Origin of the sequence: Bartonella sp. 1-1C (genome assembly GCF_002810325.1) — a bacterium.
In the GTDB taxonomy this organism is placed as follows: Bacteria; Pseudomonadota; Alphaproteobacteria; order Rhizobiales; family Rhizobiaceae; genus Bartonella; species Bartonella rochalimae.
The window spans coordinates 1,462,892-1,578,234 of record NZ_CP019489.1 but is presented as its reverse complement, the minus strand read 5'-3'; the positions used below and the strand labels follow the sequence as shown (position 1 = coordinate 1,578,234).

Below are 115,343 nucleotides of genomic sequence, written 5' to 3'. Positions count from 1 at the left end.
TTATTCCTTTAATGCATCAACTTGGAGGTCGAATCTATTGAAACCTTTTATTATTGCAATTGATGGCCTTTCAGCATCTGGAAAAGGAACTTTAGCAAAACAAATTGCTGCCTATTATCATCTTCACCATTTGGATACTGGTCTCACTTACCGCAGTGTTGGCTATTCGCTTTTAAAACGAAATTTACCCCTAGATGATCACATAAATGCTGTTGCATATGCTAAAGAACTTGATTTTAACACTTTAGATCCAATTCTTCTCGGTTCTCTTGATATTAGTGAAGCCGCATCACAAGTAGCGACTATACCAGCTGTACGTGAAATTCTTGTTGCCAAACAACGTGATTTTGCCCAAAAATTACCAGGAAGCGTACTTGATGGCCGTGATATCGGTACTGTTGTCTGTCCTCATGCAGATATAAAATTTTATATCCTAGCAAATGCTCAAATACGTGCAAAACGTCGATACCAAGAAATTTTAAAAAAAGGAGGAAAAGCAAACTATCATGAAATTTTGGCCAATCTTGAACAACGTGACAAACGTGATATGACTCGAAAATATCATCCTTTAAAACCAGCTAAGAATGCCCACTTGCTTGACACATCAGAATTGAGTATAAAAGAAGTATTGAAAACTGCTTGCGCCTTTATTGATCCTCTTATAAAAAAGCATGCCGTTAAATAAAATCATCAAGGTGATTTCCAGCCTAGCGCTTATCTTTCTTTTACGAAAAGGGAGAAGGTGTGGAGTTACCTCATATTAACACTAACCTAGCGCTTATACCTTTGGCAACATAAGGTATGTATCAGGAGTTCTCATGTCACAATACAATCCCACAACAGCAGATTTTGAAACCCTTTTAATGGAATCATTTCAAACGAATGACCTTAATGAAGGATCTGTTGTTAAAGGCCGCATCATTGCAATCGAAAAAGATATGGCCATTATTGATGCTGGTCTTAAAGTAGAAGGACGTATTCCACTTAAGGAATTTGGTAGCAAAGGTAAAGATGGTTCCTTGCAAATCGGTGATGAAGTTGAAGTTTACATTGAACGTATTGAAAATGCGCTAGGTGAAATTGTCTTATCGCGTGAAAAAGCACGTCGTGAAGAAAGCTGGATTCGTCTTGAAGAAAAATTCAATGCAGGGACACGAGTAGAGGGCATTATCTTTAGTCAAGTTAAAGGTGGTTTTACGGTCGATCTCGACGGTGCTATTGCTTTCTTGCCCCGTAGTCAAGTCGATATTCGACCTATTCGTGATGTTGCACCTTTAATGCATAATGCACAACTTTTTGAAATTTTAAAAATGGATCGCCGTCGTGGTAATATTGTTGTCTCACGTCGCGCTGTCTTAGAAGAAAGTCGTGCTGAACAGCGCTCAGAAATTGTTCAAAATCTTGAAGAAAACCAAATTGTTGAAGGTATTGTCAAAAATATAACAGATTATGGAGCCTTTGTTGATCTCGGTGGTATTGATGGACTTTTGCATGTTACAGATATGGCATGGCGACGTATCAACCATCCATCTGAAGTTTTAACAATTGGCCAAACTATTAAAGTTCAGATCATTCGTATCAATCAAGACACGCATCGTATTTCGCTTGGAATGAAACAACTTGAAAACGATCCATGGGATAATATTAACACTAAATATCCAGTCGGTAAAAAAATTACTGGCGCTGTTACAAACATCACTGATTATGGTGGTTTTGTTGAAATCGAACCAGGAATAGAAGGATTAATCCATGTCTCTGAAATGAGTTGGACAAAAAAGAATATACATCCTGGAAAACTCCTTTCTATATCACAAGAAGTAGAAGTTGTTATTCTTGAAATTGATTCTTCTAAACGTCGTATTTCGCTTGGTTTAAAGCAAACATCTGAAAATCCTTGGGTAACTTTTGCGAATAAATACCCAGTGAATTCAAAAATTACAGGCGAAATTAAAAACAAAACAGAATTTGGTCTTTTCATTGGTCTTGAAGGTGATGTCGATGGTATGGTTCATCTTTCTGATCTTGATTGGAATCGTCCTGGTGAACAAGTTATTGATATTTACAATAAAGGTGATACTGTTCAAGCTGTTGTTCTTGATGTTGATGTTGAAAAAGAGCGTATTTCTTTAGGAATTAAACAACTATCCAGTGACAAAATGAGAGAAGCAGCAGCGTCTGGGGAATTACGGAAAGGTGCTATTGTTACATGTGAAGTAATAGGCATCAATGAAAGCGGCGTTGATGTGAAGCTTATTGAACATGATCTTGAAGTCACCATCCGCCGTACTGATTTGGCACGGGATCGTGATGAGCAACGTCCTGAGCGTTTTGCTATTGGACAAAAAGTTGATGCTCAAGTCACTGCATTTGATAAAAAAACTCGTAAGCTTTCAGTCTCAATCAAAGCCTTAGAAATAGCAGAAGAAAAAGAAGCTGTAGCTCAATATGGCTCTACAGATTCAGGAGCTTCTCTTGGGGATATTCTTGGCGCAGCTTTAAAAAAGCAAGAACAAGATTAATCATGAAATAAAAGGCTACTAATTATATAGTGGCCTTTTATTCTTCATTAGGAAATCTTTTTTAATCCCTTAATTTTTTAAAAAAAATTCAAAACTTACAAAATGAAGTTGTTCACTTATTGAGATAAAATACCAATAATCTATTGAGTAAATAACACATCATCGAATAGTAATAGAATATTATGGTACCCAAATTACATCGCATGAAGTGGTTTTCTTCCCAAAAGACAAAAATTCACTCTCTCGATGAGATTAATTCGCCTATCCGTTCAACTAATAAATCACAAGAAGAACTTTATAAGTTAGGCTATACTATAGCCTCTGGTCAAGAAATCTTTCTTCCTGAATATAAAGAAGAAGAAAGTGATTTTCGCAAACGATTAATTGAAAATTCTAAACTTATTCTCCATGTCTTTCACATCAATGACGTTGCTGCACGCAATAACGAAACAATTGCACCATCCGCCCAGTGGCTTATTGATAATCATTACACTATTGACAAAACTATACAGGAGTTACGCTGCAATTTTTCTAAATCGTTCATCAAGCAACTCCCCTTTTATGAACAAAAAAAAGAAATTCCACGTATTTTTGTTTTAGCTTGGCTTTATGTTGCCCATACAGATAGCAGATTTTCACAAGAAACGCTAACAGCGATGGTTAATGGTTTTCAAAAAGTTTGTACTCTAAAAATTAGTGAATTATGGGCTCTTCCTTTTGTTGTTCGTATGATCTTAATTGAAAATGTCCGCCGTCTTTCATTGCGTATTGAACAAGCACGCTATATGCGCTTTCTTGCTAATCAAGTAGCCGATAAAATCGCCCTTACAAAAAATGAAACTCAATTAAATATTCTCACTCTTTATGAAAAACTAACCTCTCATTCGATTTTTTCAGCTCATTTATTTTACCGTCTGCGAGGAGCATCTGTTGATGCAACAATAGCGTTAACTTGGCTTGAAAAACAGTTGCATCTTCATAGCAGTAGTCCAGAAATGATCACAGCTGATGAACATACTCGTCAAACAACAGATGGTATCACCATGGGCAATATTATTCGTGCTCTCAAAACTATGGATGATATTGATTGGGTGGTATGGTTTGAGACAGTAAGTTGTGTAGACTTTATCCTGCGCGAAAATAGTGATTTTTCTGAAATTGATTCTCATTCACGTAATGCATATCGACAAGTCATCGAAAAAATCGCCCATCGCTCACCTCTTAGTGAGTTAGAAGTTGCATATAAAGCTGTAGAAATGGCAAAAACTTGTTCTCAAGATGTTGCCTGTAAGAATAATTTTTCTGTTGGGTGGTACCTAGTTGATGACGGACGCTCTATTTTTGAAGAAGCTTGCAAATATAATCCGTCATTTCTGACAAAATGGATTCAAACTTATCATCGTTTAAAAATAGGAATTATTGCCATCCCTGTTTCTCTTTTAATGCTGGTTCTTTTGTCCACGATCTATATTTCATTACGAACATCTGGTCTCACACCATTAATGACACTCCTTTTCACTGCACTAGCACTTTTTCCTACTATGGATGCTACTTTTGCTTTTTTTAACACTGTTGTTTCATGGTTTGTTTCACCAAAACGGCTCATTGGTTATGAATATAAAGAAGGTATTCCTGAAGATGCCCGCACTATGGTTGTTGTCCCCACTTTAATCACATCACATCATGATATTGATGAACAAATAAGTAATCTTGAAGTGCACTACCTTTCTAATCCCCAAGGTGCCATTCATTTTGCTCTCATCACAGACTGGGCAGACTCTCCATTTGAAGAAACACAAAATGACCTTGATCTATTGCACTATGCAAAAAAGGGTATTGCTCAACTAAACCAGCGCTATCAGTGTGATAACATTCCTCTATTTTTTCTTCTCCACCGTCGACGTCTTTATAACGCTCATGAAAAATGCTGGATGGGATGGGAGCGTAAACGCGGAAAACTTCATGAGCTAAATCTCTTACTCCGAGGAAATAAAAATACGAGTTTTTATGCTCCAGATCCACACCTTCCCATGGATTGTCATTTTGTTATGACCTTAGACTCAGATACACGTCTAACTCCTGAAAGTGTCACTAAACTCGTTGGTAAGCTCAACCATCCACTTAATTGTCCCGTTTTTTCTGAAAAAAATGGAAGGGTTATAAAAGGCTACAGCATTTTACAACCCCGTATTACACCTCCTCTCACAGCAGAAGAAGAAACATCAATTTTGCAACGGATTTTCTCTACCAATCGTGGAATTGATCCTTATGTCTTTAGTGTATCTGACACTTATCAAGATCTTTTGGGAGAAGGAACTTTTACTGGAAAAGGTCTTTATAATATTGATGCCTTTGAACAAGCACTGAAGAACAAAATCAAAGAAAACACTGTTCTTAGTCATGATCTTTTAGAAGGAAGTTATGCACGTGCTGCACTTGTAAGTGATGTAGAAATCATTGAAGATTATCCAACAACCTATAATATGGATGTCGCTCGTCATCACCGTTGGATCCGTGGTGACTGGCAGTTATTACCTTATCTTTTAAACCACCATAGAGTGAGTCTCACCACGCGCTGGAAAATGCAAGATAATTTGCGGCGTTCTCTTACGCCACTCATGTGGCTTGTTGCAGCAACAGCAGGATGGTCTTTTTTACCATCAAAGATAGCAATTGTTTGGCAAATATTTCTGCTTTTTAGTCCCTTTATTGCATCAATTTTAGGTTTGCTGCGTACATTCATTTCCTCTAATAGCGATTATTCTTTACGCGGACAATTACAATTAATTTTAAATAGTATTTCCTCCACGACGTTAGAAATATTGCTTAAAATCACATTTATAGCCCACTCAGCTTATTTTATGACTGATGCAATCATTCGTGCACTCTATCGAATGATGATTTCCAAACAATATCTTCTTGAATGGAAAACTTCAGCCACAATGAAAGCCATTCCCAATAATTTAAGCTTCTATATCATCACTATGTGGCCAGCAGTATTTATTGGTATTATTGCTATAGGATTACCTCTATTTTTTCATAATTCAACAATATTGATCGCTTTACCTTTTGGGCTTTTATGGTTTTTCTCACCACTGATTGCATGGATTATTAGTAAACCAATAACATTTCGAGATGTTCTTGATATATCTTCTGCAGATAAAAAAATACTGCGGAGCATTGCACGACGGACATGGCTTTATTACGCAACCTTTGTTGATGCACAAAATAATTATTTGCCACCTGACAATTTTCAAGAAGATCCTGAACCTCTTGTTGCACGACGCACATCACCTACCAATATTGGAGTTTACCTACTTTCTATTATTGCCGCACGTGATTTTGGTTGGATTAGCTCTGAAGATACCATTATGCGAATTAAGCGCACATTAAGTACTCTCAAAAAAATGGAAAAATTTCGAGGTCATCTTTATAATTGGTATGAAACAGATACACTTAAACCTCTTCTACCAACTTATGTTTCAACAGTTGATTCCGGTAATCTTGCTGGCCATTTAATAACGCTATCTTCCGCTTTAAGCGAGTGGGCTGAAATACCTGATGCTTTTTTACAAAGCAATCTAGATGGCTTATTCGATATTAGTAATATTCTTGAAGAAATCTTAAAAGAAATTCCTGACAACCTTAAATTTATTCATCCATTCCATCAACAAATCAAAGAGCATATTGCTCATTTTCACCATTCTGTTAGTGAACTCAAAGCAAAATCGGCAACTGTTATGAGTATCTCTCGTCTTTCTATTACTGCTCGTAACATTGCACATTTAATCAATGAACTGGATAAAATAATCCAAACAAAAGAATCTGCTCATATGTTATCTTGGGCTAAATGCCTAGTAGAAAACTGTGAAGCTTATAACCATGATATTACCAATAACTATGATATTAAAGAATTATGCAAAGAATTAAATACTTTATCTGAAAAAGCCCGACAAATAGCTTTAGATATGAAATTTGATTTTTTAGAACAGACTGAACGTCAACTTTTATCTATTGGTTATCGCGTACAGGAAAATAAACTTGATGAAAGCTGCTATGATCTTCTAGCTTCAGAAGCGCGTCTCTCAAGCCTCTTTGCTATCGCTAAGGGTGACATTAAATTTAAACATTGGTTTCGTCTTGGCCGATTACTGACCCCAATTGGTTGGAAAAGTGCTTTATTATCATGGTCAGGATCCATGTTTGAATATCTTATGCCTTCTCTCATTATACATGAACCCTTAGGGTCCATACTCGATCAAACAAATCGCCTCATTATTCGCCATCAAATACAATATGCGCGCAAACGAGGATTACCATGGGGTATTTCAGAAGCTGCATTCAATAGCCGTGACCATTTAATGAATTATCAATATTCTAATTTTGGTGTTCCAAGTCTAGGACTTCAACGTGGCTTATCACGCAATGCTGTTATTGCTCCTTATGCTAGTCTTCTAGCTGCACAATATATGCCAGCTCAATCTATCGCTAATCTAAAATACCTGCGTAATCTCGGCGCTTTAGGGACATACGGCTATTACGATGCTATTGATTTTACCCCTTCACGTGTACAAAAAGAAAAAAAATATGCTATCGTGCGTAACTATTATGCACATCATCATGGCATGTCAATTCTTGCTATTGATAATGTCGTTTTTGAAGGGCGTATGCGCAATCGCTTTCATCGTGATCCAATTATAAAAGCTGTACAACTCTTATTACAGGAAAGAGCCCCACGACAAATTCCTATTATTCATACTAAAATCAATAATTCTATACAGAATAACTCTAGAGGTTTTGATGATACTCCTGTGCGCATTATTACAAGTCCTCTTCTTAAAACTCGCGCAACTTTGCTTCTATCGAATGGTTGTTATTCCATAATGACAACAGCAAATGGTTCTGGTTATAGCCGTTGGCATAACTATGCTATCACGCGTTTTATTCCTGATGCATCCGAAGATCAACAAGGAACTCTGTTCTTTGTCCAAGATACGCATAATAAACGCTGGTGGTCTATCACTAGTGAACCAACACGTATAGCCGAAGAAGAAGTGGTCAGTATTTTTACAGATGAAAAAGCTGAATATATAAAAACAGTTGATGGACTGAAATCAACACTTGAATGTCTTGTTACTTCTGAAGGTGACGGTGAAGGTCGACGTATACAGTTAATGAATACAACGAACAAAGACCGAATAATTGAAATAACTTCTTATGGTGAATTAGCACTCGCAACAATGAAAGATTACTTTACTCATCCTGTTTTTTCGCAAATGTTCATAGAAACAGAAATTCTTGATTCAGGTGGAACAATTTTAGCTAAAAGACGCAAACGCTCTCCTCATGATCCTAATATTCACGTTGCTCACTTTGTTACTGATCCATCAGGAATTATCCCAGAAGCAGAAGCAGAAACCGATCGTCGCGTTTTTATTGGCCGTGGTCGATCTATTCATCACCCAATTATCTTTGATCAAAAGACTCGTTTCAAAGGTAATCAAGGGTGTGTTCTTGATCCGATTATCTCAATCCGTTGTCGTATAAAAGTTCCAGCACATGAAAAAGCAGAGCTTATTTTTTGGACTTTTGCTGCCGATTCAAAAGAAACATTACAAAACTATATTGAATCCTATCGACAACCTGATATGTTCCAGCAAGCTTTATTAAAAGCATGGATGCATTCACAAGTTTCACTGTATCAAAAAAATATTAATCCTAGAGAAGCTATTACTTACCAAAAATATATAACACCACTTATCTACCCTGATCGAACGTGGCGTCTTCCTCCGGAAATATTAGCAAAAACTCTTGGAAAACAATCTAATTTATGGCCAATGTCTATTTCAGGAGACTATCCTATTTGCCTTCTCAGACTCGATAATGAAACAGATATCACTGTACTTCGTGAACTGCTTAAAGCATATGAATATTGGCGTATGCGAGGTCTCATTGTTGATCTAGTCATTTTAAATGAACAGACATTTTCTTATCTACAAAATACACAACGCGCCATTGAATGGGCATGCGAGTCTTACCGTCACCGTACAAAAGAAATGGACGGACAAAATCATATTTTTACCCTCCAGCGCGACCAAATGAGTGAACAAAATTTTCAAACACTTCTCGCGTCAGCTCGCATTATCCTGCATGCTCAGAATGGATCTTTATCTGAACAATTGAAACGTATAGAAAATATTGATTCCGATTTAATTATTAGCAGTCATAGTCAAAAATCTAATAATAAATCCAACTACAAAAAATCTAATAAAAAAATACAAAAAGCCCCACAAATCAAACAAACTCTATTTTCTTCCATTGCTCTCATTGACCAACAAAAAACTTCTCCTTTCCCCGTACCGAGTGAAGATTTGTGCTACTGGAATGGTTATGGTGGTTTTAATCACCATAACCATTACGTAGTCCGTCTGAATGGGTGTCAAACAACACCACATCCATGGATTAACATAATTGCAAACAATAGTTTTGGCTTTCATGTATCCGCCGAAGGATCGCTCTTCACATGGTCTCATAATAGCCGTGACTATCAATTAACGCCTTGGAGTAATGATCCCGTTACCAATCGTCCAGGGGAAGCGCTTTATCTTGTCGATCGCCTATCTTTAAAATGCTTTTCTCCAGTTTCTGCCGTCGAATGTGATAATAACGTCATTTATGAAGCTTGCCATGGTTTTGGGTTTTCAACTTTTAAATCTAAACATTCAGACATTGCATTAGAACTGACCCACACACTTAATGGAGAAAAGCCAATTCGTTTTTCTCGTCTTATCATTAAAAATGAAGGAGAAACACCACATAGCTTACGCCTTTATAATTATGCCGAATGGGTTTTAGGAAATATCCGTACACAATACGCGCCCTTTATTATTCCCCATTATGATTCTAAACGTGGTGCACATTTTATTCAAAATCCTTATCACATTGAAAAATCTCAACAGGTTACTTTTTTATCAGCATCCGAAATGCCAACCAGTTTTACGACTAATCGTACTGAATTTATCGGTACAACAGGAACAATTCAGCACCCACAAGCTATTCGTAAAGCTGAACCACTTTCAAATATAGTAGAACCCGGTTGTGATCCTTGTTCAGCCCTCGCCTATGATATTGATTTACAACCAGGACAAACAAAAGAAATCATCTTCTATCTTGGCAATACTGAAAGCATACAACAAGCTAAAAAACTGCTTGATCAAGCTCGTAAAGATGATTTTCAAATTGTCTTTGCACAACAAAAACAACAATGGAATGATTTTGTTTCTCCACTACAAGTAAAAACTCCTGATCCCTCTTTTGATATTATGGTCAATCACTGGCTGCCTTATCAAATTTATGCATGCCGCTTAATGGCGCGCTCAGCTTTTTATCAAGCCAGTGGAGCATTCGGTTTCCGTGACCAACTGCAAGACAGTTTATCTTTATTATTGCTTAAACCACAATTAGCGCGTGAACACTTACTAAATGCAGCAGCACACCAATTTCCTGAAGGAGATGTACAACATTGGTGGCTTCCTGATACGAATGCTGGCGTCCGGACACTTATTTCTGATGATATCGTTTGGCTTGCTTACGGAACAGCTCTATATGTTCGCACCACTGGTGAGAATGCATTTCTTGATACCCCTGTTCCTTTCATCGAAGGCCCTCCCCTAGCCACAGGGCAACAAGATGCTTATTTCCAGCCTATACAATCCTCCAACATTACAACACTGTATGAACATTGTGCTTTAGCCTTAGATCTCGCTATCAAGCGCTGTGGCCCCAATAATTTACCCCTTATTCTAGGTGGTGACTGGAACGATGGTATGAACTTAGTGGGTATTGAAGGCAAAGGTGAAAGTATCTGGCTGGGATGGTTTCTAGGCACTGCTTTACAAGAGTTCATTCCTCTCGCTAAAAATCGTAACGATCACAGCCGCATAAAAGCTTGGAGTACATATTTGAAACGTCTCACTAAAGCCTTAGAAGAAAAAGGATGGGATGGTGCTTGGTACCGACGTTGTTATTTCGATGATGCAACTCCTTTGGGATCTAAAATAAATGATGAGTGCCAAATTGATGCTCTTGCTCAATCATGGGCTGTCATTTCCAAAATGGCAGATTCTAGCCGTCAAAAACAAGCAATGGCATCTCTGCTTGATCACCTCTATGATGAAAAAACTGGTCTCATACGTCTTTTCTGGCCCCCTTTCAACAAAAGTTCCCTCGAGCCAGGTTATATTAAGGGTTATCCTCCTGGAATTCGAGAAAATGGTGGGCAATATACTCACGGTGCTATTTGGAGCATTTTAGCACTTGCTGAAATAGGAGAAGAAGACAAAGCTTACACGTTGTTTTCAAAAATAAATCCTATCAATCATGGTCAAAATCCAGAAATCTATCGCGTTGAGCCTTACGTCATGGCCGCAGATATTTACACAGTTGAACCATATTGTGGACAAGGTGGCTGGACATGGTATACAGGCTCAGCAGGATGGCTTTATCATGCAGCAATACAAACTATTCTTGGACTTCATCTGCAAGCTGGAAAATTATTTTTACGCCCACATTTACCCTCCTTCTGGCCTGCATATGAAGCAAAAATGAAATTTCACAGTGCTGTTTATAAAATTAAAATTAGACGAGCAAATAAAAACATGCTCAGTATTGACGGAAAAGAATACAACAAAATCGATCAAGGCATAAAATTAAAAAAAACAGGCAACCATGAAATTGTATATACTCTAGAATCATAAATAAAAAAGCTTTTTATATTGCTCAAAGCTCTAAAATTGTTATAGTTTATTCATTCCTTGTAATGATGCAGGATGCAAAACAGTTTTAAATTTTACTTCACGAAAAAGAACAAAATTCATGAATTGTACAGATATTGCTAGACGTGTCTATAACCATACGTGGAAACTTGATCCAATCATCCGTTCTCTTCTTGATACAGATTTTTATAAACTTCTTATGGTGCAGATGATCTGGGGATTGTATCCAGATGTTAATGCTACTTTTTCTCTCATAAACCGCACAAAAACAATTCGTCTTGCCAATGATATTGATGAAAGTGAACTGCGCACTCAACTTGATCATGCCCTTAGCTTGCGCTTTACTAAGAAAGAAATGATCTGGCTTGCCGGTAATACATTTTATGGACGTAAACGAATTTTTGAACCAGATTTTCTACAGTGGCTTGAAAAATTTCAGCTTCCAGAATATGAACTAACCCGCAAAGATGGTCAATATATTCTTCGTTTTGATGGACCATGGGCTTACAGTTCTATGTGGGAAATTCCTGCTCTTGCTATTATTAGTGAATTACGTTCACGTGCGGCTATGAAAGATCTTGGTCTTTTTGCACTTGATGTGCTTTATGCTCGTGCCAAAACAAAAATGTGGAGCAAAATTGAACGACTTAAAAAACTGCCTGACATTAAAATATCTGACTTTGGTACAAGACGTCGGCACTCATTTTTATGGCAACGATGGTGTGTTGAAGCTTTAAAAGAAGGAATTGGTAATTCTTTTACAGGTACTTCTAATGTCCTTCTTGCCATGGATACAGATGTAGAAGCTCTCGGTACAAATGCCCATGAATTACCAATGGTTATTTCTGCTCTTACCACCAATGACGATGATTTACGTAAAGCGTCTTATAAGGTCTTACAAGATTGGAATCGTTATTATGGTGGTAACCTTTTAATTGTATTGCCTGATGCTTTTGGCACAGAAGCTTTTTTACGAAATGCTCCAGAATGGGTAGCAGACTGGACAGGCTTCAGACCCGACAGTGCTCCCCCGATCGAAGGAGGTGAGCGAATCATCAAATGGTGGCAAGAAAAAGGAAAAAATCCACGTGAAAAATTATTAATTTTTTCCGATGCTCTAGATATAGACACCATTGAGAAAACTTATCACCACTTTCATGGCAAAGTCCGTATGTACTTTGGATGGGGAACTAATCTCACTAATGATTTTGAAAATTGTGCCCCTAAAAGTATTCCAAACCTTGAAGCCATTTCTCTTGTCTGTAAAGTCACCCATGCAAATGGCCGACCAGCTGTAAAACTTTCAGATAATCCTGAAAAAGCTATTGGTGATCCACAAGAAATACAACGTTACTTAAATTTTTTTGGGAATGAACAACGCACTGCTAAACCTGTAAAAATTTAGCTAGGAATTAATTTGTATAAAAATAACTTCTGAATAATAAATCTACAAAATATTCCTTTTTAAATATAAAATAGATCATAATCTAATCTTGCTTCGTTGTAATCACGTTCCCTAATACTAGGATACAACAATTCTCTTTAATGGATGCAGCAGTCTTATAATATTTTGAAAAATCTTATAAAGCGAAATACCGTTTCGGTATTTATAAATGCTAAACTTTTATAAAATAAATCAAAGTAAAAATACTTCTTTTAGTAAAATTTTCCATTTCGATCATATTTAAGAAGATGGACGTGTTATAATATAAAGGGCTATCATTAATAAAATAACCCCAACTAATAAAATAAGCCATAAAGCTGGATGGATTATCACCAAAAACGATAAAAAACCACCTAGCATACTTATAACTGCAAAAATCTTGATAGATAGCGGAATAGCTTTCTTTTCCTCCCACTGTTTAATAGGAGAACCAAAAATTCTGTGATTACACAACCAATGATGAAAACGTGGCGATGAACGAGCAAAACACCATGAAGCGACTAATAAAAAGGGTACTGTAGGCATAATAGGTAAAACGATACCGATAAACCCTAATACAATCATTGCCCATCCTAATATAGAATAGCAAATACGGAGAGGACGAGATATCTTAAAATCTTTTTTCATTATTTATAGCTGTTTTCTCTTGCTCAGATACTATTATGCAAAATATTGTTATTACGAAATTTTAATAGATTATCGTCTCTCTAAATAATACACCAATTAATGCTCTCCCAGAAGTAATTGTTTTCCAAAACAAAGAAAAATCTATACAATATGATAATAATTTTAAAGTTTTCAAACAATAAAAATTAATTCTTTTAGAGAATTCCCAAAAAAAAGGCTGCATGATAAATCAATGCAGCCTTGTAATTACGAATGCAGCGTTGGGAGGAGTAATACTGCACTCATTCACTAGACATTAGGAGGAAAATGACCTAGCTCTTATTTACTTAATAAAAACACATGCTAGAAACAATATACAAAAACGCATAGCTGCTATGCGTGATCTCCATTATATTTAAATTTCTTGAGCTGTACTCTGACAAAAGGAAGTAGATATAAAAATAACAATAAAAATGAATGTTAAAATCAATACAATTGTAGCAGCAGAATCAGAACCAATAAATAAGCTGAGATAAATCCCTAGAAAACTTGAACATACTGCAATAAATACAGCAATTAAAAGCATAGAAAAAAAACGCTTAGTCATGAGATAAGCAATAGCACCTGGTGCAATTAACAAAGAAATGACTAAAATAATTCCAACTGCTTGCAATGCAGCAACAATTGTCAGAGAAATCATTGTTAAAAAAGTATAATGGAGCACCGATATTTGTAATCCTATTGCACGTCCTTGAACTGAATCAAAAACATACAACATAAAATCACGCCATTTCATACCCAAAACTATTGTAATAATAACAGAAATTATTGTTGTTTGCGTAATATCAAGCCAATCAACGCCTAAAAGATTACCAAATAAAATATGATTTAAATCTAAATCACTATATATTGCTGTTGCTAAAACAAGCCCTAAACCAAACATGGATGAAAAAACAACACCCATAATAGTGTCCTGTTTAATCCGACTGTTATTCCCTAAGAAACCCGTTACAATGGCACAAATCATACCTGCTAAAAAAGCGCCACAAGCAATCAAAGTCATTGTGACATTAGCAGAGCGCACACCATGAAACCAAAGAAACGGTATAGAAGACAAAAATGTCATCGCCCATGGAGTTGCCATATATCCAACAACTACCCCAGGAAAAACTGCGTGAGAAATTGCATCTCCTAAAAGAGCCCATCCCTTTAAAATAAGAAAACAAGAAAGCAGAGCCATTGGGATAGCCAAAATAATGGTAATTATCATCCCTTTAATCATAAAAGAAAACTGAAAAGGAAGCAGCAATTGGTCAATCATATACACCACACCTTTTTGCTGCTCTCACACGTAAGCGTGCAGCAATATAACCATGTTTAGGAGCAAAAATAAAGGCGATTATAAATAAAAACGTTTGAAAAAGCACAATAACACCACCAGTTTGTGCATTCAAAAAATAACTCATATAAACACCAAAAATACTTGTAAAGGTTCCAATCATAACTGCAATGATCAAAAGATTTACAAAACGATCACTTAAACAATAAGCTGTTGCGCCCGGTGTAATTACAAGACAAATCACTAAAAAAGCCCCAACTGTTTGCATAGCTGCAACAGTACAAGCAGCAAGAAGTGTAAAAAAGAGAATTTTTAATAACGTAACATTTAGTCCAATAGCGCGCGCATGACTCTCATCAAATAAAAAAACCAACAAGTCTTTCCATTTCATACACAATATAAAAAGAGAAAAGAACCCAATACAAGCTAACTGCATAATATCTGATGAACTAACTGCTAAAACATTTCCAAGAACAATTGTATCAATATTAACAGACATTGGTCTTAATGATTTCAGAAACAATCCAAATGCAAAAAAGGAAGAAAAAATTAAACCAATAATTGTATCTTCTTTTAGCTTTGTTCGATAATTTAAAAATAACATTGCCGCAGCAGCAAGCCCACCAGAAAAAAAAGCTCCAAATGAAAAAGGGAGTCCCAAAAGATAAGCGCCAGCAACTCCAGGAACAATTGAATGGGAAAGCGCATCACCAATCAATGACCAACCTTTTAACATTAAAAAAGCAGAAAGAAAGGCACAAACGCAACCAACTAACCCTGAAACCCACATTGCATTAATCATATATTGATAGGCAAAAGGTTCAAGCAACCAAGGAATCATAAAATATGCTCCAGCTTTTGATTGCAATCATGAAATAAAGACTTATCATCTGTAGCAATATCATTTTTTTGTGCATTTTGGGAACCAGCATAATGATGACGCAGAGAACCACCAAAAATTTTTTCAAGATTTTTTTGTGTAAAAACCACTTCTGTTATTCCAGAAGCGACAACCGTTCCCTTGATTAAAATCGTTCGATCACAAAATTCAGTAACGGAATCTAAATTGTGAGTCGAGACTAATATAACAGCACCTTCTTTACGCAAATCTTGTAACAAAGTGATAATTTTATCCTCTGTTTTGATATCAACTCCTGTAAAGGGTTCATCGAGTAAAATCGCTTTTGCTTGTTGCGCAAGAGCACGTGCCAAAAAAACGCGTTTCTTTTGGCCACCAGACAGCTCACCAATCTGACGTTTAGCAAATGGCAACATATCGACACGTTCTAACGCAATACGAACAGCTTCATGATCTTGTTTTCGAGCATAGCGAAAAAAATTCATATGACCATATCGTCCCATCAGAACAACATCTTCAACGAGAACAGGAAAGTCCCAATCAATATCCTCACTTTGGGGAACATATGCAATAAGATTTTGTTTCAAAGCCTTTTTAACTGACAAACCTAAAATGCAAATCTGCCCCTTTGAAGGTTTTACAAATCCCATAATAGCTTTAAATAATGTAGACTTCCCTGATCCATTAACCCCAATCAATGCAGAAATAGAACCCATAGGACTTTCAAAACTCACTTCTCGCAAAGCTGTATGCCCGTTACGATAAGTCACAGATACATCTTGGGCAGATATTCCAGACTCAGTCATCGGCTTCTTACCTCATCTGACAAAGCCTTAGTAATACGTGCACTCGTAACACGTAATAAATCAATATAAGTAGGAACCTCACCATCCTTACTACTCAGTGAATCAACATAAAGAACACCCCCATACTTAGCCCCTGTTTCCCTTGCCACCTGTTTGGCAGGCGCAGCAGAAACAGTGCTTTCAGAAAAAACAACCGGAATATTATATTTCCGAACTGTGTCAATGACACGCTTAATTTGCTGCGGTGTCCCTTGCTGATCAGCATTAATAGGCCATAAATAGAGTTCTTTCAAACCGAAATCACGAGCCAAATAACTAAACGCACCTTCACTTGTTACAAGCCAACGCTTGTCTTCTGGTATTGTTTGCAACTCAGCTTTAATTGGGTCAATGCTCAAGCGAATTTTTTGTTTATAAACTTCAGCATTCTTATTATAAATAGCAGCATGCTCAGGATCATATTTTATAAAAGCATCACGAATATTATCAACATAAATCAAGGCAGAGACTGGTGACATCCACGCATGAGGATTGGGTTTACCGCTAAAAGGCCCATCTCCAATTTTAATAGTCGCAATACCTTCTGAAACAACTACACTTGGAACATCTTTAATATTTTGAAAAAATCTCTCAAACCAAAGTTCTAATTCCAAACCATTCCATAAGATAAGGTTAGCTCCTTGAGCTCGCATAAGATCGCGTGGCGTAGGTTGATATTCATGAATTTCAGCACCTGGTTTGGTAATTGACTCAACATCAGCAACATCGCCTGCAACATTACGAGCCATATCGGCAATAATAGTAAAAGTTGTAACAGCTTTAAATTTACCAGCACTCAAAACTGTACTGGGGGTTAAAAGAATTACACCCCAAAAACATGTGATAAAAAAAGCTTTCAGTTGCATTGATTTTCTTTCTATTGCTAATGATTTGCATTATCATATATAAATAACAGTTAATTTCCAACTTTGCAATAATTTTAAAATAATGCCTTTTCTGGCTATTTTAAAAAAGAGAATAGTGAAATATTTGTTTCATATCCAAGAAAACAAAAACTATGTCCGCACAATATAATAATTAATGACGCAAATATGCACCCGTTGTTTTCGCGACACTCTCAATTATTTTTAAAGTCAATCCTTCAAGATCTTCATCAGTTAAAGTCCGTTCCATAGGCTGAATAGTTACTTCAATTGCAACAGATTTTTTATCATGACCAAGACTTGGATCTTCAAAAAGATCAAAAACCTGTACTGAATGAATAAGTTTTTTATCCGCTCCACTCACAGCACGAACAATAAGAGAGGAGGCAACTTCTTTATCAACAACAAATGCGAAATCACGTCGTACCCTTTGAAAAGGTGACAAACTTAAAGAAGGACGGATTTTAGTAACCTTTTTTTTGGGTTCTGGAATTCGATCAAGGAAAATTTCAAAACCGCATATAGGACCACTTACACATAACTTTTCTAAAGTAGTAGGATGAAAAATACCAAAAAAACCAAGAATAACTTTTGGTCCAAGTTTGATAACACCTGAACAACCAGGATGATACCAATGAGGTGCTCCAATTTCAATTTGTACTTTATTGCTATCCATACCACATGCTTCCAAAACAGCAAATGCATCCGCTTTAGCATCAAAAACATCCACTGCCTTTGCATTTCCAGTCCAAAAGCGTCCACCTCCTTCAAACTTTTCCGTACCACAACGAATACCACTAGCAACATTCCGTTGCTTATCCGGTGTATCACCTTCATAAATGTTGGAAACTTCAAACAAAGCAAAATCTGAAAAACCACGATCAATATTTCGCTGTGCAGCAACAAGTAAGCTAGGTAAAAGAGAAGGACGCATTACAGACATATCAGAAGCAATAGGATTCACTAATTTAAGCTGTGCCTGACCGCCCCCAAAAGCTAATGCCTGATTTTCAGAAATAAATGACCAAGTTATGGCTTCCATCATACCTCGATACGCTAAAATCCGACGAGCAGTATGTGAACAAATCTGCAAAAATGTAAACGTTTTCTGCTTAACTTCAGCTAAACTTTCCAACGGTATAGGCTGTATCTTATCTAATCCATAAATTCGCATGATTTCTTCTACTAAATCAGCCTTACCAACAATATCAAGACGCCAAGTTGGTACTGTAACCGTAACCACATCCCCTTTTCCTTCAAGGCCAAATCCAAGTTGTGTCAAAAGAGTAAAAGCTTGCTCTGGTCCTATCTCTAAATTAGTTAAACGCTTAATTTCAGAAAATGGAAAAACTATCTTTTTAATTTCTGGCTTTTTATACCCAATGACTTGTGTTGTTGATGCTTCACCACCACAAAAACGCAAAACGAATTCCGCAGCAATCTCAAGACCCGATTCCATAAAAGCCGGGTCAACACCCCGTTCAAATCGGTAACGCGCATCACTAATAAGTCCTAATGAACGACCTGTGCGTGCAATATTCTTTGAATCCCAAAGCGCTGATTCAATAATGACACGACGTGTTTTGTCATCACAACTAGTTCTTTCACCACCCATAATACCGGCAATGGCAATAACACCCTCTTCATCCGCAATAACACAATTTTCAAGACCTAAATTGTAAACTTTACCATTTAATGCTTGAAATTGTTCACCCTCACGACCAAGACGGACGCTCAATTTCCCCTTAAGCTTATCTGCATCAAAAACATGAAGGGGACGACCGAAATCAAAACTGATATAATTTGTTATATCAATCAAGGCATTTATTGATCGCAAACCAATAGCATTCAAACGCTGTTGCATCCATTGCGGCGACCTGCCATTTTGTACATTGCGAATCTCACACCAAGAAAAACCTGAGCATAATGATAAGTCCTGCGGATAATTCAAAGATACTTGAACTGATGTTTCAAAAAACGAAGACAGTTGTGGTAAAGATAATTTTTTTAATCTTCCAATTCCAGTTGCAGCCAAATCACGGGCAATTCCTCTAACACCTGTACAATCAGAGCGATTAGGTGTTAAACCAATATCAATCACTGGATCATCTAATCCTGCATAAGTTACAAATGACATTCCAATAGGTGCATCTTTCGAAAGTTCAATAATCCCACAATCCTCATCGAATAAACCAAGCTCTGCTTGTGAGCACATCATACCAAAACTTTCAACACCACGAATTTTCCCTACAGATAATGTCACATCAAGTCCAGGAACATAAGTGCCTGGCAACGCAAGAACACCAACAAGTCCAGGACGTGCATTTGACGCACCACATACAACTTGGATAGGCGAATCAGACCCTATATCTACTGATAAAACCTGTAATTTATCCGCATCAGGATGTTTAATAGCAGTTAAAACTTTTGCAATTACAAAACCGGCTAAAGAAGAACGATCTTCAATATGATCAACCTCAAGGCCAATTGCTACCAGTTTATCACAAATTTCATCCAAAGACGCACTTGTCTCTAAGTGATCTTTCAACCAAGATAATGTAAACTTCATTTTCAAACCTCACACGACAACGGCTATAAGATCACACACTATTTAAACCAGAAAATAAAAGAGAGATGTCAAAACAGCGAAAACCATAATGATTTAACCAACGAACATCAGCATCAAAAAAAGCTCGTAAATCAGGCATACCATATTTTAACATAGCAATACGATCAATACCCATTCCCCATGCAAAGCCTTGATATTCATCTGGATCAAAACCAGCATTCCCCAAAACATGAGGATGCACCATTCCACATCCTAAAATTTCTAACCAATCACGACCTTCTCCAAATTTTACTTCCAAACCAGAACGATCACATTGAATGTCCACTTCCATAGAAGGCTCAGTAAAAGGAAAGAAAGAAGGGCGAAAACGCATCTTTACCGAAGGTACTTCAAAAAAGGATTTACAAAAAGTTTCATGAAGCCACATCATATGTGCAATGTTAGAAACTTTATCAATCACTAATCCTTCTATCTGATGAAACATTGGTGAATGAGTTGCATCAGAATCCATACGATATGTTTTTCCAGGAATAATAATACGTATCGGTGTCTGTTTTTTTTCCATCACACGAATTTGCACTGGTGATGTATGTGTACGCAACAATTTTCGATTTCCCATTTCATCAACATCAAAAAAGAAGGTATCATGCATCTCACGTGCGGGATGACCTTCAGGGAAATTTAACGCAGTAAAATTATAATAATCCGTTTCAATATCTGGCCCTTCTGCAATAGAAAAACCCAAATCCGTATAAATGGTTACAATTTCATCAATCACCTGTGAGATAGGATGAATACGGCCCCGCTCTATAGGTGATGAACGAACAGGTAAAGTGACATCAACGGTTTCATTAGAAAGACGTATAGCCATTACTTGATTTTTGAGAGCATCACGCTTTTGCATCCATAACTCTAATACGCGTTTTTTTAATCCATTAAGTACTGGGCCTAGTTTATGCCGCTCATCAGCACTCATATTGCCTAATGCCTTTAATTTTTCAGAAATGCTCCCCTTCTTCCCTAAAGCTCCAATACGCACTGCTTCAAGTGTTTGTTCATCATTCGCTGCTTCTAAAGCACAACAAATTTCTTGTTCCAAATGCTCAATATCGTTATCGTTCATAATTTCTGCCTATTTTTTCAATAAAAAACCGCACCAGTAATAACCAGCGCGGAATCTCGAATAAATGAATGCCTAAAGAAAACGCAGCTGGCTACTTGACAGCGCTTTCAAAAGCATTGGGCGTTGTGTCTTTTAAATACTCTAAAGCTTTCTTTGCAGAATCTACCAAAGCAATAAATACTGTTGGATCATAAATAGCTATATCAGAGAGAATCTTACGATCTATCTCAATACCAGCTTTTGTTAAACCATCAATAAAACGCCCATAGGTCAAGCCCTCTACACGAACAGCAGCATTGATTCTTTGAATCCACAAAGCACGAAAAGTGCGTTTTCTGTTTTTACGATCACGATAAGCATATTGCTTTGAACGGTCAACTGCTGCTTTAGCTGCACGAATGGTGTTTTTACGACGACCATAAAAACCTTTAGCCTGCTTGAGAACCTTCTTGTGCTTAGCGTGAGCTACAACACCTCTTTTTACACGTGCCATAAATAATCTCCTACAAAATCAAAGCAAAGCTTAAAGGCCATTTGGTAAATAACACTGAATAACTTTTTTAGCATCTGGTTCAGCCAACACCATCATTCCACGTGCATCACGAATAAACTTATTAGAACGTTTAATCATACCATGCCGCTTACCTGCAGCAGCCGCTTTAACTTTGCCTGTCGCAGTAACTTTAAATCGCTTTTTAGCAGATGACTTTGTTTTCATTTTGGGCATTTCGTTACTCCATACGTTATACGTTTAAATTCGATCAAGCTGATCAAAGCTCGAGTAAACATTTGAACAGCCACGGCATGCCCTGCCGGGCAGTTCTTATTGCATTTTCATAAGCCAGTATACATAAAATAGCAAGTCTGTGTTAAAAAAAAACTGGAGCCCCATTGCCTTTAACTTCAACTAAAGGTGCTGGAACCGTATTCGTTTTAATCGCTGCTTTGCAGAGATCTGCAATGATGCACTGTACACATTCTACTTTACGCGCCTTGCAAATATAACGTCCATGTAAAATGAGCCAATGATGCGCATACTGTAGATAACAATCTGGAATAATTTTTACTAATTTTTCTTCGACCTCTTCCGGTGTTTTTCCTGATGCTAAACCAAGACGATTTCCAAGACGCAAAATATGCGTATCCACTGCCATAGTAGGCTGTCCAAAAGCAATGTTCAAAACAACATTCGCAGTTTTACGTCCTACACCAGGGAGTGTCATAAGTGCTTCACGACTATCAGGAACTTGTCCACCATATTGATCAATCAAACGACAACAAAGTGCATAAACATTATGCGCTTTTGCACGCCAAAGACCAATCGAACGAATATGCTGTGCAATTCCTTCTTCTCCTAATGTAATCATTTTTTCTGGTCGATCAGCAAAGCAAAACAATTTTTTTGTAACTTTGTTAACACTCGCATCCGTAGTTTGGGCAGAAAGAACAACCGCAACCAAAAGAGTGAAAACATTGGTATAATTAAGATCACTCTTAGGTGTAGGACGCTGAACAGAAAAACGACGAAATATTTCTGCAATTTCGTCCTTTCTATAAATTGTCTTGGTATTTTTGTATATCTCTAATGATTTGATCACTTTTTCAGTCATTACACTCTGCTAGATCTTCTTTTCCAACATTTTTGTTTAATTTTACTAAATAGCTACCTTATAAATTACCACAATGATATATATCTTATCGTATTTACTTCTTTTTAAATTTTAGATAACCAAAAAACATTATAATATATCTGTAAAGTTAATTGTTTTCGTTAAAGTAATTATAAAATTGTATACATATTTTTTATATGTTATTAAATTTAAGATCAGTGATCTTAATTAAAAGCACTCAACTGATTATTTAGTGAAGCACAAAAAAATTAAAAATATATCTTCTTCTCACTAGGAATAATACATATCACAAATGCTGAGTTGAAAAATTGCCTTTTATCTATTAATCTTTGTAATCGTGATTAAAACCAAAACCAGTAGCAATCAAAGTAATAGAAGGTAATGCATAAAGGATCAATACAATGAAAGAGTGTAAACAAATCTTACCGTTACAAAATACGATCTTTCCTGATGCGCGACAAATTGCTTACTTAAAAGAAGTTTGTACAGATGATCTAGCCAAAAATTTTCCAGATCTTCCACCAATGATTCCAGGCATTACGATATGGGCTCTCTTCGGAGAAACGGGTCACCCAATTATTTTATCAGATGAGCGTTCTATAGCTCTTGCAGGTGCTAATGAGCATGAATTACAAATTGTAACGCTTCAATAAACTCGTTTTAAAATTCTGGATTATTCCTAAACAACAAACCAGAATTCGATAAAAATTGTTCTATATTTTATAGAAGTAAACACAGCAAAAGAAATATTATTCTAAAACTTAAAAATAGGGATTAGGGACAATTTATATCTATACTCTTAGCAATATACCACAATAAGTATGATAAAAAAATCTCATAGTGTTTTTAGCGCCGTCCACATGCTTTTAATTGCTGATTATAAAGTCTAGAAAGTGATTCCACATGTTTTGCTTTTTTTGCAATATTAGCAGAGGAAGGGCCTTTATAACGTGCATAAGCATCATGTCCCATATGATAATTTAAATAGAGGTTATAGGCATCATTTGGGCTAATATTATTACGTCGAACACTTTGACGATGATACCAGGCAATAAAATCTGCTGTATCCGCAAAATTAGTACGCCACGCAAAAACTTTTCCTGTAGAACGAACATAATGATCCCATGTGCCATCAAGCGCTTGAGCATAACCGTAAGCGGTTGAAGGACGCTTCCATGGAATAAAACCGAGAAGTTTTGTACGTGGAGGACGTGCATTATGACGAAAATTTGATTCTACACGAATAGTTGCAAGAATAATAGGCATAGGAATTCCATGAAGTAACTCCGCATTTTTAGCCGCCTTTCTCCAATTATTAAAAAAACTATCTTTTTGAGCTAAAATAGCGCAAGCGTTGTTAATCTGTATAGGAGGTTTTGTAGAACAACTTCCCAATAGAAACAAACACCCACCTAACAAAAAAAAGCGCCCTATCACCTGTTTTCCCTAATCCTAAAAACTAAATAAAGTATTATTAAAAATTTTAATTAAATTTACAAATAAAAAAATCAATATGATATTTTGATACCTTTCTTCTATTCCTTATCATCTAAGTGTAGGGTTTGTGACTGAGGATATACTGTTGTTGGCTCTGATATAGAATCATTTTCTTTTAATTCAAAAGCTTCAATACGATTAGCTCGCTTCATAATTTTAGAGGATGATGTCAAAATTGCTTCAATATCTTCACTCGTTTTATAAAAATGTTTCTGTAAAGAGCGAACACGCATATCCATTCGCTCAAAATCTTCCATTAATCTTACTACTTCTGACTGAATTAAATGCGCTTGTTCACGCATCCTTGCATCTTTCATAATAGTTTGTACAACTTGAACAGATAACATTAATAAAGAAGGCGATACAATAATCACATGTGCTCGATTAGCCTTTTGCACTAATGACTCAAAATCCTCATAGATTGTAGCAAAAATTGATTCTGACGGCACAAAAAGAAAAGCTGTATCATGTGTTTCCCCAGGAATTAAATATTTTTTTGTAATATCGCGAATATGAACATCCATATCATTACGAAATTGGCGTTCAGCTTCCTGACGTTCTTGAGATGATGATGCCTCACGCATCGCATTCCAAGCCTCCAAAGGAAATTTAGCATCAATAACAAGAGCTGGTGCCTTATTAGGCATATAAATAAGACAATCTGGTCGTTTTCCATTTGAAAGAGTAGTTTGAAAAACGTAAGCACTAGATGGTAAAGCATCAGAAATAATTGCCTCCATCCGTCCCTGCCCAAAAGCACCTCGTGTTTGCTTATTATTTAAAATAGCTTGCAATTGAACAACTTGTCCAGTAAGCGATTGAATATTATTCTGCGCGGCATCTATCACTGCCAAACGTTCTTGTAAACGATTCAAGTTCTCATAAGTAGACTTAGTTTGCACCTGAAGAGTCTGCCCTAAATTAGTCCTCATCCCATTAAGTTGTTCACAAATCGATTGATTCAATTCAAACTGCCTTTGACTAAAAATTTCTGCCATTGTTTGCATACGCCCTTGCATTTCAACCTGTGTTTGCAACAATGTAGCCATCTGCGTTTGTGCCTCGCGAGCGCGTTCAGCCACGTCACGTTCCCAAATGGTTCTTTTCCGGTTATTATGTATAATGATTAAAAGCACTCCACAAACTAGAACAAAGAAAACGACCAGTTGACTATAGTGCTTACCAAAGGGCATTATTAAAAAAAGCGAATCAAACATAAGAATAATATAGTGGTTTTATCGCAAAAAAATACATGCGCTGATTCAATTTCAATACTTACCTTTAATAAATTAAACATCGATTTGTAAAACTATTTATTATGTCAATAAAGTCTTTAGTTATTTTACCTGATCCTATTTTACGTGAAGTTTCAAAGCCAGTTGAGCGTATTGATCCAATTATTCAAAAATTAGCTGATGATATGCTAGAAACTATGTATAACGCTCAAGGTATTGGACTTGCAGCTGTTCAAGTTGGCGTACCATTACGGATGTTAGTTGTAGATATCCACCCAAAAGATGCTCCTAAAAATCCGCTTGTTATTATTAATCCAGAAATTTTATGGGTATCAGATGAACGTAGCGTTTATAAAGAAGGTTGTCTTTCTATTCCTGACTATTTTGCAGAAGTTGAACGTCCCAAATGCCTCTGTATGTGCTATAGAGATCGTGAAGGGAAACAAGTAGAAATTGAAGCAAATGATCTTTTAGCTACTTGCTTACAACACGAAATTGATCATTTAAATGGGTGTCTTTTTATTGACCACATTTCAAAAACCAAACGTGATATGGTAATACGAAAATTCAAAAAACGTGCAAAAATGCAAAATGCATCGAAAGCAGCTTTATAATGGCATTACGATTAAGCTTTATGGGAACACCGAATTTTTCTGTACCCATTCTGCATGCTTTATTAGAAGCTGGTCATGATATTGTAGCAGTTTATAGTCAACCTCCTCGTCCAGCAGGACGACGTGGTCTCAAATTATTTCCTTCTCCTGTTCAAATTGCAGCACAGGAGAAATCGATTCCTGTTTTTACACCTCAAACTCTCAAAACAACTGAAGAACAAATCAAATTTGCAGAACTTTCTGTTGATGTTGCTGTTGTTGTCGCTTATGGGTTATTATTGCCCAAACCTATTCTTGAAACACCACGCTTTGGTTGTTTTAATGCTCACGCTTCCCTATTACCCCGCTGGCGTGGCGCTGCACCTATTCAACGTGCAATTATGGCTAACGACCAGGAAACAGGAATGATGATTATGAAAATGGATGAAGGATTAGACACAGGACCTATTGCTTTATCGCATTCAATTGCTATCACTGATAACATGACAGCTTATGAACTTTCAGAGCAACTATCACATATAGGAGCAAAACTTATCATAGACACTTTATCAGCTCTCGAAAAAAATCAACTGAAACTTACTCCACAATCATCAAAAGGAGTAACCTATGCTGTTAAAATCAAAAAAGAAGAAACCCAAATTGATTGGACGCAGTCTGCCAAATTCATTCATAAACACATCTGCGCTCTTTCTCCTACTCCTGGTTGTTGGTGCAACATGAATATCAATGGAAAACAAGAACGAGTGAAAATTCTCGGAAGTCGCTTAATAGAGAAAAGATCCATCGAAATTGGAAAAATAGAACCAGAGCAATTGATTATTCACTGTGGACAAGGATGTATAGAAATAACTCATCTACAAAGATCCGGTGGAAGACTTCTTGATCGCGCAACATTTTTGCGAGGAGCTAATATTTCTGCAGTTTTCTAATATGGCACGCTTTAAACTCACTCTTGAATATGATGGCTCCAATTATGCTGGCTGGCAACGCCAGAAGAATCTTCGTACTATACAAGGTTCCATTGAAAACGCTATTTTTCACTTTAGCGGACAAAAACTAACTATCACTACAGCTGGAAGAACCGATGCTGGAGTCCACGCTATGGGACAAGTTGCTCACATTGATTTTGAGAAAAATTGGAATACGAATACTGTACGTGATGCTCTCAATGCTCATTTGCAGAAACAAGGCGAAAATATTGCTGTTCTCAATGTTCAGAATGTTCCTGATAACTTTGACGCGCGATTTTGTGCGACTAAACGCCACTATCTTTTTAAAATTCTCAATCGCCGCTCACCACCAGCTCTCAATACTAAACGTGTTTGGTGGTTACCAAAACCACTAGATGCCGATGCTATGCATAAAGCAGCTCAAAAACTTGTAGGGCAGCATGATTTTACCACTTTCCGATCAGCTTATTGCCAAGCAAAAAGTCCTGTCCGTACCCTTGAACGCTTAGACATTCAAAGAGAAGGAGATGAAATTTTCCTTTATGCACAGGCTCGTTCTTTTCTTCATCATCAAATTCGTTCATTTGCAGGAAGCTTGATGGAAGTTGGTATTGGACGTTGGACAGCTGAAGATCTTGAAGCAGCTCTTCACGCGAGAAATCGGGCCCGCTGTGGTGTCGTAGCTCCTCCCTCAGGACTTTATCTAATGAAAGTTGACTATTAACTACTTTATTAAAATTGTTTTCACGAGCTATTAATAATAGCTAAGAGCTTTATAAAAAAATTTAGAGATTGTCATCAATGAAAATCAAGTATCGAATTGAAAAACCACTATATTACACTAGAAAGAAAATTCACACTTTTAAAAACTAACATTTTTCTCCAGTCACATTTTTATTGATCTTTTTAAAAGGTTTTTGAAAGTCTGTAATTGGTCTTTGCGTTTTGTATTATTCTTTGCTAAATCGCCTTGTATGACAATAGATCGCAATTATATTCGTAATTTCTCCATTGTAGCTCATATCGACCACGGAAAGTCGACTTTGGCTGATCGTTTAATTCAAATGACAGGTGGTCTTGAAACAAGGGAAATGAAAGAGCAAGTGCTCGATTCTATGGATATTGAGCGCGAACGCGGAATCACTATTAAAGCTCAAACAGTACGTCTACACTATAAAGCAAAAAATGGTGAAACTTATATCTTAAATCTTATTGATACACCTGGCCATGTTGATTTTGCTTACGAAGTATCGCGCTCATTGGCAGCTTGTGAAGGATCACTCTTAGTAGTGGATGCAAGTCAAGGAGTAGAAGCACAAACATTAGCGAATGTTTACCAAGCTATTGATAATTCTCATGAATTAGTTGTAGTGCTTAATAAAATAGACCTTCCAGCTGCAGAACCAGAGCGTGTGAAAGAGCAAATTGAAGATGTGATCGGTATTGATACGTCTAGGGCAGTCGAAATATCAGCGAAAACGGGTTTAGGTATTTCTGATGTTTTGGAAGAAATTATTACACAATTACCACCTCCACATACTGGCAATATTACAGATCCTTTAAAGGTGATGCTGGTTGACAGTTGGTACGATGCTTATCTCGGTGTTATCGTTCTGGTGCGAGTGATTGATGGTGTTTTAAAAAAAGGTCAGACCATTCGTATGATGGGGACAGGAGCAAAATATCCTGTTGAACGAGTTGGAGTGTTCACTCCAAAAATGATCTCAGTTGATGAATTAGGCCCAGGGGAGATTGGCTTTATAACAGCCTCTATAAAAGAGGTTGCTGACACACGAGTAGGGGATACTATTACTGAAGATCGCCGCCCTTGTAAAGACGTATTGCCTGGTTTTAAGCCTGCTCAACCCGTTGTTTTTTGTGGTATTTTTCCAGTTGATGCAGCCGATTTTGAAAATTTACGTACAGCTATGGGTAAATTACGTTTAAATGACGCAAGCTTTTCTTTTGAGATGGAAACGTCAGCTGCTTTAGGTTTCGGCTTTCGTTGTGGCTTCTTAGGTCTTTTACATCTTGAAATTATTCAAGAACGGTTAGAACGCGAATTTAATTTAGATTTAATTGCAACTGCACCTTCTGTTATTTATCGAATGAATATGAATGATGGTTCTGTTAAGGAATTACATAATCCAGCGGATATGCCTGATATTGTTAAAGTTATTTCTATTGAAGAACCATGGATTCGGGCAACGATTATGACGCCTGATAATTATCTCGGAGCTATTTTAGAACTTTGTCAAGAACGACGTGGGTTACAAACGGGTTTATCCTACGTTGGTACACGGTCTATGGTGACCTATGATTTACCTTTGAATGAAGTAATTTTTGATTTTTATGATCGTTTGAAGTCCATCTCAAAAGGATATGCTTCTTTTGATTATCAAGTAACTGATTATTCTGAAGGTGATTTGGTTAAAATGTCCATTTTGGTCAATGGAGAATCTATTGACGCATTATCAATGCTTGTGCACCGTAGCATAGCGGAAAAACGTGGCCGTTCTATGTGTGAAAAACTTAAAGATCTTATTCCTCAACACATGTTTCAAATCCCAATTCAAGCAGCAATTGGTGGTAAAATTATTGCTCGTGAGACAATTCGCGCTTTACGAAAAGACGTCACAGCGAAGTGTTATGGTGGTGATATTACCCGTAAACGTAAACTGCTTGAAAAGCAAAAAGCAGGTAAAAAACGGATGCGTCAATTTGGGAAAGTAGAAATTCCCCAATCGGCTTTTATTGAAGCACTTAAGATGAGTAAATAACTTTGTTTTTTCTTTTTTTAATTTCATTATCAATGAATAATTTTTAGGAAATGCTTTTAATCACGCAATAAATCATTAATTGATGTTTTTTCTCGTGTTTTTTTATCAACGCGCTTAACAATAATAGCACAATAAAGATTCGGACCCATTTCACCATTTGACAGTGGTTTCCCACAGCACGAACCTGGAACAACAACTGAGTAAGCAGGAACTTCACCGATAAAAACTTCACCTGTTGTACGATCAATAATTTTAGTGGACTTTCCAATAAAAACTCCCATGCCTAAAACAGCGCCTTCACGAATAATACAGCCCTCAACAATTTCAGAGCGTGCACCAATAAAACAATGATCTTCAATAATTGTTGGACCTTCCTGTAGTGGTTCTAAAACACCTCCAATACCTACACCACCAGACAAATGAACATACTGACCAATTTGTGCGCATGAACCAACAGACGCCCATGTATCAATCATCGTCCCTTCTCCAACATAAGCACCAACATTAACAAAAGAAGGCATTAATATCACATGAGGAGCAATATAAGCGGAATGACGTACAATTGCTCCTGGAACTGAACGAAAATTGGCTTTTTTAAAATCAACTTCTCGCCAACCAGAGAATTTTGAAGGTATTTTATCCCACCAATGCGATTCATTTGCACCACCAGAAATAATGCACATAGAGTGAAGTCGAAAGGACAAAAGAATAGCCTTTTTTAACCATTGATGAACATGCCATTGACCATTATCTTGACGTTGAGCTACACGAATCTCGCCTTTATCGAGCAGATTCAATATGTGTTCAACACTCTCGCGGATTTCACCCTTTGTAGCAGAGTTGATAGAATCTCGATTATTAAAAGCTCTTTCAATAATTTCTTCAAGTTGTATGAGACCAGCCATTACCAAAAACCCATTAAACAATCAAAAAAACCAAGATTTATTCTTGATGATTTAGGTTACGTGAAGAAATATGTGCAGTCAATAAAATGACTAAAAAAGAATACAAGATAACTCTCTCAGAGAAAATTATAGAAAATAGATCAGCTTAGCTTCTTGATGTACGTATACTTTCAAACTGCACTCAATAATATCAAACATCCGGTTTATTAAAAAAACCAATGCTTATAATTTAAATAACCTGTTTGCTAATTATGCTCCAAATTTATATCAATTATACCTTCGCTCTTTCAATATCTAGAAAATGTTTAAAGCAATTTTATCTTCATTGTGATCGATATTTCATAATACAGAACAGATAATGTAGACAATAATTATCGATTTAAATCGCATTGGCCCAATCCTTATTATTTCTATATCCTATATTTTTATGCATCTCTGTTTTTCTCCTAGATCCTAAAGAAAGCGTATCAATAGCATTTGTTGCAAATTAAACACATTTTGCAAAGAAAAACATTATTCTGCACCCTTGATACTATCGTTTTGATAAAAACGCGTAACTTAAAATTGTCTATATTAAATGATATGGTGAAAAATATTTTATTTTTTAGGTAGAAAACTTTGAGAGCAAACAGAGTTTAATGTCGGAATTTTTTAACAAAATGAGGACCATTCAGTAAAAAGTTAAGCTGTGAATCTAAGACAGCAAAAATTTCTAACCTTAGAGGAAATAGGATGTTAGTTTGTAATCAATATTCTTTCTGAAGAGGAGATTAAATGACAAACATTATATCTAAGCATATTTACTGTATCGCTTTTGCGCTACTTTTAGCGATGTTTGCGGTATTAACCCCAGCTTATGCTGATTCTGCTGCTAGCGGTATGGGGAATCTTGATACGGTTTTGCGAAATATTGTTTCGATGATGACAGGTACAACAGCGAAGCTTATTGCAACAATTTGTGTTGCAGCTGTGGGTATTGGTTGGATGTATGGTGTTATTGATTTACGCAAAGCAGCGTATTGTGTTCTTGGTATCGGTATTGTTTTTGGTGCTTCGGCTTTTGTTACATTATTAATGGGGAGTTCAACATAAATGAACGAAGATACTCTTTTTCTTGCTTGTACACGACCAGCGATGTTTGCAGGTGTTACCATAGAAGCAATGGCCTTGAATGTCATAGCAATATCTACTCTTTTTATCATTACAAGCAGTTTTTCAATGATCGGTCTTGGTGTTGGTTTACATTTTATCTTACGCGAAATCACAAAGCGCGATCATAATCAATTTCGTATTCTGTTCGTGTGGCTCAATACTCGAGGCAAACAAAAGAACCTAACAAGATGGGGTGGAGGATCTACATCTCCTCTTCGTCTTATTCGTACTTATAAGGAGCTAAAATAAGTGAGACAACTGTCAGTTATGAAACGGGAATCTCTACCTGAGGAATTTATTCCTTACGTCCGTCATGTCAATCACCATGTGATTGCATTAGACTCCCGTTGCTTAATGACAGTGATTTCTATTGAAGGAATAAATTTTGATACTGCAGATATCAGCCAATTAAATTCTTTACATACTCAATTAAACACGCTTTTGAAAAATATAGCCGATGAACGTGTCGCTTTATATTCTCACATCATTCGCCGACGCGAAAAAAATTACCCAGAGAGCCAATTTTCTTCATCTTTTGCAACAGCTTTAGATCGGCAATACAAACAAAAAATGATTTTGCAAGATCTTTATCGAAATGATCTGTTCCTTTCGGTTATCTGGAATCCTGCAGCAGATAAAACTGAACAGTTAGCTTCTTTTTTTCATCGCTTAACACAAGCAAAGAAGATGCAATCGGAACCAGATTCTGAAGCTATTCGGAAAATTGGCGAATTAAGTCAAGATCTTATACAAGGTCTGGAGTGTTATGGAGCACGGCTTTTGTCTACTTACGAATACAATGGCATTGTATTTTCTGAGCAAAGTGAATTTCTTCACCAATTGGTGGGAGGAAGACGTGAGCGCATACCCCTTACATTTGGTACTATTGCCTCAACGATTTATTCAGATCGTGTTATTTTCGGCAAAGAAATTATTGAAATTCGTCATGAAAGCAATGAGCGCTTTGTTGGTATGTTTGGATGGAAAGAATATCCTTCTAAAACACGTCCTGGCATGACAAATGGCTTGTTAACAGCGCCCTTCGAATTCATCTTAACGCAATCCTTTGTTTTTAAAAGTAAAGCCGTTGCCAGTGCTATTATGAGCCGTAAACAAAATCAAATGATTAATGTGGCTGATCGTGCCAGCTCACAAATTGACGGCCTCGATGAAGCCCTTGATGATTTAGAATCGAATCGTTTTGTTTTGGGAGAACATCATCTTTCTTTAGCTGTTTTTTCTGATCGTCCACAAGAATTGACAGAATATCTGTCGAAAGCGCGTTCGTATCTCACTAATGGTGGGGCTGTTATAGCCAGAGAAGATTTAGGATTAGAAGCAGCATGGTGGGCACAACTTCCTGGAAACTTTAGCTATCGAGCACGTTCTGGAGCTATTAGTAGCAGGAATTTCGCAGCATTATCCCCCTTCCATTCCTTTCCTATTGGTAAACTCAAGGGTAATATTTGGGGCTCTGCTGTCGCCTTATTACAAACACAAGCTGGCTCTCCTTATTATTTTAATTTTCATTTTGGTGATGTTGGTAATACCTTTGTTTGTGGTCCATCGGGATCTGGAAAAACAGTCATTGTTAATTTTCTTCTTGCACAATTACAAAAACATAACCCAACAATAGTCTTTTTTGATAAAGACCAAGGAGCAGAGATCTTTGTCCGTGCTGGAGGTGGTAAATATAAGCCTTTGAAAAATGGTCAACCTACCGGTATTGCCCCATTAAAAGGAATGGAATACACTGAAAAAAACAAACTCTTTCTTCAACACTGGGTCTTAAAACTAGTTACTACAGATGGCCAAACAGTAACAGAACAAGAGCGACAAGATATCGCTAGAGCGATCAATTCCTTAGAAAGTCTTCCTTTATCACAACGGTCTCTTAGTGCACTGCAACTGTTTTTTGATAATACTTCCACAGAAGGCATCGCCATACGCTTACAACGTTGGACCAAAGGTAATCCTTTAGGGTGGGTCTTTGATAATGATCACGATGATCTCAACTTAGATGCTCAATTCATAGGTTATGATATGACCGATTTCTTAGATAATGAAGAAATTCGTCGCCCTTTGATGATGTATCTGTTTAACCGCATTCTCGACCTTATTGATGGTCGGCGTATCATTATTGTTATCGATGAATTCTGGAAAGCTCTTGAAGATGATTCATTTAAAGCTTTTACTCAAGATCGTCTCAAAACAATTCGTAAACAAAATGGCATGATGCTCTTTGCAACACAAAGCCCCAAAGATGCTTTGAATTCAACAATCGCTCACACAATCATTGAGCAATGTCCTACCCAACTGTTTTTTCCAAATCAAAAAGCCAATTACAATGATTATGTTGAAAGCTTTAAACTCACTGAACGTGAATTTGAGCTAATCCAATCAGAATTAAGCAGGGAATCTCGTCGTTTTCTCATTAAACAAGGGCAAAGTTCCATTGTTGCAGAACTTAACTTACGTGGAATGGATAACGAAATTGCGGTCTTAAGCGGAACAAGCAGAAATGTTGAACTCGTAAACCAAATTATAGATGAATACGGAGCAAATCCCAATATATGGCTACCTATATTTTACAAAAGGAAACAAACCCAATGAAAAAATATCTGATTATGTTTTTATCATTAAGCTTTATCTCTCATGCAATATCACAATCGGGATCCACAGAAGTTGATTCATATTATCAAAGTGTCATACAACCAGAAACATCACTATCAGAAGATAGTCGGCGCACATCAGAAATAGCTGCATCTATTTATACTTCAGCAGTTGAAAATCAGAAAAAGATTCAAGAAATCAATAACAAACTTTTATCAACAACTCTTAAACCAGAAGAAAAAGAATCTCTTCAAACAGAGTTGGCTATTCTTCAAGCTAATCTTCAAGTAGATAATCTAAAACTTCAGGCTTCTTCTATTATGAAATCGGAAAATGCTCAATCAAAAGAACAAGAACGTGAAAAAGAAGAAAAGAAAAGTCAGGAAACTCTTCAAAAAACACTACAAGAGAAATTGGATCAAGCTAAAGCTAAGGTCAAGCATTAAATTGACTCCAGTTAGTCAAAAAGAAGAAAAGGAAGCTCTTCAAATGTAGTTGACTAATCTTCAAATGAATCCTCTCATTCAGGCTCTTTCTATTATTAAATGGAAATCATCAATCACAGAAAGAGTATAGAGAAAATGCAGAAAAAAATCATAAATTTATATTTATCAAACATTAAAAACAAATGTCAGATTCAGAATTTAAATTTAATCCATTCGAAACTGTTTCTTCGTATATTTTAACACCACTTAATCATGTGGTAGATACGACAGTCATTAGCTTATCTTCTGCTGTTGCAGCACCATTAAATCTTGCAGCCATTATTTTTATCTTTTTATATGGCTACAATGTCATGACTGGTCATGTTGCCCTTTCAATGCATAGTCTTCTTAATAATGTTATTAAAATCGTTGTTGTGACAACAATGGCAACTAATGCAGACGTATTTAATATTTATATAAAAGATATATTTTTTGGTAATTTAGCCAATGCTATTGGAAATGCGTTTAATAGCAGTCCAGTCGACTCTGATGTTTTTGATTATCTCTTGTTAATTACAAATACGCGTTATCAAGAGTTTCTAAATAATGCTTCATTTTTTAATAAAATTACGGTTGCACTGATTGGTGGTTTAATGTTTTTGGCAGTCATCTTTTTTTGTACAGTCGGTTTTATTATCCAAATGTTTGCAAAAATTACATTAATCATGGTGATAGGTCTTGGACCTCTTTTTATTAGTTTATATTTGTTCAATGTAACCCGCAGATATGCCGATGCATGGATTACAACATTAGTTAATTTTACAGTTTTGCAAGTTCTCGTAATGATGCTTGGGACAATGATGTGCAAAATTATGCTTTATGTTTTCGATGATTCATATAATTCAATCTATTTCTTGCTCCCCCCTGTTCTTGTCGTCTCAATAGTGGGCGTAGTTCTCTTCCAATCACTTCCCACCATTGCTTCTGCACTTTCTAGTGGAGGACCATATCATCATGCTGGGATGTCAGCAGGATCACAAATACTTTCAATGGCTTCTAGTGCCTTGAATTTTGCTGGAAGAGGTTTTAGTGCCGGTGGAAGTGCAGCAAGAGGTGCAGTTTCAGGAGGTTCTAGAGCTGCACAACAAGCTGCACAAGCTGCGCAAATGATGCAGGGAGGTGGACGTGGTTCGTTTTAATCTCAAATGTCTCTTCAATGCAGCTATAATCAATGCCTTCATATACGAGGTATTAACTGTATGCACAATCCATGCAAAGCTCTCTCAGCTTTTTCAAAAGATTCGTATTCATGCTTTCGTAAAATCATACACTGCAAAACACCAATATTTTATTTTTCAAAATATTTGCGAGTCCAAATGATGAAACTAAAAATCACTATCATTTTGATCCTTTTAATAACACTTACCAGTTGTGCTTCTTTAAAAAGTGGAGCCCGAAAACTTCCACACTGTAATGGACAGAATACTCGTATGCTCAATCAAGGTAAGTGGAACTGGAATCCTCATAACATCATCCACAATACGGCGATCAAGCCCATTACAACTCCTATTATTCTGAACACACAAGAAAATGAGGCACCAAAAGCTCATATTGGACTCCCTACATCTTCTGCAGACACAATAAACCATCAAACGCCTTCTTATAAAAATGCGGAGATCACGTATGAAAAGTGATGAATTTAAAGAATATATAAGAGAAGCGCGGTCATTTGATATTGACCGTATGCGTAGTGCGCGATTACAAATGAAAATTGCTGTAGCCTTGACCGTGCTTTTTGGATTGATGACAATCGCTTTAGCCTTAGCTGTAGTGGCATTGACACCCTTAAAAACCGTAGAGCCTTTTGTTATCCGTGTGGATAATTCTACAGGTATTGTCGATGTTGTCAGTGTTCTAAAAGAAGAACCCCAAAACTACGATGAAATAATAACGCGCTACTTCGCCAGCAAATATATTCGTGCACGCGAAGGTTTCCAACTATCAGAGACAGAAAATAATTTTCATATCGTTTCTCTTTTATCTTCCCTAGAAGAACAAAATCGCTTTGCCAAATGGTATTCTGGAAATAATCCAGACAGTCCGCAAAATATCTATAAAAATATGTCCGTGACAATCACAATAAAATCGATCTCTTTTTTAAGTAAAGATCTCATTCAAGTGCGTTACTATAAAACAATTAGAGACTCCAATGGAAAAGAAGATATTTTCCATTGGGTTTCAGTCTTAAATTTTTCTTACGTTAATGCACGCATTTCAGTAGAAGATCGCTTAATTAACCCGCTTGGCTTTCAAGTATCAGCATATAGATCTGATCCAGAGGTGGTCCAATGACTAGAGTCATAAAAATATTTTTTTTAACTCTCCTCGTTGCAATAAACTGTCATGCGTCTTTCTTATGGGCAGAAATTTCTCCCGTAAGTGCACACAAAGACAACCGAATTAGATTTATTAATTATGATCCACACAATGTCACAAAAATCATTGGATCTATTCGCTCTTCAGTACAGATTGAATTCGCTAATGATGAAAATATTGCCTATATTGGAATTGGCAATTCAGTTGCTTGGCAAGTAGCACCAGCTGGTCACTTTGTCTTTCTCAAACCGCGTGAAGTTCAGCCGATTACCAATCTACAAATCGTCACAACTCGTCAAGATGGAACAAAACGATCTTATCAATTTGAACTTCAAGTGCGTGAAGGTGATGTTTCCGTCGGTAATGACACATATTTCCTTGTCAAGTTTCGTTATCCAGAAGATGAAGCGTTGCGTAAACAATTAGCTGAACAAGCTAAAGCACAAAAAAATGAAGAAGAATTTGTCGATAATATCCTCAATATGCATGAACATTTTGGACCACGCAATTGGGCTTATATCGCTCAAGGTTCACCCCTCCTTGAACCAAGTTCAGTCTATGATAACGGTAAAACTACAACATTTACCTTTTTAGACAATAATGAAATCCCCGCAATTTATCTTGTCACACTTGATGGACAAGAAACTATCGTTCCAAAATCAATTAAAGGAAACCAGGTCATTGTTCACGCCATAGCCATGCAATTCACTTTGCGGCGTGGTAACGAAGTCCTGTGTATCTTTAATAAAGGGTTCATACCAAGAGGAATTAACCCAGAAACCGGTACAACATCACCTTCTGTCCAACGTGAAATAAACGTAGAGAAATAGCCATGAATAATGATGAATTGGACGAAATAAATCTTAATGACCGCGATGTAATAAAGGATGGTCAAGAAAAAAAAGAGGGCTTTAATTTAGGAAAAGCCATTGCTCTTCTTATTCTCTTTGGTGTCTGTATTTATTTAATATATGCAATCCTTTCAACTTCAAAAGACACAAAAAAACAGTCTATAGAATTGCCGAAAGAAGAAAGAAGCAGACAAACAGAGCTTTTCCAATCAATAAAACCAACAATAGCTCCTCTAGAGCTAGCTGATAAAAATACCCCCCTGCTGCCTAAGGTTGAAATACCAGCGCCAACAATCAATCAGCCAAAATCTGATCATAAATTATTAGAAGCAGCGCAACGTGCTCCCGTTTTAGCCTATTTTAATCCAAATCAGCAACAAGGTATTCCAGAAAATAATAGCGTTTCTCCTAACCAAAGCAACGATAGCTCGAATGAAACAACACAATCCTTTAATCAACTCCTCAAACCAACAAAGTTGGATGGTGTTCGTGCCTCAACACTCGGTAACCGAAATTACATCATTGCAATGGGAGCTTCTATCCCATGTATCTTAGAAACAGCAATCAGCAGTGAACAACAAGGATTTGTTAGCTGTATCGTTTCTAGAGATATTTTGTCAGACAATGGTCGTATCGTCTTGCTCGATAAAGGAACGCAAATCGTCGGCGAATATCGTGCCGGTTTAAAAAAAGGTCAATCGCGTCTCTTTATATTATGGAATAGAGCCAAAACACCAGATGGTATTATTATAACACTGTCTTCACCAGCAACAGATTTCTTAGGTCGATCGGGTGTTGATGGTGATATTGACAATCATTGGTTTGAACGACTTGGTTCTGCACTTCTTGTTTCAATCGTCAGAGATGGAACAAATTATTTAAATGACCAGCTAGATTCACTAAAAACACCAACAATACAAGAACAAACAACAGATACCGTGTCTTCAGAAAAACATACCCTTTCTGCAGGAACAGATATGGCAAAGATTATCGCAGGAAATTATACCCATATCCCTCCAACTTTGACAAAAAATCAGGGTGAAATGGTTAATGTTTTTGTTGCCCGCGATCTTGATTTCTCAACTGTATATAAATTAAAAATTGTTGAAAATAAGAAACAGATCATTCATCGTGCCTTTTCAGGAGACTTTCATAAAAATTCTACAGTGACATTAAAATGAAACAAAACTTCCAAAATGTAAGTGATGAAACCACTGCTATCGTTTTAACAAAACTCAAACCAATTGATAACTTTCTCAAAGATGAAAGTCTTTTCGAGATCGTTATTAATCGTCCCTATCAAGTCATGATTGAAGGAATTTCAGGGTGGAAAACAATAGAAGTACCAGAATTCTCCTTTAATGAACTCATGGGTATGGCTAAAGTGATCGCGGCCTATTCTAAGCAAAGTATTTCCGATAAAAACCCAATATTATCCGCTACTTTGCCAAATAATGAGCGTATTCAAATTGTTATGCCACCAGCTGTAAAAGAAACATTGATTAAACATTCTATAGAAAAAATTACACTATAAGGAGAGAATAATGAAAGAAATACTCTCAAATGAAGCAATAGCAACAGAAACAGAATTATCATCCAACCTGCCTTTACCTAGTCATTATACCTATCCCAATAGTCTTACACTAAAGAATAAATATGGTATAATAGATCATAAAGAGTTTACGGATAAATGTGCCCATGATTCAGCAAAAGCAACTATTAATTTGCGTCAAGAAGCACTACCAAAAGAATTTAATTCCTTCTATTTAAAATATCTTCACAAACGCTTATTTGAGAATACATTTGAATGGGCTGGGTGTACCCGCGATATTCCTTTTTCATTTAAAGATGGTACAGTCGCTGTTATGCCAGAAATGATGAGATCAAATTGGAAAACAGACCAACCAATTATTTTTGCAACTGGCAATAAAGTTCAAGATGGTTTAAAAAATATAGATAGAATACTTGTCGAAAAAAACAATTTACAAAACTTACCACGCCAAGAATTTATTCATCATCTAGCAGAAATATTTGCTTCTCTCAACTACACGCATCCTTTCAGAGAAGGCAATGGACGTACACAACGGATATTTTGCGAAAAACTTGCTCAAGCTGCAAATTATAATCTTGATTTTTCAATTGTAACAAAAGAGCGTATGTCTGAAGTTAGTATTGCAGCAGCGCAAGATGGCAATCTAGAACCTATGAAAAAGCTTTTTGATGATATTTCTGATCCTAAAAAAACGGTTATTTTAAAAGAATTCATAAGTAATACACAAAATCTTGATCAAGAGGATATTAATAACTGTATTATTGTAACAGCAGATGAAGGTGCAACTTATAGAGGAATTTATAAAGGTGAAAGCCCAAATAGCATTGTAATCAAAACGGGCAATACTTACGCCGTCTGTAGCAAAGATTATTTAGCACCAGAACAACTAAAAACATTAAAGCTTAATAATGAATACACCTTTACAATTCCAATGCAACAAAATCTTAAAAACACTCTCATTCCAAAAGAAAAATTTCCCTCTTTAACAAAGAGTGAAATAACTAAAAATATTATAACAGATACCCGTATCCAAGCTAAACTAAGGCAAATTACGCATTTATCAAAAATTGTTTATGGTAACCCCAAAATACTAAATGAACAGATCAAGATGATTACTAATAATCCAAAGGTAAGCAAACAGCTTTCCACACAAATTATGTCTTCTCCTAATTCTATTGCTAATCTTGCTGGTATAGAAATATTGGGTATAAAAAACTTGGCGCGTAAAAAAGCTGAAAATCATATTGTCAAACTCGCTAATTCAATTGACAGTTATGCGTCTGCTGTAAAAAATGTTGAGACAACAATAATTCAAGAGCACCAATCAGAACAAAAACGTCGTCAAACAACGGTAAAACTACCTAGTGCAGCATTACAAGACATTCTTAACTTACCAGAAGAAAAGCGGAAGGAATTTTTATCAGATAAAAAGTTATCTTCTTCGATTGGCAAAGAACTCAAGGAATTTATGAAAGCACTCAATGCTCGTCTTTCACCAAGCGAGCATAAAAATATCTATGAAAGTAATCATCAACAATTTGCTAAAAGTGTTGGCATCTCAGAAGATAAAGCAGCAGCAATCATAAAAGTTGCTCAAACATCTAAAGAAGTATCCCAACAAATAAAAACACCAGCATTGAATCTTGAAAAATAGTTATTGTATCAAGCTAAAAATATGTTCTTTATGTGCACATATATAAATATTTTGAAATTATCTTAATCCATATAGAGCGTTGTTAACACTACATTCAGATGTGTAAACTCTATAGAATCTTAGTATGATGTTTTCTATTAAAAATAATCACGGTAAGATTAAATATTACAAAAAAAACAGATTAATTACTTTTTTTCAGTTATTTTATTTTTTTACGCCATTGTGAAGGTCGTAACTCAGCCACTACAATCCCTATTATAATAAACAAACCACCCAATAAAGCTGAGGGAGATAAATACTCCCCAGCCAAACGCCCAATAATACCAGCCCATACAGGCTCACCAGCATAAATAACTGTTGCCCGAGTGGGTGAAACGGATTTCTGCGCCCAATTCATGGTTAATTGGATAACCGCACTCATTAATGCCAATCCCAAACCTACATTAAACCAAACCCACGAAAATTCAGGAATACTTTCACCCATTAAAGGCATAAAGCAAAATGCAAAGAGGCTACAAAAAAATAACTGTATAATTGTTATACGTCGGCTATCAACCTTATTTGCAAAAAATCCGATCAGTATAATTTCTCCAGCAATTGCTAAAGCTCCCAGCAAAGTAAAAATTTCACCTTTTGAAAAATGAATATCTCTGAAATTTTGTCCAGAAATTAGTATGAGTCCAACAAAAGCAAACACAATACCAATCCAACTACATAAATGGGGTAGCTTTCTAAAAAAAATCCATTGTAAAATTGGAACTATCGGAACATACATCGCAGTAATAAAAGCTGCCTGACTACTAATAATAGTTTGAAGCCCTGCCGTTTGAAAAGTATAGCCAAGAAATATTCCAAAACCTATAGCCATCCCAGCAAAAATTTCATAAACAGTTATATCTTTTATAGATCGCCAAAAAATCACTGTAATTATAAGTGTTGCAACAATAAAACGAAATCCTACAAAAAACAGAGGCCCACTATAACGTACCGCAATATGAATAATGAGAAACGTAATACCCCACAATACTGTCGCAAAAAACAATGCCAATTCTTGCTTACTAAATAGGAGATATCTCGATTGTTTCATTCTAGCTATAAAAGGCTTCATCTTCAAATTCATCCTATATTACTTACGAAACAATAAGCGTTCCCGCTCCATGTTCAGTAAAAAGTTCAAGCAAAATAGAATGAGGCGTTTTTCCATTCAAAATCACTACACCCTCTACACCTTCTTGAATAGCTTTAATACAAGTTTCTACTTTTGGAATCATACCTCCTGAAATTGTTCCATCTTTGATAAGTTTTTTAGCTTTAGAAATGGTCAATTCCTTTAAGAGTTTCTTTTCTTTATCCAAAACACCAGAAACATCCGTTAAAAATAAAAGACGTTTTGCTTTTACAGCACCAGCAATTGCTCCAGCAAAAATATCAGCATTAATATTATAAGTTTTGCCATCTCGTCCTGGAGCAACAGGAGCAATAACCGGAATCATTTCAGAACATGCTAAAAGATCAAGCAATGTTCGATCAATTTCAACAGGTTCACCAACAAATCCTAAATCTACAATACGTTCAATATGTGAATCAGGATCAATTACAGTCTTATAAGACTTTTCAGCAAAAACCATATTACCATCTTTACCACAAAGTCCAATTGCCCATTCACCCTCAGCATTGATAAGGGCTACGATTTTCTTATTTATTGAGCCCGCTAAAACCATTTCAACGACTTCAACAATTTTTTCATCAGTTACACGTAAACCATCTTCAAATCGTGATTCAACCCCCATTTTAGTTAAGATTTCAGCAATTTGAGGACCTCCACCATGAACAACAATAGGATTAATGCCGGACTGTTTTAACAAAGCAATATCACGAGCAAAAGCTTGTCCTAAAGCAGGATCGCCCATAGCATTCCCACCATACTTCACAACAATTGTTTCATTTTCATACTTTTGCATATAAGGTAAAGCAGATGATAAAAACGCTGCTTGTTTTTCAAAAGCTTTTTCATCATTTTTTTTGATATTACCCATCAAAGAGTCTCCGCATCATTTCTACCTTTTATTAATGGAGTTTCGGAAAAGTGAAAACAAGTTTTAACTATGCAATCCATTGAAAATCAATAATTTTTATCAAAACCACCTTAAACAATAATGAAAAACAAATAAGCATAACTTACTTAAAATAACCAAGTATACAATTAATAATTTTGGATTGTTATTAAAAATTATACATTAGCTTTTTAAGTTTTCTTTACACTAAATTTATTTAATTTTGATTAGCAATATTATCAAAAAACTCCTTCATACGTGCAAAAAAACCATGTGATTGGGGTGAATTTTCATGATTTGAAAGCTTATCAAATTCTTGTAATAATGTGCGTTGTTCTTGAGTCAATTTTTGTGGTGTTTCAATAGTAATATGAATATAAAGATCACCTTTGGCTTGTTGACGTAACATAGGCATTCCCTTGCCTTTTAAGCGGAATTGACGCCCGTTTTGTGTACCCTCAGGAACTTTAACCCGTGCTTTAACACCATCAAGACTGGAAACCTCAAATTCACCTCCCAAAGCAGCTGTAATCATTGAAATAGGCACACGACAATGAAGATCGGCACCATCTCTCTGAAAAAATTCATGCGCTTTAATAGAAAGAAAAATATAAAGATCACCTGCAGAACCACCACCAATACCTGCATCTCCTTCACCAGAAAGACGAATACGTGTACCATCTTCAATACCTGCTGGAATATTGACATGCAATGAACGATTTTCTTCAACTCTTCTTGTCCCATGACACTTTAAACACGGATCGGTAATAATTTCGCCACGACCATGACAAACTGGACATGTCCGTTCAATAGAAAAAAAGCCTTGTGCAGCACGTACGCGCCCAGCTCCATGACAAGTCCCACAAGTTGTTGGTTTAGAACCTTTTTTTGTACCTAATCCTTCACAAGCATCACAAACAATAGAACTTGGAATATTAATCTGCGCAGTTTTTCCCGTAAAAGCCTCTTCCAATGTCACTTCCATATTATAGCTTAAATCAGCTCCACGTTCACGGCCATCACTACGTTTACGATTCCCACCTCCCATAATTTCGCCAAAAAAGTCTTCGAAAATATCAGCGAATCCACCACTAAATGGATGAGATCCTTCGCGACTATTATTTTCAAAAGCGGCATGACCAAATCGATCATAAGCAGCTCGTTTTTGAGGATCTTTAAGAATTTCATAGGCTTCAACAATTTCTTTAAATTTCCGTTCCGCCTCTTTATCCCCCGCATTACGATCCGGATGATACTGCATCGCTAACTTACGAAAAGCAGATTTCAGTTTTTTATCATCACACCCACGGGTTACGCCAAGAATTTCATAATAATCAACCTTCATCATGTATTCCCGATAAATTTTTTGTTATTCATTCTAGATAACACTTGTTTTAATTTAGTTTTTTGAAAAACATAGAAAAAACTGCAACTAAACAATAAAGCCCAGCCTTATATCTCACAGGCCGGGTTATTAATTCACCAATGCATTTGCTTTAACTATTTCTTCTTATCATTAATTTCTTCAAAATCAGCATCAACAACATCATCATCATTTTTCGTATCTGATTCAGCATTAGTCTTAGCTGACGAATCTTCATACATAGCCTGCCCAAGTTTCATACTAACTTCTGCTAATTTTTGCATTTTTGTTGTGACTTCTTCAGCATCATTACTCTCAAGAGCTGTTTTCAAATCAGCTATCGCTGTTTCAATTTGACCTTTATCTTCAGCTGATAACTTATCACCATACTCATTCAATGACTTCTCAGTTGAATGGACAAGAGACTCTGCTTGATTTCTAGTTTCAACATTTTCACGACGTTTTTTATCTTCAGCAGCATGTGCTTCTGCATCCTGAACCATCTTTTCTATATCAGCATCACTTAAACCACCCGATGCTTGAATACGAATCTGATGTTCCTTACCAGTTCCCTTATCCTTAGCAGAAACATTTACAATACCATTCGCATCAATATCAAAAGTAACCTCAATCTGAGGAACGCCACGTGGTGCTGGCGGAATACCAACAAGATCAAACTGAGCTAATAACTTATTATCATTAGCCATTTCACGTTCACCCTGAAAAACACGAATAGTTACAGCATTCTGATTATCATCAGCCGTTGAAAAAGTTTGCGACTTTTTAGTAGGAATAGTAGTGTTACGTTCAATTAAACGCGTAAATACTCCACCCAATGTTTCAATACCTAAAGACAAAGGTGTTACGTCCAGAAGCAATACATCTTTTACATCACCTTGCAACACTCCCCCTTGAATAGCTGCACCCATAGCGACAACTTCATCAGGATTAACACCTTTATGTGGATCTTTACCGAAGAAGTTTTGTACAACTTCCTGTATCTTAGGCATACGGGTCATACCACCCACTAAAACAACTTCATCAATCTCACTTGCGCTCAATCCTGCATCTTTTAATGCTGCTTTACACGGTTCAATAGTTCGCTGGACTAAATCTTCAACTAAAGATTCAAACTTTGCTCGTGTTAATTTCATCGTTAAATGCTTAGGACCAGACTGATCAGCTGTAATAAACGGTAAATTAACTTCAGTCTGTTGTGAAGAAGAAAGCTCTATCTTCGCTTTTTCTGCAGCTTCCTTCAAACGCTGCAACGCTAGTTTATCATTTTTTAGATCAATCCCTTGCTCTTTCTTGAATTCCTCTGCAAAATAACTAACTAGACGCATATCAAAGTCTTCACCACCTAAGAATGTATCTCCGTTGGTTGATTTAACTTCAAAAACACCATCTCCAATTTCAAGAACAGAAATATCAAATGTACCACCACCAAGATCGTACACAGCTATCGTTTTTCCATCTTTCTTATCTAAACCATAAGCTAAAGCCGCTGCTGTAGGCTCATTAATAATCCGTAAAACCTCAAGCCCAGCAATTTTACCAGCATCTTTAGTAGCTTGGCGCTGTGCATCATTAAAGTAAGCAGGGACAGTAATGACAGCTTGCTCAACCTTTTCACCCAAATAAGACTCGGCAGTTTCTTTCATCTTTTGCAAAATCATTGCTGAAATTTGTGATGGAGAATATTTTTTACCTGCTTCCTCAACCCATGCATCACCATTGTCACCTTTAACAATTTTATAAGGTACAAGCGCTTTATCTTTTTCAACCATAGGATCATCAAAACGACGCCCAATCAAACGTTTAACTGCAAAAACTGTCCCTTCAGGATTTGTAACCGCTTGCCGTTTAGCAGGTTGTCCAACAAGCCGTTCTCCACTATCAGTGAAAGCAACAACTGAAGGTGTTGTCCGCGCTCCTTCTGAGTTTTCAATAACCTTTGAATTCGTGCCATCCATAACAGAAACACAGGAGTTAGTTGTCCCCAAATCAATACCAATTACTTTTGCCATATTTTAATCTCCACTCAGCAAGCTGTCTAAATCTTTATCAAGCAATCTTTATCAAGCATTTTTCTTCGACAGCTCCTTATCACGTTCTATATCTTACATTAATTTTAAATTAAACAAATAATAAATTGAGAATCATAACAAGCTTGTTTCTTGGTATATAAGAATATCTCTTGATCCCTACAAGAGAATAACGAAAGAAACATCACTAAAATAAAAATTTACCCTTAATATCTTCATTTCAAAACCATTTTTACAGCATAAAATTAAGTAGAATACTGTATTCCTCTTACAAATCTTATAAAAACATGAATTTATAATAAAATTATCAAGGATAGAATTAATTTTTAGCTTTTTCTTTTGCTTCTCATAGCTATACAAAATATCAAGTAAATATTCTTTACAAAAAATAATTCATCACAAATTATTATATATAACCATATGTAATTATAATGTGATCTATATTGAGACAAAGCGTTTTCTGATTTAATTATATTATTAAAGGCATTTTTTAAAATTTGCAGAAATATAAAATTAAATCGTTTGTCTTTATGATATCTTATAATTATTTTTAGTTGTTTAACCAATATGTATATACTTTTTCGCTCTCCCATAAATCAATATAATGTAAATAACACTCCCCTTTATTTTGAACAAAGTTCTTGCTCTAAATAAAGTAAAGCATTTATATAAAAAGAAGATAAAAAAGAGGACCAAATAATCATGACTCTTATTACCAAAAGAATAAAAGATTTCTTTATATATAACACCACTGTAAAATACTTAAACAAAAATAATATTCTGAATCTCTTGTGTGGTTTTATTTTTATAACTTTTCCCTCAGCTACAAACGCCCACCAATACAAACTCGGTAATTTAGAAATCATTGACCCTTGGACACGTACAACAGCTAAAAATGCAAAAGTTGGCAGTGGTTATCTTTACATTATCAATCATAGCGATACTCCTGACCGGTTGATTGCTATTTCAACGAATAGAGCAAAAGAAACAGAAATTCATTCTATGTCAGTAACTAATAATATTATGCAAATGAAAAAGATACCAAACGGCATTGAAATTCCAGGAAAAGGTGAAATCACCCTTAAACCTGGCGGTAATCACATTATGTTTATAGGACTTTCAAAACCATTTCAACACAATGAAAAAATTAATGCAAAATTAATTTTTGAAAAAGCAGGAATAATCGAAGTTGACTTTTTGGTCAAAACAACAGGAGCAACATTTCCTTCTAAATAAGTTTTTTCGTAATTATTTAATTTGATTATGTTAAAATTTCCAATATTTCACTTTCTTATAAGAAGATATATACTTTTGTAAAAAAGTCCTATTATCTTTCATTTATCACTGTAAACGAAAACAACACTTTGCAAATAATCATTCGTTATCTCTCTTTTTAATCTTAATATTCCTTTTTCTATCTCAAGTTTAAATTTATCAAATGTGCCTTCACAATTGTTTCCTTTTTCGCAAAAAGTGCGCTTTTTTGATATTATTATAAACTATTATTTTAAATAACAGATAGATAAATTGAATAAACTTACTCTGTTTTTTTAGGCAAAAACAGAGTAAAATTTGATAAAAAACATCTTAATAAAAATTTTATATCGAGAAAAGGGATCTTAATACGCACACAAGCATTACAAAATTGTAAAGAAAATATCTTTTGCTACAAAACAAAAGGTTCTTGTCTTTACTACAATTTGTTCCATATTTGTTTTGCAAATAAAATGTGAACTCCCATATATATAATATGAAAGGTTCGCTTCTATAGTGAGAAAGGTTTAAGAAACCATGAAGGATACTCCAACCGTCACCCAAACGATTGTACTGGTTGACGATGATTGTAATATTTTAACATCTTTATCTTTTGCCCTTGAAACAGAAGGTTATCGGGTTGAAAGTTATACAGATGGATCAGCTGCACTTAAAAACTTAACAATTCACCCTCCACATTTAGCTATTTTTGATATTAAAATGCCACGAATGGATGGTATGGAACTTTTGCGTCGTTTGCGTCAAAAATCTGATCTTCCAGTTATTTTTCTAACCTCTAAAGACGATGAAATTGATGAACTTTTTGGCCTCAAGATGGGAGCTGATGATTTCATTACAAAACCTTTTTCTCAACGTCTTCTCATTGAGCGAGTAAAAGCTGTTTTGCGTCGTTCCAATGCTCGCAATCAACCACTTCCGATAGGCACAACACCAGCTTCTTCTCTCAAACGTGGTGATCTTGTTATGGATCAAGAACGCCATATCTGTACATGGAAAAACAAACCTGTTATATTAACAGTTACAGAGTTTTTAATTCTGCAAACTTTAGCGCAACGGCCAGGAGTTGTTAAAAGTCGCGATGCTTTAATGGATGCTGTTTATAACGATCAAATTTATGTAGATGATCGTACTATTGATAGTCACATTAAGCGTTTGCGTAAAAAATTTAAACAAGTAGATAATGATTTTGCAATGATTGAAACGCTTTATGGTGTAGGTTACCGTTTTCATGAAGTATAAAACCATTTTGCCACAATAGGTTAAACGGCTAAGAACTCGATGAGAAAAAATACTCTACTAAATAAATCATCAAACAATACTTCTCCGATACAGCATTTTATGTTTTTTCATTTGTATTTTCAGATACAGCGGCTTTTGAGGCAATTGTTCTTTTCCAGTCTCACACGTCGTATTGTGATTTTAAATCTCGCTGCCCTTGGTATTCTAGTTACAAGTATTTTGTATCTTAACCAATTCCGTAATGGTTTGATTGAAGCAAAAATTGAAAGTTTACGCACCCAAGGAAAAATCATCGCTGGAGCTATTGCTGCTTCTGCAACAATAGACACAAACTCTATTTTAATTGACCCTCAAAAACTTTTGGAATTACAAGCTGGAGAAAGTGTTACACCAATGCTTCAATCAACTGATACTTGGGATTTTCCCATTAATTCCGAACAAGTTGCTCCACTTTTACGACGTCTTATTACACCAAAAACAACAAGAGCACGGATATATGATCGTGATGCGACTTTGCTTCTTGATTCACGTGTTCTTTATTCGAGTGGTGAAGTTTTTACCTATGATTTACCTCCTATTCAAACAAAAAAAAATTTATGGGAACACTTAAAATCATTGTTTTTTAATACACTCTATGGCAATGGTATCGCTGTTGATAGAAGACAAGCAAAAGATAATGAAACTCTTCATCCTGAAGTTTATCTAGCATTAAATGGCTCTTCTGCTACTGCTAAACGACGTAACAGGCAAGGTCAACTAATTGTTTCAGTTGCTGTACCTGTTCAACGTTATCGTGCAGTCGTTGGTGCTCTTTTGCTTTCAACTATTGGTACAGACATTGATGATATTGTAGAAAGTGAAAGATTAGGAATTTTTAAAATCTTTGCCGTTGTTGGAAGTGTTTTTTTGGTTCTTTCTCTATTTTTAGCTCATACTATTGCGCATCCACTAAGTAAATTATCTTCCTCCGCTAATCGTGTGCGTCATGGTCGCAGTAAGAGAATAACAATTCCTGATTTTTCAAAACGTGAAGATGAAATTGGTCGTCTTTCTACCTCTATTCGTGATATGACCAACGCTCTTTATACACGCATTGAAGCCATTGAACGTTTTGCAGCCGATGTAAGTCATGAATTAAAGAATCCTCTTACCTCGCTGCGCAGTGCCGTTGAAACATTACCACTAGCTAAAAATAAAGCACAACAGACACAATTACTTGAAATTATCCAACATGACGTGCATCGTCTTGATCGTTTAATTACCGATATTTCTGACGCATCGCGATTAGATGCAGAACTTGTTCGCGAAACTGCTAAAATAGTTGATATGGGTTCATTGTTAAAAAGCCTTATTCAAGCTATTCGTGAAATCCATTGCAATAAACAAAATATTGATATTAATTTGAATATTATTCCACGAACTAATGGCAAACCTTACCTAATTGTAGGACATGAATTACGTTTAGGCCAAGTGATTTCAAATCTCATTGAAAATGCACGTTCTTTTGTACCTCGTAAAAATGGTAAAATTTGTATTACAATGAAAAATAATGCTTCAACTCTCATTTTAACTGTCGAAGACAATGGCCCAGGTATTCGTTCAGAAAATATTGAACGTATTTTTGAACGTTTCTATACTGATCGGTCAGGCAAAGATGCTTTTGGGAAACATTCAGGTCTTGGCCTTGCAATTAGTCAGCAAATCATTGAAGCTCATAATGGAACTCTCATGGCTGAAAATATTATTGATTCCAAATCTAAAAAAGAAAAAATTGGTGCTCGATTTATTATCACTCTTCCACTCACCAAATAATTTCCCTTTCAAATGAAAAAGAAAATAATAACTTTCTATATTCATCTAGGTACAAAACGAGAATAATTAATTATAAATCCTCATAAAATCAAATAACATGCAAAGACATTTTTAAATTGGAAATTAAGAAATAGGTGAAAGAGTTTAAACTCTTTATAGTACAATCAATAACTGTAGATCTCAATTAATTGAAAACCTAAGAACTTTCCCAAATAATCTTATCGTTTTTATATCTTGAACCTCAGTATAATTTTTTGCACAAAAAAGGTCTCCCAAAACAATTGAGTTGTTTTATATCCTCAAAGTCGGAATAGTTTTAAACCATTCAACGCAATACTTTATACAAATGTAGATTAAAAAATTGGCACTTCACGATAAAATTTTTCTCCAATATATTTACATCGTTTCAGATTCAACAGAAACTTCTTTTACTTCCCCCTTAGTTACGCCAACTATTGCCGGACGTAAGACACGTTCACCAATAATATAACCTGCTTGAACAACTTGCTGAACAGTATTTTCTGGCACCTCAGCATTGGGAATTTCAAACATTGCTTGATGAAAATGAGGATCAAATTTTTGTCCTTCTGGATCAATTTTTTTGACCCCATGACGCTCTAAAGCTGTCATCATTGCACGCTCGGTCATTTCAACACCTTCCACTAATGTTTTCAAACCGGAATTATTTTCACCTGCATCTTTTGGAATTGCTGCCAATGCGCGATGCAAATCGTCAGAAACAGACAACATATCACGAGCAAAATTAGCAATTGAATATGCTTTAGCATCAGCTACATCACGAGCTGTTCGACGTCGAAGATTTTCCATATCTGCTGCAAGACGTAAAATTTTATCTTTTAGCTGCTTATTTTCATCCTGCAAAATAACCAAAGGGTCAGCAGATTGAATTTCCTCTACCTCAGCATTTGGGTCACTTTCTCCCTCATGCATCTTTAAAAACTCATTAGAATCTTGTTTAAGTACATCATGATCAATTGGATTCTTCAAATCGCAATTTTCAAATGAAGCATCAGCAAATTTGTTCTTTTCATCAGACATAAAAATTCTATTCCTTCATAAAATTTATACTCCTGATATCGAAATTTTTCAAACAAAAATCAAGAGCTTTTTACTTATCGGTTAGCACAATGATCGCTCCTAAGACAACATTCAACTATGCTAACGTAATAATTGTGATACAAGTTGAGCTGTATAATCAACCATAGGGACAATCCTTGCATAATTAAGACGTGTTGGTCCAATAACACCTACAGCACCAATGACTCTTTTCTGTGTATCACAATAAGGAGCTACCACTAAAGAAGAACCAGAAAGTGAAAATAATTTATTTTCTGAACCAATAAAAATACGCACTCCTGATCCTTCATCTGCTAAATCAAGTAACTGCGCCATGCTTTCACGTGTTTCAAGGTCATCAAACAAATATCTCAGCCGCTCTAAATCTTCTCCTGCCTTCACATCTTCAAGTAAGTTGCCCCGCCCCCGAACAATAAGATGTATTTTATTATCTGAATCTTCTCCTCCCCAGAGAGCTAAACCAGTTTCAACAAGATGTTGAGACAATTGATGAAGAGCAGCTCGTGTCTCTGAGCATAAACGTGCAACTTCTGCTTTTGCTTCATTAAGTGTATATCCCTGTATATGAGCATTGAGAAAATTTGTTGCTTCTGTCAATTGTGCATGAGTCACACCTTCTGGTAACTGAATAATACGATTCTCAACATCGCCTTTTTGTGTCACTAAAACTGCAAGAGCGTGTTCTCCATCAAGACGTACAAATTCGATATGTTTCAGTGTACCTTCCTGTTTCGTTGCGAGAACCAATCCTGCTCCTCGTGAAAGATCCGAAAGAATTTGACTTGCTTGAATTAAAAAGTGTTCAACAGATTGTGCATTACTAACTTCTTTAACTTTATTTTCAATATTTTCACGTTCCTCGGTTGGTAAATCACCTACTTCCATAAATGCATCAACAAAAAATCGCAAACCTGATTGTGTTGGCATTCTCCCTGCAGACACATGGGGCGCATAAATTAAACCAAGATGCTCAAGATCACTCATTACATTGCGAATTGTTGCAGGTGATAAAGTTTGTTGTAAAAGGCGCGAAAGATTACGTGAACCGACCGGTTCACCATCATTAAGATAAGCTTCAACAATATGACAAAAAATATCACGTGAACGCTTATCAAGATTTTTTAAGGAGTCATCAAGAGATATCTTCTTCATCACAACTGTTTCACTATTTTTAAAATTCTTCACTTATTATATAAGTTTTTCAAAGATATGGTCAAATAATCTAAATACAGTGCAAAAAATATATCGATTATCTATTACAATAATACCATTATTAAATATGGATAATCACCCCAAAATAAATATAAAAATATGCAGAATTATGTCTTATGAAACTAAAAAATAATTATTTTTACAATTGTTGAACTGATTACAAATACAGCTCATTGTATTCTGAAATAAATTTTTAAAAATCATTTGAAGTTTATTCCTTACGATACATAAAATATTAATCCATGCTATAAAAATTCACAAATTAAAATTGGTATCAATTTTGTTATTTAATGAATCAATACATTGATATAAAAAATTTAAGCAACTCTAAAAATTTTAATGTTGTTGCATTGTTTCGTTGTATGTGAATTGTCAAAATCACTATTACCAATTTTTACTCTATAAATAAACACTGAGTTAAACCGAGATTATTGCCTCATTTTAGGAAACATACACATGAAAAGTATAACAATCAAAAAACTTATTATTGCTACGCATAACACCGGTAAACTCCATGAAATTACCACATTGATTGCTCCTTTTGGTATAACAACACAGTCAGTAAAAGAACTTGGCTTGCCCGAACCAAAAGAAACAGGAACAACATTTGAAGAAAATGCTTATATCAAAGCTTTTGCAGCTGCAAAAGCCACAAACCTTCCTGCTTTATCTGATGATTCTGGTATGGAAATAGATGCCTTAAATGGTGCACCCGGCATTTATACAGCTGATTGGGCACTCCAACCCGATGGTACACGTGATTTTCTAAAAGCTATGCAAAAAGTAGAAAATGAATTACAAAAAGTTGGCCCTCTTAAAAAAAATCAACGTAAAGGTCGATTTATATCGGTTATTTGCCTTGCATATCCCGATGGACATGCGGATTATTTTCGCGGTAGTGTTGAAGGTACATTCATTTGGCCACCACGGGGAAATAAAGGTTTTGGCTTTGATCCTATTTTTTTACCTGATGGATACGAAAATACCTTTGGTGAAATGTCAACAGAACAAAAACACAGTTGGAAACTTCATGGTCCAACTCCTCTTTCGCATCGCGCACGCGCCTTTAAACTCTTTGCAGAAAATCTTTTAGTTCTCTCATGACGAAACCCTTTGGAATTTATATTCATTGGCCATTTTGTATGAGCAAATGTCCTTACTGTGATTTTAATTCATATGTCCGCACAAATGGAGTAGATCAACCCCGTTTTGCAAACGCTTTTGAACGTGAAATAACAACACAAGCTAAGAAAATAGGCCCTCGCCATATTACAAGCATTTTTATTGGAGGAGGAACGCCTTCCCTTATGGCACCTCAAACTGTTGATCGTTTATTACAAGCTGTCGCAAAAAACTGGACAATCGATGACAAAGCTGAAATCACACTTGAAGCTAATCCTTCTAGTGTAGAAGCAGATCGCTTCCGTGGTTATCAGTTAGCAGGTGTTAACCGTTTATCTTTAGGTGTACAAGCACTCAATGATAAAGCATTACAACAACTTGGTCGTCTCCATAGCGTTAAGCAAGCTTTTCATGCTATTAATTTAGCACGTGAAATTTTCCCACGTTTATCTTTTGACTTAATTTACGCACGCCCCAAACAAACACTTAAACAATGGGAAACTGAACTTTTGCAAGCCATTAATTTGGCCGCAGACCATCTCTCTTTATACCAACTCACCATAGAAGATGGAACAACCTTTAAAAAGCTTCATGCAGCAGGAAAACTAATCCTACCACCCTCAGAACAAGCAGCAAATCTTTATACTCTTACCCAAGAAATAACCACTATGTATGGTCTTCCAGCCTATGAAATATCAAATCATGCGATTCCTGGCGCTGAATCGCGCCATAATCTCCTTTATTGGCGTTATCATGAATATGCAGGTTTTGGTCCAGGTGCACATGGACGTTTTATCAAGCAGTCACTAAAAAATTCCTCTTTTTTTCCAGAAACATTCCCATCTAAAATTGAAAATCATAACCGGTATGTCACAATAAACGAAAAACATCCTGAAAATTGGCTTGAATTAGTAGAAAACACAGGTCATGGCTGTATTGAAACAGAACTCTTGTCTCAAGAACAACAAGCTAATGAAATGCTGCTTATGGGCATGCGTCTTGCAGAAGGACTTGATCTAGCACGCTATAAAACTTTAAGTTGCCAAAGTTTACCACGAAAAAAACTAATCCGTTTACAAAAACAAGGATTGATTGAAATAACGGACAATCAACATTTAAAAGCCACAAAAACAGGACGCATTTTTCTTGATCATATTATTTATCAATTAGCAAACTAAAATCTCTAAAGTCTCATCTTATCATGTCACTAAAATAATCACCACTTCATTTACGCAAAAAAATCGGTGATAAAACGTTCATAAATAGAAGTTAGATTTTCTATAGCATCAAGAGTCACACATTCATCGATCATATGCATAGTTTGCCCTGGCAAACCAAATTCAACAACCGGACAATAATCTTTAATAAAGCGCGCATCTGATGTGCCACCAGAAGTCGAACACTCTGGAATATTTCCTGTTACACTTTTTATAGCATTCGACAAAATTCCAATTAATTTATCATTTTTGGTCAAGAAAACACCCCCTAAACCGTATATCCATTCAAGCTGATAATATGGTACTTGATCATTTTCAGAGTGTACAGAAGCAAGGCGCTTCTCAATTTCAGCAACGAGTGTTTCTTTTGTCCAAAGATCATTATAACGTATATTAAAGCGAATAACTGTTTGTGCTGGTATAATATTTACAGAAAAATTTCCTGTATCAATACTTGTCAATTCTAAATGGCTTGCTTGAAAATCCTTTGTTCCTTGATCCAAAGCAGTTTGTGTCAACGCTTGAATAAGCTTACTTGCTAAAGGCAATGGATTTGCTGCTCGCTCGGGAAAAGCAACATGACCTTGGCAACCTTTAATCGTAATAATACCAGAAATCGATCCTCGCCGTCCAATTTTGATCATATCACCAACAATATTGACGCTTGTTGGCTCACCCACAATAGCCGCATTCCATTTTTCACCTTTTTGTACTGCCCATTCTAAAAGCTTGACTGTACCATTTATCGCGGGACCTTCTTCATCACTGGTTATTAAAAAACTTACCATTCCCTTGAGTGTTTTTTTCTTCAAAAACCGAGCCAGCGCCGCTATAAAACAAGCAATCCCACCCTTCATATCAACAGCCCCCCGCCCATATAATTTTCCCTGACTTATTACTCCCTCAAAAGGAGGATAAGTCCAGTTTTCTAATTTACCGGGTGGTACTACATCACTATGGCCAGCAAACATAAGATGTGGGCCTTCACTGCCTATCTTTGCATAAAGATTTTCAACATCTTCTGTATTTTTATCAACAAAAATAGGACGCTCAACACAAAACCCCATTTTTTTTAAAAAGTGCTCCAAAGTCGATAAAGCACCCGCTTCATGCGGTGTAACAGAAGGGCAACGAATAAGTGTCTGTAAAATCTGAACAGGATCTGTAAGAACAAGCATAAAAGCTATTCCAATCTAAAAAGAACAATTTTTAAAAAGCTAAACTTAATTATACAAAAGATAAAGTGAAAACCTTGAATCTATAAAAACAAAACTTCGTTATTTCATCCCCCTATAGTTCAAAATATATAACAGAACACTATCCAGTAGACAAAAACAATACAAATATAAATAAAGAAGCGCATTTTTACATTAGTGAAAATTAATCCCTTGAAGTGTATGGCCATTTTTCTTTAACCAAGCTTGATAGGTTTTCCTTTCAGGACAAAGTTTTTCACAAAGAGACCAAAATCGTTTTCCATGATTCATCTCAACAAGGTGAGCTACTTCATGGGCAACAACATACTCAACAACTTCTTTTGGCGCCATAATAAGACGCCATGAAAAAGAAAGACGACCATCTGTTGAACATGATCCCCAACGACTTCTAGTGTCTTTATAACTAATTGATTTAACCTTGCGCCCTACCTTGCGTGAATAATGAACCACTAACGGTGCTATAATAATTTTAGCCTGTTTCTTCAAAACATCAGCAACGCGTCTTGGAAGATGCTCTAATCGACTATAAATAACGATTTGTGATTCTTGTCCAGCATTCCCTGTAATAATTTCAGCTACTCCACGTTCCTCTTTACGCAATATAATATGTGAAACTCCCAATATAGGAATTTGTGAACCTTCTTTGAGATGAAAGCCTTCATTGATCATTCCTCCATGATGAGCAAAACGTTTTTCAATCCAAGATCGATGACTTTCAATAAACCATTCAATCATTCTTCGCTCTACTGCAAGCGGAATGGTCAAATAAATTCTTTGCCTAGCTATATCAACACGCAAGGTAAAGCGACGTGCATTCTTGCGTTCTTTTACCCACAAAGGTATACGACGATTAGAGAGAATAAAGTCTTGTTCATACATAGTCATATATGATGTCTCTTAATAATCAATAAACATAAACTTTATTCAGAATTGATTCGATCAATCAAAGATACCAACGCCTTTTCAAGACAATTCAAATCTTGGGGACGTGAAAATTGGTGATCCGCATCACGCACAAGCGTTAATGATACATCATGCAAAGGCAAATAATCAAGTAAAGTTAATGTATGTTGATAAGGTATCTTGTCATCTTTCATCCCCTGCAGAATATGAATTGGACATCCAACATCTATGCATTCTTTCATAACACTGTTGTTTCGCCCATCTTCAATGAATGCCTTTGTAAAAAGTAATGGTTCAAAACCATCGGCCAAAGGTCGCTCACAATAGCCTTTTTCCTCAAGCATTTTCCATTCTTCTGCGCTTAAAGAAGGTTCCACCAAAGTCTGTGTAAAATCAGGAGCAGGTGCAATTAAGATCATCCCAACAGGCGCTTTGTTTTTTTGCGCAAGTATCATAGCGAGCCTTATAGCAATCCATCCCCCCATAGAAGACCCAATCAAAATTTGTGGACCTTCACAATAAGCTTCAATAATAGCTAAACTCTCTCTAACCCAGCGCGAAATCGTTCCTTGAAAAAAATCTCCTTCCGACTCTCCATGACCAGAATAATCAAAACGTAAACAAGAAAAATCATTTTTTTTAGCAAAACTATCAACTACCGTCGCCTTACTCCCTAACATATCAGATCGATAACCAGGCAACCAAATCAAACCGAGGGAGCGCTTTCCTTTGTGAGGACGAACAGCAAGAATCGTATTTTCAAATGAAAAAAATTGACAAGGAATATTTTGATCCATTATCATCCTTTCTCCAGAAAGTTTTCTTTTTACAAAAGAAAATCACTGTATTTTAAAATAATATAACAAATGATCCTTACAATGATAATGAAAAAAGCACGAATTTTTATTGTTTTTCTCTCTGCATATTGTATACTGTCGTGTTAAGAATTAATTGATATTAAGGAGCATAGACCATTCGTCGACCATTTAAAATAACCTCTACCCCAAAAGATGGGTTGCGTTCAAATCACGATATTCGCGTGCCTCGTGTCCAATTAATTAATGATGAAGGACAACATCAAGGAATTGTTACAACACAAGAAGCGCTCTCTATGGCAGCAGATGCTGGGCTTGATTTAGTTGAGATTGTGCCAAATGCAGAGCCTCCTGTCTGTAAAATTATTGATTTAGGTAAACTAAAATATCAAAATCAAAAAAAGGCTGCAGAAACGCGTAAAAAGCAAAAAATTATCGAAATTAAAGAAATTAAAATGAGACCTAATGTTGATATTCATGATTATGAGGTCAAATTAAAAGCAATCCGTCGTTTTATTGATAATGGAGACAAAGTGAAAATTACTTTACGTTTTCGTGGTCGTGAAATGGCGCACCAGGATCTTGGAATAAAGCTTCTTCAGCGGGTGAAAGAGAATACAAGCGAAATTGCCAAAATCGAATCTGAACCAAAGTTTGAAGGTCGTCAAATTATGATGGTAATAGCACCTAAATAATTTTTAATGACAATTTCGATCCTATAAAGCTTATTTAAAGTGTGTAAATGCAATTTTTTATGTTGCTGAGATATTGTATTATACTTTTTAATAAGAAATTAATGATTTCTGTAGACAAAAGATTATTTATCAGAAGCTTTCCACCTCATCCTATAAAGGATGATTTGATCTTGCACAAAAAAATGATAGAAATGCTGCATGGCCAAAACACAAATATCCTCTTCTGATAAACGTCTTATCATTCGGCTTTTAAAAGAAAATTTTCATAAACATGTGTGCTGGTATGGTATTGCCATTGTTTCAATGATCATTATTTCCTTTACCACTGTCATCAGTGCATGGATTATGCGCGATGTTGTCAATCATATTATTGATGGACAAAATTTTAATATGATTGTTTTTATTTCCAGTATTATTGCTTTTATTTTCATTCTTAAGGGGATTGCAACTTTTACTCAAACTTATTTTTTAAGCAAAGCAGGCAATAGTATTGTTGCTGAACAACAACGTAAAATTTATACACGCCTCATGAAACAAGGTGTCTCTTTTTATCACAATAATACTTCATCCGATCTTCTTGTCCGCTTAACCCACAGTGCAACAGCAGCACGCAATATTATTGATATTATTATCACAACATTTGTGCGTGATTTACTTTCCGTTATTGGTCTTTTGTTTGTTATGCTTATTCAAAATTTTACATTAATTGCCATTACCTTAATAGTAGGTCCATTAGCATTTTTAGGAATTCGAATAGCCTTAAAACATATTCGCACTCTTATGGAAAAAGAGCTTCTTTCACTCGGAGAAATTATAAAAATCGTACAAGAAACAACGATTGGTATTCATGTAATAAAAGCTTTTTCACTCGAAAAATTGATGCAAAAACGCATGAATAAAGCCATTTATGATGTTGAACAACAAGCAAATAGTATCGCAATGCTTGAAGCTGCTACAAATCCAATTATGGAAACACTCGCTGGCATTGCAATTGCAGGTGTTATCTGTTTTTCCGGCTACCTTGCAAGTCAACGGACAGGCGTTCAAGGTGAATTAATGTCCTTTATTGTTGCTTTACTTTTAGCCTATGAACCAGCCAAAAGATTAGCAAATGTGCGTGTTAAAATTGAATCTGGTCTGGTTAGTATCCGTACAATGTTTGAAATACTCGATCATCCTCTCACAGTTATGGAGCATAAAGAAGCTAAGGATCTTAATAAAAAACAAAATTCCATACGCTTTGAACATGTTTCTTTTGCTTATACTGATGATCAGATGGTGTTAAACGATATTAATCTAGAAATTGAAGCAGGTAAAATGACAGCATTAGTAGGACCATCCGGTTCAGGAAAATCGACTTTTATTGGCCTTCTTATGCGCCTTTATGATCCTACTCAAGGACGTATATTGATCAATGATCAAGATATTCGCTACATCACATTTCGTTCCCTTAGAAATCTTATGGCCTATGTAGGACAAGATACTTTTCTATTCCAAGGAAGTGTTAAATATAATATCGGACTTGGAAAAGAAGGAGCAAGTGATAACGATATTATTAAAGCAGCAAAAGCAGCCAATGCTCATGACTTTATTATAGATTTACCTAACGGTTATGATACCCAAGTTGGGGATAATGGCAATAATCTGTCAGGTGGGCAAAAACAACGTATTGCCATTGCTCGTGCCATGCTTCATGACAGTGAAATCTTGCTTCTTGATGAAGCAACAAGCGCGTTAGATTCACATACTGAAGCGCAAATCAATGAAGCTCTCGATCACCTTACACAAGGACGTACCACTATTGTTATTGCTCATCGTCTTTCAACGATTGCCCGTGCTCATAAAATTATTGTGATCCAAAATGGGCGTCTTATTGAACAAGGAACCCAACAAGAGTTACTAGCAAAAAAAGAAGGCGTTTATAAAAAACTTCACCATATCCAATTTAAAGAACAGAACCTTTAAATAATAGATTTTATCACTAATTTAAGTTAATAATCTTTTTCATAGAACAAACCAAAACTCGTATTTTCTTCACTTCCTATAGCCCCTTTAGCTTTAAGATGACGTGAAATATCCAAATTAATTGTTCCTTTCGTTGTTCCTTTCGATCCCGCTTCAAAACCCAAGTAAATATTAGAATGGATATAGCGTCCAACACGTAAACCTGTGTTGCCTTTTTTATCAACAACAACATCAAGATCATCAAGACCAATACGAGATCGTAAAGTATTTAATAAAGATGTATTAGAAGCACCAGCAAGCTCAGCAGCTGCTGCTGTAAGTTGAACAATTTGAAATGGTGATAATTCGTTAAGGGAACGATTGAAAATAAAACGCGCTAATATCTCATCCTGTGGCAAAACAGGTTGTGAAGAAAACTGAATATCAAGATTATCAATTGTTCCTCTTACTATTACATTAACATGAATATCACCATTATTATTGTTGGTAATAAAATAAACAGTAGGATTAAGATTACCGTTAAAGCTTACCTGTCCTTTATCGAAATTGAGACGTTGTGAAAGAATATCAAATCTTCCGCGAATCATTTGTAATTCACCAACTGGACGTATACCCTGCAAAGGACCTTTTAAATTAATGCTTCCTCCTAATTCAGCATCGACCCCTCGACCACGCACAAAAAACTTGTTGTGTGCATTAATTTTTACATCCAACCGCACAACAGAAGAAGACTCTTCAGAAACGCTTTGGTTATGACTATAAGTTTTAACATTAGCTCGTTCAAGTGTTTTTTGAATCGGTATGATTAAGTTTTTATGTTTAAGATTTAAAAATGCAGCATTTTTAAAATTATCAGGAATAAGAAGCTCTGCTTTTTCAATTGTGATATCACCACCAATAACAAGATCACGCAAAAAATAACCAGTCACTGTCATTTCGCCTGTTAATGTTGCAAAAATCATAGACCCGTCATTATAATGAGCATGATCAAGTTGAATAACTAGATCAGTCTGTAAATCATTAGAAATGCGACCTGAAGCAGAAAGAGACCCTCCATAAGAGGACGAAGCATAAGCATTCTCTAAAATTATATGATCGCCATTCAGTTTTCCTTCAAACCTTATATTATTCAATTCTAAATTTGTTTGTGTATCTAAAAAATGGCCATTATATACGGAAAAGTGTCCTTTTAATTGTGGCTGAGGCAATACACCACTGATGGTGCTCTCTATTTTTACCATTCCCGCTACATGTGCACCACGTTCAGCTACAAATTGATTCATAAAACTAAGAGGCATCATGCCTCTAACATGCAACTCAACTTTTGAGTTATTCAAAGAAATTTGTCCATTAACAGAAAGATCCAAATCCTTAGAACCCGATGCTATCATATGCTCAATATGAAATGTTGATTTTTTAGAAAAACCACGGATATTCATATTAATCGACTCTGGTCCTTTGTGAGTCATTACTGTCAAATTTTGACTAGAAAGATCAAAATGGGTAGACAAACTCTTCCAATTTCCACCAACATCAACCTTACCAATCACTTCTCCTCCAAGAGGCTCTCCTTTGATAAAACTATTGACCAAATATGCAGGAAAATTTTTTAAATTAACATGTAAATCAAAATTGCTCTTATCTAGAGGGACTTTTCCTTGTGCTTGTACTTGCAATCCATCTCCACTTAGCTCAGCAGATAAAAGAAGAGCTTGATTGACTGTTTTACCCTTAGCAGAAAAAGCAAAAGGCTTTATTTTCTTTTCTTGCAAAGAAGCAATCATTAAATCTTGACCCCTTACATCATAGATTATCTCAGGCTTTGTAAAACTACCATGGACCATAATATCTCCTGTTAAAGTCCCAGCAGCATCAAGATCTGACTTCCAAAGATTCGCTAATGTAGCAGGCACAGCACTCATTTTAAGATGCAAATTAAGAGTATCTTGAATATTGCCTGAAAGCACGATTTCACCCTCATTGACAGAAATTCCCAACTTACTCATCGTTATTCCATTTTTATCAAAGAGGATGGTCACTGGTTTAAGTAATGCTGCATGCAAACCAACTTGTTTCACATCTATAGTTTCAAGCTCCAATTTTTGTTTCACATCTTCAGATAATCCCTCTGTTATAACGCGTCCAGAAAGCTTTGCATCTGTATCATTATGCAGCACTGCTTGAACATTAAAAACGGTTTGTCCATTGTTATTCAAAGCTTGAGCATTCAAATGATTGACCATCATAAAGGGTGTCCGAATATGTTCTGCATTAACAGAACCTTTAAATTGTATTGCACCAAAAGGGTTGAGTATATCAGCTTGTATAGCCAATTTTTTTATTTCATTTTTTGCAAATATTAAATGATTAACATTAGCTTTTAAATTGGCTATTTGTTGGTTATTTCTTTCATCAAAGATAAAATCTCCCTTCACTTTCCCGCTTCCTTTTTGCAAAAATAATGCAGAAAGAGTTGAAATATCATCCGCATCAATATGCAAATTTCCTTTTAAAAAATGTTCAAAAGTTTGAGTAATATCACCGGTTATACGTGCATTACCTCCTTTAATATTGATACCCTGAAGCTTCCAGATATGATCGGCATTGTTAAAAACAGCAGATAGCTGCAATGGCTTCTTAGAAAAAGTCCCTTCTCCTTCTATAAAACCCGTTAAATAGGAGGAAACTGGTGATGTATTATCCATAAGCACATTCATATTGAATATTGTATTTTGAAGTTTTTTACCAACCAAAAAGGCTTCAACAATTTGAGCCTTTGTGCTGATTGTTATAAGACTATTATGTCCTCTAGCAGCGCCTTTAATTGTAGCAGATCCATCCATTCTTGGATCTAACAGAGAAAGATTAGATATTTGAGCAGAAAAATCCATTTCAGCACTTTCTCTGCCAAAATAGCCATCAGCTTTTAAATTGGCAAACTGATTTTTTAAGTGGAAATCATTGACGATTAAACCTATTCTATTCCGCGCAATATCACCTGAAAGAAAAAGTTCTCCCTTTAATAAATGATCAACTGCTGCCCTTCCTATTTTAGCATTGTTAGTTGTGCCTAAAAATTTAAGATCAAAAGTCCCTTTAATTAAATTAAAATTTCCTTTTGCTTTAATATCCGCACCACCAGAAAATGACTGTCCATTCAACAAACCCAAAGGTGCTAATGTTTGTGCTTTTACACCAAGATCTCCTTTAAAAATAAAACGATCCATTTGTCCTTTTAACCAAATAGAAAAATCCTGAGCTTTAACACTAAAATCATGGATTGACATTGGTTTTCCAGAAAGAATATCCGTATCAAGATGTATATAAACTGGTTGATTTAAATCTTCTGCAAAACCATCCTTAATCCTTGTAATTCCCTGAAGCATACCATTAATCTGAATACCTACATGACGAGAAACTAAATTATCAAGATTTTCACTCACCCCCCCCATATCAAAAACAGCATCACGAATATGAATATTGTCATTGCTCAAATGATGTACAGCAAGCCGCCCTTTCCAATTTTGTTGTCCTTTACGGCCATAATCAACTGTTAAAGCAAGATTACCTGCACGTGTTTGTGTCTTTAGCCGTGGTAAGCGAGTTGATGCTTTTTCTTTATCAAAAGCTATTTTGCCATCAACAAAAAGACGTCGTAAAAATCCATCATTCGCTATTTCAGCATTAGCTACAACATCAATTGTATCGCCTTGAATAGTCATATGATTAAGATGCATTGCACCTTCGTTTGTCATCGTTACTTTTGCTTTTAAAGCAAAATTAGATTCAAAGAAACTACGATATTGAGATTGAACAGGCATTAAACGACCAATTGTTCCATCTAAATTTGTTACGAGACTATGACCTTCTGCAGCCTCTACGAGAGTAAAATTTCCCTCCAAAATAGGTTGCTGATTAGCTTTTAAGTTAAGCATAATAACCAAATCATCAAAAGTTCCATTACCTTTAATGGAGAGGTTTAATGCAGGACGCTTTTCAAGCTCAAGAATATTAGCTATAATACCATTTTGTGGTTCATCGGCAATAATATCAATTTTAGCTGTACGATCGTTTTTGGATATTTTTGTTAAGATAGAAAAATAACCTAATTCATTTAAACGTTGAAATTCTATATTAGTATCCAGCTCATCATTACCTAAGGTTAAATGCCCTTTTAATGATACATCAGAAACAAAGCCAAAAATGTCTTTTTCAAAGGTCAGACACTCAACCATCAATGTATTAACAAAAATTGCCATAGACAATTTAGGTATGGAAAACTGATCAGCTTCAAAAAAGGAAATTGAGGATGAATTTTGTGGTTTACGTAAAAATATAATTTTTTCTGCTGAAAGCTGATTAATTTTAACATGTCCTCTTAGTAAAGCTAAACGATTCCAATCGATCTTAGCATTGTTAATTTTAAGCCAAATACCTTTGTTATCACTTATAGTAATTGTATCAATAGACGTCTGTGAAGATAATGCCCCATGGACATTATGCAAACGAATTTGTCGATTAGGTGCGGAAAGTTTACGTTCAATAAAAGAAACAAGCCATGAACGATCATTTTCTATTTCCTCTCCGACGAATGAATTTCCTCTTTGAACAAAGACAAAAGAGATCATCATTAAAAGAGAAAATCCAAATAAAAAAAACCTCAAATACCACATTTTTTTCATTAGAATGCTTGTCCTATACCGACATAAAAACCAACACGAGGATCACTTTTCTCTCGCTTAAAAGGAAAAGCTACATCAAACCGAAAAGGGCCAAAACTAGTCATATAACGACCTCCAATGCCCGCGCCCCATTTCATTTGTTGTGAAAAATTAAAATGCGTTTTTTCCCCTACAAAGCCACCATCAATAAAACTCACAAATCCTATTTTATTATTAAAGGAAAAGCGTAATTCAGCTGACCCTTCAATAAGAGAACGCCCACCAATAATAGTATCATTTTTTGTTTTGATACCAATATTACGATAAGCATATCCTCTAACAGATCCACCGCCACCAGCAAAAAAAAGTGTATCTGAAGGCAATTCAGCTATATTGCCTCCGATAATTGTACCAAGCTTTACGCGTGTTGAAAAAATAAAATGATCTTTTACATCAAACGCCCAATAAGACCGACCTTCTATTGTCATTTTTGTCACAAAATTATCAAAACGCATTTCATAAAGCGGTTCAAGAACTGCTTCACCATACAAACCCTTTGTCGCATTAACTGGATTATTACGACCATCATAAATCAAACCACTCAATAATCCAATTGTGGTGAAATGACGGCTTCCAAAATAATCATCACGAGAATAACCATTAAAAGTAGCTACAGCAACTCGCCCTGATAACTGATCATTAAAAATATGCCTAATCCCCAACTGTCCTTTGAAAGCTTTTGTAGTATAATTATCTAAAACATCTTGTTCTCCTTTCAGTTCTGCTGCAAAATCCGTATCAGGAGTAATGATGCCAGGCTTAATAAATGTCGCTCCCAAAAGATAATTAAAATTTTTCGGATGATAAGACTCTTCTTTTCTACTACCGATATCGCTTATTTTAGTCTCAATTTTAAGGTGCTCTGCATGGCCAAAAAGGTTATTGTGCATCCAATAAGCTTCAAGCCCTACGCCATCTAATGTTGAATAGCTACCACCAATACCAAAACGTCGTGGCTTACGTTCTTCTAAAACAAGTGTAAGTGGTAAATGACCATCAGAGCTAATTGTTTCAGCCTCACGCACAATCACTGCACGAAAAACGTCAAGTCGTGCAAGCCGTTTATTTGCCTTAATCAACGCATCAGGATTATATTGTTGATTTGGTTTTAATCCCGTCATCCATGCAATATAGGCTGAATCTATACGTGGTTTTTGGCTCACATTACGGACATTTAAAGAGCCGTAATAAGCCTTTTTCCCAGGATTAACTGTAATCTGCGCGTCAATAAAGCGTGCTGCATGATCAGCAACAACGTCACGATTCACAATATTAGCTTTAGCATAACCTTGTTGACGCCATCTTTCTATTAACCACCGTTCTGCTTTAAGAATAGTCTCAGATTTTGCAACAGCACCAACTTTATAACCTAAATTTTCCACTGAAAGAATTTCACCTGTTTTATACCTTTCAAGAAAAAAAGCTTTATTGAAATTCGCAACATTAAAAACATATTGTGGTCCAGCATCAATTGTAATGATAATAGTCGAATGAGTTGGTAACTGAGACAAAGGGCTTAAATCAGAAACCTCCAAACCATTAATTTTAATACTAATGATACCACCATAACGGCCATCAGCATAAAGGGCTGCAAGTATTGTCCGATAATTTGAACGGGCCTTAGCTAACAAACCAGATGAATTTGCTACTGCTTTACCTTGATCAGAAACAAGAGAAGATGCAGCTTTAGCTATTTTAATCCCTTCTTGTGGAGCACCTGGTGGAGCAACCACCTCTACGGTATAAGATTTTTCTGTACTATTTACTCCAGATGGAAAAGAAGCTGGCTTTTTTTTTCCAAATAAATGAAAACCAAAAAGCTCAAATGCGAAAACTGATCGTGTAAAAACAAAAATTAGGCATAAGACTATCACTACGCTGTATGCGGCTATTGATTTCAAAGAAATTCTTGTCGGATACATTCCCAAATCAGATACTCTTAATAAACATTTTGATGTTTTTTTCTTATAAATAAAATCAACTAAAAAACGATAAATATTGTTTTCTATTAATTAAGTTCTTCACCCTATTTAATTACATTAAATCATACATTTTTCTTAAAATATGCGATTTCATATTTCTTTTCCGTTTTTCTCCATATTCACAGATTGTGAAGAACTGTGAGATAAAACTAAAATATTATATTTTTATGTTTTTAACACATTCATTTAATCTCTTTTATACTTTATTGAGGCATATATTATTATAGTTAAATTTATACAAATGCTCCTCCATCACAGTGCCCTCAAATCCTGAATATATATCTTCATCAAAAAGCGTGTAGAGGCACTTCTTGATTTTTATACATAGATATGATTGTGTCTTTCAAATAAAAGAAGGGGAAAATAAAATAATGGTCGCACGTGTTACAACGGTTGCTTTTCGTGGTCTAGAAGCAATTCCTGTTGATGTACAGGTTATGATTTCCTCCGGCAAAATAGGAATGGCTATTGTTGGATTAGCCGATAAAGCAGTCGCAGAAAGTCGTGAACGAATACAAGCAGCTCTTCATGCCTGCGGGCTTTCTATGCCAAACAAACGAGTTACCGTTAATCTTGCACCAGCTGATTTGCCCAAAGAAGGTTCACATTATGACCTTCCCATTGCCTTAGGCTTAATGCTCGCTATGAATCTTCTTCCTTCCGATATAGCTCAAAAATATATCATTTTAGGTGAATTATCGCTTGATGGATCTATTAACTCTGTTAATGGTGTTTTACCAACTGCAATGACAGCATTATCGCTTGATAAAGGATTAATTTGCCCTCACAAATGCGGCCCGGAAGCAGCATGGGCGAACGCAGAAATGGATATTCTTGCCCCTGAAAATCTTCTTACGATAATCAACCATTTTAAAGGAATACAAATTCAAAAAAGGCCACAACCACGTCAATATACCACATCAACCGAATTACCAGATCTCTGTGAGATTAAAGGACAACAATCTGCAAAACGAGCATTAGAAGTTTGTGCTGCTGGACGTCATAATCTTCTATTTGTCGGTCCTCCTGGCGCGGGAAAATCTATGCTAGCTCAATGCTTACCTTCTATTTTACCACCTCTTGATAGCCGTGAGCTTTTAGATGTTGCTCTTATTTCTTCTATTACAGGAGAAACAACACATAATGCTATATCACGCCATTGTCCCTTTCGTTCTCCACATCATTCTGCCTCTATGGCTGCAATGATTGGTGGTGGCCTCAAAGGACGGCCAGGAGAAGTATCACTTGCTCATAATGGTGTTTTATTTCTAGATGAATTTCCTGAATTTTCTCCTCAAGTTCTTGATTCTCTTCGTCAACCTTTAGAGAGCGGAGAATGCATTATTGCCCGTGCAAATCATCATATAAGCTATCCCGCTCGTATCCAACTCATCGCTGCAATGAACCCCTGTCGATGCGGTATGGCTGGTGAAAAAGGTCATGTTTGTTCCAAAGGTATACGGTGCCAAATTGATTATCAATCCCGTATTTCTGGCCCTTTACTTGATCGCATTGATTTACGTATCGAAGTCCCTGCTTTAACAGCAATGGATCTCATGCAACAAAAACAGTCAGAAAAAAGCTCTAATGTCGCAAAACGCGTTGCACAAGCGCGTTCTATTCAAGCTAAACGTTTTGCAGCACTCCATCTTCCCCACATCCGAACCAATAGCGACTGTCCTGCAAAAATCATTGAACAAATTGCTATTCCCGATCAAAATGCCGCTACATTACTCCGCGATGTTAGCGAAAAGATGCACCTTTCCGCACGTGCTTATCATCGTATTCTCAAAGTCGCACGCACTATTGCTGATCTTGATCAAGCACAGCATCTTGCACGCCATCACCTTGCAGAAGCTATTTCCTATCGGTTAAACAACGAAAGACTTGTAACTATCACTTAATGAGTTTTAAATTAATAAAAACTAATTGGAAAATAACGTAAATAAAGTTCTGTAAGCTTACCATCACGCTCTAAAGATTTTAGAGCATAATTTAGAATATCAACTAAATGTGCATTCTTTTTTGCAACAGCGATTCGCATGCCTGCTCCTAAAAATTGTGGAGCGATATAAGCTCCTCCAACAAAATGACAACAATCCATTGATTGCGGATCATTTACCCATAAGGACAAAGCCAATCCATCATCAAAAATAAGATCAATTTCATGATCCTGTAATGCTTTATAGAGCATTTTTCTATCATCAAACCCACGCCATTCAGCTTGAGGAAAATAACTATGAAACAGTTTTTCATATGCACTATTAATTAAAAATCCACTCTTTAAATACTCAAGTTTATCGCTTATCCGTTCATTAAGATTTAAAGATTTATCCGATACAAAACGCGCAGGAAAACGCAAATAAGTTCCGGTAAAAGCAAGATATTGGTGCATTTCCGTTGTTTCTTCTAAACTAGCAATCATTGCTTCTGCTTCATCGCTGTTGAGATGATTTACCAATTCTTCCCGAGGCACAACTTCTACTTCACATATTTTTTCAAGTGTTAGTTTTACGCAAATAGCACGTAATAAATCAGCATTATAGCCTGCAAGATGACCTGTTTTATCAAGAAAGTTAAAAGGAGGAAAATCAAATGTTGTAACAAAACGTAAACGCTTTATATTCGCTATATCAGGTTGTATCAAATGTCCGTGCGCATTAAAAAAAGAAGGAAGCCTGCCTCCCACCACAACCTTTATAAAAGGTGAAAAAAAAAGGACTGACGCTATAAATAAAATTCCAATAAAAGAATTTAATATATTGATGAATATATTCATTTTTAAAATCTCCCCCCAATAAATTATTTATAGCTAAACTACTCTTTTTTCTTTGTCACAGTGTTAACAGCTCAACTAAAAAGAGTTGATATTTTAAATAGGTTAAAGTTTTTAATATTCCTCACAATTATTAAAAAATTTAAGAGTTTCTATATATTTTTAGATCTATAATATGGATTTTATAGTGTGCTTTTTGTAGATAAAAATATAAAAAATAATAATTTTTTAGTGTAGAATAAATTTCTATAGAAGTATTGGTTTTATTCCTGTTTTCCTCGTAATGATTGTGACTTTTTTCTATTCTGCAGATATGCAAGAACGATATCTTAAGTTTATAAATACTATAATTCTAGACACAATCACTTCAAAACAGTAAAGTAATAACTTTCCTTCCAAGGAATATAAATCTCATTTAAAGCTATAAAATATAACAAAGTAATCTATCATTTTTAAAATAAGAATCTCTTTTATCATCTATCATCATTTTGTTATAAAGAAGTAATCGCGCAACACATATCGACAAAACATCACCATTTGAATATGAAAAACCTTTATATCTTTCTAGACATGACATATGTTGAATATAGATCTAATATACGGTAAACATCTAATGTTGTTATTCTATAAATAACGGGCTAAAATATTAAGCGCACAAAAAACTGACGAAATATTAAAATTAAATACAGAAATGGATTGACCTATGAGTGATGAAACAACTTCACCAGTGTGTGATGACTATGGTGCATCTTCCATTAAAGTCCTTAAAGGTCTTGATGCTGTGCGCAAACGTCCTGGCATGTATATTGGTGATACCGATGATGGTTCAGGTCTACACCATATGGTTTATGAAGTTGTAGATAACGCTATTGATGAAGCTTTGGCTGGTTACGCTACTCTTGTAAATGTTACACTTCATGCTGATGGATCCTGTTCTGTTCGTGATAATGGACGCGGAATTCCAACAGATATTCATCCAACCGAGGGTATTTCAGCCGCTGAAGTTATCATGACACAACTCCATGCTGGTGGAAAATTTGATCAAAATTCTTACAAAGTTTCCGGAGGATTGCATGGTGTTGGAGTTTCTGTTGTTAATGCACTTTCTGTTTGGCTACGGTTACGCATTAAGCGTAATGGAAAAATTCATGAAATGTCGTTTACACATGGAGTCGCTGATTTCCCATTAAAAATTGTTGATGATTGTGATTCAGAAAGCGGAACAGAAATAACTTTTTTACCAAGTTCTGAAACCTTTACGATGGTTGAATTTGATTTCGAAACTTTAGAGCGTCGTCTACGAGAATTAGCTTTTTTAAATTCGGGTATACACATCATCCTTACAGATCAACGTCATGCTGATGTTCAATCAGTAGAATTGCATTATGAAGGTGGATTAATTGAATTTGTCAAACATATCGATCAATCAAAAAAAGCTCTCATTGATAATCCTATTTATATCACAAACGAAAAAGATGGCATGAGCGTAGATGTTGCTTTATGGTGGAATGATTCCTACCATGAAAAAGTATTGTGTTTTACTAATAACATTCCGCAACGAGATGGAGGAACTCATTTAGCAGGTTTTCGTAGTGCTTTAACGCGTCAAATTAATGGTTATGCAGAATCCTCAGGGATTGCTAAAAAAGAAAAAGTTAATTTAACTGGTGATGATTGTCGTGAAGGCTTAACAGCTATTCTTTCTGTCAAAGTCCCTGATCCAAAATTTTCCTCTCAAACAAAAGATAAATTAGTGTCTTCAGAGGTCCGTCCTATTGTTGAAAATTTGGTAAATGAAGGTCTTTCAGCATGGCTAGAAGAACACCCTAATGAAGCAAAAATCCTTATCAGTAAAGTAGTAGAAGCTGCAGCTGCCCGTGAAGCAGCTCGTAAAGCACGGGAACTCACACGACGTAAAGGAGCCCTTGATATAACTTCTTTACCAGGAAAACTTGCTGATTGTCAGGAACGTGACCCTACAAAATCAGAAATCTTTATTGTCGAGGGAGATTCAGCTGGTGGATCCGCTAAAAGTGGACGTTCACGCCAAAATCAAGCAATTTTGCCCTTGCGTGGTAAAATTCTTAACGTCGAACGAGCACGCTTTGACCGAATGCTTTCATCTGAAATGATCGGAACACTCATCACTGCTCTTGGTACCTCCATCGGGAAAGACGAATTTTCGCCAGATAAGGTACGTTATCATAAAATTATTATTATGACAGATGCGGACGTTGACGGAGCACATATCCGCACCCTACTTCTCACCTTCTTTTTTAGACAAATGCCTGAATTGATTGAACGTGGACATCTGTATATTGCTCAACCACCCCTTTATAAAGTATCCCGTGGTAAATCTTTTCAATATATAAAAAATGAAGCAGCATTCGAAGAATTTTTAATTGATGCGGGATTGGAAGAAACGACATTAGAACTTTCAACAGGTGAGGTTCTTGCTGGCGCTGATTTGCGTAAGCTTGCTGAAGATGCCCGTATGTTACGCCAACTTCTCAATGGTCTTCACACACGCTATGATCGTAATATCGTTGAGCAAGCCGCAATTGCTGGTATTTTTAACTCTGAATCTTTTACAACACCAGAAAAAGCTCAACAAACAGCCGACAATGTGGCAAATCGGTTGGATTTAATTGCTGATGATATGGAACGCGGTTGGACAGGCATCTGTGCACCAGAAGGAGGACTGTATTTTGAGCGTATTTTGCGTGGCGTTAAAGAAGTTATTACACTTGATGCAGGGCTTATAAATTCAGCGGATGCGCGCCAAATTGATCGTATTGCTCAAAATCTCATAGAAGTCTATAGTCCCCCTCCTCTCTTGCATCGCAAGGATAAATCAGAGCGTATCTTTGGACCTATTAGTTTATTAGAAAGTATTTTTAAAAATGGCAAAAAAGGTTTGACTTTACAGCGTTATAAAGGTCTTGGAGAAATGAACGCCGACCAATTGTGGGAAACAACCCTTAATCCTGACGCACGTACCCTTTTACAGGTTAAAATTAATGATGCAACGGATGCAGACTCACTCTTTTCTCGCTTAATGGGTGATGAAGTTGAACCACGGCGATCTTTTATTCAAGATAATGCCTTAAGTGTTGCTAATCTGGATATCTAAAAGCGCTTTTTTATCTTAAGCTGTATATAAACATTATGATTTTATCCGTTGTTTTTTCGTATTTGAGCATTTTTTCCACATGTTGTTTACGATAAAAGAAAAATAAGAAAGGTCATGTATTATGGCGGCGGAAACAGAACGCGTAGGAATTGAAGGAGGTATGGAACATTTTTTTGGTTTCAAAAAAGTTGATGAAATGCAAAAACAATCTATGGTTGATAATGTATTTCATTCTGTTGCTGAAAACTACGACAAAATGAATGATATCTTATCTCTTGGACTCCATCGTATATGGAAAAATTCTATGGTGGCGTGGCTATCTCCCCCTGCTATTTCTAACTGGAAAGCTCTTGATGTAGCCGGTGGTACTGGCGACATTGCTTTTCGTATTCTCAACGCCTCACGCAAAAAAGCTCATGTTACAGTCCTTGATATTAATGACTCAATGCTAAACGTTGGTAAAAAACGTGCACAAAAAAATAACCTTGCCTCCCTTATTGACTTTATTGAAGCCAATGCAGAACTTTTGCCTTTCGAAGATCAAAGTTTTGATGCTTATACTATTGCCTTTGGAATTCGTAATATACCACATATTGACAAAGCTCTTAAAGAAGCTTTTCGTGTTTTAAAACCAGGTGGACGTTTTTTGTGCTTAGAATTTTCAAATGTTGAAATGCCTCTACTTGATAAAATTTATGACCTTTGGTCTTTCCATGCTATTCCCAAACTGGGTCAATTCATTGCAGGTGATCATGATGCATATCATTATTTGATTGAATCGATTCGTAAATTTCCTAAACAAAATGACTTTGCCCATATCATCAAAAGCGCAGGCTTTTCCTCGGTATCATATCGCACTCTTACAGGTGCTATTGCAACACTATATTCAGGTTGGAAAATTTAAAAAATGGTGCAAATTTCTACCTATTTTCAACTTTTACGTGCATTGTTTGTTTTTACGCGAGAAGGTGTTATTAGCGCTCTCCCTTGTGATGGCCTTCAGGGATTTCCAGCAGTATATCACCGTATAGCAAGCGTATTAGCACGACGTAAAACGAAAAAAAAACATCGATCTGAAAATATATCACATGCTATCAATAAACTTGGCCCATCTTACGTCAAACTTGGTCAATTTCTTGCTACTCGGCCAGATATTGTTGGGCGCGATATTGCCGCAGACTTAGCTCAACTCCAAGATAGTATTCAAACTTTTCCTTGTGCCGATGCAATTATTCAAATCGAAAATTCTCTCGGCCAATCTATTAATGATTTATTCACAGATTTTCACCCGCCTATTGCAGCAGCTTCTATTGCCCAAGTTCATCCAGCTGAATACTATGATAAAACAGGCAACAAAAAAAAATGCGCCGTTAAAGTTATTCGTCCTAATATTAGAAATCGTTTTGCAAAAGATCTTAAAGGCTTTTATCTCATTGCCCATTTACAAGAACGTTATATACCTGCCTCTCGACGTTTACGTCCCGTTCGTGTTGTTGATACTTTGGCACAAACAACACAAATTGAAATGGATTTGCGCTTAGAAGCAGCTGCTATATCAGAAATGGCTGAAAATACTCAACATGATGCAGGTTTTCGGGTCCCCAATATTGATTGGGAACGAACTGGGCGAAATGTTTTAACAATGGAATGGATCGATGGCATAAAAATGTCTGATATTCCAGCACTTAAAAAAGCTGGTTTTGATTTAAAAGCTTTAGCCATTACGCTCATTCAATCTTTTCTCCGTCATACTTTACGTGATGGCTTTTTTCATGCCGATATGCATCCCGGTAATTTATTTGTTGACCCACAAGGATGTATTGTTGCAGTTGATTTAGGAATTACAGGACGGCTTGGAAAAAAAGAAAAGCATTTTCTTGCTGAAATTCTTTACGGTTTTATTACTCGCGATTATCATCGTGTAGCATACGCTCATTTTGAAGCAGGTTATGTTCCATCACATCATAATATTGAGAGTTTTGCTCAAGCTAACCGAGCTATTGGTGAACCTATTCACGGACAATCTGCACAAAGTATTTCTATGGCCAAATTGCTTACACTCTTATTTGAAGTTACTGAATTATTTGACATGAAAACGCGACCTGAACTCTTATTACTGCAAAAAACTATGGTTGTTGTTGAAGGAGTAGCACGCTCATTAGATCAAGATTTTAATATGTGGAAAGCCTCTGAACCAATTGTCAAAGAATGGATTAGCAAAAACTTAGGACCGATCGGACTTGTAAAAGATTTGAGTGAAGGAACACAAGCATTACTTTCACTCGTACGTCAAACTCCGCAATTGATACAAAATTTCCAACAGATAGAAGAAGGATTAAGTAAAATGACAAAGACAGGACTTTATCTTTCTCCTGCTACGCTTAAACAACTTGCTTTTGAACAAAGCCGCAATAACCGTTATGGTCGCTATAGCTTATTCATTATTGCTTTTTGTTTGCTTTTTATCACTTTTTCTCTTTTTCCTTCTTTCTAACTTACACAATAGATTAAAATATTCAAAGGCAATACAATTAATGAAATTATTGCTATCATTTTAATATCTCGGAGATATATTATGACCAATATTACCCTTCGAAATGTATCACTTGAGATTCAAGAATTTCTGCGTGTACGTGCTGCGCAAAATGGCCTTTCTATAGAAGAAGAAATTCTTCACCTATTAAATAATATCACAAAAACATCCATTATATCACAACAAAAAATAAGCACTGCTGAACAACAATCATTAAAATCAAAATCAATTCTTCTTATTATTGGTGGCAGCATTGCAGCCTATAAAGCACTTGATTTGATTCGCCGTTTGCGAGAACGTGGAGCCCATTTAAACATTATTATGACAAAAGCAGCTCAAAAATTTATTACCCCTCTAGCAGCTGAAGTTCTCAATGGTGGTCATGTATATAACGATTTATTTTCACGTGAAGAAGAACAAGATGTTGCTCATATCCGATTAGCGCGTCAGGCTGATTTAATTATTGTAGCTCCAGCCACTGCAAATCGTATTGCAAAAATAGCCACTGGAATAGCAGATGATTTAGCCAATTGCGCCATTTTAGCAGCACGTTGTCCACTTTTGATTGCTCCTGCAATGAATCCAGCTATGTGGACACATCCAGCAACTATTCGTAACATTGCAAAATTGTGTGCGGATGGAGTCCACATAGTAGGACCAGAAGTAGGCGAAATGGCTGAACAAGACGAAAGAGGTTGTGGACGTATGAGTGAACCTCTAACCATTTTAGCTTCAACAGAAGCACTTTTGAGTGCACAAAAAAAATTACTTTGTGGTCGTCACTTTATTGTAACTTCTGGGCCCACTCATGAACCAATTGATCCAGTGCGTTACTTAGCTAATAGCTCATCAGGTAAACAAGGACATGCCATTGCAATAGCATTAGCTAACTTAGGTGCAACCGTGACACTTATTTGTGGGCCTGTCGATCTTATGGATCCAGAAGGAATAAAAACTATTCATGTGAAAACAGCTTGCCAAATGTTACAAGCCGTACAAGAATCACTCCCCGCCGATGGTGCTATTTTTGTTGCGGCTGTTTGTGACTGGCGCAGTCAAACACAATCTTTGCAGAAAATAAAAAAGGAATCCAATCAAACACCATTTTCTTTGCACATGGTTGAAAATCCTGATATTTTAGCTACAATTGGTCATGCTCCCAATCGTCCTCCACTTGTGATTGGCTTTGCTGCTGAAACTTGCAATATAATTGCTAATGCACAAAAAAAATGTATTCAAAAAGGAGCAGACTTCATTCTTGCGAATAATGTTTCTTTTAATGCGGATGGTAGAAATGTCATGGGCTCTGATACAAATGAAATTTTTTTCATAAGCAAAAACAATATCGAACATTGGCCAAATATGAGTAAACAAAAAGTAGCTGAAAAATTGGTAAATATTATTGTATCATTTTTTTCTTCTCTTTCTGCCACTCATGAAGAATGAATAGAATCTTATTCTCAATGAAAATAATTAATCCTAAAGATATAATTTACATGATAAATATTATAATATAAAATACTCTTTTTATTCTTCATTTCTTACTTATTGCTCATGATTTTTACTGCTGCTTATTATGCTCTACAACGCCTTTTTAGTCAGCAATATCGCTCAATGATATGGCAAGTGTTAGGACTTACTTTTATCGTCCTTGTTATTATATGGTCATGTACGCGTCAATTTTTTATGTCCTACTTTTGGCTTTGGATTGCTCATTTCATTCCTAGACCAACCAATTGGCCAGAATGGACAGAATTAAGCATACTTATTATTTTTAATCTTGGTTTGTCTTTATTAATCGCCTTTTTTATTGCTCCAATCACGGCAATGATTGGCAGTTTTTTCATTGATAATGCTGCTGAAATTATTGAAAAAGAAGATTATCCAAATGAACTTACTGGGCAAGCTATGTCATTTGGATATTCTATCATTTTTGCTTTGAAATTTGTTATCTTAAGTCTTTTCGGAAATGGAATTGCTTTTTTCTTGTTTTTTATACCAAATATTAATTTAATTGCCTTTTATATGATTAATGGCTACCTCTTTGGCCGTGAATATTTTGCCTTTGCTGCTTATCGTCTCCGATCTAAACAAGAAGCTCATGCTTTTTTACATACCCATCATACCACTGTTTTTTTTGCAGGTTTATTAATAGCGTTTTTTGTTTCTATTCCTATCCTTAATTTGGTCACGCCGCTTTTTGCAGCTGCCTTTATGACACATTTACACAAAATGCTTTCACACCAAAATCTACACCCATTACACTGAAACAATAACACTTGATCAATTAAAATAAAAAAGAAATATACTTTTATAAAGTTAACACAATTTCAAACAATTTTATAAGCTAAGAAAACATGGGCGTAAATTTAAAATATGTCATCTTAAAATTATTGAAATAATGAATACCAGAATAAAAGATTGACTCATTATATTTTCTCAAAAACTCCTTATAATAAAGTCATTATTGCCAATTTTTCACATAATAGTACCGCAATGCAATTTGACATTAAAATAAAAAACTAACAAAATAAATTATCTTAATTATAGAAAACATTTTTATTTGAGCTATTATCATCGCATTAAATGAAGCAATTTATTGTTTATTTGGAGCAAAGATAAGTTTCACTATTCGGTCCTACAATCCCTAAACCCACACATAAAGTGTATAATATTTCATAGAGAGGCGACAAAGATGAACTGGATTACAAATTATGTTCGTCCTAAAATCAATTCCATATTAGGGCATCGTGAAATTCCGGATAATCTATGGGTTAAAGATCCCACCAATGGTCAAATGGTCTTCCATAAAGATCTGGAAGCTAATCAATATGTGATTCCTAATTCTGGCTATCATATGCGTATTAGTGCCAAAAATCGTCTTATGCATTTCTTTGATGATGGTATTTATACACTGATTGAAAATCCAAAAGTTGTCATAGATCCATTAAAATTTCGCGATGAAAAACGTTATATTGACCGGTTAAAAGATTATCGTTCTAAGCTTGGTGTTGATGATAATATTTTAAATGCACGAGGAACTATTGAAGGTTTACCAATTATTGCTACTGTTCAAGATTTTGCATTTATGGGTGGATCACTTGGCATGGCTGCAGGAGAAGCTATTATAAAAGCTTTTCATACTGCCATTCAAGAGAAGTGTCCTTTAGTTCTTTTTGCAGCTTCAGGTGGAGCAAGAATGCAAGAAGGAACATTATCATTGATGCAAATGCCACGCACAACAGTAGCAATTGAAATGATAAAAGAAGAAAAACTACCTTATATCGTGGTTCTTACCAATCCTACCACTGGTGGTGTTACTGCTTCTTATGCTATGCTAGGCGATGTACATATTGCTGAACCTGGTGCTATGATTGGCTTTGCAGGACCACGTGTTATTCAACAAACAATTCGTGAAACGTTGCCTGAAGGTTTCCAAAGTAGTGAGTATCTCTTTGAACATGGTATGATTGATATGGTTGTTTCTCGTTTGGAAATGAAAACTACTATTGCACGGCTTTTACGTTTAATGACAAAAAGTCCTGCAATTTCTAAATCTTCTAATTCATCATCCATTAAATCTGCAAAAACTGACTTCTAAAGCCAAATCTATTAAATTATGAAAAAAAGCTGCATGCAAAAAGTGATAGATAATTTACTAAAAATCTATCCGCAAAAGTGTGATCTTTCTTTAGAGCGTATTTTACGTCTTTTAAAATGTCTTGATAACCCACATTTAAATCTTGCTCCTATTATTCATATTGCTGGAACAAATGGTAAAGGATCTGCCTCAGCTATTTGTCGTGCTCTTTTAGAAAGTGCAGGCTATCGTGTTCATGTATACAGTTCTCCTCACTTAGTTAATTGGAATGAGCGTTTTCGACTCAATCACAAAGGAAGCAGCCAATTTGTCACAGACAGCCTATTAAGCAAAACAATTCATCAAATTATAGAAGTAAATTGCAACGAACCTATCACTATTTTTGAAGTTTTTACGGCTGCCGCTTTTATGTTGTTTAGCACGCACCCAGCTGATGTCATTATTTTAGAAGTTGGATTAGGAGGACGTTTTGACGCCACAAATGTCATTAACAAACCAGCTGTATCGCTTATCATGCCTATTGATTATGATCATGAATCTTTTCTTGGTAACACTATTGAACAAATTGCTTTTCAAAAAGGAGGAATTATTAAACCAGAAGTTCCTGTAGTTATTGGTAAACAAGATCATGAAATAACTTATTCTTTTCTTAGTGATCTTGCTGTTAAAAATAAAGCACCCTATTACCTTTTTAACCAAGATTATCAAAGCTATGAAGAATACGGACGTATGGTATTTCAAAATAATCAAGGTCTAATGGACCTCCCGCTCCCTAAGCTTATTGGTGCTCATCAAATTGACAACGCCGGTGCTGCTATTGAGGCAATTTACCAAGCAGGTTTTCAACTCTCAGAACAAGTCATAAGCAACGCTTTACAAAATCTTTATTGGCCAGCACGGATGCAGCATCTGACTCACGGGAAATTGGTCGATCAACTTCCTCCCGATTTTGATTTATGGCTAGATGGTGGTCATAACTCTGCCGCTGGAAAAGCCATCGCAAAAATATTAACCCAGTGGAAAGAAAAATCAAATTGCCCCATTGTAATGATTGCTGGCATGCTTAATACTAAAGACAGCGTTGGTTATTTTCGCCCTTTGGTCAATCTTGTCAAGAAAGTGTATACAGTTCCTTTAATTTCCAGTAATGCAGGTATTTGTCCCAAAATTTTAGCAGAATTAGCTCAAAAAGCAGGGCTTATCGCTAATCCACAGGCTAATCTACAAGCTGCATTTCACAAAATTAGCTCAGAATATAAAAAAGCAATTGTCCTCATTGGTGGTTCTTTGTACCTTGCTGGTGATATTTTGCGTGACAATCAAACGCCCCCATGTTAGTAACAACTAGGTGTTTTTAGCGCCTTAATGACAGGATTTTTGATCATGAAACTTGATTACGCCCTTTATCAAAAACCTAAACTTATCACTGTTTTTGGCGGATCTGGTTTTGTAGGACGGCATGTTGTAGAAGCCTTAACAAAACGAGGTTATCGAGTACGTATTGCTGTACGTTATCCACAAAAAGCTTATTATATGTTACAAATAGGCGAAGTAGGACAAACACAGATGCTTAAAACTGACGTCAGAAATTATACTTCAGTTGAGCATGCATTATTGGGAACAGATGGTGCAGTTTTTCTTCCTGGAAGCTTAGCCCAAACAAACAAGCCGAATTTTCAAAATATACAAGTTGATGGTGCAAAACATGTTTCTGAATTAACAGCTAAAGCTGGTATTCCTCTCATCTATATGTCAACACTTATTTCCGATGAAAATGCCTCATTTTCTTATGCACGCGCTAAAGCTATAAGCGAACAGATTGTTCGTAATACGCATTCTCAAGCAGTTATTATGCGCTCATCTGTTATTTTCGGACCAGAAGACTGTTTTTTTAATTTTTTAGCAAATTTCTCTCGTTTTATGCCAATTATGCCACTTTTTGGTGGGGGACAAAGTAAATTGCAACCTGTTTATGTTGGTGATATTGCTAAATTTGTTGTATATGCTTTAGAAAAGCGTGTTGTTTTAGGCAAAAATTATGACCTTGGTGGGCCCAAAGTTCTTACATTCCAAAATACTCTTGAAGAGATATTAAAAGTTATTCACCGCAAAAAAAGAACACTTCCTCTACCTCTGGCTATGGGACTTTTTATCGGAGGTTTCTTCGGAACTCTTGGCAAAGTACCCCTCTTTCCAAAACTCGTAACAGCTAATCAAATACACTTTTTACAAAAGGATCATATTGTTTCTCAAGAGGCTAAAGATAATGGATATACTTTAGAGGGAGTAGGAATTACGCCTAAATCAATGGCAGCTATTTTACCAAATTATCTGTGGCGATTCCGTCCGAAAGGACAGTTTTCTCACAATTTATCAATTTAATACACTTCGATTTTGTGAGCTCATTTATTTTACTATAAAAAAGAAAAAAATTTAAAGATCTTGAAATATCTGTAAGTTTTACATTTTTCTCAAAATAAAATTTTATAATGATTTTTTCTTGCATCTAAAGAACTTTAAAATTTTCTGGTTCGCTTCTCACATCACCATTTAAAATATTAATACACATTTGTTCCGTAAACTGATGAACATTTAAAATTTTTTTTCATTTAGACAAATATTTGTATTTGCTTGCATTTCTTTTTAATTTCTCCTACCGTTCTGGAAAAATAATTTTGAAAGAACAAAAATGACGTCTCAAGATTATGTTATCAAAGATATCGCACTAGCTGCTTATGGTCGTAAAGAACTTGATATTGCAGAAACGGAAATGCCTGGTTTAATGGCTTGCCGTAAAGAATTTTCTTCCAGTCAACCTTTACGTGGAGCACGTATTTCTGGTTCATTACACATGACTATTCAAACAGGCGTCTTGATTGAAACATTAAAAGTAATTGGTGCTGATATACGATGGAGCTCTAGTAATATTTTTTCTACACAAGATCATGCAGCAGCAGCTATTGCAGCTACGGGAATCCCAGTCTTCGCAATCAAGGGAGAAACACTTGAAGAATATTGGACCTATATTGATGCAATTTTTCAATGGCCTGATGGTAAACTTTCTAATCTTATATTAGATGATGGAGGCGATGCTACTAACTATATTTTAATAGGTAGCTGTGCAGAGGAAAACAAAAACATCTTATCGAATCCTAAAACAGAAGAGGAAGAATTATTTTTCAAACAAATTCAAAAACGTATAGCTCTCACACCGGGATTTTTTACGCGTCAGCGCGCAGCAATCAAAGGTGTAAGCGAAGAGACTACAACGGGAATACACCGCCTTTATCAATTACAGAAAAAAGGACTTTTGTTTTTTCCTGCTATTAATGTCAATGATAGCGTTACAAAATCAAAATTTGATAATAGATACGGATGTAAGGAATCATTAGTCGATGGTATCAGACGTGGAACGGATGTGATGATAGCAGGTAAAATAGCTATTATCTGTGGTTATGGTGACGTTGGTAAAGGTTCAGCAGCTTCTCTTTCAGGCGCTGGAGCACGTGTAAAAATAACAGAAATTGATCCAATTTGCGCTCTTCAAGCCGCTATGGATGGCTATGAAGTTGTTACTTTGGAAGATGCAGCTTCTAGCGCTGATATTATTATAACAACTACTGGAAATAAAGATGTTGTCCGCTTAGAACATATGCGACAAGTTAAAGATATGTGTATTCTAGGAAATATTGGTCATTTTAACAATGAAATACAAGTATCAGCTCTCAGAAATCTACCATGGACAAATATTAAACCACAAGTTGATATGATTACTTTTCCTGATGGCAAACGCATAATTTTATTATCTGAAGGACGTTTGTTAAATCTTGGTAATGCCACAGGCCATCCTTCTTTTATCATGTCCGCTTCATTTACTAATCAAGTATTAGCGCAGATTGAGCTGTTTACTAACGCAAAAAATTATAAAAATGAAGTAACGTGTTTACCTAAACATCTTGATGAAAAAGTTGCACGTCTTCATCTTGATCGGCTAAAAATAAAATTAAGCGTTTTATCGGAAGAACAAGCCGCTTATATTGGGGTTCCCTTACAGGGACCTTATAAGCCAGAACATTATCGTTATTAGGATATTGTCTTAGTACAAAAAAAAAAAGACGCATTATGCATAGCTTTGGTGACTATACATTCAAAGAAAAACTAAAAAAAACTACTCAAATTTGTGTCGGTGTTTTTTTTCTCTTATTTCTTTTATTTCTAGTATATGCTGTCACTCAAACCTCAGTATTTCATTTGTTTACTTTTTTCGCTTGGCCAAATGAATCATGGCTTATCATAGTGATCTTTGGCAGTATTGCTTGCTCGTCACTTCTGATCTGTGTCATAGTTATTATAAATACAAAAAGAGCTTTACGGAAAGCTTGGATAATGATTCAGGCTCATTTTTCTGACAAGCTCAAACATTATGAATGGCTTCTTGAAAAAACAGGTCAGTGCCTCTTTATTTGGGATAATCCAACAGCCTTACCCCGTATAATTGGTAATATTCCCACATTGCAAAAAGCAGGTATTCATAAAAAAGATTTTCAGCATTTTGAAAAATGGCTTGAAAAAAGCTCTTTTCAGCAACTTGATCAAGCACTCACCCAGCTACGTTGTAATGGTTGCTCTTTTGAATTTTCCGTCATGACTATAACTAAAATATTCTTGCAAGTTACAGGAATTATTTCTGGAACAGCAGCTATTGTGCGGTTTCAAGATATTTCAGCACAGCAGAGTGAAAATATCCGATTACAGAAAGAAACAACCCAAATCCTCACGGAATTGAACATGCAACGTAATCTGCTTGATCATATTCAAGAACCCGTATGGATTCGAGATTGTGAAGGGAAAATTTACTTCACCAACCGCGCTTTTCGGGAAATGACGAATTTTCAAGAAAAGAATAATATTGTTGATCCTTTCAATGAAACAACACAATGCACAACAGATGAAACAGAAGCAATTTTTCAAAAGCATATTTATACAGTGGTTAAAGGAGAACGACATCATTTTCATCTCACACGTATCACAACAAAAGAAGGAATGGCAAGCTTTGCACGTGATGATAGCGCATATGAAAATCTTGTCAAAGAAATGAAGAGAATTCTTCAAAATCATTGTGAAACACTCGATCAAATTTCAACGGCTGTAGCAATTTTTGATGCTAACCAAAAATTAAAATTTTGCAATCATGCTTTTAAAATTTTATGGCCATTGGAAATTTCTTTTCTAGAAAGTGAACCAAGTCATTCATTGCTTCTAGAACGTTTGCGTGAGAAAGGTTTTATCGGTGAACATCCTGATTGGCATGCGTGGAAAGAAGAGCTTTTTAAAGCTTATCAACAAACAGAATCGAATCAACAAATTTGGAATCTTCCTGATGGACGTACAGTACGTGTCATTTCTAGTCCTCATCCTCAAGGAGGTATTACTTGGCTTTATGAAAATCTTACAGAAAAAATTGATCTTGAACGACGTTATAATACACTCATTAAAATACAAGGTGAAACACTTGACAAACTATCTGAAGGAGTTGTGGTTTTCGGTACTGATGGACGTTTGCGTTTATCAAACCCAGCTTTATCGAAATTGTGGTCGCTCCCTCATAATTTGCCTATAGAAGGAGCGCATATTACCGAATTACAAAACCACTGTTCTGCTTTAACAATAGGAGAAGAATGGAAAAAATTTGCACAATTCATTACTGGTTGTGCTGAAAAACGTGATACCTATTCAGGCCGCATAGATTTAAAAAGTGGAATAATAATTGATTATACACTTGCACCTTTACCTAATGGACAAACAATGCTTACATTTGTTAACGTCACCGACACTGTCCATATCGCACGAGCCCTACAAGAAAAGAATGAGGCCTTAGAAAAAGCTGATCGTCTGCGCAATGAATTTGTCCAGCATGTTTCTTATGAATTACGTACGCCTCTTACTAATATTATCGGATTTTCTGATATTTTACGTGATCAAATTTTTGGCCCTACCAATGAGCGTCAACAAGAATATCTTGGTTATATTCATTCAGAATCAGGTGTTCTTTTGAATATTGTTAATGATATCCTTGATTTGGCAACTCTTGATGCAGGTATTATGATATTGGATATAAAACCAGTTCACATTGCTGAGGCAATGGCACAAGCAGTCGCACGAGTAGAGGAACGTCTCCATGGACGTCACATCACACTTTCACAAAACATTTCTCCTTCCTTGAAATTTATGTCTGCAGATGCAACACGGTTACATCAGATTTTTGTGAATGTTCTGAATAATGCTATCAATTTTGCAACGGAAAAAAGCATCATTGAATTTTGTGCGAATACACAAGATGATTATATAATCTTCAGTGTTCATAATGAGGGATCTGATATACCAACCGATATTCTTGATCGGATTTTCAAACGTTTTACTTCTCATGCCCATCATGGTGGACGTGCAGGAGCAGGTCTTGGTCTTTCTCTTGTTAAAAGCTTTGTTGAACTCCATGATGGACGTGTTGAAATTTTGACTGGTATGGGTCAAGGGACAACAGTTAAGTGTTTTTTCCCTCATAAAAAAGACACAGGAGTTGTATAGCTGTATTTTTTTGTGTCGTTGTGAAATTTTTCCTATCACTTTTATGGACATTCGAATGAATTTTAGTTTTTTTCTTGAAAACGAAGAAGCAACTACACTTTTTGCACAAGATTTAGCTCTTGCTCTAAAATCCGGTGATCTTGTCACCTTTCAAGGTGATCTTGGAGCAGGAAAATCAACTCTTATACGGGCACTCATTCGTACACTTGCCAATAATTGTACTCTGGACATTCCAAGTCCTACTTTTACTCTTGTCCAAAGCTATCAACTTCCACAATTTGAAGTGCTTCACGCTGACCTTTACCGAATTTCGAGCATTGAAGAAATGGATGAGTTAGGACTTCATGAATCACGTAAAGATAATATTTTGCTCATTGAATGGCCAGAAAAAGGAGCAGAGGTTTTAGGACCGGTTACTTTCGCTATCACTTTACAATACAAAGGATGTGGACGTCATATCACTCTTGATTCTGCAGAACATGCTACTGAACGCTTACAACGATCTTTTGCAATTCGTACCTTTTTAATCACACATGGACGTCGTCACATTCAACGTCGCTTTTTAGCTGGTGATGCCTCAGCACGTTCTTATGAACTGTTAGATGATGGAAATCATCAAGAAGTTCTCATGAATGCACCAACTATGCAAATGGCGCAAAATGTAGACTCTTCCTATGTAGAAACAACACATCTTGCAAAAGATATCAGCCAATTTGTAGGAATTAGTCAAATTATTTTAGAGAATGGCTTCTCAGCTCCTCGTATCTTTGCCAAAGATCTTGAAAATGGTATTTTGATTTTAGAAGATTTTGGATGTGAAGGACTTTTAGACCAATCAGGTAATCCTATAGAAGAGCGTTATATTGCTTGTAGTGAATTGCTTGCTAATTTTCATCAAAAGTCATGGCCTTTAAAAAAGAAATTTGCAACATTCCAGCTTCAGATCCCCTTCTATGATTGCCAAGCTATGCGAGCAGAACTTTCCTTATTATTGGACTGGTATCTTCCTTTTCAACAGAAAAAAACTTTAAACATAAAACAGCGTGAAACTTTTTTTACCTGTTGGCAACCTTATCTTGATCTTTTAACTCAAGGAGAAAATACCTTTGTTATGCGTGATTATCACTCACCTAATATTCTTTGGCGTGAACATAAAAAGGGTATTGATCGCATTGGTCTCATTGATTTTCAAGATGGTGTAAGTGGACCAACAGTTTATGATCTTGTTTCTTTAGCACAAGATGCCCGTCTTTTTATTCCACCAGAACTTGAAAATAAAATTTTTAATACCTATTGCAGTGTACGTCACCAAGCACCTCGCCCTTTTGATGAAGATGAATTCCGCAAACTTTACGTGCTTGCAGGAACTCAGCGGGTCTCTAAAATTTTAGGAATTTTTGTACGCCTTCACCAACGAGATGGAAAATCATTTTATCTCAAATATCTCCCTCATCTTCAAAATTATCTCATCCGTAATCTTTCACATCCAATTCTTTCTTCCTTACAAAGCCTTTATCAAGAAATAGGACTTTTATCAGAAAGTGAAGCTCTTAACAGAAATATTTTAAACGCTTAATTATTTTATTCCTGAAAAACATCTTCCCTGCAACAATCATTCATGGCAATGTGAAGTCATTATGCATTCTTTCACATTCACTTCCGCTCAACTTTTTATGAAAACAAACAGAGCTTTTTGGTTTCCCCTTGAATAAAAATTAATATACAGTGAAAAAGAATTAATATAATAAAATTTATAGATCACAATGAAATCAAATGACCGTACCCCCCGTATATTTTCTATTTCCCTCGGAACTCCTTTTCTGCCTCATTTTGTTGATGCACTTCTCTCTGGAACTCTTATTGATAACTTTGCATCAAATGGGGATATCCAAACCGCTCTTGCTGATACTCTTATTTATGTACCAACACGCCGCGCTGCTCGTGCATTACGAACAGCTTTTTTTGAAAAAAGCCATACAAAATCTAGCTTTTTGCCTACCATATGTCCCTTGGGAGATATAAATGAAAAAAGTTTTCTTTTTGTTGAAAATAATGAAAATACTTTGCTCAATACTCCCCCTATTGGAGAAAGTGAACGTCTCCTTCTTTTAGCCCGTCTTATTCGCCTTTGGCGTGAAAATTTACCAACTCATCTACAGTCTATGTTTGGCACAGAAGATGTTTTTATTCCTGCTAGGACCGCTGATGCAATTTGGCTTGCCCAAGATTTAGCACACTTGATGGATGAAATAGAAACAGAATCTGTAGATTGGTCAAGACTTAAAGAAATTGTACCCGATATGGTTGCCGAATGGTGGCAAATAACCTTAGATTTTCTCACTATTGTAACACAAAGCTGGCCACAAATTTTAAAAGAAAGACAACAATGTAATCCCGCTGAATGGCGTAATCAAGCATTCAAAATGCATACAGATATTTTATACCGTACACAACCTCATAAAACTATTATCGCTGCTGGTGTAGCAAGCTCCATTCCTACAATTGCAAATCTTTTAAAAGTAATTGCCTGTTTACCAAAAGGAGCTGTGATTCTTCCAGGCCTTGACCTTCAAATGGATGAAATACAATGGAATGCCTTAGGTGCATTTAATAAAGAAAAAACAACTTTTAACCCTTCTGACCATATTGCTGCTTTTAGTCATCCTCAATATCATTTAAAAAAACTTTTATCTCTCATGAAATGTCAACGCATTCATGTCCGCGAAATCGGTCAGCAAAGCGCTATAAAAATCCAACGTGCTGTTCTTTTATCGGAAGCATTACGACCAGCTTCCACGACAGATTTATGGGCTCAAATCACACGTGATGATTATGAAAATATTTGTGCAGATTGGTCATTGATTGAAGCTCCCAATGAGCGTGAAGAAGCTTTAGCTATTTCTCTTGCCTTACGCAATACCATTGAAGATCCTAAAAAAACTGCAGCACTTGTTACAAATGACCGCAATTTAGCACGTCGTGTAGCAGCTGAATTACAAAGATTTGGAATTGAAGCCAATGACTCAGGTGAAATACCACTTGCACAAACATTACCTGCAACCCTATTACGGCTTCTTTTAGAAAACATTTTTAAACCTGGTGATCCCGTTGCTTTTCTTTCTCTTCTCAAACATCCACTCACAACATTAGAATATAATCATAATTATTTGCGTGAGATGGCTGAGAATTTTGAATTACTTGTCCTTCGAGGAAATTCTTGCCGGATTAATCTTTGTGAATGTGACCAATTTTTTAAAACATGGATGCAAACACATTTTCATAAGATTTCTAAGAGTTATATGCCTGATTTACAAAAGATTGAAGAAGCAAAGTTTCTTTGTCATCTTTTAGTCAGAGCAGTTGAACCTTTAGTGACATTAATAAAACAAGAGAGAGAATGCAGCATCAATGAAGCTGCTATAGCAACTGTTGAAGTTTTTGAAAATTTTGGTCGCGATGCTGATAATTCTCTTGCACATCTTTATCAAAATGAAGCAGGCAAAGCCTTAGCAACTTTTTTGCGTGAATTGGTTAGTGATCAATCAGGATTAAAATTTCATCTTTATGAATGGCCTGCTCTGTTTTCAGCTCTGATGGCCACCCGTTCTGTGAGTCCTTCCCTTGGAGGACATCCTCGTTTGTTTATCTGGGGAACTTTGGAATCGCGTTTGCAAACCGTTAATACAGTGGTCATAGGTAGTTTAAATGAGGGATCATGGCCGATAAAAACCCACAATGACGCTTTTTTATCACGGCCAATGAAAATGACTTTAACTCTTGAACCACCAGAACAACGTATTGGCCTTTCGGCTCATGATTTCCAGTGGGCGATGGGAATGGATCAAGTGATTATGAGTCGAGCTACACGCGTCAATCATACTCCTTCTGTTCCATCACGCTGGCTACAACGTTTAGAAACCGTTATAGGCAAACAAGTTTGGAAGCAAATCTGCACACGAGGAGAACTCTTCCTTCATTGGGCAAAAATGCTGGATAATACAAAGAGCATCATCCCTGCGGAACGGCCTTGCCCTGTACCACCACTTGATATGCGTCCACGCCATTTTTCAGTCACAGAAATAGAAACATTACGGCATGATCCTTATGCCATTTATGCAAAAAAAATCTTACGACTCAAACCACTTAAACCACTCATCCATGATCCTTGTTCAGCTGAGCGTGGAACACTTTATCATGCTATTCTTGCTGCCTTTTGCACACAAATAAAAAATCAAAATGCTACTAATATGCTCGAGATATTACTCACCATTGGACGTAAAGAATTTGATAAATTAAATTTACCTCCTGATATTGAAATAATTTGGTGGCTAAATTTTGAAAATCTTGCTCCCTTTCTGATTCAATGGGAACAAAGCCTTGGATCAAGAAAACGATATGCTGAAGTTATTGCTCAAAACACCCTCATAGGAGAAACAGGGGTAACTCTTTCAGGACGTGCAGATCGTCTTGATATTTTGCCAGATAAAACAGTTGAAATCATTGATTTTAAAACCAGCACTCCCCCTTCATCGACACAGGTTATTAACTTATTTTCTCCACAATTAGCATTAGAGACAGCTTTATTAATGCAAGGAGCCTTTGTAGATTTTAAGGGTCTTACTCCCTCTAATTTACTTTACATTTCCTTAAAAGGAAAAGGGACAATTAAACCTATAGCCATTATAAATAAAAAAACAAAAGATCAAGAAAACGCAATCTCTCTTGGTAAAAAAGCATGGAAGTATCTTATTTCATTGATCAATTATTATCAGAATCCACAACAAGGTTATCTTTCACATGCAGTTCCCTTAAAAAAATCTTATGAAGGCGACTATGACCATCTAGCTCGATTATTAGAATGGTCTATTGGTTTCGATAAAGCGGATCAATCATGACTCTTTTTTCTATTCCTCAAACAGCTCTTGATACACAAGCAAAAGCCACAGATCCGACAACAAGTGTATGGGTTTCTGCGAATGCAGGATCTGGAAAAACCCATGTTTTAACTGAACGTGTCATCCGCTTACTTTTAAATGGAACACCTCCAGCACGTATTTTATGTCTTACCTATACCAACGCAGCCGCTTCTGTTATGCAATCGCGTATTTTTCGTACACTATCCAATTGGAGTGGGCTTGACGACAAACAGCTTCAAACAATTTTATCAAAGCTTGAAAATAAACCCGTTAATACACAAAAACTTGCCAACGCCCGTCAATTATTTGCCCGCGCTCTTGAAACACCAGGCGGCCTAAAAATTCAAACTTTTCATGCATTTTGTGAATCTTTATTACATCAATTTCCACTAGAAGCGAATATTGCTAGCCATTTTGAACTGTTAGATGATATAAATCGGAAAAAATTATTACAGCAAGCCCGTCGCAAACTTTTAATCCATCGTGATGCACAATTAGCGTTAAAAGAATTATTTAAAATTATCAGTGAAAATACGCTCAATCAATTGCTCTATGAAGCAACTCAAAAACAGCATGAATTATCTGAGTTCTTACCTTTCATCTTCTCTGAAAATGGAACAGAACAATTCCGTACATTTTTTAATTTAGCACCGAATGACACAAACCAACAACTGCTCGATAAAATTCAACAAATTGCTGCGCTTCCTTCTTACGCAATAAAATATTATCAAACCCATAGCACACCAAAAAACAAAGATATAATCGAGAAATTTTTACAGTTAGCAACATCATCTGATGAAACAAATATCATCAACCTTGTTTCAAATATTTATTTTGAAAAATCAGGAAAACCACGTGATTTTTCGCGCTTATTTTCTAAAAAATCAGACGAAATCTGGCCTTTTATCGAAAAAGAAATCGAAGACAAACAAAACCAGCTTCCTCTTCTTTTAGACAAATATCAATGTGTCAAACTTGTTACACTTAACATAGCAGCTTTTCAGCTTTGTGATATTTATCTCAAAATCTATACGGATTTAAAAAAAGCCAATAACCTCTTAGATTTTGACGACCTCATTGAACGTACACTCTATTTATTGCAGCATAAAGGTGCAAGTCAGTGGGTACAATATAAACTCGACCGTGGAATTGATCATATTTTACTAGATGAAGCACAAGATACCAATCCTAAGCAATGGCAAATTATTCAACTTTTAGCGCAAGAGTTTTTTACAGGTCACAGTCAACGTACAAATACACGTACTGTTTTTGCTGTTGGTGATGAAAAACAATCTATCTATTCTTTTCAAGGGGCTGTACTAGAAAATTTTGCTGAAAATGGCCGAATAATTCAAAAGAAAGTTAAACAAGTTGAACAAAAATTTGAAAAAATACAACTCAATTATTCTTTTCGCTCTACAGCTGATGTCCTTAAAAGCGTTGATCTTGTCTTTGAATCACCCGAAAATTATAAAGGGCTTTCAGCAGAACAAGCAAAAACAGTCCATGAACCTATCCGTATTCATAGTCCAGGCGATGTTATTATATGGGATGCCATCTCCAAAAAAACAAACGAATTTCCTGATGACTGGCTCTCAACTGTTGATCATCTGGATACACCCCAAATACGCTTAGCAGAAAAAATTGCTGAAACTATTTCTAATTGGTTGAAAAATGGTGAAATGCTCCCAGCAAAACAACGTTTACTGCGTGCTGGTGATATTATGGTTTTGGTTCGTAAACGTGATCAATTTGTTCCTGCCCTTTCTCGTGCACTCAAACTCCGTCATGTCCCTGTCGCTGGTGCTGATCGTTTACAATTAACGACCCATATTAGTGTGCGTGATTTAATGGCACTTGCGCGTTTTGTTTTGCAACCGCAAGATGATCTTTCCCTTGCCTGTGTTTTAAAAAGTCCACTTTTTTCCCTTAGTGAAGACGAACTTTATCAACTTGCCGTTCAACGTACGGGCTCTCTTTGGGAAAGCCTTTCAATTCATTCTTCATCGCATACCGTTTTTAAAATTATTTTTGATCGTCTTAACACATATCGAACTTTAGTTGATAAAATGCCCGTTTTTGAATTTTATAGTTATATTCTCAACAACGATAAAGGACGACAGAAAATCATTGCTCGTTTAGGAACTGAAGCAAATGAAGTCCTTGATGCTTTTATAGATCACACACTCACTATTCAAAAAACTGGATTACCAGGATTACAAGCTTTTTTGGAAATATTGAGTATTAATGAACCAGAAATCAAACGTGAGCTTGATCAAAATTGTGAAGAAGTAAGAATTATGACGGTTCACGCCGCCAAAGGGCTTGAAGGAGCTATTGTCTTTCTGGTCGATCCAGGAAGTGCAATATGGCATCCGCAATATGCACCACACTTTCTTAAATGCTCCTTAGGAGATAAGCAAGCTTTCATCTGGCGCCCAAATGCACAACATCATACAAAACATTTTGACAAAGTGCTTTCACGTTTAAAAGAACGTGCCGAAGAAGAATATAAACGTCTCCTTTATGTGGGTATGACACGCGCCGAAGATCGACTCATTATTTGTGGTTATACGAATCAAAGAGAAACCCCGAATACATGGCTGCAATTAGTAAAGAAAGCTCTTAAACCTCATGCCGTTCCTATAAAAGGTCCTGCAGAAGATATCACAGCTTGGCGTTATTGCATCACCCCTTCCTGTCCAGCACCAATGTATCAAGAAATATCTTGTGAAACTCACCAAATTTTTCCACCTTTACCTGCGTTTTTTCATAATAAAGTACCTACAGAATCAACCTTATCAAAACCTCTAAAGCCCTCTGTTGTGGGAATCAATGACACCAAAACTAAATTTTTTCCCCAGAAGGAACGCTTTAGCATCTCACCTGTCTTAGGAGAAAAAAATACCAAGAAAACTTTTTCTATTGAATATGGTAATTTTATTCACCAATTACTGCAACATTTGCCCAATTACCCCCCTACAAAACGCCAAGATTACGCGCAATTCTATTTAAATACAAAAGCTTCTCATTGGCATAAAACCCAAAGAGAAAAAGCCCTTCATCATATTTGGACAATCTTAGATAATCCAGACCTTAAGCCATTTTTTTCTAACCTTTCACATGCTGAAGTTGCACTCATGGGTATCGTAAAAATTAATGGTAAAGAACAAATGGTTTCTGGTCAAATTGACCGTTTATGTATCACCCATAATAGTGTTTTTTTTGCTGATTTCAAAACTGGTCTTTCACCAGAAAATGATACCGATATTAAGCAACACCATTTATTACAAATGGCACTTTATCAGAAATTGTTGCAAACCATCTATCCTGATAAAAATATGCATGCTCTTCTCATTTATATAAAAAAAGCCAAGATCTTTAAATTGCTTCCTGAAAAACTTGACGCACTTCTTGATGAAATCATTTTATAAAAATAAAAAGGGAAAATTTTTCTAAAAAATCTATTATAATTTATTTTTACAATAACTTAACATAAATAATTCATACTCATTTATAAAAGCAGTAAAGGATAAATCAATGACATGTATAAAAATTGATAGTAGCAATTTTGAAAATGAAGTTCTCACTTCTCCTCTTCCTGTTGTTGTTGATTTTTGGGCAGAGTGGTGTGGTCCTTGCAAAAGCATTGCACCAATCCTTGATGAAATTGCAACAGAAATGCAAAGCCAGATTAAAGTCGCTAAAATTAACATTGATGAAAATCCAGATTTAGCTACGCAATATGGAATAAGATCGATTCCTACTTTATTGATGTTTACAAATGGAAAGGTATCATCCAATAAAGTTGGTGCTACATCTAAAGGACATCTTGTTGAATGGATTAAAAATAGTCTTGGTTAAATTTCCTCGTGATTCTTTTTCTAAAAGAAAGGAGCTCAAAGTGCTCCTTTTCATTTAAAAATTCTCTACGATTGTAAGCTTAAACTACTAAAATTCTTTACAATAAGTCTGTTAATTATTCTATTTATCCAACTGTTTACTGTATTATTAATCATAATTTATAATAAATAGTAGATAAGATTATGAGCTTATATTTTCTGAAAAATATGCGTTTTGAAAATACAATTTTGTTTTAGTTTACTTTATATCGGCTTCATAAAAACAATTTAAGAAAAAAATCATTTAAAAGATGTTGGTTATTTATTAAACTTTTAAAAATGATAAATGCATCGAATAATAGTTGTTATTTTTGATATAATTACAATAGTTAATATTTCTTTGTTGTTTCAATTTTTACTTAGATTAACTTTTAAGCTCCTTACTATCGTAATTGTTTTTTATCTAGTATAAATTAAAAATAAATATGTACGTAAATGTCAAAAATCTTTAAAATTACTACTGATTAAGTAAATATATGGATATTTAAAAACAATAAATTACAGATCTAAGTAAATTAATTGTACCGAACATAACTATTTGATACTTAAGGAAAATTCGAAAAGTTTACAAATTTCAGCTAAAAAAGCTGCTACGCTAATAAATCTTGATGAACCGCTGATTTTTAAGGTTATTTTATACTATAAGAAATTGGAATTAACAAATATAGGAAATGATATTGCGATTCTTCAAGAAAAATGGCTGAATATATTTGAGAAAAATAAGTCAAGCTAAGAATTTTATGGAAAAAACTCAATATTTTTTTTGTTTTAATCTGAAGTCACATTAAAAAAAGTATCAAGCTTTTATATAAAATTTTATCAGATTAATTTAGAATATTTAAAAAACCCAGCTATTGAATAAAAAATTCATGCTTTAGTAATGACTAAAAGATCACAATTGAAAGAAAGACTTATTTTGACTAAAATAATATTTCTTTTGTAAACAATTAAAAAAATTACCTTATATATTACTTCGGCTTTTATTAAACTTTGCTAATGTAAAGAAATTTTTTAAAAAATAAAAAAGTAAGCGAGATTAAGATGTTTAAAAAAATTTTTACTGTTGTATGCACTATGATTATGACTGTTGTTGGTTCGGCTTGGGCACAAACACCAAATCGTTTACAACAATTTGAAGCTTGGGGAGCCTATTCTTATAAAGCACCAGACAATATGATTTGTTATATATTATCAGTTCCTTTAAAGGCAGATCCAACAACTGTTAAACACGGTGATAATTTCTTTTTGGTAACCAAACGTTCTAATTCTCCTGTTTCGTTTGAACCACAATTTATGGCTGGTTATCCACTTAAAGAGGGATCAAAAGTTACTGTCACTATTAAAGATAAAAATTTTGACTTTTTTACAAAAGATTCATCTGCTTGGTTAACATCATCAGGAATGGAAAAACAGCTTGTTGCTGCTATGCGTTCAGGAGCGGATATGACCGTGAGAGCTATCTCAAAACGAGGAACTCACACTACCTATACTTACTCTTTAAAGGGAGTGACAGCTGCGTTAAATATGGCGCAAAGATGTCACTAAATATTTATAATTCTAAAATAGCTGATAAAATGGAAAACCATGGCCGTTTCACATGACCTTAGATCTATTGAAACATATCAAATATTAAAAGCAAAGAGTACTATAATAACGAAACAACCTAAATTACCTTTAATTGGCTTATCGCACGATGAAATGGCACAGGCTTTACAGGCAATTGGTGTTCCAGAACATCAAACGCAAATGCGTGTACGTCAACTTTGGCATTGGCTTTATGTGCGTGGGATTTCTCATTTTGATGAAATGTTAAATATTTCTAAGCCAATGCGGGAGATGCTCAAAGAGCATTTCTCTATTGCGCGTCCAGAAATTGTTGCGGAGCAAATATCACAAGATGGTACTCGTAAATGGCTTTTACGATTTCCAGCTTCTGGAGCAGGGAAACCTGTTGAAGTTGAAACAGTTTATATCCCTGAAGAAGGGCGTGGTACTTTATGTATTTCATCTCAGGTAGGATGCACATTAACATGTTCTTTTTGTCATACAGGAACACAAAAACTTGTTCGTAATCTAACAGTTGAAGAGATTTTAGTGCAATTATTGGTTGCCCGTGACTGTTTAGGTGATTTTCCTGATAAGAAGACACCTGATAGTGCAATTATCCCAATTGAAGGACGTAAAATTACTAATATTGTTATGATGGGTATGGGTGAACCGCTTTATAATTTTGAAGCGGTTAAAAAAGCTTTATTGATTGCTTCTGATGGAAATGGGCTTTCTTTGTCGAAACGCCGAATTACTCTTTCAACCAGTGGAGTAGTTCCTAGAATTATAAGAACAGGAAAAGAAATTGGCGTTATGTTAGCAATTTCACTCCATGCAGTACATGATGCATTGCGAGATATCCTTGTTCCAATTAATAAAAAATACCCTCTTGCTTTGTTAATGGAAGCTTGCCGTAATTATCCTGGACTTTCAAATGCTAAGAGAATTACATTTGAATATGTTATGCTGAAAAATGTAAATGATAGTTTAGACGATGCAAGAAGATTAATTCAACTGCTTAAAGGTATTCCTGCTAAAATCAATTTGATTCCTTTTAATCCATGGCCTGGAAGTAATTATCAATGTTCTGATTGGGAACACATCGAACGTTTCGCTGATATCATTAATAAAGCAGGTTATGCTTCGCCTATTCGCGTGCCACGTGGACGTGATATTTTGGCCGCATGTGGGCAGCTTAAATCAGCCTCAAAGCGTTTAGCTAAATCTGAACGGATGAGACTTGAAAATATAATTGATAATGAATAAATTCGGTTTTTCAAGATCAGTTGAGAGTAGAACAAAACTGGTAAAAATTCCTGCAATAAATCGTTCAAGAAAACGATTGCAAAAAGAGTTGTTAAAAAAATTTTGAATATTTATTTGTCATAAAACTATAGAAATTATAATGAACAAAGAAATATTTAAAAATCTTCAAAACTGGCAATTTATGTAGTCATACAATCATGAGCATTAATCAATTATTGTAAGAAAGTTATGTTAAAAAAATAACTTTAGGATTACCGGTTAAATAGTTGCATTTAAGACTATGGCATTCTGAAAACATTAAATGTTAACACAAAGCCTGAAAAGCAAGCCATAAAAGCGCGTGGTAATATAAAATAAATGCCGATAGATCGGCCATAGCCATAACTTAGAGAATAAAGCCGTTGTACAGACGAAAGCGCACATAATTCCAACTTATTTATTATGTAATGGTACGTTCTAATGAGAGTATAATATTAAGTCGTAAAGTGAAAGAAAAATAACTTTGCTAAAGTGCATTATAAAACAATAAACCATTTGACTAAAAATGACATATTAATTTCTTTTTTGCTTAGAAATTAAGTGTCATGACTTATATCTTTTATCGATTTTCTCTTTTATTTTTTGAATCTTTTTTATGTTGTTTTAAAAAATTTATCTTCATTCCTTGCATGGTTTTTATTTCTGAGTAAAAGATAAAGGGAGGAAATAATAATAAGAGCTTAAAAATGAAAAAATGGAAAGATATTAAAAAAGTTGTTTTAGCTTATTCAGGGGGACTAGATACATCAATCATTCTCAAATGGTTGCAAAATGAACTAGGAGCTGAAATTGTAACCTTTACAGCAGATTTAGGTCAAGGAGAGGAACTGGAGCTTGCACGTCATAAAGCTGAAATGCTTGGTGTTAAAGAAATTTATATTGAAGATTTACGGGAAGAATTTGTGCGTGATTTTGTGTTCCCGATGTTTCGAGCCAATACGGTTTATGAAGGAGCTTATCTTTTAGGAACATCGATTGCTCGTCCACTTATTTCAAAACGTCTCGTTGAAATTGCCCAAAAAACCAATGCAGATGCCATCGCTCATGGAGCAACGGGAAAAGGCAATGATCAAGTACGCTTCGAACTTTCTGCTTATGCTCTTAATCCCGATATTAAAATTATTGCTCCTTGGCGTGATTGGAATTTTAAAAGTCGAACAGATTTGATTGAATTTGCGCATGCGCATCAAATTCCTGTAGAGAAAGATAAACAAGGTGAAGCGCCTTTTTCAGTAGATGCAAATTTATTGCATTCTTCATCAGAAGGAAAGATTTTAGAAGATCCAGCAGTTTCTGCTCCTGAATATGTGCATACGCGTACTCTTTCCCCAGAAGCTGCTCCAGATCAAGCAACTATAATTACAATTGGTTTTAAAAAAGGAGATGCTATTTCAATTAATGGAAAAGTTTTATCTCCTGCGGATTTGTTAACTCAATTAAATAGCTATGGGTGTAAAAATGGTATTGGTCGATTAGATTTGGTAGAAAATCGCTTTGTGGGTATGAAATCGCGTGGTATTTATGAAACACCAGGAGGAACTATTCTTTTAACTGCTCACCGAGCAATGGAATCCTTGACACTGGATCGTGGTGCAGCTCACCTGAAAGATGAATTAATGCCACGCTACGCAGAACTTATTTATTACGGTTTTTGGTTTTCACCTGAGCGTAAAATGTTACAAGCAGCGATTGATTTATCTCAAGAAAATGTTGAAGGGGAAGTAACACTAAAACTTTATAAAGGAAATGTAATTGTTGAAGGACGTCAAAGTGAAAAATCACTTTATTCTGATAAGTTGGTGACTTTTGAGAATGACCAAGGTGCTTACGATCAAAAAGATGCGGCAGGTTTTATTAAATTGAATGCATTGCGTTTACGAACATTAGCAGCCCGTTCCTCGAAATTATAAGACTCCATAAACTCATCTTGATAAAATTCATAAAAAAGGTTTTTATATAAAAACCTTTAATTCCGTATTTTCTTTATCTTATTTTTTAGTAAATGTGTCATTATCCAATTTTTAGTTTGATGCCAAAGGATTCATGATCTTTAATATAATAGAAAACTAAGATAATGGTAACTAAAACATCAATAATTCAAATGAATAAATCATGTTTATAATACTTTAAGTTACATAAGATAAGAAAGCTATAACTGAAAATAAGGTATGTATTGATCATGATAAAGGAAAAATGAGAAGATTTTTTTGCTTTTAGATGACTATTATTGACGAAAAAGTTTAACAATCATACACCTTGTCATTAAGTAATTTATTTTTAGGATAAAGATGATGCACAATCCGTATGGTACCTATAACCTTTCACCTGAACTAATAGATTCAGCTGCTCAATCAAAAGCTTGGCCGTTTGAAGAAGCCCGTAAAATTATCAAACGCTATGAAAAAATTGGCTACCCAGAGCATATCTTATTTGAAACAGGTTATGGACCGTCTGGCTTGCCACATATTGGAACTTTTGGGGAAGTTGCACGTACAACTATGGTACGTCATGCATTTCATATTCTTACCGAAAACAAAATTAAAACAAAACTTCTTTGTTTTTCTGATGATATGGATGGTTTGCGCAAAGTTCCTGATAATGTGCCTAATCGAAAAAAAATGGAAAACTATCTTGGTCAACCGCTTAGCCGTATCCCCGATCCTTTTGGAGATGATTATCCTTCTTTTGGAGCTGCTAATAATGCACGTTTGCGTACTTTCCTTGACCGTTTTGGTTTCAACTATGAATTTGCTAGTGCTACCGATTATTATCATTCTGGTCGTTTTGATGAAACACTTCTAAGAATACTGTCCTGTTATGATAAGGTTATGGAGCTCATTCTACCAACATTGGGTAAAGAACGACAAGAAACTTATTCACTTTTTCTGCCTATTTCTCCACTTTCTGGAAAAGTATTACAGGTCCCAATGATTGCTCGAAATGTTGAGAAAGGAACTGTAACCTATATCGAACCTGAAACAGGTGAGCCCATTGAAACAGAAATTACAGGTGGAAAAGTTAAGTGTCAGTGGAAAGTGGATTGGGCAATGCGCTGGACTGCACTCGGAATTGATTACGAAATGGCGGGAAAAGATCTTATCGATTCAACAAATCTTTCTTCTAAAATTTGCAAAATTCTTGGTGGCAAGCCTCCTGAGGGATTTAATTATGAGCTTTTTTTGGATGATAAGGGACAAAAAATTTCCAAATCTAAAGGAAATGGTTTGACTATTGATGAGTGGTTAACTTATGCACCAACAGAAAGTTTAGGACTCTATATGTTCTTAAAACCAAAAACAGCAAAACGGCTTTATTTTGATGTTATTCCAAAAACTGTTGATGAGTATTACGCACATCTTTCAGCATATGAGCATCAGCAATGGAAAGAGCGTCTTAATAATCCCGTATGGCATATTCATCATGGATGTCCTCCTCAGGTCAATTTGCCTGTTTCTTTTGCTATGCTGTTGAATTTGGTCAGTGCTTCTAATGCTGAAAATAAAGACGTTCTTTGGGGATTTATTTCTCGTTATGCTAAAGGAGCTAATGCGCAAATATATCCGATGCTTGACCAGTTAGTACAGTTTGCTCTTAAATATTTTGAGACATTCGTAAAACCAAATAAAAAATTTCGTACAGCTGATGAAAATGAACGCTCAGTATTGATTCAAATTGATACAAAATTAGCGAGTTTGCCGAAAACTGTTGATGGAAATACTCTTCAAAATGCACTTCTTGATGTTGCACGCTTAACCGAATGCTATCAAGACCATAGCAAAAAAAATCCAGAAGGGGGGCCTGGTGTTTCAAGTGTTTTTTTTCAAATGCTTTATGAAGTACTCTTAGGACAAGAACGAGGACCACGGTTTGGATCATTTATAGCACTGTATGGAATTGATGAGACACGTGCACTCATTGCTACAGCACTTGCCCGATCGGTAGAAAAATAATGGAACGTAGAGCACAAGAAGTAAAACGACGGCGTACATTTGCAATCATCGCGCATCCTGATGCCGGAAAGACAACCTTAACAGAAAAGTTGTTATTATTTGGTGGTGCTATTCAGTTGGCTGGTGAGGTGAAAGCAAAAAAAGACCGTATTCAAACCCGTTCTGATTGGATGAATATTGAACGCGACCGTGGTATTTCTGTTGTTACATCCGTAATGACATTTGAATATGAAAATCATATTTTTAATTTGTTAGATACCCCAGGTCATGAGGATTTTTCGGATGACACATATCGTACTTTAACAGCCGTTGATAGTGCAATTATGGTACTCGATGGAGCACGCGGAATTGAGCCAAGAACACTCAAACTATTTGAAGTATGCCGAATGCGTGATATCCCTATTGTCACTTTTGTTAATAAAATGGACCGTGAAGCCCGTGATCCCTTAGAAATTTTAGACGAAATTGAAGAAAAACTTGCGCTTGATACTGCTCCAATCACTTGGCCTATTGGTATAGGAAAGAATTTTACTGGCACTTTTGATCTTCACAATAATTGTTTTCGCCAGCAAGATCATGAGGTTATTTCACAAACGATTTCTGATCTTCGCGAAGTTGCAAATTTGCTTCCTGAAAATCAACAAACACTCTTTATTGAAGGGGTAGAGCTTGCTCGCAGTGCTTGCAAGAAATTTAATCTTAAAGCTTTCTATGAAGGGTATATGACACCTGTTTATTTCGGTTCAGCTTTACGAAATTTTGGTGTCCGTGATTTGATTAATGCCCTGATTGATTTTGGTCCAAGCCCTCGTGATCAGGTAGCTGATCAACGAAATGTAGTGGCTACTGAACCCAAAATGACCGGTTTTGTCTTTAAAATTCAAGCGAATATGGATCCCAATCATCGTGATCGTATTGCATTTTTGCGGGTGTGTTCAGGAACACTTGAACGCGGTATGAAAACAAAGTTAGTACGAACAGGAAAATCAATGACACTTTCAGCACCGCAGTTTTTCTTTGCGCGTTCACGTCAAATTGCTGATCAAGTGTATGCTGGTGATATAGTAGGTATTCCGAACCACGGAACTTTGCGTATTGGAGATACCTTGACTGAAGGAGAAGATATTCTCTTTAAAGGCGTACCAAATTTTGCACCAGAAATTTTACGTCGCGTTCACTTAGGTGACCCGATGAAAGCAAAAAAACTAAAAGACGCTTTGCATCAAATGGCTGAAGAGGGAGTCGTACAGTTATTTATCCCTTATGATGGTTCCCCAGCTCTTATTGGTGTTATTGGTGCTTTGCAAATTGATGTTTTAACAGAACGACTTAAAGTAGAATATTCTCTACCTGTGAGTTTTGAATCATCGCGTTTTAACGTATGTCGTTGGATTTCTGCAGAAAGTAAAGAAGAACTTCAAAATTTTCTTACTCATCATCGATCCGCTATTGCGCATGATTTAGACAGTGATCCAGTTTTTTTAGCAGAAAATCATTTTTCGTTAAATTATGAAGCAGAAAGAGCCCCGAAAATAAAATTTGTCGCTTTTAAAGATTATCAGATACGCTCTAAATAAAAAAGGATTTTTAATTTAAAAAAAAGAAATTATTATAAATAAAAACATTAAAATGAGCTATGATTCTTTTGTAAGTTTAAAAATTTTATAGTGAATTAGACTATTCTTTTTCTAATCGTCACGAAATACTTATATATCATATGACAATAATTTTTAAACTTGAATATTCTATAGAAATGGAAAAACTAAAGAGAAAACTGCTCTCCCAAATAAATTTCACGAACATCAGCATTATTGATAATGTCGTTCGGACAACCATGAACTAGCACTTTTCCTGCGTGAATAATATAAGCACGATCAACAAGCTCCAATGTTTCACGCACATTATGATCCGTTACTAAAACGCCAATACCACGTTGAGTTAAATGACGAACAAGCTGTTTAATATCAGAAATAGCGATGGGATCAATTCCTGCAAAAGGTTCATCAAGCAACATAAAGTTGGGGCGAGAAGCTAAAGCGCGTGCAATTTCAAGACGCCTACGTTCACCTCCCGATAAAGAAAGAGCGGGCATTTTTCGTAAATGATCAATTTTGAATTCATGCAAAAGGGCATCCAACTCTTCATGGCGTTTAAAGCGATCTTTTTGAATTACTTCCAAAACAGCCTTAATATTATTTTCTACTGAGAGACCACGAAAAATTGAAGCTTCTTGCGGTAAATATCCAATCCCTAAACGAGCACGCCGATACATTGGCAAATGGGTAATATCAAACCCATCAATCTCGATTGAACCACCATCGGATTTTACTAAACCTGTAACCATATAAAAACAGGTCGTTTTGCCAGCACCATTAGGACCCAAAATACCGACAGTTTCTCCAGCGTGAATATTAAAAGAAACACGATCAACAACCTGTCTTCCTCGATAAACTTTAACTAAATTATGAGCAACTAAAGTCCTTGAGGTTTTTTTTAAAACCCTACTCGTAAGGTTGTGTTCAATCGTCTTTTTTTCTCTTTTGATTCCAAACATGAAATCTTAACGACCATTCTTTGAGCTTGATTCTAAAATAATCGAAACACGATTCTTTTTTCTAGGAGTCTTACATCCTTCAAGAGAAGCTTTTCCAGTTTTCATATTCGCTGTTAATATGCATCCTTGAGCGACATTATCGCCATCAGTCAACACAACATTATTACCTGTTAAGATTATCATATTCGATTGTCCATCAAAAATAGCTTTATCACCCGTAGCAGTTTGTTTTGCCATTTTTATATAAACCTCACCTAAAGCTTCTACTTTTTGAATATCTGTCGAACCAATCTTTTCAGGAAAAATCGATTGTCTCCTCAACTGATTTATACCACCTGTTATATGTGCTTTATTATAATAAATAACTAATTTTGACGTTCGTAAAAGTCGTTCGCCCTGCATCACTGAAACATCGCCATTAAAAACAGCAATGCCTTCCTTATCACGTATTTCTAAAGAATCTGCGTAAAGTTCCATTGGCTCTTGCCCATTTAACCCATCGATTCCAAAATGAGTGACTGCAGCATATCCATTAATTGATCCCAATATCGCTAGACTTAAAGTTAAGAGACTTACCTGTTCTTTACACGATTTTTTTGTCTTCATTCTTAATTTTTTTTCTCGTATAAATGTACATACGCCTTCTATAAACACTACTCCAAGTTCCTTCTATTATTTTTCCTTCTTATCAAGAACAATACGTACCCCCCTTTGGAAATACATAACTTGCTCTTTCTCACAGACTTGCAGAGCATTTGCTATAAGATGAAAATTGGCGCTTTGAATATTCACAGGCTGATCTGTATTAAATTGGCTTTTAGATAAATCAATATTTGCAGCTATAAATTTTGCAATTATCCCATCTTTCGTTGTAACCGTAAAAGGTTCATTTAATTGTAAATGACTTTTAATATTATCATAAACTCCTCCTTGTGCATCAATAAAAATTTGCCCCTGTCCTTTTGTAGGGACTTCAGCTGTAATATTCTTTAACCCAATAATTCCAGAAGACTTACGATCTTGAAACGCCTTTTCTGCTTTAATCCAGTAAGGCTTATGAAAATTTGTATAACTTTCTAATCTTGGATTAAGCATTGTTAATTGTGCTATTTCCTCTTCTTCATGACTCAAAAGCACCTTATCAAAGGAAAAAGAAATAGAAAAAAATGTGAACCAACAAAAAATTAATGCTATAATCAATGCAAGAAATGGTAAACAAATTTTTAACAAGCGAACCTTATGGGAATGAAAATAGGTTTTTTTTAAAATATTGCTAAAAGATGATTCTATAGAAAAAAATTCATATTGGTTACGCACAGTCATATTGTTAATTTCCCAGATATTTCACTTTTTTTATTTATAGAGTTTTTATAAGGCATGTTTTAAATTTTATTTATTGCAATCTTTCTTTTACTGGCTTTATTTTACTGTTAATGATTTATATATTGGAATATGCATATCTTATATATGTAACGTGCATATATGAAACACACAATTATAACAAAAATCTTTTTTCGTATGAAAGAGAGGCTATTTTGGTTAAATCAGAACTTGTACAAATTATTGCTCGTCATAATCCGCATCTTATGCAGCGCGATGCAGAAAATGTTGTGAGTGCTATTTTTGAAAAAATTTCAGCTGCTCTCGCTAATGGTCAACGTGTTGAACTCCGTGGTTTCGGTGCTTTTTCTATAAAAACACGTTCAGCTCGTAATGGTCGCAATCCACGAACAGGTGAAACTGTTATGGTCGAAGAAAAATGGGTTCCTTTTTTCAAAACAGGCAAAGATCTGCGTGACCGGCTTAATAAATGAGTAAATCCATGATCATTAAACGCTTTCTCTTAGCGGTTATTTTGGCGCCTATTACAGCTTTTTTGATTGGCTTTATCGTTGCTAATCGCCAAGTTGTTATATTAACGCTTAATCCTTTTCAAAACAATTCTGAACATTTTACTTATCAAGCTCCTCTTTTTGTTTGGCTTTTTACTTTTTTTTGTTTTGGTCTTTTGTTAAGCAGTATAATCAATTGGTTTGCACAATACAAAAACCGTAAAGCCTTAAAAGAAAGCAAAGCTCAAATAGAGAAATTAAAAATATCAATTGCTAATAAATCTAATACGGTAGCACTCTAACAAAATCTTTTCTATAGTGCTCAAAAGATAACAAATCTAAAGATGTTTTCTCTTGTTTCCTGTACATAGTTTAATTACCTTACGACTCTTAACATCATAAGGACTTCAACGAATATTTAAAATAATCCCTTTTTAGGACAATATATTACGACACTCAATATGCCTGTACAATGTCTCCAACCACACTCTCATAAAGTATACCCACAAGAGAAATTGCCTTTCATTTTAGAAACAGGTGCAAGCACAGATTATGCTTTAATTGATTCTGGAAATGGAAAAAAACTGGAGCGTTATGGTTCCTACCGTATTATTCGGCCAGAAAGTCAAGCGCTATGGCAACCAGCTTTATCACAGAAAAATTGGGCTAATGTTGATGCAATTTTTACAGGTAACCGAGATGAAGAAGGAGTTGGTCGTTGGTATTTTCCTAAAAAGCCTCTTGGTGAAACATGGCCACTTTCTTGGAATGGCTTATCTTTTCTGGGACGTTTTACTTCCTTTCGTCATGTGGGTGTTTTTCCCGAACAAGATGCTCATTGGCGTTCACTAGAAGAACAAATTATTAAAACCAATCGTCCTATCAAATTATTAAATCTTTTTGGCTATACAGGCATTGCTTCTCTCATTGGTGCACGTTTAGGTGCGATTGTTACCCATGTTGATGCTTCTAAAAAAGCTATCAGTTGGGCGAAAGCTAATCAAGAAAAAGCAGGATTATTAGATCGTCCCATTCGCTGGATATGCGACGATGCAATAAAATTTGTTGAACGTGAATTACGCCGTCAAAAAAGCTATGATTTGATTCTCCTTGATCCTCCTGCTTATGGACGCGGACCTCATAATGAAATTTGGCAATTGTTTGATCACTTACCCACCATGATTAAAAACTGCCGCAAACTCTTATCGAATAAACCACTTGCTGTCGTTCTTACAGTTTATTCTATTCGTGCTTCCTTCTATACGTTTCATACTTTGATGCGTGATGCATTTACAAATCTTGGTGGTACGATAGAGTCAGGAGAATTGATTTTGCGTGAAGAATCGGCTGGACGAGCTCTTTCTACTTCACTTTTTAGCCGTTGGATTGCTTGAACATGTGTAAACAAAAAACCGGCAAAGTGAAAGAAATTACATCCCTTAGCAATCCTATTATTAAATATCTTAAAGCGCTAAACAAAAAGAAAAACCGTAATCGAGAAAGTATTTTCATGGCAGAAGGACTAAAATTAGTCATTGATGCTCTAAATCTTGGTTGGACAATTCACACACTTATCGTTTCTAAAAATTCACTGAGTAATTCCATCATTGAAAATACCGCTGCAAATGCTATAGCCAATGGTGGTTCTGTAATTAAAGCCTCACAAAAGGTTTTAGAATCCATTACCCACCGCGATAACCCACAAACGGTCATTGGTATTTTTAAGCAACAATGGCACTCTATTGAAAAAATAATAAGACAAATCGATGATGTCTATATCGCCCTTGATCGTGTGCGTGATCCTGGAAATCTTGGAACTATCATCCGTACTGCTGATGCAGCAGGAGCCAAAGGAATTATTTTAATTGGAGAAACAACAGATCCCTTTTCACCAGAAACAGTACGTGCAACAATGGGATCTATATTTTCCGTACCACTTTATCGTTGTAATGAAAGTACTTTTTTAAATTGGTCTACACATTTTAAAGGGATGATCGTTGGTACGCACCTTAAAGGATCTGTAGATTACCGCACAATTGATTTTAAAAATGGTCCGATTATACTTTTAATGGGAAATGAACAACAAGGTTTATCGGATGTTCTCGTAAATCACTGTCATAAGCTGGCGCGCATCCCACAATGTGGGCATGCCGATTCGCTTAATTTAGCAGTAGCAACAGCTATTATGCTCTATGAAATTCGTCGTTCTTATTTAACTCTTAAAGTCATGCAGGGATAAAAAATGACAAGGAAATCATTGCTCTTTCTTTTTTTTACTTTAATCTTTACAGTGGGGCTTGATCAAGCAATCAAATATTGGATTATGCATAGCTTACAATTAGGAGCAGAAATACCGATTTTTTCTTTTATTTCTCTTTATCATGTTCGCAATACTGGCATTGCATTTTCATTCCTTTCTTCCTACCCTCATTGGGGAATTATTGCTCTTACGCTCATTATTATTGTTTTTCTTTTATGGTTGTTGAAAAATACTGCAAAAGACAAATTTTTATCGCATTTTGGTATTACCCTTATTATCGGTGGGGCAATCGGTAATCTCATTGATCGTGTTCGTTTTCATTATGTCATAGATTACCTGTTATTTCATATTCGTGATGTTTTTTCTTTTGCTGTTTTCAATCTTGCTGATACTTTTATCACACTTGGTGCTGTTGCTGTTTTAATTGACGAATTTTGCATATGCGCTAAAAAAAAACGTTATTCTAATAACACATCTCTTGAATAAAGAAATTTTGTGATTTTTTTTAAATTTTTTAACAGTTTCTGGCCTCTTTCAAAGGCTCTATAGAGCTACATTAGCCTAGAAAAGCTCGCTTTTCTGTGTTAGTATATAAATAAAAAAAGTACACTTTTTCTTAGATCTGTTAAGGTTTTCATGATTATAGGATATAGATAAAAATTTTTAAAACCTTCTTACAAACACTAAAGATTAATTTTCACAGAAATCATTATTATAATCAATTAAAACAATAGAACTTATTCAAAAGAAAGAGAATATTAGAAGCGTTCTTTCTCTTTGAAGGATCGTGTATTCACTTTTTTATTTTACAAGCGACTTAGAAAACATCAACCATATTGAATTTTTTTGCTTATCCATTTTATTTTTCTTTAGTCACTAAAATTAACAAAATTTGTACTACCGTCATAATACTGTTTTTACATCAATCACATTACACTTCTCTTATATACTCTAGAGAAAAATAACCATTTATTACTAATTTTTAAACTTTTCTTTCAATAAAAAACTCTTGTAATTTCCAAATAAATCCCCATAATAGAGGGAAGTGTGCTAGAATTCCATTAAGGCTTTGAGAGCATTTATATTTGCTTAACAAAAAAGGCTTATATTTTAAGAGCATAAAGGAGTATAAGCTTCTTTTAACTCGAGTACCTTAAGGAACATATGCTAAAGGACTTATATTATGGCTGATTTTAAAAATTTACGTTCGGCATCTGTTTCTCATGCCGATGCATCAATTGATCAAGGGTTGCGCAGTTATATGCTGGGCGTCTATAACACAATGGCCATTGGTTTGCTTACTACAGCTGCTGCCGCTTATGCAATCGCGTCATTGGCTACAACAACAGATATGAGTCAAGCTGCAGCTCAAATCAATGGAAGTGTTTATTTAACATCATTTGGTGTGACATTTTATATGTCACCGTTTTCTTATGTTATTATGTTTGCACCGCTAGTAGCTGTATTATTTCTCAGTTTTAAAATTAATACGCTTAGTACTAGTGTCGCGCGGAGCCTCTTTTTTGGTTACGCTACTCTTGTAGGACTCTCGCTATCGTCTATTATTCTACGTTATACGCCAGAAAGTATTGTACAAACATTTGTTATTACTTCTGCTGCTTTTGGTTCTTTATCACTATATGGTTATACTACAAAGCGTGATCTTACAGCTGTAGGTTCATTTTTGTTTATGGGTTTAATTGGTTTAATGCTTGCTACAATTGTAAACATTTTTCTTGGATCAAGTGCTTTACAATTTGCAATCTCTGTGATTGGTGTTCTCGTTTTTGCTGGTTTAACAGCTTACAATACGCAACACATAAAGTTGATGTATTATGAAGGAGATGGATATGATACTCGCAGCCGTAAGATTATCATGGGTGCATTGAATCTATATCTTGATTTCATTAATATGTTTGTTTTTTTATTGCAATTTCTCGGTTCTAATCGCGATTAATAAAAATTATTATTTAACTTAAAAGCCTTGTTTTTAAGAAAGCAGGGCTTTTTTATCTTTTACATAAGTGCTGTTTTTAAATCTATTGACGTGATTAAACACTAAAAATAACAAAAAACTAAAATTTTGTTGGCTTGTTACATTGATCCAGAAAAAAATTCATAATTCTTTATTAAGGGCAATTTATAATCACTCTGGTTATCATAAAAATGTAACCAATCATAATGATAACTATGATCTTACTATAGCCTCTTATAATATCCACAAATGTGTTGGTGTTGATAAAATTTTTAATCCTGCTCGTATTGTACATGTTATCGCTGAATTACAAACAGACATTCTCGCTCTTCAAGAAGCGGATAAGCGTTTTGGTGAACGCACGGGTTTGATTGATCTTCAACTCTTAAAAGCTGAAACAGGGTTAATTCCAGTGCCTTTAAAAACTATGTCACCGAATGGCCATGGCTGGCATGGTAATGCTCTTTTTTTGCGCCAAGGATCTGTACATAATATCTCACAAATCACTTTACCTGGTTTTGAACCCCGTGGAGCTATAATTGTAGAATTAAAAATGAAGTCAGGCTTTATTCGTGTTATAGCAACTCACTTTGGTTTGTTACGCCATTCTCGTAATCAGCAAGTTAAAATGCTTCTTGCGCTTCTTAAAAAATATTCTGTTATGCCTACGCTTCTCATTGGTGACTTAAATGAATGGCGCAAAGATAAAGGCTCATCATTAAATTTTTTTTCCCCTTACTTTGATATCACACTTGGTAGCGTACCAAGTTTCCCTTCTCGTTTTCCTTTTTTATCTCTTGACAAAATTTTTGCTTTTCCTCATCAATTATTGATAAATGTTGAAAACCATTATTCACCACTTGCACGTATTGCCTCTGATCACTTGCCTATTAAAGCATATCTTAACCTTTCAAAAGCAATGTCTACTCTTAAACATAAACTGAATAAAACAAATTAATGTGCCTCATCCCAATTTTGAGCAGCTATAACTTTCACTTCAAGCGGTACAGATAAAGATAATGCTGGCATTGTAGCGTTTTCCATAACTTTTTTAATGAGAATCGTAGTTTTTTTACTTTCAGATTTGGGAACTTCAAAAATAAGTTCATCATGTACTTGCAATAACATTTTAGCCGACAATCTTTCTTTTTCTAAAGCATTTTCCATTTGAATCATAGCACGACGAATAATGTCCGCTGCTGACCCTTGGATTGGTGCATTGATAGCAGCTCGTTCATTAAAAGAACGAATTTGTGGTTTATCGGTTTTTATTTCAGGATAGTGGATACGACGTCCAAAAATGGTCTCTACATAACCATAATGACGCGCGAATATTTTTGTTCTTTCCATATAATCCTCTATTCCTGGAAATCTTTCAAAATAGAGCTGAATATAATCGCTAGCTTCCTTACGTGAAATTCCCAATTGGCTTGCTAAGCCAAAAGGCGAAATGCCATAAATAATACCAAAATTAATAGCTTTCGCACGTCGACGTATCTCTGATGTCATTCCTTCAACTGCAACTCCAAACATTTGAGATGCAGTCATAGCATGAATATCCTGACCTTTTGCAAATGCTTCTTTTAATGCCGTTATATCAGCAACATGAGCAAGAATACGTAATTCAATCTGACTATAATCAGCTGATAATAATAAGTGTCCTTTTGAAGCAACAAAAGCTGCTCGGATTTTTCTTCCCTCAGCAGTTCTTACTGGAATATTCTGCAGATTAGGTTCTGATGATGATAATCGTCCTGTCAATGTTGTTGCTAGAGAATAATTTGTATGAACACGGCCAGTTGTAGGCAAGATATAAGAAGGTAAAGCATCTGTATAGGTAGATTTTAGTTTTGTAAGTTGGCGCCAATCAATAATTTTTCTTGGTAAAATATGGCCTTCAGCAGCTAATTCTTCTAAAGTTTGTGCAGATGTTGACCATTGTCCACTTTTCGTCTTAGTGCCACCAGGTAAGCCCATTTTACCAAAAAGGATATCCCCTAGTTGCTTTGGTGAAGCAATATTAAATTTTTCACCAACAAGCTGATAAATTTCCTCTCCCAAATTTAAAACAGTCTGTGCCAATTCTCCTGAAAGGCGTGATAAAATCTGTCGATCGACAAGAATTCCACGTTCTTCCATTCTTGCGAGAATTTCTATTAATGGACGATCAAGACGTTCATAAATTTTTGTCATCTTTTGTGCAACAAGCTGTGGCTTTAATACTTGCCATAGACGAAGCGTTATATCAGCATCTTCTGCTGCATACAGTGTAGCCTGTTTCAAATCTACTCGTGCAAAAGAAACTATTTTTCTTCGACTATGAGTCAAATCTTTGTAACTAATTGGCTTATGCCCAAGCCAACGCTCAGATAAAACATCCATACCATGTGTCGAAATTCCAGCCTCTAAAGCATAAGATAAAAGCATTGTATCATCAAAAGAGCACATTACAATATTGTGTTGTTTCATGACTAACCAGTCATATTTTATATTCTGGCCAATTTTTAATACGGCTTGATTTTCTAATATAGGTTTTAAAAGTGCTAAAGCTTTTTGTGTTTCAATTTGTGGAACAATACGCCCACCTCCCAAAAGATTATCCTCTTCTGCAACATGTTCAAGTGGAACATAGGCTGCTTTCCCAGGCTGTAACGCCAATGAAAAACCAACAAGCTTTGCTTGCATAGGATTAAGAGAAGTTGTTTCAGTATCAAAGGAAAAATAGCCTTGCTCTTGCGCTTCTAACAGCCATTCTTTTAGAATTTCCTCATCAAGAATAGTCTTATAGGTATCTCTTGTAATTTTTTGAATAAGAGCTTTATCCTTGCGTTTTTGTGCTAAAATTTGTGGAGAATTCTCAGAAAAATCATGAAATAAAACTGTATTATTTTCCTTGCTACTCAAATCAGTCTTGCACGTAGTTTCTTTCCATTCAATATCTAGCTCTAACGCATCAATAGCCGCAGCATCACACGACGTCTCTTTTGCGATACGACGTGTTAGTGCCGTAAACTCCATAGCTTTCAAAAAAGCAATCAAACGCCGACCATCTTGTGGTTCCAAAATAAAATGATCTAAGTCTTTATCTATAGGAACATCTGTTTTAAGTTTAACGAGTTCACGAGAAATTTTTGCCTGCTCACTATAAGTTTTAATATTTTCACGTCGCTTTATTTGCTTAACTTCTGACACACGTTGCAGTAAAAGATCAAGAGAACCAAATTGATCTAATAATTGTGCTGCAATTTTGGGGCCAATACCTGGAATACCTGGTATATTATCTGTTGGGTCTCCAGTTAAAGCCTGCAAATCAATCATTTTTTCAGGTATTACACCCCATTTTTCTATGACTTCAGAGATACCTATATGCTTATCTTTCATACTATCATATAAAGACACATGTTTATTTACTAATTGCATTAAATCTTTATCAGAAGAAATAATCGTTGTTTTTGCTCCAACCTGTGTCGCTAATTGCGCATAGGTAGCAATTAAATCATCTGCTTCAAATCCTTCTTTTTCGATACAAGGCAAATTAAAAGCTTTTGTTGCTTGTCGTATGAGTGCAAACTGAGGAATAAGCTCTTCTGGAGGAGCTGCTCGATTGGCTTTATATTGAGGATAAATTTCCTTACGAAAAGTATTAGATGAATAGTCAAAAATAATAGCAATATGGGTTGGAACAACACCAATAGCGGTATTACGAACGTCACAGAGTAATTTCCATAGCATGTTACAAAAACCAGCTACAGCTCCTACAGGAAGTCCATCCTTTTTCCGTTTTAAAGGTGGTAGAGCGTGATAAGCACGAAAAATATAGCCTGATCCATCAACCAAAAAAAGATGATCATTTTCTTTCATAATGATTTTATTTCTCCCTTTCCATATAAAGAAAATATACTTTTATGTTTTTATTAATCCTATTTTAAAATCTGTTGGTTTTGCCTCTAAAAAGCCATTTTTTATTGTCATAGGTTTAGAATATCGTTGCGTTTTATGTTCAGTACCTAAAGCTTTTCTTTGCTGTTACAGGATATAATAGCTTTATTTTGTTCCTCCTATGATAGCTGGGGTACAATGTGGCGGTAAGGTCGTTGTGGTGTTCCCCTCCCCACAGCGACCGTATTTTTTTGAAAGGTTGAAAATGCGGAACAATTTTTATTTTAAGTAATCCTGAAGTGATTCCATAAAGCTTTGTCACCTATCTTTTTGATTAAGTCGATATGCATATCTTTTTCCTGTTTACTTAATCTTTGAGGCAAAGCTTGGGAGCGAATTTTTATTGTAGGGAAAGCATTTTTGTTATCTTGAACATTCATAACATCACAACTTTCATAATTATCAAAACTGAATATTCCCTGTTTTCCACCAATTAACTCAATATACACATCCGCAAGAATCTCTGCATCAAGTAGAGCCCCATGAAGAACACGATGACTATTATCAATTCCAAAGCGTTTACATAAAACATCAAGAGAGTTAGGCCCCATAGGAAATCTGCGTCGTGCTATAGATAATGTATCGATGACATTATCACT

84 protein-coding genes and 1 pseudogene (2 of these 85 running past the window's edge) are annotated in these 115,343 nt (G+C 35.6%); 55 read left to right on the top strand and 30 right to left on the bottom strand.

Features of this window, described 5'->3' with window-relative positions:
- From aroA to pncB, 5 genes are all read left to right on the top strand, one after another.
- On the top strand, positions 1 to 41 hold the 3' end of the coding sequence (gene aroA / locus B11cv2_RS06975; RefSeq protein ID WP_100693893.1) for a 3-phosphoshikimate 1-carboxyvinyltransferase. Its footprint begins 1,288 nt before the window's first position; 41 of the gene's 1,329 nt are visible here — the last part of the coding sequence; the start codon falls outside the window, past its left edge; the stop codon is at positions 39 to 41.
- Complete coding sequence (gene cmk, locus B11cv2_RS06970; RefSeq protein WP_100693892.1) at positions 38 to 685, top strand: (d)CMP kinase; 648 nt, start codon at positions 38 to 40, stop codon at positions 683 to 685. Before aroA ends, cmk begins: the two co-directional genes overlap by 4 nt.
- A gap of 133 nt (positions 686 to 818) precedes the next feature.
- Entirely contained in the window at positions 819 to 2,519 is a 1,701-nt protein-coding gene (gene rpsA / locus B11cv2_RS06965) for a 30S ribosomal protein S1 (protein WP_100693891.1), read from the top strand.
- Between the two features lie 182 nt (positions 2,520 to 2,701).
- Positions 2,702 to 11,275: a GH36-type glycosyl hydrolase domain-containing protein gene (locus B11cv2_RS06960; RefSeq protein WP_100693890.1), complete on the top strand. Its 8,574-nt coding sequence runs from the start codon at positions 2,702 to 2,704 to the stop codon at positions 11,273 to 11,275.
- Positions 11,276 to 11,393: 118 nt separating this feature from the next.
- Positions 11,394 to 12,698, top strand: coding sequence for a nicotinate phosphoribosyltransferase (gene pncB / locus B11cv2_RS06955; RefSeq protein ID WP_100693889.1), 1,305 nt, complete (start codon positions 11,394 to 11,396; stop codon positions 12,696 to 12,698).
- A gap of 279 nt (positions 12,699 to 12,977) precedes the next feature.
- Here the strand turns inward: pncB and B11cv2_RS06950 are convergent, their stop codons facing one another.
- From B11cv2_RS06950 to nth, 10 genes are all read right to left on the bottom strand, one after another.
- Entirely contained in the window at positions 12,978 to 13,364 is a 387-nt protein-coding gene (locus B11cv2_RS06950; protein WP_100693888.1) for a YbaN family protein, read from the bottom strand.
- A 394-nt stretch (positions 13,365 to 13,758) separates the two neighbouring features.
- Complete coding sequence (locus B11cv2_RS06945; protein WP_100693887.1) at positions 13,759 to 14,664, bottom strand: metal ABC transporter permease; 906 nt, start codon at positions 14,662 to 14,664, stop codon at positions 13,759 to 13,761.
- Positions 14,657 to 15,523 (bottom strand): metal ABC transporter permease, encoded by an 867-nt coding sequence (locus tag B11cv2_RS06940; RefSeq protein WP_100693886.1) that lies wholly within the window; start codon positions 15,521 to 15,523, stop codon positions 14,657 to 14,659. Before B11cv2_RS06940 ends, B11cv2_RS06945 begins: the two co-directional genes overlap by 8 nt.
- Entirely contained in the window at positions 15,520 to 16,347 is an 828-nt protein-coding gene (locus B11cv2_RS06935) for a manganese/iron ABC transporter ATP-binding protein (protein ID WP_100693885.1), read from the bottom strand. Before B11cv2_RS06935 ends, B11cv2_RS06940 begins: the two co-directional genes overlap by 4 nt.
- Positions 16,344 to 17,252, bottom strand: a complete 909-nt coding sequence (locus B11cv2_RS06930; RefSeq protein ID WP_100693884.1) for a metal ABC transporter substrate-binding protein — start codon at positions 17,250 to 17,252, stop codon at positions 16,344 to 16,346. The genes B11cv2_RS06935 and B11cv2_RS06930 overlap by 4 nt, the downstream gene beginning before the upstream one ends.
- 172 nt (positions 17,253 to 17,424) lie before the next feature.
- Positions 17,425 to 19,839: a phenylalanine--tRNA ligase subunit beta gene (pheT, locus tag B11cv2_RS06925; RefSeq protein ID WP_100693883.1), complete on the bottom strand. Its 2,415-nt coding sequence runs from the start codon at positions 19,837 to 19,839 to the stop codon at positions 17,425 to 17,427.
- 31 nt (positions 19,840 to 19,870) lie between these two features.
- Positions 19,871 to 20,962 carry a phenylalanine--tRNA ligase subunit alpha gene (gene pheS / locus B11cv2_RS06920; RefSeq protein WP_100693882.1) on the bottom strand — a complete coding sequence of 364 codons (1,092 nt, stop codon included), beginning with the start codon at positions 20,960 to 20,962 and terminating at the stop codon, positions 19,871 to 19,873.
- A gap of 91 nt (positions 20,963 to 21,053) precedes the next feature.
- Complete coding sequence (gene rplT, locus B11cv2_RS06915) at positions 21,054 to 21,455, bottom strand: 50S ribosomal protein L20 (RefSeq protein WP_035005479.1); 402 nt, start codon at positions 21,453 to 21,455, stop codon at positions 21,054 to 21,056.
- Between the two features lie 30 nt (positions 21,456 to 21,485).
- Positions 21,486 to 21,689: a 50S ribosomal protein L35 gene (gene rpmI / locus B11cv2_RS06910; RefSeq protein ID WP_035005477.1), complete on the bottom strand. Its 204-nt coding sequence runs from the start codon at positions 21,687 to 21,689 to the stop codon at positions 21,486 to 21,488.
- 142 nt (positions 21,690 to 21,831) lie between these two features.
- Positions 21,832 to 22,572, bottom strand: coding sequence for an endonuclease III (gene nth / locus B11cv2_RS06905; protein ID WP_100693881.1), 741 nt, complete (start codon positions 22,570 to 22,572; stop codon positions 21,832 to 21,834).
- Positions 22,573 to 22,994: 422 nt separating this feature from the next.
- Here nth and B11cv2_RS06900 point away from each other — a divergent pair, with 422 nt between their 5' ends.
- Entirely contained in the window at positions 22,995 to 23,246 is a 252-nt protein-coding gene (locus B11cv2_RS06900; RefSeq protein WP_078692525.1) for a DUF1150 family protein, read from the top strand.
- A gap of 193 nt (positions 23,247 to 23,439) precedes the next feature.
- Here the strand turns inward: B11cv2_RS06900 and B11cv2_RS06895 are convergent, their stop codons facing one another.
- Positions 23,440 to 24,027 (bottom strand): hypothetical protein, encoded by a 588-nt coding sequence (locus B11cv2_RS06895; protein WP_100693992.1) that lies wholly within the window; start codon positions 24,025 to 24,027, stop codon positions 23,440 to 23,442.
- A 101-nt stretch (positions 24,028 to 24,128) separates the two neighbouring features.
- A complete protein-coding gene (locus B11cv2_RS06890; protein ID WP_100693880.1) occupies positions 24,129 to 25,307 on the bottom strand; it encodes a DNA recombination protein RmuC in 1,179 nt (392 codons plus the stop codon).
- A 101-nt stretch (positions 25,308 to 25,408) separates the two neighbouring features.
- On the opposite strand from B11cv2_RS06890, the gene def reads away from it, so the two are divergent.
- The 4 genes from def (at position 25,409) to lepA (ending at position 29,669) form a co-directional block, all read left to right on the top strand.
- Positions 25,409 to 25,939: a peptide deformylase gene (gene def, locus B11cv2_RS06885; RefSeq protein ID WP_100693879.1), complete on the top strand. Its 531-nt coding sequence runs from the start codon at positions 25,409 to 25,411 to the stop codon at positions 25,937 to 25,939.
- Positions 25,939 to 26,868 (top strand): methionyl-tRNA formyltransferase, encoded by a 930-nt coding sequence (fmt, locus tag B11cv2_RS06880; protein ID WP_100693878.1) that lies wholly within the window; start codon positions 25,939 to 25,941, stop codon positions 26,866 to 26,868. Before def ends, fmt begins: the two co-directional genes overlap by 1 nt.
- 1 nt (position 26,869) lies before the next feature.
- Positions 26,870 to 27,613, top strand: a complete 744-nt coding sequence (truA, locus tag B11cv2_RS06875; RefSeq protein WP_100693877.1) for a tRNA pseudouridine(38-40) synthase TruA — start codon at positions 26,870 to 26,872, stop codon at positions 27,611 to 27,613.
- Positions 27,614 to 27,863: 250 nt separating this feature from the next.
- Positions 27,864 to 29,669 (top strand): translation elongation factor 4, encoded by a 1,806-nt coding sequence (gene lepA, locus B11cv2_RS06870; RefSeq protein WP_100693876.1) that lies wholly within the window; start codon positions 27,864 to 27,866, stop codon positions 29,667 to 29,669.
- 56 nt (positions 29,670 to 29,725) lie between these two features.
- On the opposite strand, the gene dapD is transcribed toward lepA, so the two are convergent.
- Positions 29,726 to 30,574, bottom strand: a complete 849-nt coding sequence (dapD, locus tag B11cv2_RS06865) for a 2,3,4,5-tetrahydropyridine-2,6-dicarboxylate N-succinyltransferase (RefSeq protein ID WP_100693875.1) — start codon at positions 30,572 to 30,574, stop codon at positions 29,726 to 29,728.
- Between the two features lie 774 nt (positions 30,575 to 31,348).
- Between dapD and B11cv2_RS06860 the strand changes: the two genes are divergently transcribed.
- The 11 genes and pseudogenes from B11cv2_RS06860 to B11cv2_RS06810 all read left to right on the top strand — a co-directional run bounded on the left by B11cv2_RS06860 (position 31,349) and on the right by B11cv2_RS06810 (position 41,197).
- A complete protein-coding gene (locus B11cv2_RS06860; protein WP_100693344.1) occupies positions 31,349 to 31,666 on the top strand; it encodes a TrbC/VirB2 family protein in 318 nt (105 codons plus the stop codon).
- On the top strand, positions 31,667 to 31,975 hold the full coding sequence (locus B11cv2_RS06855; RefSeq protein WP_100693345.1) for a type IV secretion system protein VirB3: 309 nt from the start codon (positions 31,667 to 31,669) through the stop codon (positions 31,973 to 31,975).
- Between the two features lie 9 nt (positions 31,976 to 31,984).
- The gene (locus B11cv2_RS06850; RefSeq protein ID WP_100693950.1) at positions 31,985 to 34,339 is read left to right on the top strand and encodes a VirB4 family type IV secretion/conjugal transfer ATPase; all 2,355 of its coding nucleotides are present in this window, start codon (positions 31,985 to 31,987) and stop codon (positions 34,337 to 34,339) included.
- Positions 34,336 to 34,785 (top strand): type IV secretion system protein VirB5, encoded by a 450-nt coding sequence (locus B11cv2_RS06845; RefSeq protein WP_199570330.1) that lies wholly within the window; start codon positions 34,336 to 34,338, stop codon positions 34,783 to 34,785. Before B11cv2_RS06850 ends, B11cv2_RS06845 begins: the two co-directional genes overlap by 4 nt.
- Positions 34,786 to 34,967: 182 nt before the next feature.
- On the top strand, positions 34,968 to 35,963 hold the full coding sequence (locus tag B11cv2_RS06840) for a type IV secretion system protein (RefSeq protein ID WP_100693874.1): 996 nt from the start codon (positions 34,968 to 34,970) through the stop codon (positions 35,961 to 35,963).
- Between the two features lie 177 nt (positions 35,964 to 36,140).
- The gene (locus tag B11cv2_RS06835) at positions 36,141 to 36,458 is read left to right on the top strand and encodes a conjugal transfer protein TraJ (protein ID WP_371410313.1); all 318 of its coding nucleotides are present in this window, start codon (positions 36,141 to 36,143) and stop codon (positions 36,456 to 36,458) included.
- Positions 36,448 to 37,116 carry a virB8 family protein gene (locus B11cv2_RS06830; RefSeq protein WP_100693349.1) on the top strand — a complete coding sequence of 223 codons (669 nt, stop codon included), beginning with the start codon at positions 36,448 to 36,450 and terminating at the stop codon, positions 37,114 to 37,116. Before B11cv2_RS06835 ends, B11cv2_RS06830 begins: the two co-directional genes overlap by 11 nt.
- Positions 37,113 to 37,970: a P-type conjugative transfer protein VirB9 gene (virB9, locus tag B11cv2_RS06825; RefSeq protein WP_100693350.1), complete on the top strand. Its 858-nt coding sequence runs from the start codon at positions 37,113 to 37,115 to the stop codon at positions 37,968 to 37,970. Before B11cv2_RS06830 ends, virB9 begins: the two co-directional genes overlap by 4 nt.
- Positions 37,971 to 37,972: 2 nt before the next feature.
- Positions 37,973 to 39,172, top strand: a complete 1,200-nt coding sequence (gene virB10, locus B11cv2_RS06820) for a type IV secretion system protein VirB10 (protein WP_100693351.1) — start codon at positions 37,973 to 37,975, stop codon at positions 39,170 to 39,172.
- A pseudogene (locus B11cv2_RS06815) lies at positions 39,169 to 39,513 on the top strand (ATPase, T2SS/T4P/T4SS family); the annotation flags it as partial. The gene virB10 and the pseudogene B11cv2_RS06815, both read left to right, overlap by 4 nt.
- Before the next feature lie 22 nt (positions 39,514 to 39,535).
- Entirely contained in the window at positions 39,536 to 41,197 is a 1,662-nt protein-coding gene (locus B11cv2_RS06810; protein ID WP_100693873.1) for a BID domain-containing T4SS effector, read from the top strand.
- A gap of 199 nt (positions 41,198 to 41,396) precedes the next feature.
- Here the strand turns inward: B11cv2_RS06810 and B11cv2_RS06805 are convergent, their stop codons facing one another.
- The 4 genes from B11cv2_RS06805 to dnaK form a co-directional block, all read right to left on the bottom strand.
- Positions 41,397 to 42,305, bottom strand: a complete 909-nt coding sequence (locus B11cv2_RS06805) for a DMT family transporter (protein ID WP_199570329.1) — start codon at positions 42,303 to 42,305, stop codon at positions 41,397 to 41,399.
- A 22-nt stretch (positions 42,306 to 42,327) separates the two neighbouring features.
- Positions 42,328 to 43,233 (bottom strand): acetylglutamate kinase, encoded by a 906-nt coding sequence (gene argB, locus B11cv2_RS06800; protein WP_100693872.1) that lies wholly within the window; start codon positions 43,231 to 43,233, stop codon positions 42,328 to 42,330.
- Positions 43,234 to 43,468: 235 nt separating this feature from the next.
- Entirely contained in the window at positions 43,469 to 44,596 is a 1,128-nt protein-coding gene (dnaJ, locus tag B11cv2_RS06795; RefSeq protein WP_100693871.1) for a molecular chaperone DnaJ, read from the bottom strand.
- Positions 44,597 to 44,751: 155 nt separating this feature from the next.
- Positions 44,752 to 46,644 carry a molecular chaperone DnaK gene (dnaK, locus tag B11cv2_RS06790; protein WP_100693870.1) on the bottom strand — a complete coding sequence of 631 codons (1,893 nt, stop codon included), beginning with the start codon at positions 46,642 to 46,644 and terminating at the stop codon, positions 44,752 to 44,754.
- A 717-nt stretch (positions 46,645 to 47,361) separates the two neighbouring features.
- On the opposite strand from dnaK, the gene B11cv2_RS06780 reads away from it, so the two are divergent.
- The 3 genes from B11cv2_RS06780 to B11cv2_RS06770 all read left to right on the top strand — a co-directional run bounded on the left by B11cv2_RS06780 (position 47,362) and on the right by B11cv2_RS06770 (position 50,988).
- Entirely contained in the window at positions 47,362 to 47,898 is a 537-nt protein-coding gene (locus tag B11cv2_RS06780; protein ID WP_371410327.1) for a copper chaperone PCu(A)C, read from the top strand.
- A gap of 555 nt (positions 47,899 to 48,453) precedes the next feature.
- Entirely contained in the window at positions 48,454 to 49,176 is a 723-nt protein-coding gene (locus tag B11cv2_RS06775) for a response regulator transcription factor (protein WP_100693867.1), read from the top strand.
- 39 nt (positions 49,177 to 49,215) lie between these two features.
- Complete coding sequence (locus B11cv2_RS06770) at positions 49,216 to 50,988, top strand: sensor histidine kinase (protein WP_100693866.1); 1,773 nt, start codon at positions 49,216 to 49,218, stop codon at positions 50,986 to 50,988.
- A gap of 396 nt (positions 50,989 to 51,384) precedes the next feature.
- Here B11cv2_RS06770 and grpE read toward each other — a convergent pair whose 3' ends face one another.
- A complete protein-coding gene (grpE, locus tag B11cv2_RS06765; protein ID WP_100693865.1) occupies positions 51,385 to 52,047 on the bottom strand; it encodes a nucleotide exchange factor GrpE in 663 nt (220 codons plus the stop codon).
- Positions 52,048 to 52,167: 120 nt separating this feature from the next.
- Positions 52,168 to 53,238 carry a heat-inducible transcriptional repressor HrcA gene (gene hrcA, locus B11cv2_RS06760; protein WP_100693864.1) on the bottom strand — a complete coding sequence of 357 codons (1,071 nt, stop codon included), beginning with the start codon at positions 53,236 to 53,238 and terminating at the stop codon, positions 52,168 to 52,170.
- Between the two features lie 516 nt (positions 53,239 to 53,754).
- Between hrcA and rdgB the strand changes: the two genes are divergently transcribed.
- A complete protein-coding gene (gene rdgB, locus B11cv2_RS06755; protein ID WP_100693863.1) occupies positions 53,755 to 54,402 on the top strand; it encodes an RdgB/HAM1 family non-canonical purine NTP pyrophosphatase in 648 nt (215 codons plus the stop codon).
- Positions 54,399 to 55,598 carry a radical SAM family heme chaperone HemW gene (gene hemW, locus B11cv2_RS06750; RefSeq protein ID WP_100693862.1) on the top strand — a complete coding sequence of 400 codons (1,200 nt, stop codon included), beginning with the start codon at positions 54,399 to 54,401 and terminating at the stop codon, positions 55,596 to 55,598. The genes rdgB and hemW overlap by 4 nt, the downstream gene beginning before the upstream one ends.
- A 50-nt stretch (positions 55,599 to 55,648) precedes the next feature.
- Here hemW and dapE read toward each other — a convergent pair whose 3' ends face one another.
- From dapE to B11cv2_RS06735, 3 genes are all read right to left on the bottom strand, one after another.
- Positions 55,649 to 56,815: a succinyl-diaminopimelate desuccinylase gene (gene dapE, locus B11cv2_RS06745; RefSeq protein WP_100693861.1), complete on the bottom strand. Its 1,167-nt coding sequence runs from the start codon at positions 56,813 to 56,815 to the stop codon at positions 55,649 to 55,651.
- A 192-nt stretch (positions 56,816 to 57,007) separates the two neighbouring features.
- Positions 57,008 to 57,739 carry a M48 family metallopeptidase gene (locus B11cv2_RS06740; protein ID WP_100693860.1) on the bottom strand — a complete coding sequence of 244 codons (732 nt, stop codon included), beginning with the start codon at positions 57,737 to 57,739 and terminating at the stop codon, positions 57,008 to 57,010.
- A 35-nt stretch (positions 57,740 to 57,774) separates the two neighbouring features.
- Positions 57,775 to 58,554 carry a carboxylesterase gene (locus B11cv2_RS06735; protein WP_100693859.1) on the bottom strand — a complete coding sequence of 260 codons (780 nt, stop codon included), beginning with the start codon at positions 58,552 to 58,554 and terminating at the stop codon, positions 57,775 to 57,777.
- A gap of 194 nt (positions 58,555 to 58,748) precedes the next feature.
- Here B11cv2_RS06735 and infC point away from each other — a divergent pair, with 194 nt between their 5' ends.
- Entirely contained in the window at positions 58,749 to 59,267 is a 519-nt protein-coding gene (infC, locus tag B11cv2_RS06730; protein WP_100693858.1) for a translation initiation factor IF-3, read from the top strand.
- A 198-nt stretch (positions 59,268 to 59,465) separates the two neighbouring features.
- Positions 59,466 to 61,232, top strand: a complete 1,767-nt coding sequence (locus B11cv2_RS06725; RefSeq protein WP_100693857.1) for an ABC transporter ATP-binding protein — start codon at positions 59,466 to 59,468, stop codon at positions 61,230 to 61,232.
- Positions 61,233 to 61,258: 26 nt separating this feature from the next.
- Here B11cv2_RS06725 and B11cv2_RS06720 read toward each other — a convergent pair whose 3' ends face one another.
- Both B11cv2_RS06720 and B11cv2_RS06715 read right to left on the bottom strand, forming a co-directional pair.
- Positions 61,259 to 65,914: a translocation/assembly module TamB domain-containing protein gene (locus tag B11cv2_RS06720; protein WP_100693856.1), complete on the bottom strand. Its 4,656-nt coding sequence runs from the start codon at positions 65,912 to 65,914 to the stop codon at positions 61,259 to 61,261.
- Entirely contained in the window at positions 65,914 to 67,875 is a 1,962-nt protein-coding gene (locus tag B11cv2_RS06715; protein ID WP_100693855.1) for an autotransporter assembly complex family protein, read from the bottom strand. Before B11cv2_RS06715 ends, B11cv2_RS06720 begins: the two co-directional genes overlap by 1 nt.
- A gap of 431 nt (positions 67,876 to 68,306) precedes the next feature.
- Here B11cv2_RS06715 and B11cv2_RS06710 point away from each other — a divergent pair, with 431 nt between their 5' ends.
- The gene (locus tag B11cv2_RS06710; protein WP_100693854.1) at positions 68,307 to 69,839 is read left to right on the top strand and encodes a YifB family Mg chelatase-like AAA ATPase; all 1,533 of its coding nucleotides are present in this window, start codon (positions 68,307 to 68,309) and stop codon (positions 69,837 to 69,839) included.
- An 11-nt stretch (positions 69,840 to 69,850) separates the two neighbouring features.
- Here the strand turns inward: B11cv2_RS06710 and B11cv2_RS06705 are convergent, their stop codons facing one another.
- Positions 69,851 to 70,714 carry a transporter substrate-binding domain-containing protein gene (locus B11cv2_RS06705; protein ID WP_100693853.1) on the bottom strand — a complete coding sequence of 288 codons (864 nt, stop codon included), beginning with the start codon at positions 70,712 to 70,714 and terminating at the stop codon, positions 69,851 to 69,853.
- A 700-nt stretch (positions 70,715 to 71,414) separates the two neighbouring features.
- Between B11cv2_RS06705 and gyrB the strand changes: the two genes are divergently transcribed.
- From gyrB to B11cv2_RS06605, 19 genes are all read left to right on the top strand, one after another.
- Positions 71,415 to 73,844: a DNA topoisomerase (ATP-hydrolyzing) subunit B gene (gene gyrB / locus B11cv2_RS06700; RefSeq protein ID WP_100693852.1), complete on the top strand. Its 2,430-nt coding sequence runs from the start codon at positions 71,415 to 71,417 to the stop codon at positions 73,842 to 73,844.
- A gap of 121 nt (positions 73,845 to 73,965) precedes the next feature.
- Positions 73,966 to 74,748 carry a bifunctional demethylmenaquinone methyltransferase/2-methoxy-6-polyprenyl-1,4-benzoquinol methylase UbiE gene (gene ubiE, locus B11cv2_RS06695; RefSeq protein WP_100693851.1) on the top strand — a complete coding sequence of 261 codons (783 nt, stop codon included), beginning with the start codon at positions 73,966 to 73,968 and terminating at the stop codon, positions 74,746 to 74,748.
- A gap of 3 nt (positions 74,749 to 74,751) precedes the next feature.
- The gene (gene ubiB, locus B11cv2_RS06690; protein ID WP_100693850.1) at positions 74,752 to 76,338 is read left to right on the top strand and encodes a 2-polyprenylphenol 6-hydroxylase; all 1,587 of its coding nucleotides are present in this window, start codon (positions 74,752 to 74,754) and stop codon (positions 76,336 to 76,338) included.
- 81 nt (positions 76,339 to 76,419) lie between these two features.
- On the top strand, positions 76,420 to 77,823 hold the full coding sequence (coaBC, locus tag B11cv2_RS06685; protein ID WP_100693849.1) for a bifunctional phosphopantothenoylcysteine decarboxylase/phosphopantothenate--cysteine ligase CoaBC: 1,404 nt from the start codon (positions 76,420 to 76,422) through the stop codon (positions 77,821 to 77,823).
- Positions 77,824 to 77,931: 108 nt separating this feature from the next.
- Positions 77,932 to 78,645, top strand: coding sequence for a sulfate transporter family protein (locus B11cv2_RS06680; protein ID WP_100693848.1), 714 nt, complete (start codon positions 77,932 to 77,934; stop codon positions 78,643 to 78,645).
- Between the two features lie 427 nt (positions 78,646 to 79,072).
- Entirely contained in the window at positions 79,073 to 79,978 is a 906-nt protein-coding gene (accD, locus tag B11cv2_RS06675; RefSeq protein WP_100693847.1) for an acetyl-CoA carboxylase, carboxyltransferase subunit beta, read from the top strand.
- An 18-nt stretch (positions 79,979 to 79,996) separates the two neighbouring features.
- Positions 79,997 to 81,316 (top strand): folylpolyglutamate synthase/dihydrofolate synthase family protein, encoded by a 1,320-nt coding sequence (locus B11cv2_RS06670; RefSeq protein ID WP_100693846.1) that lies wholly within the window; start codon positions 79,997 to 79,999, stop codon positions 81,314 to 81,316.
- Between the two features lie 45 nt (positions 81,317 to 81,361).
- Positions 81,362 to 82,360 carry a complex I NDUFA9 subunit family protein gene (locus B11cv2_RS06665; protein WP_100693845.1) on the top strand — a complete coding sequence of 333 codons (999 nt, stop codon included), beginning with the start codon at positions 81,362 to 81,364 and terminating at the stop codon, positions 82,358 to 82,360.
- A 307-nt stretch (positions 82,361 to 82,667) separates the two neighbouring features.
- Positions 82,668 to 84,065, top strand: coding sequence for an adenosylhomocysteinase (ahcY, locus tag B11cv2_RS06660; RefSeq protein ID WP_100693844.1), 1,398 nt, complete (start codon positions 82,668 to 82,670; stop codon positions 84,063 to 84,065).
- A 35-nt stretch (positions 84,066 to 84,100) separates the two neighbouring features.
- On the top strand, positions 84,101 to 86,563 hold the full coding sequence (locus tag B11cv2_RS06655; protein WP_100693843.1) for a PAS-domain containing protein: 2,463 nt from the start codon (positions 84,101 to 84,103) through the stop codon (positions 86,561 to 86,563).
- A gap of 55 nt (positions 86,564 to 86,618) precedes the next feature.
- Positions 86,619 to 88,139 (top strand): tRNA (adenosine(37)-N6)-threonylcarbamoyltransferase complex ATPase subunit type 1 TsaE, encoded by a 1,521-nt coding sequence (gene tsaE / locus B11cv2_RS06650; RefSeq protein WP_100693842.1) that lies wholly within the window; start codon positions 86,619 to 86,621, stop codon positions 88,137 to 88,139.
- A 187-nt stretch (positions 88,140 to 88,326) separates the two neighbouring features.
- On the top strand, positions 88,327 to 91,458 hold the full coding sequence (addB, locus tag B11cv2_RS06645) for a double-strand break repair protein AddB (RefSeq protein ID WP_100693841.1): 3,132 nt from the start codon (positions 88,327 to 88,329) through the stop codon (positions 91,456 to 91,458).
- Positions 91,455 to 94,913 carry a double-strand break repair helicase AddA gene (gene addA, locus B11cv2_RS06640; RefSeq protein ID WP_100693840.1) on the top strand — a complete coding sequence of 1,153 codons (3,459 nt, stop codon included), beginning with the start codon at positions 91,455 to 91,457 and terminating at the stop codon, positions 94,911 to 94,913. The genes addB and addA overlap by 4 nt, the downstream gene beginning before the upstream one ends.
- Before the next feature lie 106 nt (positions 94,914 to 95,019).
- A complete protein-coding gene (gene trxA / locus B11cv2_RS06635; RefSeq protein ID WP_078673449.1) occupies positions 95,020 to 95,343 on the top strand; it encodes a thioredoxin in 324 nt (107 codons plus the stop codon).
- Between the two features lie 1,079 nt (positions 95,344 to 96,422).
- The gene (locus tag B11cv2_RS06625; protein WP_100693838.1) at positions 96,423 to 96,926 is read left to right on the top strand and encodes an invasion associated locus B family protein; all 504 of its coding nucleotides are present in this window, start codon (positions 96,423 to 96,425) and stop codon (positions 96,924 to 96,926) included.
- A 39-nt stretch (positions 96,927 to 96,965) separates the two neighbouring features.
- Complete coding sequence (rlmN, locus tag B11cv2_RS06620) at positions 96,966 to 98,195, top strand: 23S rRNA (adenine(2503)-C(2))-methyltransferase RlmN (protein ID WP_100693837.1); 1,230 nt, start codon at positions 96,966 to 96,968, stop codon at positions 98,193 to 98,195.
- 725 nt (positions 98,196 to 98,920) lie between these two features.
- Positions 98,921 to 100,144, top strand: a complete 1,224-nt coding sequence (locus tag B11cv2_RS06615) for an argininosuccinate synthase (RefSeq protein WP_100693836.1) — start codon at positions 98,921 to 98,923, stop codon at positions 100,142 to 100,144.
- A 381-nt stretch (positions 100,145 to 100,525) separates the two neighbouring features.
- On the top strand, positions 100,526 to 102,184 hold the full coding sequence (locus B11cv2_RS06610; RefSeq protein WP_371410326.1) for a lysine--tRNA ligase: 1,659 nt from the start codon (positions 100,526 to 100,528) through the stop codon (positions 102,182 to 102,184).
- The gene (locus B11cv2_RS06605; protein ID WP_100693834.1) at positions 102,184 to 103,761 is read left to right on the top strand and encodes a peptide chain release factor 3; all 1,578 of its coding nucleotides are present in this window, start codon (positions 102,184 to 102,186) and stop codon (positions 103,759 to 103,761) included. The genes B11cv2_RS06610 and B11cv2_RS06605 overlap by 1 nt, the downstream gene beginning before the upstream one ends.
- Before the next feature lie 185 nt (positions 103,762 to 103,946).
- Here B11cv2_RS06605 and lptB read toward each other — a convergent pair whose 3' ends face one another.
- The 3 genes from lptB to lptC form a co-directional block, all read right to left on the bottom strand.
- On the bottom strand, positions 103,947 to 104,738 hold the full coding sequence (gene lptB / locus B11cv2_RS06600) for an LPS export ABC transporter ATP-binding protein (RefSeq protein WP_100693833.1): 792 nt from the start codon (positions 104,736 to 104,738) through the stop codon (positions 103,947 to 103,949).
- Between the two features lie 6 nt (positions 104,739 to 104,744).
- Positions 104,745 to 105,344: an LptA/OstA family protein gene (locus B11cv2_RS06595; RefSeq protein ID WP_100693832.1), complete on the bottom strand. Its 600-nt coding sequence runs from the start codon at positions 105,342 to 105,344 to the stop codon at positions 104,745 to 104,747.
- 66 nt (positions 105,345 to 105,410) lie between these two features.
- Positions 105,411 to 106,061 (bottom strand): LPS export ABC transporter periplasmic protein LptC, encoded by a 651-nt coding sequence (gene lptC / locus B11cv2_RS06590; protein ID WP_100693831.1) that lies wholly within the window; start codon positions 106,059 to 106,061, stop codon positions 105,411 to 105,413.
- 212 nt (positions 106,062 to 106,273) lie between these two features.
- On the opposite strand from lptC, the gene B11cv2_RS06585 reads away from it, so the two are divergent.
- The 7 genes from B11cv2_RS06585 to B11cv2_RS06555 all read left to right on the top strand — a co-directional run bounded on the left by B11cv2_RS06585 (position 106,274) and on the right by B11cv2_RS06555 (position 111,763).
- On the top strand, positions 106,274 to 106,552 hold the full coding sequence (locus B11cv2_RS06585) for an integration host factor subunit beta (protein ID WP_035006398.1): 279 nt from the start codon (positions 106,274 to 106,276) through the stop codon (positions 106,550 to 106,552).
- Between the two features lie 8 nt (positions 106,553 to 106,560).
- Complete coding sequence (locus B11cv2_RS06580) at positions 106,561 to 106,872, top strand: LapA family protein (RefSeq protein WP_035006399.1); 312 nt, start codon at positions 106,561 to 106,563, stop codon at positions 106,870 to 106,872.
- 159 nt (positions 106,873 to 107,031) lie between these two features.
- Positions 107,032 to 107,964 (top strand): class I SAM-dependent methyltransferase, encoded by a 933-nt coding sequence (locus B11cv2_RS06575; protein ID WP_100693830.1) that lies wholly within the window; start codon positions 107,032 to 107,034, stop codon positions 107,962 to 107,964.
- Between the two features lie 2 nt (positions 107,965 to 107,966).
- On the top strand, positions 107,967 to 108,809 hold the full coding sequence (locus B11cv2_RS06570) for an RNA methyltransferase (protein ID WP_100693829.1): 843 nt from the start codon (positions 107,967 to 107,969) through the stop codon (positions 108,807 to 108,809).
- 3 nt (positions 108,810 to 108,812) lie between these two features.
- Positions 108,813 to 109,316, top strand: a complete 504-nt coding sequence (lspA, locus tag B11cv2_RS06565; protein ID WP_078673439.1) for a signal peptidase II — start codon at positions 108,813 to 108,815, stop codon at positions 109,314 to 109,316.
- A 697-nt stretch (positions 109,317 to 110,013) separates the two neighbouring features.
- A complete protein-coding gene (locus B11cv2_RS06560; RefSeq protein ID WP_100693828.1) occupies positions 110,014 to 110,787 on the top strand; it encodes a Bax inhibitor-1/YccA family protein in 774 nt (257 codons plus the stop codon).
- Between the two features lie 142 nt (positions 110,788 to 110,929).
- Entirely contained in the window at positions 110,930 to 111,763 is an 834-nt protein-coding gene (locus tag B11cv2_RS06555; RefSeq protein WP_100693827.1) for an endonuclease/exonuclease/phosphatase family protein, read from the top strand.
- On the opposite strand, the gene polA is transcribed toward B11cv2_RS06555, so the two are convergent.
- Positions 111,760 to 114,666, bottom strand: coding sequence for a DNA polymerase I (polA, locus tag B11cv2_RS06550; protein ID WP_100693826.1), 2,907 nt, complete (start codon positions 114,664 to 114,666; stop codon positions 111,760 to 111,762). The genes B11cv2_RS06555 and polA overlap by 4 nt on opposite strands.
- Positions 114,667 to 114,968: 302 nt before the next feature.
- A protein-coding gene (dnaQ, locus tag B11cv2_RS06545) for a DNA polymerase III subunit epsilon (RefSeq protein ID WP_100693825.1) crosses the window boundary here: on the bottom strand, positions 114,969 to 115,343 show its 3' portion. Its footprint extends 333 nt past the window's final position; only the last 375 of its 708 coding nucleotides appear in the window; its start codon lies off the right edge, out of view; the stop codon is at positions 114,969 to 114,971.

What these genes read in the sequence shown, in the direction of transcription:
- rpsA (WP_100693891.1), top strand. Translation starts at nt 819, where the DNA reads ATGTCACAATACAATCCCACAACAGCAGATTTTGAAACCCTTTTAATG.
- B11cv2_RS06960 (WP_100693890.1), top strand. Translation starts at nt 2,702, where the DNA reads ATGGTACCCAAATTACATCGCATGAAGTGGTTTTCTTCCCAAAAGACA.
- pncB (WP_100693889.1), top strand. Translation starts at nt 11,394, where the DNA reads ATGAATTGTACAGATATTGCTAGACGTGTCTATAACCATACGTGGAAA.
- B11cv2_RS06950 (WP_100693888.1), bottom strand. Translation starts at nt 13,364, where the DNA reads ATGAAAAAAGATTTTAAGATATCTCGTCCTCTCCGTATTTGCTATTCT.
- B11cv2_RS06945 (WP_100693887.1), bottom strand. Translation starts at nt 14,664, where the DNA reads ATGATTGACCAATTGCTGCTTCCTTTTCAGTTTTCTTTTATGATTAAA.
- B11cv2_RS06940 (WP_100693886.1), bottom strand. Translation starts at nt 15,523, where the DNA reads ATGATTCCTTGGTTGCTTGAACCTTTTGCCTATCAATATATGATTAAT.
- B11cv2_RS06935 (WP_100693885.1), bottom strand. Translation starts at nt 16,347, where the DNA reads ATGACTGAGTCTGGAATATCTGCCCAAGATGTATCTGTGACTTATCGT.
- B11cv2_RS06930 (WP_100693884.1), bottom strand. Translation starts at nt 17,252, where the DNA reads ATGCAACTGAAAGCTTTTTTTATCACATGTTTTTGGGGTGTAATTCTT.
- pheT (WP_100693883.1), bottom strand. Translation starts at nt 19,839, where the DNA reads ATGAAGTTTACATTATCTTGGTTGAAAGATCACTTAGAGACAAGTGCG.
- pheS (WP_100693882.1), bottom strand. Translation starts at nt 20,962, where the DNA reads ATGAACGATAACGATATTGAGCATTTGGAACAAGAAATTTGTTGTGCT.
- rplT (WP_035005479.1), bottom strand. Translation starts at nt 21,455, where the DNA reads ATGGCACGTGTAAAAAGAGGTGTTGTAGCTCACGCTAAGCACAAGAAG.
- rpmI (WP_035005477.1), bottom strand. Translation starts at nt 21,689, where the DNA reads ATGCCCAAAATGAAAACAAAGTCATCTGCTAAAAAGCGATTTAAAGTT.
- nth (WP_100693881.1), bottom strand. Translation starts at nt 22,572, where the DNA reads ATGACTGAAAAAGTGATCAAATCATTAGAGATATACAAAAATACCAAG.
- B11cv2_RS06900 (WP_078692525.1), top strand. Translation starts at nt 22,995, where the DNA reads ATGAAAGAGTGTAAACAAATCTTACCGTTACAAAATACGATCTTTCCT.
- B11cv2_RS06890 (WP_100693880.1), bottom strand. Translation starts at nt 25,307, where the DNA reads ATGTTTGATTCGCTTTTTTTAATAATGCCCTTTGGTAAGCACTATAGT.
- def (WP_100693879.1), top strand. Translation starts at nt 25,409, where the DNA reads ATGTCAATAAAGTCTTTAGTTATTTTACCTGATCCTATTTTACGTGAA.
- fmt (WP_100693878.1), top strand. Translation starts at nt 25,939, where the DNA reads ATGGCATTACGATTAAGCTTTATGGGAACACCGAATTTTTCTGTACCC.
- truA (WP_100693877.1), top strand. Translation starts at nt 26,870, where the DNA reads ATGGCACGCTTTAAACTCACTCTTGAATATGATGGCTCCAATTATGCT.
- lepA (WP_100693876.1), top strand. Translation starts at nt 27,864, where the DNA reads ATGACAATAGATCGCAATTATATTCGTAATTTCTCCATTGTAGCTCAT.
- dapD (WP_100693875.1), bottom strand. Translation starts at nt 30,574, where the DNA reads ATGGCTGGTCTCATACAACTTGAAGAAATTATTGAAAGAGCTTTTAAT.
- B11cv2_RS06860 (WP_100693344.1), top strand. Translation starts at nt 31,349, where the DNA reads ATGACAAACATTATATCTAAGCATATTTACTGTATCGCTTTTGCGCTA.
- B11cv2_RS06855 (WP_100693345.1), top strand. Translation starts at nt 31,667, where the DNA reads ATGAACGAAGATACTCTTTTTCTTGCTTGTACACGACCAGCGATGTTT.
- B11cv2_RS06845 (WP_199570330.1), top strand. Translation starts at nt 34,336, where the DNA reads ATGAAAAAATATCTGATTATGTTTTTATCATTAAGCTTTATCTCTCAT.
- B11cv2_RS06840 (WP_100693874.1), top strand. Translation starts at nt 34,968, where the DNA reads ATGTCAGATTCAGAATTTAAATTTAATCCATTCGAAACTGTTTCTTCG.
- B11cv2_RS06835 (WP_371410313.1), top strand. Translation starts at nt 36,141, where the DNA reads ATGATGAAACTAAAAATCACTATCATTTTGATCCTTTTAATAACACTT.
- B11cv2_RS06830 (WP_100693349.1), top strand. Translation starts at nt 36,448, where the DNA reads ATGAAAAGTGATGAATTTAAAGAATATATAAGAGAAGCGCGGTCATTT.
- virB9 (WP_100693350.1), top strand. Translation starts at nt 37,113, where the DNA reads ATGACTAGAGTCATAAAAATATTTTTTTTAACTCTCCTCGTTGCAATA.
- virB10 (WP_100693351.1), top strand. Translation starts at nt 37,973, where the DNA reads ATGAATAATGATGAATTGGACGAAATAAATCTTAATGACCGCGATGTA.
- B11cv2_RS06810 (WP_100693873.1), top strand. Translation starts at nt 39,536, where the DNA reads ATGAAAGAAATACTCTCAAATGAAGCAATAGCAACAGAAACAGAATTA.
- B11cv2_RS06805 (WP_199570329.1), bottom strand. Translation starts at nt 42,305, where the DNA reads ATGAAGCCTTTTATAGCTAGAATGAAACAATCGAGATATCTCCTATTT.
- argB (WP_100693872.1), bottom strand. Translation starts at nt 43,233, where the DNA reads ATGGGTAATATCAAAAAAAATGATGAAAAAGCTTTTGAAAAACAAGCA.
- dnaJ (WP_100693871.1), bottom strand. Translation starts at nt 44,596, where the DNA reads ATGAAGGTTGATTATTATGAAATTCTTGGCGTAACCCGTGGGTGTGAT.
- dnaK (WP_100693870.1), bottom strand. Translation starts at nt 46,644, where the DNA reads ATGGCAAAAGTAATTGGTATTGATTTGGGGACAACTAACTCCTGTGTT.
- B11cv2_RS06775 (WP_100693867.1), top strand. Translation starts at nt 48,454, where the DNA reads ATGAAGGATACTCCAACCGTCACCCAAACGATTGTACTGGTTGACGAT.
- B11cv2_RS06770 (WP_100693866.1), top strand. Translation starts at nt 49,216, where the DNA reads ATGAGAAAAAATACTCTACTAAATAAATCATCAAACAATACTTCTCCG.
- grpE (WP_100693865.1), bottom strand. Translation starts at nt 52,047, where the DNA reads ATGTCTGATGAAAAGAACAAATTTGCTGATGCTTCATTTGAAAATTGC.
- hrcA (WP_100693864.1), bottom strand. Translation starts at nt 53,238, where the DNA reads ATGAAGAAGATATCTCTTGATGACTCCTTAAAAAATCTTGATAAGCGT.
- rdgB (WP_100693863.1), top strand. Translation starts at nt 53,755, where the DNA reads ATGAAAAGTATAACAATCAAAAAACTTATTATTGCTACGCATAACACC.
- hemW (WP_100693862.1), top strand. Translation starts at nt 54,399, where the DNA reads ATGACGAAACCCTTTGGAATTTATATTCATTGGCCATTTTGTATGAGC.
- dapE (WP_100693861.1), bottom strand. Translation starts at nt 56,815, where the DNA reads ATGCTTGTTCTTACAGATCCTGTTCAGATTTTACAGACACTTATTCGT.
- B11cv2_RS06740 (WP_100693860.1), bottom strand. Translation starts at nt 57,739, where the DNA reads ATGACTATGTATGAACAAGACTTTATTCTCTCTAATCGTCGTATACCT.
- B11cv2_RS06735 (WP_100693859.1), bottom strand. Translation starts at nt 58,554, where the DNA reads ATGGATCAAAATATTCCTTGTCAATTTTTTTCATTTGAAAATACGATT.
- B11cv2_RS06725 (WP_100693857.1), top strand. Translation starts at nt 59,466, where the DNA reads ATGGCCAAAACACAAATATCCTCTTCTGATAAACGTCTTATCATTCGG.
- B11cv2_RS06720 (WP_100693856.1), bottom strand. Translation starts at nt 65,914, where the DNA reads ATGAAAAAAATGTGGTATTTGAGGTTTTTTTTATTTGGATTTTCTCTT.
- B11cv2_RS06715 (WP_100693855.1), bottom strand. Translation starts at nt 67,875, where the DNA reads ATGTATCCGACAAGAATTTCTTTGAAATCAATAGCCGCATACAGCGTA.
- B11cv2_RS06710 (WP_100693854.1), top strand. Translation starts at nt 68,307, where the DNA reads ATGGTCGCACGTGTTACAACGGTTGCTTTTCGTGGTCTAGAAGCAATT.
- B11cv2_RS06705 (WP_100693853.1), bottom strand. Translation starts at nt 70,714, where the DNA reads ATGAATATATTCATCAATATATTAAATTCTTTTATTGGAATTTTATTT.
- gyrB (WP_100693852.1), top strand. Translation starts at nt 71,415, where the DNA reads ATGAGTGATGAAACAACTTCACCAGTGTGTGATGACTATGGTGCATCT.
- ubiE (WP_100693851.1), top strand. Translation starts at nt 73,966, where the DNA reads ATGGCGGCGGAAACAGAACGCGTAGGAATTGAAGGAGGTATGGAACAT.
- ubiB (WP_100693850.1), top strand. Translation starts at nt 74,752, where the DNA reads ATGGTGCAAATTTCTACCTATTTTCAACTTTTACGTGCATTGTTTGTT.
- coaBC (WP_100693849.1), top strand. Translation starts at nt 76,420, where the DNA reads ATGACCAATATTACCCTTCGAAATGTATCACTTGAGATTCAAGAATTT.
- B11cv2_RS06680 (WP_100693848.1), top strand. Translation starts at nt 77,932, where the DNA reads ATGATTTTTACTGCTGCTTATTATGCTCTACAACGCCTTTTTAGTCAG.
- accD (WP_100693847.1), top strand. Translation starts at nt 79,073, where the DNA reads ATGAACTGGATTACAAATTATGTTCGTCCTAAAATCAATTCCATATTA.
- B11cv2_RS06670 (WP_100693846.1), top strand. Translation starts at nt 79,997, where the DNA reads ATGAAAAAAAGCTGCATGCAAAAAGTGATAGATAATTTACTAAAAATC.
- B11cv2_RS06665 (WP_100693845.1), top strand. Translation starts at nt 81,362, where the DNA reads ATGAAACTTGATTACGCCCTTTATCAAAAACCTAAACTTATCACTGTT.
- ahcY (WP_100693844.1), top strand. Translation starts at nt 82,668, where the DNA reads ATGACGTCTCAAGATTATGTTATCAAAGATATCGCACTAGCTGCTTAT.
- B11cv2_RS06655 (WP_100693843.1), top strand. Translation starts at nt 84,101, where the DNA reads ATGCATAGCTTTGGTGACTATACATTCAAAGAAAAACTAAAAAAAACT.
- tsaE (WP_100693842.1), top strand. Translation starts at nt 86,619, where the DNA reads ATGAATTTTAGTTTTTTTCTTGAAAACGAAGAAGCAACTACACTTTTT.
- addB (WP_100693841.1), top strand. Translation starts at nt 88,327, where the DNA reads ATGAAATCAAATGACCGTACCCCCCGTATATTTTCTATTTCCCTCGGA.
- addA (WP_100693840.1), top strand. Translation starts at nt 91,455, where the DNA reads ATGACTCTTTTTTCTATTCCTCAAACAGCTCTTGATACACAAGCAAAA.
- trxA (WP_078673449.1), top strand. Translation starts at nt 95,020, where the DNA reads ATGACATGTATAAAAATTGATAGTAGCAATTTTGAAAATGAAGTTCTC.
- B11cv2_RS06625 (WP_100693838.1), top strand. Translation starts at nt 96,423, where the DNA reads ATGTTTAAAAAAATTTTTACTGTTGTATGCACTATGATTATGACTGTT.
- rlmN (WP_100693837.1), top strand. Translation starts at nt 96,966, where the DNA reads ATGGCCGTTTCACATGACCTTAGATCTATTGAAACATATCAAATATTA.
- B11cv2_RS06615 (WP_100693836.1), top strand. Translation starts at nt 98,921, where the DNA reads ATGAAAAAATGGAAAGATATTAAAAAAGTTGTTTTAGCTTATTCAGGG.
- B11cv2_RS06610 (WP_371410326.1), top strand. Translation starts at nt 100,526, where the DNA reads ATGCACAATCCGTATGGTACCTATAACCTTTCACCTGAACTAATAGAT.
- B11cv2_RS06605 (WP_100693834.1), top strand. Translation starts at nt 102,184, where the DNA reads ATGGAACGTAGAGCACAAGAAGTAAAACGACGGCGTACATTTGCAATC.
- lptB (WP_100693833.1), bottom strand. Translation starts at nt 104,738, where the DNA reads ATGTTTGGAATCAAAAGAGAAAAAAAGACGATTGAACACAACCTTACG.
- B11cv2_RS06595 (WP_100693832.1), bottom strand. Translation starts at nt 105,344, where the DNA reads ATGAAGACAAAAAAATCGTGTAAAGAACAGGTAAGTCTCTTAACTTTA.
- lptC (WP_100693831.1), bottom strand. Translation starts at nt 106,061, where the DNA reads ATGACTGTGCGTAACCAATATGAATTTTTTTCTATAGAATCATCTTTT.
- B11cv2_RS06580 (WP_035006399.1), top strand. Translation starts at nt 106,561, where the DNA reads ATGATCATTAAACGCTTTCTCTTAGCGGTTATTTTGGCGCCTATTACA.
- B11cv2_RS06575 (WP_100693830.1), top strand. Translation starts at nt 107,032, where the DNA reads ATGCCTGTACAATGTCTCCAACCACACTCTCATAAAGTATACCCACAA.
- B11cv2_RS06570 (WP_100693829.1), top strand. Translation starts at nt 107,967, where the DNA reads ATGTGTAAACAAAAAACCGGCAAAGTGAAAGAAATTACATCCCTTAGC.
- lspA (WP_078673439.1), top strand. Translation starts at nt 108,813, where the DNA reads ATGACAAGGAAATCATTGCTCTTTCTTTTTTTTACTTTAATCTTTACA.
- B11cv2_RS06560 (WP_100693828.1), top strand. Translation starts at nt 110,014, where the DNA reads ATGGCTGATTTTAAAAATTTACGTTCGGCATCTGTTTCTCATGCCGAT.
- polA (WP_100693826.1), bottom strand. Translation starts at nt 114,666, where the DNA reads ATGAAAGAAAATGATCATCTTTTTTTGGTTGATGGATCAGGCTATATT.